Consider the following 112064-nt stretch of genomic DNA (forward strand, 5'->3'; position numbering starts at 1 on the left):
CAACGCAGGCTTCGACGGGTGCTCCGGGAACGCAGGCTTCGACGGGTGCTCCGGGAACGCAGGCTTCGACGGGTGCTCCGGGAACGCAGGCTTCGACGGGTGCTCCGGGAACGCAGGCTTCGAGGGGCGGTCCGGGAAGGCGGGCTTGACCGGCTGGGCCGGATACGCAGGCTTCTCCGGAAACGCCGGTTTCGCAGGGTGCTCCGGGAAGGCGGGCTTCGACGGGTGCTCCGGGAACGCAGGCTTCGAGGGGTGCTCCGGGAAGGCGGGCTTGACCGGCTGGGCCGGATACGCAGGCTTCTCCGGAAACGCCGGCTTCACGGGCTGCTGCGGGTATGCAGGCTTCACCGGAAACGCCGGCTTCACGGGCTGCTGCGGGTATGCAGGCTTCACCGGAAACGCCGGCTTCACGGGCTGCTGCGGGTATGCAGGCTTCACCGGGAACGCGGGCTTCACGGGCTGCTGCGGGTAAGCAGGCTTCACCGGATGCTGCGGATATGCAGGCTTCTGCGGGTACGCGGGCTTCACCGGCTGAGCGGGATAGGCAGGCTTCTCCGGATACGCGGGCTTCACGGGCTGCTGCGGATACGCAGGCTTCACCGGGAACGCGGGCTTCACGGGCTGCTGCGGGTAAGCAGGCTTCACCGGATGCTGCGGATAAGCAGGCTTCTGCGGGTACGCGGGCTTCACCGGCTGGGCAGGATAGGCGGGCTTCACCGGCTGAGCGGGATAGGCAGGCTTCACCGGATGCGCAGGCTTCACCGGATGCTGCGGATAGGCAGGCTTCTCCGGATGCTGAGGGTAAGCAGGCTTCTCCGGATACGCAGGCTTCCCTGGTTGCGCCGGATACGAGGGCTTGACCGGGTGCTGAGGGTACGCGGGCTTCGCCGGATGGTCGGGATATGCAGCCTTCTCCGGCTGCTGTGGATACGCGGGCTTCTCCGGATGCGCAGGCTTCCCCGGATGTTCCGGATAAGCGGGCGGTGCCGGGGACGGCGGGTGCGGGGTGGTGAGGTCCTGGGCGTAGGCGGTTCCCGCGTTCGACAACGCGGCAGCGCCAAGCGCGGCAGCCATGACAGCTGGCGTCAGGACGGATCGCCATCGCGGCGATTTCGTCATGTTCTCCACTCTCCTCGACTCGGTTCGGGGCTTCGTGACGGCCGGTCAGTACCAAGAGCCGGATAGTGGAATGATCAGAAAATCGGAGACATGAATAACGCTCTGACGTCCATAAGCCACCGGATGGTGTAGCGCGGGAGGCCAGTTGGCCCGGGTGGCGGCGAAGCTCCGGGCCGGCCGGTACGGGTTCATGAGGCGGCCGGGTCCAGAAGCCGGCGACCGACGTTCCAACGGGGGCGCGCCCCAGCGGTGCACTCCGCCCCCGCAAACAGCCCCAGCCCGAGAAGACAATCAACCGAAAATGTCCGCTTTGGTGCGTATAGTTCCTCGAAGGTGCGGGCTGCGACCGTGACCTGATCCACGGTCATCAACCCCTCCGCTGCGCCGATCCCGGCCACCCACAAGCAAGGAGCACCGAAGAGTGAAGCCCCAGCGGAAGAGCAGGCTGCACACCCTGGCGGCCGGCTCGGTGGTTGTTTCCGGCGCCTTGCTCGTGACGGCCTGCGGCTCGAGCGGCGGCTCCGGGTCGTCCGACGGATCGTCCACGGCTGCCGCGCCGACCACCACGGCCGCCAGCGGCGTCAAGTGCGGCAAGGCGGCCCATGTGTCGGCTTCCGGCTCGACCGCGCAGGAGTTCGCGATGAAGTCCTGGATCAAGGCCTTCACGCACGCCTGCCCCGGCACTCGGATCAGCTACGAGGGCAACGGCTCCGGTAGCGGCCAGACCGATTTCCTGCAGGGCAAAACCGCTTTCGCGGGGTCCGACTCCGCACTGAGCGCCGCGCAGATCACCCAGTCCAAGAGCGTCTGCTCCAACGGCGGCCAGGCCGTCCACCTGCCGGTGGTCGGCGGCCCCATCGCCCTCGGCTACAACCTGCCGGGAGTCAGGAAGCTGGTCCTGGACGCGTCCACGCTCGCCAAGGTCTTCGACTCCCGGATCACGAAGTGGAACGATCCGGCGATCGCGAAACTGAACCCCGGTGCCAAGCTGCCGTCGACGTCGATCCGCGCGTCTCACCGCTCCGATTCCTCCGGCACGACGGACAACTTCACGTCCTATCTGAGCGCCGCCGCACCGAGCGACTGGCCGCACGGGCACAGCAAGGAGTGGAAGGCCCAGGGCGGCGATTCGGCCAAGAAGTCCGCGGGCCTCGTCGACCAGGTGAAGAAGACCGTGGGTGCGATCGGCTACGTCGAGCTGTCGTACGCGATCGCCCGAGACATTCCCACGGTCTCGATCGACACCGGCGCCGGCACTCCCGTCAACGCCAGTGTCTTCACGGCCTCCAAAGCGATCTCCACTGCCAAGGTTGCCGGCAACGGCGACGACCTCGTGCTCGAGCTGGACTACGCCACCAAGGCCCCGGGCGCGTATCCGATCGACATGGTCACGTACGAGATCGTCTGCGACAAGGGCAACAAGCCGGCCACATGGCCCGCCACCAAGGCGTTCCTCACGTACATCGCCGGCGTGAAGGGCCAGCAGGACCTGAGCTTCGAGGGCTACGCGACGCTCCCGGCCGCGATCGTGAACCAGGTCCGCAGCAAGATCAACACTCTGTCGTGACCCGACGGGACCGCGAGGCTTCAGCCGCCCGCGGTCACGGCCTTGAGCTCGTCCAGTGACTCCCGCATCAACTCCGCCATCGTGCGTTCCTCGCCCGCCTCGACCCAGCGCTCGAAGCCGATCTTGAAGACGGCGACCCCCGCCTCGGCGGTCAGGCTTGCGGCCGGCTCCGGCACGCCGCGTCGGCGCAGGGCGTCGGCGAGTGAGGCGGACAGTGAGGCGAGCTTGATCAGCTCGCGTTCCTGGAGCACCGCGTTCGCCACGATGACGGCGTGTCGCCGCCGGGCGTGTGCGTGGCGGCCGACGAACTCGGCGGAGACCGCCTCGAGGCCGACCGCGACCGCGTCGATCGGGGCCGCGGACTGCGGAGCCTCGGCGACCGCGTTCACAAACAGCTCCTGCAACGCACCGGAGCCGCCGAACAGCACCTCGCGCTTGTCGGCGTAGTGCCGGAAGAAGGTCCGCTCGGTGAGACCGGCCCGATGGGCGATCTCCGCCACCGTGGTCTGTTCGTAGCCGCGCTCGCCGTAGAGCTCCAACGCCGCTTTCGCCAGGCGTTCGCGCGCGTTCGGCTCCCATCTACCCATGAGCAGATCCTACGTGATGACAGTCTCTGTCATCACATGCTAGCGTCGATGACAGTCACTGACATCGACAAGTTTGGGGCTCTCCCATGCGCATCTTCGTGACCGGCGCGTCCGGCTGGATCGGCTCCGCCCTCGTTCCCGAACTCCTGGACGCCGGGCATCGGGTCGTCGGGCTCGCCCGTTCCGACGCCTCTGCCGCCGCCCTCACCGCCGCCGGTGCCGAGGTGGTCCGCGGCACCGTCGACGACCTCGACGTCCTGGCCGGCGCCGCTGCCGCATCGGACGGGGTGGTGCACCTCGCCTTCAAGCACGACCTCGCCTTCAGCGGCGATTTCCAGGGCGCCGCCGAGGCCGACCGCCGCGCCGTCGAGACCCTCGGCGAGGCGCTGGCCGGCACCGGTCGTCCCTTCGTCCTCGCCTCCGGGCTGGTGGGCCTCAAGCCGGGGCAGGTGTCGACCGAGCGGGACATGCCCGCGGTCGACGGCTCGCCTGTGTCCATACGGTCGGCCACCGCCACGTCGTTGCTGGCGCTTGCCTCGCGCGGAGTGCGGTCATCGGTGGTGCGGCTGTCTCCGACCTGCCACGGCGAAGGGGACAACGGGTTCATGGCCACCCTGGTCGCCATCGCCCGGGCCAAGGGTGTCTCCGGCTACATCGGCGACGGCGCCAACCGCTGGCCGGCCGTCCACCGTCTCGATGCCGCACGGCTGTTCCGCCTGGCGGTGGAGAAGGCCCCGGCGGGTGCGGTGCTGCACGGCGTCGCGGAGGAAGGCGTCCCGATCCGCGACATCGCCGAGGTGATCGGCCGTCACCTCGATGTACCGGTCGCCTCGGTGGCTCCCGAGACAGCGGTGGAGCACTTCGCGTGGCTGGGCCGCTTCCTGGCGCTCGACGGCCCGGCGTCCAGCACCCTGACCCGTGAACTGCTGGACTGGCAGCCCACCGGCCCCGGCCTCCTCGACGACCTCGAAAAGGGCCACTATTTCCACACCCCTGCCACCGCCTCCTGACCACGCGGCCGTGCCTGCGGCCGGCGGAGGACAGGCCCGCAAGCGTGGCGACCGGACTGACCGCCGCCTTCCGGTGGACCGGCCGGGGATACGCTCCGATGCATCCCGGATCCTGATGTGTCGTACTTCTCGGGCCTTGACGGTGGGGTGAGCTTGCGGGTCGGGTTCGTTCGAGCCGGGCTCGCCGGACGAGCAGGTCGGGCCGTGGCTCCGGTCCAGTGGCGCGCATCCGGTCGCCCTGCCGCACGTACTGGATTCGATCGTGGCCACACCGATGGAGCACTCGACCGCACCCAGGCGCTGACGCTCGTGGTGATCGGTGCCGATGATGAACACGTCGCCACGGCCGACCAGTTGGCCGCAGCGCTGCGCGGTGCAGGACCGGCCAGGAGGCGAAGGGCGCTCAGGTGCGGACGAGTTCCAGCGCCTGCCTCAGGTTGTGTTCGGCGATGCCGGCCATGAACGACCGGTCGGGGAAGTCGCCGTCGAGGAGCCGTAGCGGCCCCGCGGTCAGCGAGAGCCGCTGGGCCAGCAGATAGAGCGCGAGCCGGTCCTCGTCCAGCCCGTCGGCCGCCAACGGCCCGTAGGCGTCGTGCAGGCGGATCTTCAGGAAGACATGCTCCCACTCGACGTCGAAGTACATCGTGCCCTCGATGTCGATCACCACCGGGTTCCCTTCCGGGTCCACCAGCACATGATCGGGGCCCAGTTCGCCGTGTACGACCGCGTACTCCGAGCGCGGCCGGACTGCCGCCGCCAGGCTCAGCAGCCGCTCTTCCAGTCGCTCGCGGGCTGTCGCGATCCGCGGGTCGCGCGACGCCGCCTCGGCGAGGTCCCGCAGGGCCCGCTCCAGTACGACGCCCTCGCACGACGTTCCGCGTGACGTTCCGCCTGCCTCGATCACGGCCACCTTGCCGTAGCCGGGCGCCCGATGACCCCGCATCGCCTCCAACGCCTCCCTGAGCCGGGTCATGACCGGCGCAGCCGCGCGGGGATCGCGGGCGAGCAGTTGCTCCAGGTTCTCGCCCGGGACGTCCTCGACGATCGCCAGGTCGGCCGGGCAGTGGGTGCCGTCGCGGTCGACCAGTCGAATCGCCGGGACGCTGACGCCGAGCGCATCAAGTCGCCTGTGCGCGGCCTCGAACAGGTCGAGGCCGAGACCGGGCGAGAACGGGTCGGTGAGGTCGTCGTCACCCTCGACCGTCGGCCAGTAGTTCTCGGCGTCGTCCCACAGGTAGGCGATCGCGGTCGTCGCATCGTCCATCAGCAGGCGGTACACGCCCTTTTTGCTGCCGCCCGCGATCCGCCGGACCGCCTCCAGCCGCCGCCCGGCGCCGAGCGCGTCCCGCGCCGCAGTCGCCAACTGCTCCCGCGTCGCTGCCCTGAGCTCCACGTCCCGAACCGCCCCTTCGTCACGACAACCCGCGCACCTTACGGGAGCGGCGATGCCCAGGCGATCGGTTTGTTCCGCCGATGGCGCCCGGGGGCCTGCCCCGTCGCCGTCCGCACTGGAGTGAGAGCCCTCAACACCAGTGCATCGGCGCCTTGTTCGACGCGTTCGGGCACCGCTCTGCCCCTTCCCTTCGACGAGTCGGGCTCCGCCGCTGGAGGCTGGGGCCGCCCCCGGCTGGCTGACGACCCGTCACCAGGGGGTGCGCGCCACGAGGCGCCGAGTTCTCAAGGCCGTGCATCCGCTGGTGCTCAACGCCCCAGGCCTGGGCGTCCGCCGCGAGGAAGTGCTTCGCGGATACGGGCCCAGGCCGTCGCCCAGTGGATGGAGATCGTGTGCTCGCCTTTCGCGGCTGATGCCGGCAGGCGCATGCCCATGTGTGCCGGCGTGGCGTCAGGCGGGCTGCGGGGCGGGCATTGCCGGAGCGGCCGCGACCTTGCCGGTCTCGAGCATCATCAGCAGGCCGCTGACCACCATGAGTGTCGCGGTCAGGCAGTGGACGCCGAGCGCCGTGGCCACGGAACCGTGGTGGGCCAGCACGGTGGCCATGTCGCCGTACGCGGCGAGGGCCTCCACCATCAGCACCCAGCCCAGCGCCCGACGCTGGCCCGTCACCAGCAGGATGCCCAGGACCAGGGCCAGGACCACGTCGCGGATTCCCTTGATGATCAGGAAGCCGCCACCGTCGCCGGACGGCCAGCTCGGCAGACCGAAGGTCGGCGCCGTCGTCTCCGGGCTCAGGATGAACTCCCCTCCGAACCAGAGGATGAAGAGGATGAAGGCGGCGACCAGGACGGTGTTGATCTTCTTCAGTAACACTGTTCTTCTCCTTGCGAGTCTTCGTCAGCTTGCTGAGTTCGATGAGCTTCGTGGAGCCTGCGGTGGCCGCATTCCGGATGTCGCGATTCGGCGGCCGACTGCCGTCAGGGGCGGGCGGGTGAGCCCGCGGGCTCAGGCGAGGGCGGCGACCAGCAGGGCGAAGGCGGCGATGAGCACGGCGACGCGGACGTAGTGGTAGCGATTCCAGCGGTTCAGCTGCTGCTTCCAGTCGGCGGGCCGGTTGTCAGGGGTCCACGTCTTGTTCCGGTTGTTGATCGGGACGAGCAGCAGAATCGACATGATCACGCTGAGGATCAGCCGCGCGCCGGCGGTGACGACGAGACCGGTCCCGTGGTGGTGCCACCCGGCGACGGCCCAGATGCCGGCGAGGACGAGTGAGCCGATGTACCAGAACGGCATGACGGCGCCGAGCATCCGGCCCCCGTGGGCATGGCCGAGTTGGCCGCTGTCCTCCGGGAGGGCGTCGAGGATCCGGTTGATGACGAAGGCGACGGAGAACTCCACCCCCACCATCACGCCGACGACCACGGTGGTGAAGACCTCGAGTGCGGTGAGCATGATGACCCCTCCTGAAATCTAGCATTGCTAGCGGATGAGGCAACGCTAGTACTACTGCCGCTCGATTGTCTAGCGGTGCTAGGATCGAATCATGTCGGTACAGGAACGCAAGCAGCGCGAACGGGCGGAGCGTGAGCGCCTCATCGTCGCGACAGCCCGCGAACTCGCGGAGCAGCAGGGCTGGGACGCGGTCACCACCCGCCGGCTCGCCGAGCGCATCGAATACAGCCAGCCGGTCCTCTACAGCCACTTCCGCGGCAAGCGCGAGATCATCGGCGCCGTCGCGCTCGAGGGTGCCGCCGAGCTGGCCGGCGCGGTGCGGGCCGCGACCGCTGCCGCGAACGGCACGCGCGAGCGGGTCGCTGCGCTGGCTCGCGCCTATCTGCTGTTCGCCGAGCGCAACCCGGCGGTCTACGACGCCTTGTTCCAGCTCGACGGCGGCCTTGCGTACGCGCAGGACGACACCCCGGAGCCACTGAAAGACGCCTTCGCCGCCCTGCTGGAGACCCTGGGCGAGGTCGCCGGGAACGGCGTCGAACCGGGGCTGTACACCGAGACGTTCTGGGCGGCCCTGCACGGCCTTGCCACCCTGACCCGAGAGGGACGGCTGCCGCCGGAGGACACCGAACAGAGGGTGGAGCTGCTGGTGGACCGGCTCGCCGTCATCTGACCCGTCGTTCAGGCCGGCCCGCAGCCGGGGCTCTGGGTCCTCCACCGCCGCCTGCTCCGGCGCAACGCGGCGCGGTCCGCTTTCCTGGCCGGGAGGTACTCGTATCAGCGAGCTGCTCGGCCCACGGAACGGATCGGAATGTCGTCCGCGGCTAGAGGCTTGGTTCTGGTCTTGTGGCGGATGCGGCCGCAACGGCCGTGGCCAGCGGGTCGCGGGCCGGGTGGCCGAGGAGGTCCGCGAGATCGGATGTGGTGCCGTCCAGGAAGCCGTGCCGGACCGCCGTGGCTATCGAGGCGAGCATGGGCGGCTGGAACGGCAGCAGCCCCGGCGTCTCCTCGAGCAGTCTGCGCCGGTACTCGCCCAGGCTGATGGCGCGGTGCGGGACCCCGAGCCGTCCGGCCACCTGCCCCGCCGTGACCGGCGTACCGACAAGGTCGTAGACGCGCCCGCCGTGATGTGTCGGATCCGACGCGACGATCGCCGCGGCGTCGGCGAGATCCTCGCGCGCGACGGCGGCCAGGGCGCCGTCCCCGAACGCCGTCTCCACGGCGTTACCGGCCCACATGAGCAGACCTCCGAAGAGTTCGGCGTAGAGGCCGTTGCGCAGGATCGTCCACGGCAAGCCGCTTGCCCGGACAAGGCGTTCGGTCGCCCGGTGCGCGAGGGCGAAACCCAGGTGGTCGCCGGCGCCGGTCAAGCTCGTGTAGACGACGTGCTGGACGCCGTCCCGGACGGCGGCGTCCAGCACCGCCGCGTGCCGCCCGACGACCTGGTCGTCCTCGCCGTAACCGGCGGAGATCAGCACCAGGGTCGACACACCGGTGAGATCGAGGCTCCCAAGGTCGTCGAAGTCGAGGTGCCGCGTCCCCGGGCCCGGCGTGCGGCTGCCGCCGCTCGCGATGACGTCACGGGCACGCAGGGCCGCAAGCGTGGCCGCGCCGAGGTTTCCGTTCGCTCCGGTCACCAGGATCATGTCAGTCGCAGTCTTCCGTCGTGGTTCTCATCGGTAACTACCATTGATCCTCGACCGCACAACCACCGGCCACAAGAAGGCAGTTCGATGTCACTCACGCACACCGGGGTAACCACCTCCCCCGCCGACCTCGAGCCCTGCGGACGCGAGGACCACCCCGACTGCGGCATCCGTGACGTCCTGGACCGCATCGGGGACAAGTGGTCGGTGCTCGTGATCGTCGAACTCGCGGGCGGTCCGCGCCGGTTCCGCGAGTTGCAGCGCGCCATCGACGGCATCTCCCAGCGCATGCTCACCCTCACCGTGCGCAGGCTCGAACGGGACGGCCTCGTACTGCGCACCGTCTACCCGAGTGTCCCGGCCCAGGTCGACTACCGTCTGACCGAGACGGGGGCCGGCCTGACCCACCTGGTCAAGGCGCTCGCCGACTGGTCGCTTGCGCACCGTGCCGTCATCGCCGAGGCGCGGCACGCGTACGACCGGGCCAATCCCGGCCACGACATCCACTGACGGGAGTCGTCATCGGCGCAGATGGGGGATCAGTGCCGGCACTCGGGCGCGGTAGGCGTCGTAGGACGTGCCGAACTGGCCGGCCATGAGGCCGTCTTCGACCCGGACCCGGCGCAGCAGCCACGGTATGGAGACCACCATCAGGGCGATCCAGACACCGAAGCCACAGGCGAGCATGGAGCCGGTGACCAGGCCGAGCAGGCCGGTGTAGATGGGGTGGCGGACCAGCCGGTAGGGTCCGTCGGTGCGCAGCTCGTGGTGGTCCCGGACCATCGGGACGCTTGCCCACATCGTGCCCAGAACCCAGCGGGCCCACAGCAGCAACGCGGTGGAGGCGACGGCGAGCAGGGCGCCCAGGAGGGCGAGTTCGGGCTGCCAGAACTGCAGATGCCGCCAGAAACCCCGCGAGTGGCGCACCAGCGTGGACAGGGCGAGGGCGCCCACTGTCAGCAGAAGCCGACGAGGCAAGGTCCGTCGCAGACCGCGCGCCCAGCCGCGCAGGCCGGCCTGGCTCTTCGCGCCGAAGTAGACGGCGCCCGCGATCCAGGCCACGACGAAGACCAGGACGCAGACACCGGTGAGAGCGACGAGCGCCGAGTGGAGTGAACCCATGCCTCAAGCCTGCTCCGCGCACCCGGTGGATCACCACCACCCATGGGTCGATGGAGAGGCCTCCACCCACGGGCTGAGGCGGCTGAGCCCGTGCGGTCAGCCCAGGGGGTTGGCGGTGTCGCGCAGGGCGGCGAGAGCTGGTGCGTACATACGGGTCCTGATGGTGGCGAGGGTGTCGCCCGCCTTGGCGGCCAGGGGCTGCGCGAGAGCGAGGGCCGTCGTCCGTACGGCGTCCTCGGCGACGGCGTGGTCGACGATGCCGGCGGCCAGCGCGTCATGGCCGCCGTAGCGGCGGGCGGTGACCATGGCCTCGTGGGCGGTCCGCGGCGTCAGGCGGGACTGGATGAGGGCGGACATCCCGGGCGTGAAGGGGATGTTGATGTCGGCCTCGGGCAGGCACCAGAAGCCGCGGTCGGCGCGCATCACGCGGAAGTCGTGGGCCAGCGAGAACATGGCTCCGGCGGCGAAGGTGTGCCCCTGCAGTGCGGCCACGGTGACCACCGGCAGGGACAGCAGCCGGGCGAAGAGCGCGTGCACGGAGACGACGTAGTCCTGGTGCTGGTCGGCGTGTGCGAACAGCCAGTCCAGATCGAGCCCGTTGGAGTAGAACTTGCCCGTCGCCGCGGTCACCAGCGCGCGGGGCCCCTCCGCCTTCTCCACCTCGTCCAGGGCGGCGTCGACGGCGGAGATCCAGTCGGGGTGGAAACGGTTCTCGCCGTCTCCGAGTTCGAGGACGTAGACGTCGTCGTGGCGGTCCAGTACGGGCATGGCGGCTTCCTCGGGCTGGGTGGTCACGGGCATCATTGCTACCCATGGGTAACTTACGGGTCGGTCGTAGAACGTGCAAGAGGTGGCCGACCGCCCATGTTTCGTCGCGCTGGCAGCCCTTGCGGTGGCGTGCTCTCCTGGAAGTGTCTGCAGGAGAGCACGCCGATGCGCCACATCCGGACTTCCGCCCTCGCTTCCGCCCGGTCGCCCGCGCCGACCGGAACGGGTGGGGGCCTGCTGCCGACGCGTGATCTGGCGGTCGCCTGGCTTCTGGTCGTCCTGATCGCGGTGCCCGCCTGGGCGCTGACCATCGGGCAGGCCCGGGACATGGGGGTCGAGCCCGGCACGATGGGGATGGCACTGCCGCTGTTCCTGCTGCTGTGGGTGACGATGATGGCGGCCATGATGCTGCCGTCCATGGCACCGGTGGCCATCACCTGGGTGCGGGGCATCGGCCGGCAGTCCTCCGGCTGGACGCGGACCGTGCGCACCGTCGAGTTCGTGGGCGGGTATCTGCTGGTGTGGACCGCGTTCGGACTGCTCGCCTACGCGGCCCTCGCCCTCACCGGCCGTCTGGTGGACGATCATCCGACCGCCGGCCGCTGGATCGGCTCGGTGGCCTTCCTGCTCGCGGGCCTGTATCAGCTCGGCCCCCTCAAGTACGTCTGTCTGCGGCACTGCCGCGATCCCCTCGGCCACCTGGTGCACTACGCGGGGTTCCGCCGGCCTGCCCGAGATCTTCGGGTGGGGGCCCATCACGGCACCTACTGCGTGGGCTGCTGTGCGGGACTGATGGTCGTCCTGGTCCCGCTCGGCGTGATGAACGTGGCGGCGATGGCCGGGCTCGCGGTGGTGATCTTCGTCGAGAAGCTGTGGTCCCGTGGTCCGCTGCTCGCGCGGGCCGTGGGTGTCGCCTTCCTCGTGCTGGCCGTGCTCGCCCCGTTCCAGGACTGGCTGCTACCGGGGCTGCAGGGGTCGATGCCGTCGATGGACGGCATGTGACTCACTTGCCCTCGAAGGCCCGCCCACCGGGCGCCCGTCGGCAGCTGTGGAAGCCCGCTTGTCTCCTTCCGTGAGGGAGACGGCTGCCATTTTCCCGCGATGATGGCGGCGAGCGTCGTCCGTTGGACATCGGCATATCGCGGTACGTCGTTCCGGACCCGACGAAAAAAGAAGTAGGTGCCCTGTGGAAGCGATCGGCCATGCGCTGTCCATCGCCGGGTCGATGACCTGGGAGGTCACCTGGGCGCTGATCCTGGGATTCGCCCTGTCGGCCGTGGTGCAGGCGGTGGTGCGCCGGTCGACGGTCGTGCGGCTGCTGGGCGACGACCGGCCACGCACCCTCGCCCGGGCGGCGGGGCTGGGGGCGGCCTCGTCGTCCTGTTCGTACGCGGCCGTGGCCCTGGCCCGTTCGCTGTTCCGCAAGGGCGCCGACTTCACGGCGGCGATGGCGTTCGAGATCGCCTCCACCAATCTGGTGGTGGAGCTCGGCGTGATCCTTGCGCTGCTCATGGGCTGGCAGTTCACGGCGGCGGAGTACGTCGGCGGGCCGATCATGATCGTCGTACTCGCCGTGCTGTTCCGCCTGTTGCTGCGCGAGCGGCTGCTGAGCCGGGCGCGGGAGCAGGCGGAACGCGGGATCGCCGGGTCCATGGAGGGCCACGCGGCCATGGACATGTCGGTGCGGGCAGAGGGCGGCTTCGCCCGGCGCCTGTTCTCCCGGGACGGCTTCACATCCGTGTCGCACATCTTCGTCATGGAGTGGGCGGCGATCCTGCGGGACCTGGTGGCGGGGCTGCTGATCGCTGGGGCCATCGCGGCCTGGGTGCCGGACGACTTCTGGCGCACGTTCTTCCTTGCGGACCATCCGCTCGCCGCCAAACTGATCGGCCCGCTGGTCGGACCGCTGGTGGCCATCGCCACGTTCGTCTGCTCGATCGGCAACGTGCCGCTGGCCGTGGTGCTGTGGAAGGGCGGCATCAGCTTCGGCGGGGTGATCGCCTTCATCTACGCCGACCTGCTGATCCTGCCCATCCTGAACATCTACCGGAAGTACTACGGCGCCCGGACGGCCGTCTTCCTCCTGGGCACCTTCTTCGCCGCGACGGCCGTCGCCGGATACGTCGTCGAGTTCGCCTTCGGCGGGCTCGGCCTGATCCCCGACCAGGCCGATGCCAGGATCCCCGAGCAAGGGGTCACCTGGAACTACACGACCTGGCTCAATCTCGTCTTCCTGCTGCCGGCCGCGACCCTGCTCGTCCGGTTCTGGCGCACCGGCGGCCCGGCCATGCTGCGGATGATGGGCGGCTCACCCGACGCCGGGGAACACGAGCACGAGCACGGGCACACCCACAGTCCGCGTGAGACGTGAGAGGGGGCCGTGGGATAACCCCCCTGCGCGTCGACCGGCCTGCCGGATGGTCGGCGACCGGGTCGCTCCACAAGTCTGGACGTGGTCATTTCACCCGTACGGACAAGGGAGTTCAGACATGCAGACCCGTCGCGCCGCCATGCTGTCGGCCATGGCAGCACTCGCCGTGTCCGTCGTCCCGGTGCGGGCCGCGGCCGCCGAGCCGCGCACGGCCGGGCCGGTGCGGCTGAGCCTGCCCGCGCCCAGCGGGCCGTACCCGGTGGGGACGGTCTCGCTGCGGCTGGTCGATGCCTCGCGTGCCGACCCCTGGGTCGCGTCGCGGCCGTACCGGGAGCTCATGGTCGGCATCCGCTATCCGGCCCGGACCGTCGGCGGCTGTCCGGCCGCGCCCCAGATGCTTCCCGGCGAGGCCGCCGGGTTCGCGGCCCTGAACAGCTTCATCGATGTGCCGAGCAGTCGGGTCGACTGGGCCGCCACCCGCACGCACGCCCACCAAGGCGCCCCGGTCGCCCGGGACGGTGGTCCCTTCCCGGTCGTCTGCTACTCCCCCGGCGCCGGGGACCCGCGCTCCCTGGGCACCACACTCTGCGACGACCTCGCCTCCCGGGGCTACGCCGTGGTGACCCTCGATCACACCTACGACGCCTGCGCCGTCGAGTTCCCCGGCGGCCGTGTCGAACGCTCCGTCCTGCCCGCGGAGTTCGCCAAGGCGTACCCGGACCAGCAGCGCATCACCGCCCTGTTGCGCAAGACCATGGCCGTACGTGTGGCCGACACGCGCTTCCTCCTCGACGCACTGCCGAGCGCGCTGCCCCAAGTCCTGTGCGGCGAACTGGACTTCGGCCGCATCGGCATGTTCGGCCAGTCGGCGGGCGGCTTCACCGCCCTGCAGACCATGCACGACGACCCGCGCATCGCAGCAGCCGCCAACCTGGACGGTGTGCTCGCGTACGTCCAGGAGGACAGCACCCCCGGCAACCTGTCCACCGTCGCCGCCGAGGGCCTCGACCGCCCCTTCCTCCTGATCGGAAAAGACGGCAACGACCTAAGCACGGTGCCCTCCTGGCGGGCCCTGTGGCGCAACAGCCGTGGCCGGCACCTGGGCTTGAGCCTGCGGGGCGCGCAACATGCCACGTACACCGACGCCGAAGCCATGATCCCGCAGATCGCCCGGCGGCTCGGCCTGCCCCGCAAGACCGTCGTCGAGAACATCGGCACCATCGCCCCGCGGTGCGCGATCACCACCCAACGGGCCTACGTCGCCGCCTTCTTCGACCGCTGGCTGCGGCCGTGACGACGACGGCCTGATGGACGGGACGTCCGGCTGCCATCCGGAAGCGCGGTACTTCTGAGAGCTGAGCGGCAGCTGTCAAGATCCGGGGAATCGGTGGCCTGAACCGATACCGACCGCTACGTTGTCGCTTGCCCACAGGCGCAAGGGGGCGGTGGTCGAGGGGGCCGCCGGTCCAGGACGAGGAGCGTGCCATGACCGAGGAACCGGCCGTCGACCGTGAGGCCGTGCTGGCACGGCTGGACCTGACCACCCCGCATTCGGCACGTGTGTGGAACTACTGGCTGGGAGGCAAGGACAACTACGCCCCCGACCGCGCCATGGGCGACCAAGTCCTGGAGTACTTCCCGGAGATCGTCGACTCGGCCCGGGCCGACCGGGCGTTCCTCGGCCGTGCGGTGCGTCATCTGGTCGGCGAGGCGGGCATCCGCCAGTTCCTCGACCTGGGCACCGGCCTGCCCACCGCGGACAACACGCACGAGGTCGCCCAGCGGCTGGCCCCCGCGACACGGATCGTCTACGTGGACAACGACCCGCTGGTCCTGGTGCACGCCCAGGCCCTGCTCACCAGCAGCCCCGAGGGCGTCACGGACTATCTGGACGGCGACGTCCACGAACCCGGACCGATCCTCGAAGGCGCCGCCCGGACGCTGGACTTCACACAGCCGGTGGCTCTCATGCTGCTGGGCATCATGCAGTTCGTCAGCGACGACGAGCAGGCGTACGAGATCGTCGACCGGCTCGTCTCCGCCCTGCCCTCCGGCAGCTATCTGGCGCTCGCCCATCCCACGGCCGAGGTCCACACCGAGGCCATGACGGCGGCGGTGGCCAGCTGGAACGAGCAGGGCTCGGCGCCGATGAAACTCCGCAGCCGCGAGCAGCTGCTGCGGTTCTTCGACGGTCTGGAACTGCTGGAGCCGGGCGTGGTGTCGTGCTCGCGCTGGCGTGCGCAGCAGCCCGAGGTCGGCGAGATCGTCGACGTGACACAGTTCTGCGGGGTGGCGCGGAAGCCCTGAGGCAGCCCTTGAGGGCCGGTCGTCACGACCGGCCCTCAAGAATGTCGTGGGCCTTGCGGACGGCCTCGCGGTTCCAGCGGCGCTGCTTCTCCAGCTTCGGCCGGTTCTCGGCGATGAGCTGGTTCTGGATGCGTACGTCGATGGCGTGGACGGCGCGGACGTAGCCGGTCCGCTGCTTGCAGCGGGCGTCGGCGGTCGCCGTCTGCTTCTCCAGGGCCGAGGGCGCGTCGGGGTCCTTGGGCCGCGCGGTCAGTCGTTCGTTCAGTTCCTCGCGCCGGCGGTCCTCGCCGAGCTGGGCATCCCTGGGCGTGGCGTAGTGGTGGCCCGCTGTGCGCATGCAGGCCGACCACGCCTGGTCCGCCTTCTTCCAGGCGGGGTCCTTCATGCCCTGCTGGAGACTCTTGGACTCCAGTTCCAGGACAGGGTCCCTGCGGTCCTGCGGGTTGCTTCCGTAGATCGCACGGTCCGCCTCGCCGAGACAGCCACGGCGCGGGATGCGGTGGCCGTGCACGGACTTCGGGTCGTCGCCGAAGAACTCACCGGTGAGCGCGAGGTATTGGGAGAGGGTCCATGTCCTCTGCGGGTAGCGGCGCTCGTACTCGATCCGCGCCGCGTGATAGCCGTAGCGCGCGGCCTGCCGGGGGTCCTGGACGCCGTAGCGGAAGTCGTCGTCGGCGTAGGCGACGGCCGTGAACACGCCGGTGCCCGCCGGGCGTCGGGGCCAGTCGGGCAGGGGGTCGATGTCGAGGTTCTTGAGGTCGTCGAACCCGAGGCGGACCATGCACTGCTTGGCGAGCGTCCAGCGGGCCGTGCCGACGGTGTGTCCGGCGTCGGACATGTCGTACGCGGCCAGCGGCAGGAACCGCGGGTCGCTCGACGAGGTGGGACCGGCCTCGGGCGTCGGCGAGTCGGACGGCTGCCCGCACCCCGCGAGGGCGAGGGTGGAGGCCAGGAGCAGTAAGAGGGGGACGGCTGCGCGCATGGGGCCAGCTCATCAGGGGCCGAGGGCGGCAGACCGTGGTGGAGGCCACAGTTCCGCGTCACAGCCGCATCACAGGTGTCGCATCCCGCCCCGGACGCGGCCGGCCGCCCCCACCACGGCCGAGGTGAGGGCGGCGCGGCGCCGGTCAGCGGGCCGCGAGAAGCTCCAGGGTGTCGATCACCCGGTTGGAGAAGCCCCACTCGTTGTCGTACCAGGCGACCACCTTGATGTGGCGGCCGTCGACGCGGGTGAGGGCCGAGTCGAAGATGGAGGACGCCGGGTTACCGGTGATGTCGGAGGACACCAGCGGGTCGTCGGAGTACTCCAGGACGCCGGCCAACGGGCCCTCGGCAGCGGCGCGGTAGGCGGCCAGGACCTCGTCCCGGGTGACGTCCCGGGCGACGGTGGTGTTCAGCTCGACGATCGAGCCCACCGGGACCGGGACGCGGATCGAGTCGCCCGACAGCTTGCCGTCGAGGCCGGGCAGCACGAGGCCGATCGCCTTGGCGGCGCCCGTCGTGGTGGGCACGATGTTGATGCCGGCGGCGCGGGCGCGGCGGGCGTCGCGGTGCGGGCCGTCCTGGAGGTTCTGCTCCTGGGTGTAGGCGTGCACGGTGGTCATGAAGCCGTGCTCGATGCCGGCGAGTTCGTCGAGGACGGCGGCGAGCGGGGCGAGCGCGTTGGTCGTGCAGGAGGCGTTCGAGACGACGGTGTGCAGCTCGGGGTCGTACGCGTCGGTGTTGACGCCGTAGGCGAGGGTGACGTCGGCGCCGTCCGACGGTGCGCTGACCAGGACCTTCTTCGCGCCCGCGTCGAGGTGGGCGCGGGCGGCCTTGGCCGAGGTGAAGCGGCCGGTGGACTCCAGGGCGACATCGACGCCGAGTTCGGCCCAGGGCAGCTGTGCCGGGTCGCGTTCGGCGAGGACCTTGATGCGCCGGCCGTCGACGACGAGGGTGTCTCCCTCTACGGTCACCGGGCGGCCGAGCCGGCCGGCCGTGGAGTCGTAGGCGAGCAGCCGGGCGAGGGTGGCGGGCTCGGTGAGGTCGTTCACGGCGACGATCTCGATGCTGCTGTCGCGTTCCAGCAGGGCGCGCAGCACATTGCGCCCGATGCGGCCGAATCCGTTGATGGCGACGCGAGTCATGACTACCCCTTGGTGTCTCTGCGGCTCGTCTGGGTTCACCACCAGCCTGGCGTGCGGGGTCCGTGCGTGGCCGTGGCGTGAGCGCCATGGTTCGAAAGGATCGCGCCAGGAGCCTGACCTGGCTATTCGCCTCGGGTGAAGGTGCGCCGGTACTCGCTCGGCGTGGTTCCCAGGATGCGCTGGAAGTGCAGGCGCAGATTGGCCCCGGTGCCCAGGCCCACGTCATTGGCGATCTGCTCGACGCTACGCTCCGAGCGTTCGAGCAGCTCACGGGCCAGGTCGATACGGGCGCGCATGACCCACTGCATCGGCGTGTATCCGGTGTCCTCGGCGAAGCGCCGCGAGAAGGTGCGCGGTGAGACCGCGGCGTGCTGGGCGAGGGCGTCGAGGCTGAGGGGTTCGTCGAGCCGGTGCAGGGCCCACTCGCGGGTGGCGGCGAAGCGCTCGCCGAGCGGTTCGGGAACGCTGCGCGGCACGTACTGCGCCTGGCCGCCGCTGCGGTAGGGGGCCGCGACCAGGCGCCGGGCCGCGTGGTTGGAGGCGGCCACGCCGAGGTCACCGCGCAGGATGTGCAGGCACAGGTCGATGCCGGAGGCGGCGCCGGCCGAGGTGAGCACACTGCCCTCGTCGACGAACAGGACGTTCTCGTCGACCTGGACCAGCGGATGCTTCTCGGCGAGGGCCCGCGTGTAGTGCCAGTGCGTCGTGGCGCGTTTGCCGTCGAGCAGGCCGGTGGCGGCGAGCGCGAAGGCGCCGGTGGAGATGGCGGCGAGGCGCGCGCCCCGCTCGTGGGCGGCGATCAGCGCGTCGACGACGGCCCGCGGCGGGTCCTCGCGGTCCGGGAACCGGTAGCCCGGCACGAACACGATGTCGGCCCAGGCGAGCGCGTCGAGTCCGTCCGCGACGTGGTACGCCAGCCCGTCGCCACCGGTCACAAGACCGGGCGCCGCCCCGCACACCCGCACCTCGTACGGCATGCTCGCGCGGGTCGTGAACACCTGCGCGGGAATGCCGACATCGAGCGGCTTCGCGCCTTCGAGGACCAGGACGGCGACGCGGTGGAGGCGGGCGGTGGACACGGGACCAGGGTACGAGGGCGGCGGGGCGGGCCCGGTCATCTGCGCCGGCTGTGCCGGGCGCGGGGCGAGCGGCCCGCCGACCGGGAAATGTCCCGCCCTGCTCGGTGACGGGCTGCGGCTCTTCGACGGGCTGGGCGCCGTGCGGGGCGGCCTCGAGCCGGTCCGCGTGGTCGACACACCCCTCGCGACCCACGTGAAGTACCGCCTGGTGAGGTGACTTACTCGCCCGGGTAGCGCACTCCGATGCTCGCGCGTACGGCGTCCAGGGTCGCCATGACCGCGAGAGTGCCGTCCAGCGGGACGTACGGCGACTCGGTGAGGCCGGCGCGCAGGCAGCGGGCCACCTCCCGTGCCTCGTGGGTGTAGCCGTTGCCCGGGGAGTCGGGCAGGCGGATCTCCTCGGGCTCGTGGCCCTGGCGGTGCAGGGCGAAGCCGCCTGCGTGGAAGAAGTCGCGGGCGAACTCGATGCGGCCGAGGGTGCCGTTGACCGAGGCGTGCTGGGCCGTCTGGGTGCCGAGAGAGCAGGAGAGCACCGCGACGGCTCCGCTGTCGTAGCCGAGCAGGATGCCGGTGTTGTCGTCGACTCCCTGCGGGTTCAGGTGCGCCCAGGCCGAGACGGCGTCGGGGGCGCCCAGCAGCAGGTGGGCGAAGGAGACGGGGTAGACGCCGAGGTCGAGGACGGCGCCGCCGCCCTGGGCCGGGTCGTGCAGACGGTGTGCGGCGTCGTAGGGCACGGTGATGCTGAAGTCCGCGTGGACGGAGCGGACTTCACCGATCGCTCCGTCGGCGATCAGCTCCCGCATCCGCAGCACGGCGGGATTGACGTAGGTCCACATCGCCTCCATCAGGAAGACGTTCCGCTTGCGGGCGATCGTCACCAGGTCCTGTGCCTCGGCGAGGTTGAGGGTGAGCGGCTTCTCGCACAGCACCGCCTTTCCGGCCTCCAGGCAGAGGGCGGCCGCCGCGCGATGCGCCGAGTGCGGGGTGGCGACGTACACGACGTCGACCTCGGGATCCTCGGCCAGGCCCTGCCAGCTGCCGTGGGCCCGGGCCATGCCGTGCCGTTCGGCGAATCTGTGGGCGGCATCGGCGCTGCGGGAGCCCACGGCGACGAGTTCGGCATCGTCGGGTATCAGGCGCAGATCCTCGGCGAAGGTGTGGGCGATGCCACCGGTGGCGAGGACACCCCAGCGGACGGGGCGTGTTCCTGTCATGGGCTCGGGCCCTTCCGTAGTGCGTCGCCACGATCCCGGCAGGCAGCCGTAAGGACAAATAACAAAGGCAAGGAGGGTAATTCACTCCTTGCCACTCTCAACTTATAGCGCACAGGGGGCCTTGCGGCAAGGCCCCGGTCGTATCGCAGAATCTCCAGCCGAAGCCGGGACCTGCGGAAACGCAGCCTTGTTCAAGGGGGATTCATGATCGACGTGATCATCGCCGGGGGCGGCCCGACCGGGTTGATGCTGGCGGCCGAGTTGCGTCTGCACGGCGTGCACGTGGTGGTCCTGGAGAGGGAGGCGGAGCCGCCCACGTATGTGCGTGCGCTCGGTCTGCATGTGCGCAGCATCGAGGTGCTGGACCAGCGCGGTCTGCTGGAACGATTCCTCGCGCACGGTCGGCGCCACGACAAGGTCGGCGGCTTCTTCGCCGCCATCGACAAGCCCTGGCCGCAGGGGCTGGACTCGGCGCATGCCTATGTCCTCGGCATTCCGCAGCCCACCACCGATCGTCTGCTGGCTGAGCGCGCGATCGAGCTCGGCGCCGAGATCCGGCGCGGCTGCGAGCTGACCGGGCTCAGCCAGGACGAGGACGGGGTGACCGCTCGACTGGCCGACGGCGCGCGGCTGCGTTCGCGGTATCTCGTCGGCTGCGACGGTGGCCGCAGCACGGTACGCAAGCTGCTCGGTGTCGGCTTCCCCGGCGAGCCCAGCAGGGTCGAGACGCTGCTGGGTGAGATGGAGGTCGCCGCGCCGCCGGAGGAGGTGGCCGCCGTGGTGGCCGAGGTCCGCAAGACGCAGAAGCGGTTCGGCGTCGGGCCCTTCGGGGAGGGGGTGTTCCGTGTCGTCGTACCCGCCGAAGGGCCGGCCGCGGACCGTACGGTTCCGCCGACCTTCGAGGAGTTCAAGCAACGGCTGCGGACGGTCGCCGGCACCGACTTCGGGGTGCACTCCCCGCGCCGGCTGTCCCGGTTCGGCGACGCCACCCGGCAGGCCGAGCGCTACCGGGTGGGCCGGGTGCTGCTGGCGGGCGACGCGGCCCACATCCATCCGCCGACCGGCGGCCAGGGGCTCAACCTCGGCATCCAGGACGCGTTCAACCTCGGCTGGAAACTGGCCGCCGAGGTGGTCGGCTGGGCACCGGAGGGGCTGCTCGACAGCTACCACACCGAACGCCACCCGGTGGCTGCCGACGTGCTGGACAACACCCGTGCGCAGATGGAGCTGATGTCCACCGAGCCCGGCCCGCGGGCGGTGCGCCGGCTGCTGTCGCAGCTGATGGACTTCGAGGAGGTGAACCGGTACCTGATCGAGAAGATCACCGCGATCGGGATCCGCTACGACTTCGGTGAGGGCCACGACCTGCTCGGCCGGCGCATGCGGGACGTACAGCTGAAGCAGGGGCGCCTCTACGAGTTGATGCACCGCGGCCGCGGGCTGCTGCTCGACCGGACCGGGCGGCTCTCGGTGGCGGGCTGGGCGGACCGGGTCGACCACGTCGTCGACGTCAGCCAGGAGCTGGAGGTGCCGGCGGTCCTGCTACGGCCGGACGGTCATGTGGCGTGGGTCGGTGACGACCAGCGGGAGCTGCTCGGGCGGCTGCCCACGTGGTTCGGTGCGGCCGTGAGGTGAGCACGGGCGCCGGGACGGAAGCGACCCTGCACCGAGGACGGCGAGTCCTGGCGCCCTTTCCGGTCCATCCCGGCCGAGATTCCAGGAGCCCGACCTGACCGCCTGTCTGGCGGGTCGTCCGTACACCGGTGTGACGCCCCCGGGCGGCTCTCCCACCGAACGTCAGTCCGTGGAGATCTGAGCGGCTGGGACAAGCGCATGCCCCGGTGTTCACCTGCGGCGCGGGGCCGGGGGCGGGGCAAGGCCGTCGAAGACGATGGCCAGCATCCGGTTCCGTACCCCTTCCTCGATGCGGGCGTGTGCGGAGGCTCGTGAGGTGGCGACGAGCAAGGCGTACACCTCGGGCAGTTCGGCGTCGTCCCGGACTGCGCCGGCGCGCTGGGCCTGCGCAAGCAGCGCACCGACGGCGCGACGCAGTCCGTCCGATGCCCGGGCGGCGTCGCCGCTGTCGTCCCCGCCGGCTTCTTGGAGGGCCTCGCCGATGGCGATCTTGCCGGTCGCGTCGGCGACCAGGTGGCGGAAGAAGTCGAAGAACGCCGCACCCGAGTCCGTGGCGTGCAACAGCGCTTCCGCCTGCGCCCGCAGGCGGTCGAAACGCTGCACCAGTACGGCCTCCAGGAGCGCCGCTTTGGTGGGGAAGTGACGGAACACCGTGGCGATGCCGACGTTGGCCAGGCGGGCCACCTCCTCGGTGGACGCGGACTCTCCGCCCCTGCCGAAGACCTCTTCGGCGACGGTCAGGATCCGCTCGCGGTTGGTGCGCGCGTCGGCGCGTAGCGGCCGTCTGCCGCCGTTCTCTGGGCTGTCCGGGGTGGTCATCGCGCTTTCACTCATCCGCCGCTTTCCGAAGTCGCGACTCCGTATAATCGGAGTCCGCACTTCGGATAGTACTTCGATGCCATCGCACGCCGGCACAGACGACAGGAGAGCGCCATGCCCCAAGTCCTCAGCCCGCGAGAGGTTTTCCTCGCGCTCGTGAACGGTGTCGCGGAGGGCAACTGGAAGGACCTGCCCGACCTGTACGCGGAGCAGACCCATGTCGTGCACCCTTTCGACCCGCTCCGCGCCGCCGCGCTCCGCACCCGCGAGGAACTGCGCGAACACTTCAAGCCGACCGATGGCGGCCCCCGGCTGCACCGCAGGGCCGCCAGCATCACGATCCATGAGACGACCGACCCCGAGGTCATCGTCGCCGAGTTCGAGTACCAGGGCACGGTCGAAGAGACCGGAGAGGCGTTCACGCTGCCCGGCATCTTCGTCCTTCGGGTGCGCGACGGCGAGATCGTCAGCTCCCGCGACTACTTCGACCATGTCACCGCCGCCCGAGTCCGCGGGCAGTTCGACACCCTGGTCGCGGCCGTGCGCAGACGCCTCCCTCCGGGGGGCTCCGGCAGTCGTCAACTCCCGTTGCCGGGCGCCGTACCGATCCAGCGGTGATAGGCGTCCATGTCGACATTACTGCCGCACACGATGGTGACCACATGGCGGCCGGAGAAGCGGTCGGGGTCTTCGAGGACGGCCGCGATGCCGAGCGCGGCCGACGGTTCGGCGACCAGGCCGGCGTGGTCGAGAAGCATCCGCATTCCGGCGATGATCGACGTCTCCTGGACCAGGACGGCGTCGTCGGCGACCAGCAGGAGGTCGTCGAGGACGGCGGGGATGGGACACCGGCCGGCGACGCCGTCGGCGATGGTGTGCGTCGAGTCGGTGGTGACGACACGCCGACTGCGCCAGGAACGTGTCATGGCCGGGGCGCCCAGCGGCTGGACGCAGATCACCTCGGCTGCGGGCGCCAGGGCCTTCACCACATGCCCCACGCCGGTGGCCAGTGCCCCGCCGCCGAGAGCGATCAGGACGGCGTCGAACGACGGCATGGCCTCCACCAGTTCCAGGCCGATGGTGGCCGCGCCCTCGCAGGTCTCGAGATCCAGGCTGTCCTCGAGCAACCGGATGCCGTCGTGGCGCGCGATGGCCGCCGCCCGCGCGCGGGCCGACTCGTGGTCGCCGTCCACCAGTTCCAGCGTGGCGCCCAGGGCGCGGATGCGATCGAGCTTGGCCGCGGTCGCGAAGCGGGAGGCCACGACGGTGACGTCGAGCCCGCGGCCGCGGCCGGACCAGGCGAGGGCCTGGCCGAGGTTGCCCGCGCTGGCGCACACCACGGCCCGCGAGCCCTTGGCGGCGAGCAGGCTCGCGACCAGCTCGGTGCCGCGGGCCTTGAAGCTGCGGACCGGGTTCGCCGTTTCGAGTTTGATGCTCACCGTGCAGCCGAGGGCGATCTCCAGCGCCTCGCAGCGGTACAGCGGAGTGTCGAGGAAGACGGGGTCGATCACGCGGCGGGCCGCCCTGATCCGGGCAGTGTCGAGGCGCGTCTGCTGCATGACACGGCAGGGTAGCCCTGCCTGGTCCTCGCCTTCCGTCACCTCAGCCTCGGACCAGCGCCAGGAGCGAGTTTCCGCAGGGCCTCCGGCTGAGTCCGGGCCGTGCTCGGCGCGTACGGTCGGCCCCCGGGGCGATAATCGGTTGCCCGTTCGCGAGGGTGGTGGATGCAATGGCCGGCATGATCACCCAGGTGCGCCCGCCGCGGCGGGATGAGATGAACCCGCGCGGCCCTGAGCGACTGCGGCCGCTTCGTCGCTCGGGCGAGGACGCCGTATGAATACGCACGCTTCCGCACCTGGAGTGGGCGGATCGTCCGTCCTGATCGGCGCTCTCGCTCCGCTGACTCGGCCCGGCTGGGTCGAGGCAGGCCAACACCTAGTCGCCGGGCTCGAGTTGGGCGTCCGCGAGGTCAACGAGACCGGGGGGATCGGCGGAAGACCAGTCGAGCTGGTCGTCCGGGACACCGCGGCCGATCCGCACAGGGCGGCGGCGGCCGTGGACGAACTGGCCGGCCTGGGCGTGGCTGCCCTGGCGGGTGAGTATCACAGCGTCGTCGCTCGCGCCGCTGCCGCCAGGGCCGACGCCCTCGGCCTGCCGTACCTCTGCTCGTCAGCGGTCCTCGACGCGCTCACCGACCAGCCGACGCGTTGGGTCGCCCGGCTCTCCCCGCCGCAGTCGCGCGGCTGGCGGACCTACGCGGACTTCCTGCTGGCCGCGGGCCACACTCGTATCGCCGTAGCGGCCCAGCAAAGTGTCTACTGGGCCGCCGGGACCCACCTTCTGCGCGAGCATCTCGCCGCGCGCGGCGGCACCGTCGTCGAGCTCGACATGAGCGCGCTCACCCCGGCGGCCGTGTGCGACGAACTCGTCGGGAATCGCGCGACGGCCCTCCTTCTTCTGGTCGGCCACCCGGAGCCCGCCGCGCCGATCGTCCGCTCCGTCCGCCGCGACCAGCGCCTCTCCGGGATCATGATGGGTGCCCCGGCCGGGCAGCCGGAGTTCGCCGAATGGACGAGGCTGCTGGGCGACGACGGCGCCGCGATTCCGTTCCTGCGCTACCTGCGCGAACCCCTGAGCCCCCTCGGTGCCCGGGTCGAGAGGGCCCTTCGCGAACGGCTGGCCGAAGCGCCCTCCTTCGTCGGCTTCGAGGGCTACGACACGATCGCCGTCCTCGCCGATGTGCTGCGCTCGCACGGCACGGACCGTACGCGCACCGCCGAGCCCTGGCCCCGGGTCGCGGTCGATGGCACCCGCGGGCTGATCCGGTTCTCCCGCGTACCGGCCATCGGCGTGTGGCAGTGGGCCGAGCCCCCGATCCAGGTCGTCGAGCGGGATCCCGGGCAGCCCGATCGGTTTCGGATCCTGCACACCGGCTGAGGGGACATCAGGACAGGATCTCGATGTACCCGTCGGTTCCGTGCACGCGGATCCGCTGCCCGTCCCGGATCAGCCGGGTGGCCTGCTCCACACCTACGACAGCCGGCAGGCCGTACTCCCGGGCGATCACCGCGCCATGGGTCATCAGGCCGCCCACCTCCGTCACCAGGCCCGCGATTCCCACGAACAGCGGTGACCAGCTGGGGTCCGTGAAGGGCGTGACCAGGATGTCTCCCGCTTCGAGCTCGGCCTGCGCCATGTCCAGGATGACGCGGGCCCTTCCCTCGACGGTCCCGGCGGACACCGGCAGGCCGATCAGGGCGCCGTCCGGTACGTCGCCGCGCCGGTAGGCCCCGTTGACGGCCTCGCCGTCCGAGGTGAGCACGCGCGGCGGTGTGAGCGCCTGGTAGGACCGGAACGCCTCCTTGCGCTGCTGGATGAGCCGGTCATCCACCTGGTGGGAGCGCACGACGTCGTGGAGTTCCTGGAACGTGAGGTAGAAGACGTCCTCCTGCTCGGGGAGCACGCCCGCCCGCACGAGCCGCTCGGCCTCCGCCAGCAGGGCCCGCTTGTAGACGAAGTAGCGGCTGATGATGCCGTACTTCGGGTACTCCCGGTATCCGATGAAGGCTCTGACCTGGTCGATCATCCGCTTGGTCGCGTCGGCCTTCCGGTCCCCGTCCGGCAGGTCCCGCAGGCGTGACAGCACGTCCTGTTCCTTCTGCTGTGCCTTCTGCCGCCCCTGCTCGAAGCGCCGCGCGGCGGCGCCCGGTTCGAAGTTCCTGACGTTGTCGAGGATCACGGGCACCAGAGTGCTGGGGCGCTCGCGCCAACGCGGCCTGGTGATGTCGATCTCGCCGACGCAGCGCATGCCGTACCGGTCGAGGTAGGCCTCGATGGCCTCGCGGGCTTCGGCCCCGCCCGTGAGCTTCCCCAGTTCGTCCAGGAATCCCTCGTCCTCGACGCCCTGCAGGAACGCCACCACCTCCGGATACGGGCGGATCACGTCGGCGACGTCCAGCAGCGCCAGTCCCATCTCCGAGGTGACGTTGTCAGGGGCGGACAGCGTGAGGGTGTCGGCCGCGTTCTTCTCGCCCAGCCATTCCTCCAGCTTGTCGTTGAGCCACCACGTGGCCTCCATGCCCGCCATGATCGCCTGCATGCTCAGCGGATCGCTGAGGACCCGCTTGTGCTCCTCGAAGGCCTCCAGCAGGAAGTCGAACAGCGCCGCTCCGGACCTGGTACGGATGTCGCGTTCCAGGGCGGCGATGGACGCCCGGCTGCGCTCGATCAGCTCGCCGACGATGGCCGGATCGGCCTCGGTCGGGGCGGAGGCACCGCCGGCCGGCGGCCCGACGGGGCCCGCGTCCGGGAGGGACGGGATGAAATCGCCCCGCTCCAGGACGGTTTCGAGGGCGTCCCTGATCAGCGGGTCACCTCTGCCGACAAGGTCCAGGAGAGCCCTGCGGCTCGCGGGCGAGGCCAGGCGACGGGTGGCGTCGACGAACAGCCTCCCGCCGGCCTCGTGCATCGGTGCCATGGCTGTCAGCTGCCACACGGAGATGCCCAGGGGCTTCATGGGGTCGGTCATCATCTGCTGATGGCCGACGGAGAGGTAGACGTGATTCTCCTCGTCGTCGCGCTCGGGGACGGGGAACAGCGTGGTGATCGGCCGGCTCTGAACGATCTGGAAGCCGTCCTCGACCAGGCACCACTCGATGTCCTGCGGGCGGCCGAAGTGCGCCTCGATCCGCCGTCCGAGCCGCACGAGTTGCACGGCCTGCGCATCCGTCAGGGCCGGCTGCTCCTGGCGCTGCGAGTCGATCGTCACTTCCTGCGTGCCGCCGGCCGACAGGGCCTGAACGGCGCGCTGTTTCACGGCGATCGTCCTGGCGACGACTTCGCCGTCTCGCACCTTGAAGACGTCCGGGTTCACCAGGCCGGAGACCAGCGCCTCCCCGAGGCCGAAGCCGGCGTCCACGGTGGCGACCTTCCGGTTGCCCGTGACCGGGTCCGCCGTGAACAGGATGCCGGCCGCATGCGGGAAGACCATCCGCTGCACGACCACGGCCATGTGGACCGTGCGGTGGTCGATGCCGTTGCGCTGACGGTAGGTCACGGCCCGCTCGGTGAACAGCGAGGCCCAGCACCGGCTGATGTGCCGCAGGATCGCCGAGGGCCCCACGACGTTGAGGTAGGTGTCCTGCTGGCCGGCGAACGAGGCCGTCGGCAGGTCCTCCGCCGTCGCACTGGACCGGACGGCGTAGGCGGCCTGCTCGCCGAACCGGCCGAGCGCGCGGGTGATCGCCGCTACGAGATCGGCGGGGACGGCAGTCTCTTCGATGGTCCGGCGGATCCGCGCGCTGAGCGTGCGGATCGCCTCCCGGTCGTCCGGGTTGGTGCGCGAGAGCTCGTCGAGCCGCTCGTCGATCGACGGCGCCTGAGCCAGGATCCGTCGGAAGGCGTGGGTCGTCACACAGAACCCACCCGGTACGTGGATGCCTTCGATCCGCGACAGCCCGCCCAAGTGCGCGCCCTTGCCGCCGACGACCGCGACACCCGTCTCGTCGACGTCTTGCAGGTCCAGCACGTACTGCTCGGTCACTGATTGCTCCCCGTTTCCGCAGGTTGTGGCACCGGCCGACGATTCTGCACGGCGACCGGGGCCTTGCGGCAAGCCCCCCAGTGCGCTATACGTTGAGAGTGGCAAGGAGAGGTCTCTCCTTGCCTTTGCTTTTTGGCCCGCCACCCCCAGGGACTCTTCGCCGCTGCTCGGGTCCTTCGCGTGAGGCGGCATTCTTCGTGCATGCGGCGGCGATCAGCCCGGTCGACGTGCTGGTGCGGCGAGCGGCTCGTAGTCGAACCAGTCGAAGTGCACGGTGCCGGTTGAGGCGTACATTCCGAGGACGCGGCCGGTGAAGCCGCCGGCGACCTCGGTGGACAGGTATCTGCCGTCGAGTGAGGCGAGTTCGGCGAAGGTGCCGTCCGGTTCCTCGATCCCCAGCGAGACGATGTCGGGGCCGGTGCGTGCGTCGCTCAACGTCTCGACGGCGGCGACCTCGACACGGAGGACCACAGGTCCGGGCGGTACGGGTCGGGAGGCCACGATGGTGCTCAACGGGCCGATGCGTGCGCGTACTTGAACCTCGCCGGACGCCGCCTCGATGTCGTAGTGGTGCTGCTCGTCGAGGCGTACGGCCAGACCGCCGCACCCCTCCCCCACGTCGATCAGGGTCCGCACCCGACAGGACAGGTGCTGCTGCCGTCGGCCGACGAACGTCACGTCGGTGTCGTCGAGCGAGGCTCCGCGGGCGCGCAGGGTCAGCCAGCCGGGCCGTGCCTCGGTGGTGCAGTCCTCCGCGGGGCGACGTCGCAGTGAGACCCAGCGCGGGGCCAGTTGGGTCAGGTCGAAGTCGTCGCGGACCGGCGTGACGGGGCCGGGCTGAAGCGGCCACGGGGGCGCGGGCGCGTCGAGGGACAGTTCACCGACGACCGGCCAGTCGTCCGCCCAGGTCACGGGCGCCAGGAACGTCTCGCGGCCCAGCACGTGCCAGCCCGGGGTGCCGCCGCCCGGCCGTACTCCGAGGAGCACCATCCACCAGGAGCCGTCGGGTGCCTGGACGAGGTCGGCGTGGCCGGTGTTCTGGATGGGATGGTCGGTGCCGCGGTGGGTGAGAATCGGGTTGGCCGGGCACGGCTCGAACGGGCCGTCGGGCGTGCGGGCGCGGGCGATGGAGACGCCGTGGCAGCGCTCGGTGCCGCCCTCGGCGATGAGCAGGTACCAGTAGTCGCCGATCCGGTACAGGTGCGGTGCCTCGGGGGCCTTGGCGCCCGGCATCCCGGACCAGAGTTTGCGTGCGGGCCCGAAGGTCTCCCCGGTGTACGGGTCGAGGCGGACCTGCGACACCCCGGCCACCGTGCACCAGCAGGTGCCGTCCTCGTCCCAGGCGAGGTCCGGGTCGATGCCGGGGACTTCGGGCAGCAGGACCGGATCGGACCAGGGGCCCGCCGGGTCGGTCGCCGTGACGAGCAGATTGCCGTCGCCGCTGACGTTGGTGACGATCAGCCAGAACCGGCCGTCGTGGTGGCGCAGGGTGGGCGCGTAGATCCCGCCCGAGGAGCGCGAGTCCGGCGGCAGGCGCAGTTGGCCGGGCCGGTCCAGCACGTTGCCGATCTGGGTCCAGTGCACCAGGTCCCGGCTGTGGAAGAGGGGCACGCCGGGGAAGTACTCGAAGCTGGAGCAGGCGAGGTAGTAGTCCTCGCCCACCCGGCAGATGCTCGGATCGGGGTGAAAGCCGGGGATGACTGGGTTGTTGACGGTGGCGGTGCGTATTTCGGACCTGCTCGACACCCTGATCGAATCCTTTCAGTTGTGGTGCAGTTGTACGACCACGATCGAGTAGGCCGGCACGGTCTGGTTGAGGGTGACCTGCGCTGTTTCGCAGCAGGCACTCGGCACGGGCCGGTTGTGCCGAGTGCCTGCTCGAGAGGCTCCCCGTCAGTGGAGACCGCGCTCCAGCCGCTCCGCGACCAGCTTCACGAAACGCGCGGGCTCCTTGGGCTGGCCGCCCTCCGCGAGCACGGCGAGACCGTGCAACAGCTCGGCCGTCTCCACGAGTTCGGTGCGGTCCTCGCGCTCCTGGTACGCCTGGTTCAGGCCCCGCACGAGCGGATGCGCGGCGTTGAGTTCGAGGATCCGCTTGGTGGGCGGGACCTCCTGGCCCATGGCGCGGTACATGTTCTCCAGCGCCGGGGTCAGGTCGTGGGCGTCGGAGACGACACAGGCCGGGGAGACGGTCAGACGCGTCGACAGGCGGACGTCCTTCACCTCCTCGGCCAGCTGCTCCTTCAGCCAGCCCAGCAGACCGGCGTAGGCCTCCGTCTGCTTCTCCCGCTCGGCCTCGGCCTGTTCGTCGCCCTGGACGTCGAGGTCGATCTCGCCCTTGGCTACGGACCGCAGCGCCTTGCCCTCGAACTCGCCCACGGCATCGACCCACACCTCGTCGACGGGGTCGGTGAGCAGCAGGACCTCCACGCCGCGCGCCCGGAACGCCTCGATGTGCGGCGAGTTCTCCAGGCTCTGCCGGGACTCGCCGGTCATGTAGTAGATGTCGTTCTGGCCGTCCTTCATCCGCTCCACGTACTGCTGGAGGGTGGTCGCCTCGTCCTCGGAGTGCGTGCTGGCGAAGGACGCGACGGCGAGCAGGGCGTCGCGGTTGTCGGGGTCGCCGAACAGCCCCTCCTTCAGTACGGCGCCGAACTCCCGCCAGAACGCCGTGTACTTGTCGGGGTCCTTGGCCTTCATCTCCTTGACCGACGACAGGACCTTCTTGGTCAGCCGGCGCTGGATCATCCGGATGTGCCGGTCCTGCTGGAGGATCTCGCGGGAGACGTTGAGCGAGAGGTCCTGCGCGTCGACGACACCCTTGACGAAGCGGAGGTACGGCGGCAGCAGCGCCTCGCAGTCGTCCATGATCAGCACACGCTTGACGTAGAGCTGGAGGCCGCGCCGGAAGTCCCGGGTGAACAGGTCGTGCGGGGCGTGCGCGGGCAGGAAGAGCAGGGCCTGGTATTCGAAGGTGCCCTCGGCCTGCAGGCGGATGGTCTCCAGGGGGTCGCGCCAGTCGTGGCTGACGTGCTTGTACAGCTCGTGGTACTCGTCGTCGGAGACCTCGTCGCGCGAGCGGGCCCACAGGGCCTTCATCGAGTTCAGCGTCTCGGGCTCGGGCTTGTCCTCGCCGTCGCCGCCCGGCTGCGGGACCAGCCGGATCGGCCAGGTGATGAAGTCGGAGTACCGCTTGACGATCTCCTTGATCTTCCAGGTGGAGGTGTAGTCGTGCAGCTGGTTCTCGGAGTCGGCCGGCTTGAGGTGGAGCGTGACGGCGGTTCCCTGCGGTGCGTCGTCGACGTTCTCCAGGGTGTAGGTGCCCTCGCCGCGTGAGGACCAGCGGGTGCCGCCGGCCTCCCCGGCGCGCCGGGTCACCAGGGTCATCTCGTCGGCGACCATGAAACCGGAGTAGAAGCCGACGCCGAACTGTCCGATGAGCCCCTCGGCCCCGGCGGCGTCCTGGGCCTCCTTCAGCTCCTTGAGGAAGGCGGCCGTCCCGGAGTTGGCGATGGTGCCGATGAGGTTGCCGACCTCGTCGTACGACATCCCGATGCCGTTGTCCCGCACGGTGAGGGTACGGGCGTCCGGATCGACTTCGATCTCGATGTGCAGGTCGGAGGTGTCGACGTCGAGGCTGTCGTCCCGCAGCGCCTCCAGACGCAGCTTGTCGAGCGCGTCGGAGGCGTTGGAGACGAGTTCCCGCAGGAAGACGTCCTTGTTCGAGTAGACCGAGTGGATCATCAGCTGGAGCAGCTGACGGGCCTCTACTTGGAACTCAAACGTTTCGGTCGGCATGGCTCGTGTGTCCTCGCAGGTCCCTAAAGTGCCAGGTCAGGTGAGATTCACTGTAAAACATGGCAGGCGGCGAACGGGGGGACAGGCGGTCAATGGCCCGCATGCCGACAGTAATTCGACCGCAGCATCTGGCGTAGCGCACGTGTCACCGGATATGTCATGTCTCGGTCATCGTCGGCACGCCCGTGCCGGAGTGAAGGGAACCCCCCCCCGTGCGCCTGCGCCCCCTGCGCGTCCTGTGCTGTTCCGCCGCCCTCGCCCTGTCCACGCCCGCCCTGCTGCCCGCAGCGGCCTCGGCGGCGGTGCCCGCGTCCTCGATCTACCTGCAGAACTACACCACCGGCCGCAACGCCGCCGACGCCGGCGGCACCGTTGCCGCGCACAATCCCAAGGGCAACGAGGACCACCAGCAGTGGACCCCGGTCGCGGTCGGCGGCGGCTACCAGCTGCGCAACGCCGACGAGTCCGGCACCTGCCTCGGCCGCAGCGGAACCTCCGCGGTCACCACGACCTGCGGCGCGGACGGCACGACCTGGACGATCACCTCCGGCACCGACAGCACGTACACCGTCACCGTCCCCGGCACCTCGCAGTACCTCACCGGCTCCGCCTCCGACGCCGCAGCCGTACGACTCGGATCGGCCGGCGACCTCGCCCGCTGGTACCTCACCCCGGTCGGCTATGCGACGTCGGCGATGCCCTCAGCCGACACCCGCACCCTGGACCAGGTCACCTTCCTGACCGCGCACAACGCCTTCGCCAACGGCGCCGACGGCAACTTCGCCACGTGGCCGGTCAGCTGGTTCCCCAACCAGAACTACGGCATCAGCAGGCAACTGGCCGACGGGGTACGCGGCTTCATGCTCGACGACTACACCGCGGGCGGGCGGGCCGTCCTCTGCCACAACAGCTGCGACGGCGTCAGCAGCCCCGTCCCGCTCGCCACCGACCTGCAGCGCATCGTCGACTTCCTCAAGGCCCACCCCGGCCAGTTCGCCACGGTCTTCCTGGAGGACTACGCCTCCTCCGACGTGCTGAAGTCCTCCCTCGGCTCCGTCAGCGGCCTCTCCGACGTGCTGTACCGGCCCGACCAGGAGGGCGTGGCCACCAAGGGCTGGCCGACCATGGCCGACCTCGCCGCCCGCGGCAAGCAGCTGCTGATCTTCAGCGACCGGACCCGGGCGAGCGACACCGCCAGCGGCTGGAGCACCCGCGACACCTTCGGGGTGATGTACCAGCGCGAGTGGACCGTGGAGAACTACTGGTCCATGGGCGGCGGCATCGGCGCCTCGGACTGGTCCTGCTACAGCCGCTGGGACACCCGCCCCCTCACCACGGACTCGCCGGCCTTCCACCCGCTGTTCGTGATGAACCACTTCCGCGACTACACCATGGGCTCCACCGCGCAGACCGACAACGGCAAACTCCTCAACCGGGCCCAGAACTTCTGCACACCCGCAGCCCGCAAGAAGCCCAACTACCTTGCCGTGGACCGCTACGACCTCGGTTCCCCGAGCCCGCTCACCACGGTGGGCAGCCTCAACACCTACATCCTCGCGCCGGGGCAGTGACCGCCGTCCGGTTGCGGAGGCGGTGTGGAATGCTGCGGTCCTAGGCACTGTCTCCAGCAGAGAGTGCACCCTGCCGGACGGACCGCCTGGAGCCCGATGACCACCGCAAGCCGACCGCACGACACGGACGCCCCCCGCGCGTGGTTCGGACACGAGGCCTGCGCCTGGACCGATTTCGGCACCGCCCGTGTCGCCTGAGCCCGACCGGACGGTCGAAGCGGAACGCGTCAGACGGGAGGTCCTCGACGAGGCCGCGGGCGCCGAGCCGTACATCCTGCGCGGTGCCCACATCACCGGGGCGTTGCTGCTGGACGGAGCGGAGATCAGGCGGTCCCTGCGGTTCGAGGCGTGCCGGTTCGACGAGGCCATCAGCCTGGAGGGGGCGACGACGCTCGGAGTGAGCGTCGTCGACTGCACACTGCCAGGCTTCCGGGCGCCGACGGCACAGTTCGGCGGACGGCTCGACCTGCGCCGCTCGGTCATCGGCGGGGACGGGCAGCACGCTCTGGAACTCGTGCACGCGGACATCGCGGGGGCGCTGCGGCTCGACGGGGCGCGGCTGATCGCGCCGGGCCGGATGGCGGTGGATGCCGGGGGTCTGGTGATGCGGGGCGGCGTGTTCTGCGAGGACGGGTTCGTCGCCGAGGGCGAAGTCTGCTTTCCCGGGGCCGAGTTGCCGGGCGGGCTGTGGATGCGCGGGGCACGGATCACGGTGGGCGCGCCGGACGCGTACGCCTTCCAAGGGGACATGCTCAAGGCGTCGACCGTGCGCCTGTCACGGGGTTTCACGACCGACGGCAGGGTGCGGCTGCGCAGCGTACGGATAGAGGACCTGCTGACCTTCGACGATGCCGAACTGCTCGGCTCCGGGACGTCGTTGATGTGCGTGGGGATGCAGGCAGGCGCGCTCGACCTGCGCTTCAGGTACCGGCCGGCGGGAGGCGTGAACCTGCGCACCGCGCACGCGGACCGCATCCAGGACGACCCCTCGACCTGGCCGAAGACGCTGGGCCTGGACGGTCTGACGTACGGCTGGCTCGGCGATACGGCGCCCACGCGGCGCGAGGACCTCGAGAACCGGCTGGCGTGGCTGCGCCACCAGCCCGTCTACGTCCCGCAGCCGTACGAGCAACTCGCCTCCCACTACCGCAGATGCGGGCACGAGGACGAGGCACGACGGGTGCTGCTCGTGCGGGAGCGGAGCCGCAGGGCGACGCTGGGCCCGGCGGGCCGAGCGTGGGGCTGGCTCCTCGACTCCACGGTCGGATACGGCTACCGCCCGTGGATCGCCGGGATCTGGCTGGCGCTGCTCACACTGATCGGCTCGCTCGTGTTCGCGGCGCACGACCCCGTGGCGAACACGAAGGGCGAGGACACGCCGTTCAACCCGGTCGCCTACACCCTCGACCTGCTGGTGCCGATCGGCGGACTCGGCCAACGCGACCACTGGCACTGGGCACAGGGCGGTGTGCAGGGTCTGGCGTACGCCCTCATCGCGATCGGCTGGGTCCTGACGACCGCCGTGGTGGCGGGGGTGACCCGGACGCTGAGCAGGAACTAGCGTCCGTCCGCCACCGCACAGGCCGGACGAAGCTCCACCCGCCGGTGGTCCCGCCGCGGCGCCGGCGCATCAGTCGGACCTCCCGAAGGTCCCGTCTCCCATTTTCTGTTATGCCAATTGACACACCGTTAAATGCAGACCTAGGGTTCAGCGCATGGAGGAGCGCAAAGGACGCGGTCGACCGCGGAAGAATCCGGAGCGGCTTGCGCGATGGACGCCGCCCGAAGGCTGGTCCCGGCTGGTCGCCTGGATCTCGCCCGAGGAGAAGAAGGCGCTCAAGAGGGTCGCCGTCGAGGCCGAGGTCTCGGTCGCGGACCTGGTCCGCGCACTGGCCGGCGGCCTGGCGTCCGGTGCCATCACCCACGAGGAACTGATCGGCCACGTCAGAAAGGGCATGCAGGTCATGGAGAAGATCCCCACGCTGTTCGAGCGAGACGGCGACTTCCGGGTCGTCAACCGGCCGCGCGCGGAGTGCGCTTGGGTGTTCGACGGCGAGGGGACTCCGACGGAGAAGCTGGACGGGACCAACGTCCGCCTCACGGTCCGGGCGGGCCGGCTGGTACGGGTGGAGAAGCGGCGCAACCCGAGCAAGCTGCAGAAGCAGCAGGGGATCAAGGACGGCTGGTACGTCGACACCGTCGAGGATGCCGCCGAGGACAAGTGGATCCTCGCCGCCGCCCGCAACACCGATGTCACGGCCTGGCCGGACGGCGAGCACTCCTGCGAAGCGCTCGGCCCGCGCATCCAGGGCAACCCCCTGCGGCTGGACGACCACCGGTGCGTGCCGTTCAACCTGGAGGTGCCGGTCTATCAGGGTGTGCCGCGCGACTACCTCGGCCTTCGTGACTTCCTCGCCGAACTGGAGAGCCGCTTCGTTCCCGGCGCCCTGGCCGAGGGCATCGTCTTCCACCACCCGGACGGTCGCCGCGCCAAGATCAAGCGCAAGGACTTCCCTCTCTCCGCCTAGAAACCAGGAGATCGCTGGAGATCTTGCTCCGGCTGCCGCGGAGGGGAACATCGCGCATGGAGACGCTGGTGGTGCTGGCGTTGGGCTTTGGCTTGATCGTGGCCGTGTTCCGCTACCTCGCTTCCGACGAAAGCGATGAGGACCCTCACCTGACGGCTCGTTTGCAGGCGCGGATCAAGCGGTTCGAGCGGTACGAGCGGCTCCCGGAGCCGGTGTTCGCGATGAGCCCCTCCGAGTTCGAGGAATACATCGCTGCTCTGTGCCGCCGCGACGGCTGCACCGACGTGCAGCGGGTCACGGGCGACCACCTGGGCGGCCGGCTGACCTGCTGTCTGCCGGACGGGCGGAAGGCTGCCTTGAGTTGGCAACGAGAGTGCGGGGACAGCTCTGTGGACGCCCACAGTCTCCGAAGGTTCGACGAGGCCGCTCGCGCAATCCATGGTGCCGAGGTGACGATCTGTGTCGTCCTGGGACCGCTCTCCAAGGGTGAACACAGGACCGCCGCTCGCCGTCGCTTGACGCTGATCGACGTCGACCGGCTCGAGTCCTGGATGCAGGGCAGGCCGTTGAGTGCGCTGCTGGTCCCGGTGACCGGCAGGCCGGGCACGAACCGCAACAGCGCCCACGACTGACAGGGCAAAACGTCGGGTGCCACCGAAGGAGCGCAGTAGTGAGTGACCGCCGTACAGAGCTGTCCGTATCCCCGGACAAGAGCCGGTTCGGGCGCGTGGCACTGGCCATCGTCCCGGCGGTCATCGTGCCGGCCATAAGCATGACGCGTCTGCTCGCGGGCGGGCGCGGCACCAGTGAGGGGCTCGGGCCGATGGCGGTACCCGCGGCCATCACCCTCGTCGCGCTCCCCTTCCTGTGGTACGTGGCCTATGCGGTCCTGCACACCGTGAACACGCATGTGGCACTCGTGGGCGGTGTCGTCCTGGTACGCAACTGGGCACGCAGGCTGACCGTCATCGATGGGCCCGGCTTCGTGGCCCGTACGCATGTCAACTCCAGCGGCATCGCCGGCGCGGTGCTCGTCGTGGGCGACGACCGCGCCGCCGTCATGCTCAATCCCCGCCAGTGGCGTGAGGCCGAACTCGACGAGGTGTGGCGTAAGGCGGCTCTTCCTCAGCAGTTCGGAGGTACGCCGACCCCACGTGAACTGCGCAAGCGTTACCCGACCATCCGGATACCTCTCTACATCCGGTATCCCGCCCTCGTCTACACCTTCTGGACCATCCTCGTCATTCTCTACATCGGAGTGGTGGTCAACGTCTTCGCCCGCATCTGAGGGCGCGGCGGCTGGCGGGAGTTCAGTTCGCGCACACCTGTCCGAGCTAGGGGGCCGCCGCGTTCGTCGCCGAGTTCGTCAGGGCATCGAGCTGGGCGGCGAGGTCGGGGTGGCCGGGGGTGAGGTGGGGGCGGGTGGCGTTGAGGGGGTGGATGAGGACGGCGGGGTCGTCGTGGGCGAGGGCCGCGTGCAGCTCGCTGAGCGGGTCGCGGGCCGCGGTGGGCAGGTCGGTGAGGGCGCTGATCTGGCCGGCGATGCGGCGCAGGTCGGCTGCGTTGCGGCGGGCCCAGGCGGCGGTGGTGCGTTCGGCGGCGCGGCGCTCGCGGGTGGCCTGGACGCGTTGTTCGCCGGTGGTGCCCGCGGGGCCGGGCCGGCCGCGCAGATAGCGGCGTTCGGCGGCCTGGCGGCTGGAGACACCGAGCGGGTGGGCGAGGTCGGCCCAGCTGGCACCCGCCTGCCGGGCGGTTTCGATCAGGCCGGTTTCCCATTCGGCGAGCTGCTCGCGTACCTGCCGCAGCAGCAGCAGGGAGGCGAGGGCCTTCTCCGGGGCGACCTCATGGGCGTCGGCGGTGTCGCGGTCCTCGTGCCGAGCGGCCTGCAGGGCGTCGTCTATGGCGTGCAGAGCTGCCGCGGCGGCAAGGAACGACGTCGGCCCTGGTGCGCCGATGCTGGACGATTTCGGCTGGTCAGCCGGGGTCATGAGCACCTCCTCAGGTATGTCATCCTTTGGACGACGCCTCGCTTGTCATCCATTGGATGACATGGTACAACGTTTTCAGTGAGGCGCATTGGCAGCAACTGCCCGAACCTTCCTGGAGGTGTTTTCGATGTTGATGCGCACTGACCCCTTCCGTGAGCTGGACCGGCTGGCGCAGCAGCTGATGGGCCCGGGCACGTGGTCCCGGCCGTCCCCGATGCCGATGGACGCCTACCGCGAGGGCGACGAGTACGTGGTGGCCTTCGACATCCCCGGCGTCAGCGCGGACGCGATCGACATCGACGTCGAACGGAACATGCTGACCGTGAAGGCCGAGCGCCGGCCCGTGGCGAAGGCCGACGACGTGCAGATGGAGCTGTCCGAGCGGCCCCTCGGCGTCTTCTCGCGCCAGCTCGTGCTGGCCGACACGCTGGACACCGAGCACATCCAGGCCGACTACGAGGCAGGCGTGCTCACTCTGCGCATCCCGATCGCCGAGCGCGCCAAGCCCCGCAAGATCACCATCGGTGTCGGGTCCGACCGCAAGGAGATCTCCGGCTGAGCCGGACAGCCGCAGACCGAACAACGGCGGAGGACAGGTACCTGATCTCCCCCCGGGGCCTGTCCTTCGTTCCCCGCGGACCGAGGAAGGGTGGCGGCCACCGTGACTGTGCGACGCGAGGCGTTCCTCAACCATGTGAAGGAACGAGGCGAGTACGCCACCCTGCAGGAAGCGGACCGTGCGGCCCGCGTGGTGCTCGCCCTGCTGGGCGCACACCTGGTCGGCGAGGTACGCGCCCGGCTGGCGGCGCGTCTGCCGGAGGATTTCGCCCTGATCCTGCTCAACCCGCTGCAGAGCGCCGAACCGCTGTCCCCGGAGCGGTTCGTGCGCGCGACCGCGGCCTGGATCGAAGGGGCGACCGAACAGACCGCAGCCTGGGACGTCAGCGCCGTCCTGTCCACGGCCGCCGACGCCGCCGGCGACGACCTCCTCAAAGAGATCCTGCTGCAACTCCCCGCGGGTTACGACCTGCTCTTCGGCCGCGTTCAGCCCACCTGACCACCCACCCACCGGTGACCATGCACCCGTCACCATGACCCCGTTGGCAGAAAGGCAACCACCGCAGTGATGTCCGACCACAGCGCACCGTTCCAGCAGCCCTATGGAGGGGCGTACGAACAGATGCTGGAAAAGGTCCGCTACGACGGCGCCTATCCCACCCGCGAGAAGGCCGAGCAGGCCGTCCGCCTCGTCCTCGCCGGGCTGGGACGCCAACTGACCGGCGACGAGCGCGTCGAACTCGCCGCCCGCCTGCCCCTCGAAGCCGCACGCATCCTCACCGCCCAGATCCCCGACACCCAGCCGCTGACCGGCTGGGCCTTCGTCAAGGACCTCGCCGCCCGCACCGGGGCTTCCCTCGCCACCACCCGCTGGGACACCGGATCCGTCTTCTCCGCCGTCGCGGCCTACGCCGGATCCGACCTCATCACCCGCATCCTGAGCCAGCTGCCCTCCGGCTACGCGCTGCTGTTCGGCCGCGCCGAACTCACCCAAGCCGCATAGCCGGGCCGCGTCTGTCCGGCGCCCCAGCATGCCGGTGACCGTGACGCGTGCGCGGGCTGCGAGGACCGCGCAGGGCGTCCGGCCACCGGCATCCTGCCCACCGCTCCGAGGACCGCAAGCAGAACACCGCTACCCGCACGCGCCCTCAGGCGCCGAACTCCTCGGCGACATCGCCCGGTTCGGACCGCACGTTCTTGGCCAGGTCGTCCGGCTGGGCCCGCACCTGCTCCCAGGCTCGGCGGGCCTGTTGCTCCAGGGAGAGCACACCCGGCGGGAGCGCGCCCACCAGGCCGTGCCGCTCCCGTTCCTCCCGTGTGAAGGCGACCCCCTTGTTCCGCAGCGCGTCGGTCAGCAGGGCCCGCCCGTGCGGGTCGTCGCGGCGCGAGGACATGGGTACTCCTCCGTCACCTGCTTTCCCCGCCCCGGAGTTCCCGTCCGGTCCGGCGGCAAACCGGACAGCGGCCGGGTCCGCATCCAGAGCCCGGCCGTAATTCGTTTGACCGAGACACGCCTCGACGCTGCACTGTGGCGGGGCACCGCGGGTTCGTGGTGCCGGAATCGCGGGGAGGCGGCGGCAGCAATGGAGATCCGTTCCACGACCGACCAGGACTTCAAAGTCTTCGTCGACACCATGCATGCCGCGTTCGGGCGCTTCCCGGAAACCCCGGCCGAGGGCGGCGGCGGGGTGTGGTGGGCGGCGCTCGAAATGGACCGCAACCTGATGGCCGTGACGGCGGACGGGCGGCCCGTCGGCACCGCCGGTGCGTACTCCTTCGAGCTCACGCTGCCCGGTGAGACCGTCGTCCCGGCCACCGGGGTGACCGCCGTCGGCGTCCTGCCCTCGCACCGGCGCCAGGGCGTGCTCACCGCGATGATGCGGCACCAGCTCACCGAAGTGCGGGCCCGAGGGGAGTTCCTCTCCGTACTGCTGGCCTCCGAGGCCGTGATCTACCGCAGGTTCGGCTACGGGCCGGCGACCTACACACAGCGGCTGACGGTGCCGCGCCACCAGGCCGCCCTCGCCCTCCCCCGGGCGCACACAACGGCCGAGGCCCCGGCGACCGGTTGGGACACCGGCTCGGTCGAGCTGCTGCGGCGTGCCGAGTGCGGGGAGATCCTGGAAGAGGTCTACGACCGCTACCGCCGCGCGCAGCCCGGTGCGCTGTCCAGGCCGCACCGCTGGTGGACCTCCGGCGCGGGGCAGCCTCCCATCGCTCCGACGTCGCGCCATGTGGCCGTCCACCGTGACGCCCACGGTGTCCCGGACGGGTACGCCAGCTACGCGGTCGGCGACGGCGACGTTTTGACGGTCGACGAGACCATCGCCGGCGACGACGCCGTCTTCACCGCCCTGGCCCGGTTCGTACTCGGACACGACCTGGTCCGTCAGGTGGTGTTCAAGCACATCCCGCCCGGCAGTCCGCTGCGCTGGCAGCTCGCGGACTTCCGCGCCGGCGAGGTGAGCGGTGACACGGACTGGCTCTGGGTGCGGCTGCTGGACGTCCCGCGTGCGCTGACCACGCGCGGTTGGGTCATGGACGGCGAACTCGTCCTCGACGTCGACGACCCGTTCCTGGGCGAACACGGCCGCTACCTGCTGACGGTGCGGGACAGCAAGGCCGAATGCGTCCCGACGGACCGGGAGCCCGACCTGTCCCTGGACGTGAGCGACCTCGGCTCGATCTACCTCGGCGGTACGGCCCCGAGCACGCTCGTGCGTGCCGGGCACGTCCGGGCCCACCGGCCGGGCGCGGCCGCCCTTGCCGACGCGCTCTTCCGCGGCGAGCGCTCCCCGCACTGCCTGCACTGGTTCTGACCGCAGTTCCGAAGTCACTTCCCAGATGGGTCGCGTGACGATCGAGGTGCCCTACGAACCGCTTCCGATGGACCAGTCGGCCGTGCGCCATGCGCATGGGCCCGACTCCGCCGTGCGGTCAGGCCCATCGGAGCCGGCTGTCGCAAAACGTGAATTGGCGGCCTCAGGGGCGCCCGAAACAGGGGCATGCACGGCCCCGGCGGGCCCCTTGGCACGCTCGGCCGCAGTGTGCGACCCGTGGGCCAACCATTCCTCGACAGACTCTCAGTTGCCCGTCCACGACCTCGGCAACAGGGCTCTGAGCTGGTGTTTTCCTGAATTCCGCTTAGGCTGGAGCGGTCTGCCGGACGCCAGGTGAGGGGGATTCGTGAGTGGGGAAGGCATGGGGTACGACGCTGCCCAGATCGAGGTGCTGGAGGGGTGCGAAGCCGTTCGCAGACGTCCGGGGATGTGGGTCGGCTCGACCGGGGAACGCGGCTTGCATCAGCTGGTGTTCGAGGTCGTGGGCCGGGCGGTGAGCGAGGTTGTGGCCGCGGGTGCTCGTTCCGTCGAGGTGACGCTCACCTCCGACGGCGGCGTGCGGGTCGCTGACGACGGGCCAGGGGTTCCCTTCGAGGCCCCGGCCACTGGGGACACCGGTGGACCGGGCCTCGAAGCCGAGCTGACCAGCCTACAAACCGGAGCCGGACCCAGTGGCCGACACCTCGTGGTCGTCGGCCACTTCATCGTGGGGCTCTTGGCCGTCAACGCCCTGTCGAGCCGGCTGACGGCCGAGGTGCGGCGCGAGGGGGTCCGCCGGGTCCAGGAGTACGCACGCGGCGTCGCTCTCGCCCCACCCTTGGCCGCGGGAGCCGCGAACGGCAGTGGGACGACCATCGCGTTCTGGCCCGACGCCGAGATCTTTGAGACGACGAGATGCTCGTTCGCCGTGCTCGCAGAGCGCTTCCGGCAGGTGGCTTTCCTCAACCCGGGACTGGAGATCGCGCTGACGGACGAACGCCCGGCGGGAGGGGCCCGGGCCGTGCGCTTTCGGTTCCCGGAAGGGGTGCGGGACTACGTGGCCGCCCTCGACGCGGAGGCCGGGGCAAACCTCCATCCGAACGTGATCGGCTTCGAGCGGGAGGACCCGCGGATGGCGGGGACGATGGAGGTGGCCCTCCAGTGGAGCGGCACCCGACAGGAGCGGGTGCGCGGCTTCACCAACAGCCGGCCCACTCCCGAGGGCGGCAGCCACGTGGACGGTTTCCGCGACGGAGTCGTGGCCGCGATCACGGAGTACGCCCGGAAGAGGGGTCTGCTGACGGCAGTGGATCCCCATCCCCTTGCCGACCTGATCGGCGAAGGCCTGACGGCGATCGTGTCGGTGAAGCTGGACCGTCCCGAGTTCCTCGGCGCCACCCGCGGACTGCTGGCCAACTCCGAGGTACGCGCCTGCGTCGGCGAGGCAGTCCAGGACCGTCTGGAGGCCTGGTTCGAGGGTCACCCGGAGCAGGCCATGGAGCTTGTCGACCGCATCGTCCGGGGCGTCCACCAGAACTGAACAGCTCCAGGCGACCGGCGCGAAGCTCATCCTGCGCCGTCCGGTCGCGCGGCGCTCAGTGCTGCCACGCGTCCGGGCCGCCGCCCCGCCACTCGACCAGCCCGGATTCCCGCACCCAGGCCTCGTCGGCGTCCTCCAGACCCGCGAGCCGAAGAAACTCGACGATGTCCAGCAGCCCGTATGCCATCCCGCGGAAATGATCGCCCACACGAACCCGCCGGCCGCCGTCCTCGGCGGGCGGGTAGATCACGATGGGCTGTGCGTCGGCCATGGGAACCAGGGTGCGCTGTGTGACGGCTGGGCGCATGTGGGGCGGTCGTGGCGCTCGTGGGGCAGCTGCGGCCTGGCGGGGGCTCTCCTCGGGTGACCAAGGACGCCCACCCTCGGCAGATGGCCGAACCGCGGGCTGCCGGGACGACGCGATCACCGCCCACGACCCTGCCGGACGCCGTTCGCCTGATCGGGTCGGGAGGCTTTGCCGGAGGCGCCTGGGGCTCGTCCTCCATACCGTGCCGCCACCCCGTTGCAGCTTCGCACCCCCTACGCGGTCATGGGCTCCAAGCACCTGGGCGCCGACGTCAACCTCCCTGGCCCACCGCCCGCATCGCCGTGATGGGCGCCGAGGGCGCGGTGGGCGTGCAGCGCGAACGTAGTCGACAATTCCATCGGCATCAGCAGCGCCGGCGCGGTGGTGGGCAGCCCCATCGTGGCCACCATCGCCACCGCGCTCGAACCGGGGGTCGCCGCGGTGCTGCCACCTAGGAACGCCGGCGGTACGGAGTTGTCGTCCAGGAAGGCTCCGAGCACGGGTGTCCTTGGAGAACAGGAAGCGGTCGGTGGCCTCGATGTTGGCGTTGGCGGGCAGGTAGCTGGGCAGGGCGGCCTCGCCTCCCGGATCCTGTACGGCACCCACGCCGGCGATGGCCAGCGGCGTCATCGTCTCGGGGTTGAGCAGGACCGGCGCGGACAGCGAGCGCGGCAGCACTCCGTTGTCGAGACCGGCCTGGACGGCGCCGTAACCAAGGCCGACGTCGCCGTGCAGCAACACGATGGGCTGTCCGGGCCGCGCAGTCCCGGCAGACAAGCCGTACGCCCTCTCGCACCACCGCGTGTTCAGACCATGTCAGGTCGCGCCAGGGGGTCCGCCTGTCCCCCAGCCGCAGAGGGATGTCCCCTCATCCCGCAGCCGGCTCGACGAACTGATTGGTGTCGAAGAGTTCGTTGATGTGTCCGCCGAGTTCGGACCAGTGCTGTGCGGAGAGTTCGGCGGCGGAACGGGCGTCGCCGGTGGCGCAGATCTCCACGAGCTGGTCGTGGTGCTCGATGGTGTTGCGGCCGCCCAGCAGCGTGGAGAACTTGCGGTACAGGATGCGGTGGATCTGCGGGTGCAGCTGTTCGACGATCCGGCTCAGTACGGGGTTGTCAGCCGCCCCGATCGGTACGGCATGGAAGCGGTCGTCGGCCGCGAGCGCGGCGGCGGTGTCGTTGGCGGTGACGGCCCGTTCGAAGTCCCGGTTGGCCTCGCGCATGGCGTGGAGGTCCTGCTTCGTCATGACGGGCACGGCCGTCTCGACGGCGAGCTGGTCGAGGGAGCGCAGGACCGCGAGGGTCTTTTCGACGTCACGGCGGTTGAGCGTGGTGATGCGCGTATAGACGCCGGGCTTGGCCTCGACGAGGCCGATGTCGGCGAGCCGGGCGAGCGCCTCGCGCACGGGAGTGCGGCTGAGGCCGAGGCGCTCGGCGAGCTCACCGTCCTTGACCTTCTCTCCGGGGGCCAGTTCGCCGCGCACGATGGAGTCGCGCAGGCGATGGAAGACCTCGTCGCTGAGGAGGCGGCGGGAAACGGGGCTGTCGAGTGACATATTGCGTACAGTACATCGCTCTACTCGGCCCCTCCGGTGGCGGCGCCCGTCCTGGCCCGGCGGACGAGGGCCCGGGCCAGGATCACGGCCGGATCGATGAGCGGGACGTCCACGGCGTCCTCGGGTAGCCCCAGCGGAATCTCCGTGCAGCCGGCGATCACCGCCTGCGCGCCCTGTTCGACCAGGCGCTGTGCGGCGCGGGCCAGCAGAGCGGTCGTCGCGTCGTTGTGGGCGCCGGATTTCACCGCTCGGATGGCGGTCATGACCTCTTCGTCCTGGCCGGCGTCGTCGGGCAGGAGCAGGCGGATGCCGAAGCGGTCCAGCCAGTCCTGGTACAGGCCCGCGCGGACGGTGCCGGTGGTGGCGAGCAGTCCGGCGGTACTCAGGCGCGGGTCCATGGCAGCGAGGTGCCGGGCGACTTCACCGATCATGTGGACGATGGGCAGGCCGACATGGTCGGCGATGCGGGGGACGAAGGCGTGCGCGGTGTTGCAGGGGATGGCGATGACCGTGGCACCGGCCTCGCGCAGCACGCGGCTGCCGTCGAGCAGCCACGGGGTGGGGTCGGGTCCGTCACCGAGCAGGGCCTGGGTGCGGTCCGGGATGGTGGGGTCGGACCAGATGACCGTGCGCAGATGGTCCTGGTCGCCGGCGCCGGGGGTCGTCGCGACCAGCTTGGCGTAGAAGTCGGCGGTGGCGGCCGGGCCCATGCCGCCGAGGATGCCGATGATCTCCGTGGTGGGGGCGCTCACTGTGCTGGTTCCTTGTGCAGGGACGGGGTCTTGGGCTCGGCTGGGGTGTGGCTGGTTTCGCCGCTGCCCCGTTTGGCTGCGCGCCGCTTCTCGGAGCTGTCGACGACGGTGGCGGCAAGGGAGTTGCCGACGACGTTCACGCCGGTACGGGCCATGTCGACGATGAAGTCGACCCCGAGGAGCAGGGCGATGCCTTCGGCGGGCAGGCCGATGGAGTTGCCGGCGGCGATGAGGACCACGATGGAGGCGGAGGCGACACCCGCCATGCCCTTGGACAGGATCACCAACACGCCGACCATGAGCAGCAGGGCAGGCAGGGAGGTGTCGGCGCCGTAGGCGTTGGCCAGGAAGACCAGCGCGGCGGCCTGGTAGAGGACGGAGCCGTCGGTGTTGAAGGAGTAGCCGAGGGGGACGACGAAGGAGGTGGTGGAGCGGCTGACGCCGAACTCCTCCAACTTGCCCATGAGGGGGGCCAGTACGGACTCCGAACTGCGCGTGACGAAGGCGATCCCGGCCAATCCCGCGATGGTCTTGAGCAGTTCGACGTAACGGATGCGGTAGATCGCGGCAATGAGCGGGAAGAGCGCGCCGATGACGATGGCCAGGCCCGCGTAGACCACCGCGATGAAGCCCAGCAGGCTGCGCAGGTTGCCGAAACCGTAGTGAGCGACGTCGTAGGAGATGAAGCCGAGCACGCCCAGCGGTGCGATGCGGATGACGTAGCCGACGACCTTGAACATCACCGCGGCGACCGACTCCAGGACGGCGGCGAAGGGCTCGGACTTCTCCCCGATCGCGGCCATGGCGATGCCGACGAGGAGAGCGAAGACGATCGCGCCGAGCAGATTGCCCTCGCCGAACGCGGCGAAGATGTTCTTCGGTACGGCGTGCAGGACCAGCTCGTGGAAGTCGATGCCCTGGCTCAGACCGTGCAGATCCTTGGCGTCGGCGCCGTGGACGGGGGCGCCCTTGCCGATGCCCGTGACCTTGGCCAGACCCACCGCGATCAGCAGGATCACGGTGGTGACGAGCTCGAAGTAGAGGATGGCCTTTCCGGCGATCCTGCCGACCTTCTTGACCGACTCCATGCGGGCGATGCCCAGCACGATGAGCGGGAAGACCAGGGGCAGGACGACGACCTGCACCAGGTTCAGAAACACGTCTCCGAGAATCTTCATCTGCTCGCCCGCGGCCGGGGCGAGGGATCCGATCAGGGCGCCGAGACCGACGGCGACGATCGACTGGATGCCGATCGGCACGTTCATGCATCGCCGCAGGAAGCCCGGCGGCCGGGTTGGTGGGGTGTCCGCGTGGGTGGGACGGCGGTGTGCGGTGTCCATGGGCTGCTCCTGCCATATGCAATATATTGCGTTCTGCGTGTTGGTCGGCAACACTGAGGCCGTACGTGGTGGCCTGTCAAGGGGCCCGCAACACGAGGAGCAGCGGATGGCCGTACGCATCGAGCACGACCTGGTCGGAGACAAGAAGGTTCCTGCCGACGCCTACTACGGCGTACACACCGTGCGGGCCGTGGAGAACTTCGCGATCACCGGAGCGACCATCGCCCAGTTCCCGGACCTGATCACCGCACTGGCCGCGGTCAAGCAGGCGGCCGCCCGGGCCAACCGCGACCTGGGGCTGCTGCCGCCGGACATCGCCGATGCAGTCGTCGACGCCTGCGAGGAGATCCGCGCCGGGCACCTGCACGAGCAGTTCGTCGTCGACCCGATCCAGGGCGGGGCCGGCACCTCCACGAACATGAACGCCAACGAGGTCATCGCCAACCGGGCCCTGGAGCACCTGGGGCATCCGCGGGGGTCCTACGAGATGATCCATCCGCTCGACCACGTCAACCTCGGCCAGAGCACCAACGACGTCTACCCCACCGCCGTACGGCTGGCCCTGGTCACCTCGCTGCGCCGGCTCGGCGATTCGCTGGGAGCACTGGCCACGGCGTTCGCCCGGAAGGCCGCGGAGTTCAGCGATGTACTGAAGATCGGTCGTACGCAACTCCAGGACGCAGTGCCCATGACGCTGGGCCAGGAGTTCACCACGTACGCCGTCATGATCGAGGAGGATCGCCGGCGCCTGAGCGAGGCCGCCGCGCTGCTGCTGGAGTCCAACCTCGGCGGTACCGCCATCGGCACCGGCATCAACGGCCACCCCCGCTACGCCGAACTCGCCTGCGCGTACCTCGCCGAGATCAGCGGTGAACCCGTCCGGCCCGCAGGCGACTTCATCGAAGCCACCCAGGACTGTGGTGCCTTCGTGCAGCTGTCCGGCGTCCTCAAGCGCGTGGCCGTGAAGCTCTCCAAGACCTGCAACGACCTCCGCCTGATCTCCTCCGGGCCCACCGCCGGACTCGGCGAGATCAACCTGCCGCCGGTGCAGGCGGGTTCGTCGATCATGCCCGGCAAGGTCAATCCGGTGATTCCCGAAGTCGTCAATCAGGTCGCCTTCGAGGTCATCGGCAACGACCTGACCGTCACCATGGCCGCCGAGGCCGGACAGCTCCAGCTCAACGCCTTCGAACCCGTCATCGCCTACAGCCTGCTGCGCTCCCTGACCCACCTGCGCGCGGCCGGCGACACGCTGGCCACCCGCTGCATCCCCGGCATCACCGCCAACCGCGCCCACCTCCACGACACGGTCCACCGCTCGGTCGGCCTGGTCACCGCACTCGCCCCGCACATCGGCTATGCCGCGAGCACCACGCTCGCCCGCCGGGCCCTGGCCACCGGCCGCCTGGTCAAGGACCTCGCCGCCGAGGCCGGACTGCTCACCGCCGAGCAACTGGACGTGATCCTGCGGCCCGAGAACCTCACCGGGCACTCCGCCCTGCCACCGGTTGCCGTGCGGTGACCCGCGCCCACCGGAGCAGCCACCGCACCTGTCCCCACAAGCTCAGGCCGTGCGCCACGGCTGCACTGCTCCCCTTCGGTCACCGATGAGTTTCGGCGTGCCGGACGGTCCAAGTCGGCACACCGAGACGAATGGAGAGCCCGATGGGCACGACGCGCTTGCATCCGATGACTCACATCGCCCGTCGCATGTTCGAGCTCCTGGAGCCGATCTGCCTGGTCACCTACTGCGCCGACGAATGCAACGAGGAGCTGGCCGCACTGGGCCACCGCACCTACTGGGACGGCTACTTCGCCAGCCGCGCCGCACCACTGGGACGCGTGGAGGCCCAAGTCGTGCACGCAGCCTTCTACAACTTCGCCGATGGGGAAGCCACACGGCACATCCCCAGCGCCTGGGAGACGATCCCGCCCGAGGCCTCCGTCGCCGCGCGGGAGCGGGGCAGCGCGGCCTCCCTACGCCGCATCCTCGGCGACGAGCTGACCGGCTCCCCCGGCCTGGTGCGCGCAGCCGACCTGACCACCAAGGCCGCCACGAGCGCCCCCACCGAAGGCCGGGTGATGTACGCCGGCATGCGCACCCTTGCGGTCCCGAGCGACCCCGTCGCCCGCCTGTGGCATTCCGCGACCATGCTGCGCGAGCACCGCGGCGACGGACACATCGCCGCCCTCGTCGGCGCACGCATCGGCGGCACGGAAGCCCATGTCCTTTCCGCGCTGGACCAGGGCATCCACCCTGCGGAGTCGTTCGGACGCATCCATCACCTGCCGAAACAGCGGCTGGCCGCCGTCATGGACGGCCTGCGCGAACGCGGACTCATCGACACCGACGGCCACTTCACCGACGCCGGCCGCGAAGTCAAACACCGCATCGAAGCCCTCACCGACGAACTCGCCACCCCGCCCTACGAATCCCTCTCCCCCGCCGAACTCGACGAACTGACCACCGAACTCGAACCCATCACCGCGACCCTGGTGGCCACAGGCTCGCAGTGACGCACAGCAACCGACGGGACGGATCTCGAGACGTTCCCGGCGGCGCTACGGGACCAGAACGATCTTCCCGGTGATGTGGCCGGTCATGATCTGGCGATGTGCGTCGGCGGCTTCGCGCAGCGGGTGGCTACCGGCGATCAGGACGCGCAGTCGCCCGGCCGCCACGGCTTCGGTGAGGTGCAGGCGGGCCGCATCGCGGATGTCCGTGCCGGGGTCTGCCCCGGGACCGCCGCCGAGGAGTCTGATGCCGGCCCGGGCACCGCGTTCGAAGGCCACGATGGTGGCGATGCGGGAGCGGTCCGCCACGAGTTCCACCGAGACGTCCACGGCTTCCTCGGTGCCCACCAGGTCGGCCGCGGCCCGGACGCCTTCCGGCGCCGCCGCCCGTACGCGGTCCGCCAGTCCTGGTCCGTACGCAACCGGGATCGCGCCCAGGTCGCGGAGCAGTTCATGCTTGGCCGGGCTCGCCGTTGCCAGGACGGTGGCGCCGCGTGCCACCGCCAGTTGCACGGCTGTCAGGCCGACTCCCCCGGCGGCGCCATGGATCAGCACCGTCTCGCCGGCTCCCAGGCCGATCGCTTCGAGAACATGCACGGCGGTGACTCCGGCGGCCATCAGTCCGCCGGCCTGCTCCCAGGACAGTCCGGCCGGCTTGGGCACCACGGACGAAGCCGGTACGACGAGTTCGGCGGCGTAGGCGCCCGGTGCGCGATAGGCGATCACCTCGTCGCCGACCTCCACCGGACCCGCGGGGCCGGTCGCGTCGGCGCCCACCGCGGTCACGACTCCGGCGGCCTCGGTGCCGAGCCGCATCGGCAGCCGTGCCGGGTCGGTTCCGAAGGCACCGCTGTACACCTTGTGGTCGAAGGGATTGACGCCCGCGGCACGGACCGCGATGCGTACCTGGCCGGGCCCCGGCTCCGGGACGGCGATGTCGATGACCGACAGGACCTCGGGACCGCCGTACGCGCTTGCCACTACTGCTTCGCTCATGTCCGGGGGCAACACGGGCCCGAAGGGGCGCATTCCGCCTGCGATCCTCTCACTTGCCGAAACCGGCGGTGAGTCCGCCGATCAGCTGACGCCGACCGAGGACGTAGAGGGCGAGGATCGGCAGTGTGGAGAGGACCACCGCGGCCAGGATCGCGGGGATGTTGATCGTGAACTCGCCCTGGAAGCTCCACACGAACAGGGGCAGGACCCGCTTGTCGGGGCTCTGGGTGAGGATCAGGGGGAAGAGGAAGCCGTTCCAGACGTTCAGGGCGTCGTAGATCGTGACCGTGATCAGGGCGGGGCGCGACAGCGGGAGTGCCAGGTTCAGGAGCATGCGCCAGTGGCCCGCGCCGTCGGCGCGCATGGACTCGTACAGCTCGTCGGGGATGTCCCGCAGGAAGTTGACCAGGATGATCACCGTGAGCGGGATGGCGAAGGCCGCCGAGGGCAGCACGATCGCGAGCAGGGTGTCGTACATCTGCGCCTTGGCGATCAGGTAGTACACCGGGATGATCGTGGCCTGCAGCGGGATGGCGAGGCCCAGCAGGAAGACGTTGAACGCCCAGCGCAGGGCCCGGCTGGTGCCGCGGACGATGGCGTACGCGGCCAGGAAGGACACCGCCAGGGTCAGCAGTGTCGCGCCGACGGTGACGAGGGCGCTGTTGAGGAGGTAGTGGGGGAAGCCGTTGTCCCAGACCAGGCGGTAGTTGGCCAGGGTGGGACTGGTCGGCAGGGCGAGGGGGTTGGCTTCGAAGAAGCCCTCGCGGGTGCGCAGGCTCGTGACGACGACCCAGTAGACCGGGACGAGGACGATCACGAGCCACAGCACACCGCCCAGCGCGCCGAGGGGGTTGGTGCGGCGCAGACGGGCGAGCCGGCCCGGCGTTCCCGCGGTCATGGGCGCCGGGCGCGCCTGGGAGTCGGTGGTCGGGGCGTGGGAGAGCGCGGACATCACATACCTGCCTGCTGGCTGCGCATCCGGTTGAAGCCGGAGAGGCGGAGAAGGGCGAGGGAGAGGAGGAGGCCTGCCACCACGAGGACGACCGAGATGGCGCTGGCGAGGCCCATCTCGTTGCTCTGGAAGCCGGTGATGTACATGTCCAGCGGCAGGATGCGGGTGGCGTAGCCGGGGCCGCCGCCGGTGAGGACGAAGACCAGGTCGAAGTAGGTGAGCGAGCCGACGACCATCAGCGTGGACGAGGTGACGACGGTGTAGCGCAGTTGGGGCAGGGTGATGTGCCAGAACTGGGCGAGCCTGCCCGCGCCGTCGATCGACGCCGCCTCGTAGAGGGCGGCCGGGATCTGCCGGGCTCCGGCCTGGTAGAGGAGTGTGTGGAAGGGCACGAACTGCCAGGCGATGACGAACACCACGGCGTAGAAGGCGAGTTGGGGGTCACCCAGCGACTACCGCTGGGGCCGCGTTGAGGAGACCCTCGGCGAGGACCCGTACCTGGTGGCCACGACCGGCACGGCCTACGTGCGCGGATTGGAGAGCGCCGGCATCATCGCCACCCTCAAGCACTTCGCCGGCTACTCGGCCTCGAAGGCCGCCCGCAACCACGCCCCCGTCTCCATGGGCCCGCGGGAGTTCGCCGACGTGATCCTGCCGCCGTTCGAGACGGCGATACGGGAGGGCGGCGCCCGCTCGGTCATGAACTCCTACGCCGACGTGGACGGCATGCCGGCCGGTGCCGACCCCTCCCTGCTCACCCGGTTGCTGCGCGAGGACTGGGGATTCGAGGGCACGGTCGTCTCCGACTACTGGTCCATCGCCTTCCTGCGCACCATGCACCGCATCGCCGCCACCGAGGGCGAGGCGGGCGCCCGCGCGCTCACCGCGGGCATCGACGTGGAACTGCCCGACACCCTCTGCTACGGCGAGCCCCTCGCCCAACTGGTCCGCGAGGGAACCGTCTCCGAGGACCTGGTCGACCGGGCGGTACGGCGCGTGCTGCGCCAGAAGGTCGAACTGGGGCTGCTGGACGCCGATTTCGCCCCGGCGGCGACCGGGGAGGGCCCCATCGAACTCGACCCGCCCGCGCACCGGGCCATCGCCCGCGAACTGGCCGAGCAGAGCATCGTGCTGCTGGACAACCGCGCGGGGCGACTCCCCCTGGCCGCGGACACCGGGTCCATCGCCCTCGTCGGCCCGTGCGCCGACGACGCCAACGCCTTCTTCGGCTGCTACTCCTTCCCCAACCACGTCCTGCCCCACCGCCCGGGGCACGACAACGGCATCGAGGCCCGCACCCTGCTGGACGCCCTGGCCACGGAGCTGCCCGGCACCCGTATCAGCCATGAACAGGGCTGCCCCGTCAAGGACATCGACCGCGGCGGAATCGACGCGGCGGTGGAGGCCGCCCGGCAGGCGGATGTCTGCGTCGCCGTGGTCGGCGACCGCGCCGCGCTGTTCGGCCTCGGCACCTCCGGCGAGGGCTGCGACGCGGAGGACCTCTCGCTGCCGGGCGTCCAGAGCGAACTGGTCGAGGCCCTGCTGGCCACCGGCACACCGGTCGTCCTGCTCGTCGTCTCCGGCCGCCCGTACGCACTCGGTGCCTACGCCGACCGCGCGGCCGCCGTCGTCCAGGCCTTCTTCCCCGGCGAGGAGGGTGGCCCGGCGCTCGCCGGAGTGCTGTCCGGACGGATCAACCCCTCCGGCAAGCTGCCCGTGCAGGTCCCGCGCACTGCTGGGGGCCAGCCCGGCACCTATCTGCACGCCCCGCTCGGCGGCAACACCCAGGGCGTGAGCAACCTCGACCCCACCCCCGCCTACCCCTTCGGGCACGGACGGTCGTACACGACGTTCGCCTACGACGACTTCGAGGTCAGCGCCGAGCAGATCGCCACCGACGGCGAGGTCGAGATCAGCTGCCGGGTCCGCAACACCGGCGGCCTCCCCGGCTCCGAGGTCGTGCAGCTCTACACCACGGACCCCGTCGCGCAACTGCCGCGTCCCGTAACGCAGTTGACGGGATTCGCCCGGATCCGTCTGGCGCCCGGCGAGGAGCGCAGGGTCACCTTCCGCCTGCACGCCGACCGCCTCGCGTACACCGGCCCCGATCTGCACCGCATCGTCGAACCCGGCGAGATCACCGTCCGACTCGGCGCCTCCAGCACCGACATCCGGCTCACCGGCACCATCCGGCTGACCGGCCCGACCCGCCGGGTCGGACACGCCAGAGCACTGCAGACGCCGGCCTACGTCGACTGAGCTGCCGCGCCTGCCTCGAACCGCCTGCGACGTGGGCCTACGTCCCCAGTCGCAGGCGGTCAAGGGCCCCCTTTGTGGTCAGACCCGTTCCAAGGGGCGGTGCGGACCGCTGGGCAGTTCCTTTTCGATCGTGTCCCCAGGGAAGACCACGCCGCCTTCCCTCACGATGCTCATGATTCCGGCCTTGCGCACGATGTTCCCTGCCTCGTCACGGCCGACGACCTGCTTCAGCAGCCCATCCTGGAAATGGTCGATCTGCAGGCAGGGATTGCGGAGGCCGGTGACTTCCAGGACCGCGGAGGCGCCGATGCGCAGCAATGTGCCGACCGGCAGAGCGAGCAGATCGATGCCGCGCGTGGTGATGTTCTCGCCGAGTTCGCCGGGCGCCACCTTGAACCCCTCCTCACCGACCTCGGCGAAGAGCTCTTCATGAATGAGGTGGACCTGGCGCAGATTCGGCTGGGTGGGATCCTGCGCGACACGCGAACGGTGCTTGACCGTCACACCGGCGTGCACGTCTCCCTCCACACCGAGACCGGCGAGCAGTCTGACGCTGTCCCGGTTCGGCTTGGTGAACGAGTAGTCCCCGTTGCTGCTGACCGCCGTCACTCTCCCGCTCATACCTCGGAACCCCCTCGTCAGTAACCGTGATCAGCCCCAGCCTAGCCAGGTGTGGCGATATGCAGCGCGTGCCGCAGGGTCGCCTCGCGCGGCGACGCTACGGCGAAGTAACGTGACGCTTCGTATCGACGTTCGAGATTCTGTGAGGCTGCGATGGGACATCCCGACCCCTTAGTGATCGACCCGACGGGTCGCGACATTCACGGTGAAGCCGCCCGTGTCCGCGAGCGCGGACCGGTGACCTTGGTCGAACTCCCCGACGGGGTTGCGGCATGGGCCGTCAGCTCCCCCGATCTGCTCAAGCGCCTGCTGACCGACCCGCGTGTCTCCAAGGACCCGCGCCGCCACTGGACCCGCTGGATCAACGGCGAAATCGCCCCGGAATGGCCGCTGTTCACCTGGGTCGCGGTGCAGAACATGTTCACCGCGTACGGCGGCGAGCACAAACGCCTCAGGGCCCTGGTCTCCAAGGCGTTCACCGCACGCCGCACCGCCGCGCTCCAGCCTCGTGTCGAAGAGATCACCAAGAACCTGCTGGACCGCATCGAGCAGGCCGGACAGGACGGGCGGGTCGTCGATCTGCGCGAAGAGTTCTGCTACCCGTTGCCGATCCAGGTCATCAGCGAACTGTTCGGCCTGCCCGAGGACCAGGGTGCGGAGCTGCGGGCCGTTGTGGACGGCATCTTCCACACCTCCGCCACACCGGAGGAGGTCACCGACATCTACACGCGGTTCTACGCGGCGCTCGCCAAACTCGTCGCTGCCAAAAGGGAGTCACCCGGCGACGATCTGACCTCCGCCCTCATCGCGTCGCGGCACGACGAGGGCGGCACCCGCCTCAGCGAGCAGGAACTCCTCGACACCCTGGTCCTGATGGTCAGTGCGGGCCACGAAACCACGGTCAACCTCATCGACAACGCCATTCACGCACTGCTCGCCCACCCCGACCAACTCGCGCTCGTCCGCAGCGGCCACGCCTCCTGGGACGACGTGATCGAGGAGACGCTGCGGGTCGAGGCGCCGGTCGCCAGCCTGCCGCTGCGATACGCCGTGGAGGATCTGGCGATGAGCGAGTTCGGCGGGCCCGAAGGGGTCGTGATCGGCAAGGGTGAGGCCATCCTGGCCGCGTACGCCGCAGCCGGACGCCACCCCGGCAAGTACGGCGACGACGCGGACCGCTTCGATGTCACCCGCGTCGACAAGGAGCACCTGGCCTTCGGCCACGGCGTGCACTACTGCCTGGGCGCCCCGCTGGGGCGGCTGGAGGCACGGATCGCGCTGCCGGCGCTTTTCGACCGTTTCCCGGATCTGCAACTCGCGGTGGCGCAGGGCGAGTTGGAGCCGGTGGATTCCTTCATCTCCAACGGCCACCGCTCCCTCCCGGTACGCCTTCACTGACCGTTCCGAGCACGCCCGCAGCGGGGTCCTCCAGCCGAGCCGGGTCCTCACTCACCGCACCCGGCTCTGGCGCCTGCTGTCGACGGTGGCCGCAGCGCCGTGACGAGTGAGCTGGGCCGCGGATCAGGTCGCCGTTGCCGGGCCGGGCGGCAGGTGCACCGTCATGATCAGGTGGCAGGTCTCGGTGCCGGCCCCCCGATAGGTGTGCGGGGGAGCCGGGCGCCCCCTCATTGCCGGCGTCGCCGCTATTGCTGGTGGCTGCGCGTGCGCGACCTGGGTAACAGCGCTGACGCCGATTGCGGCGGCGAGAATGAGCAGCTCACAGGTTCGACGGCTTTTTGCGGGGGTTGGGATGCTGACAGGGATCGTGATCGACGCGCTGGATGTCGCGCGCTTGGAGCGTTTCTGGTCGGACGCGACGCGGGGCCGAACAGGCGGCCTGGAACTGCGATTCGTGCCGACGGCGAAGCCGAAGACGGCGCGCAAGAACCGACTGCACCTCGACCTGGCCGGGGGGCCGGACTGGGAGGCCGAGGTGGCGCGCCTGCTCACACTCGGTGCAACGCGAGTCGACATCGGCCAAGGGGACGTCCCGTGGGACGTGCAGGCCGATCCGGAGGGCAACGAGTTCTGCGTGCTGCGTCCCGGGCACCCCGGCGTGCTCGCCGACTGCGGCCTCGTCGCGATCTGCCTCGATGTCGCGGAGGAGGACCGCTACGCGCAGTGGGCCTTCTGGCAGTCCCAGGCGAACTGGCACGCGGCCGAGTCTCACGACTGGGGCGTGCGGCTGCGCCGGCGGCCGACCAGCGTGGTCTCGCTGGTGATGGGGCCGCCCGCGGCGCCGAAGGAGGCGCGGAACAGGCTGCGGCTGGAGGTCACCCAACCCGACTGGGAACCCGGCGAGTTCCTCGACGCCGGTGGGAACGAGTTCCACGTCACCGGGTGACCCGCCGCCCTCAAGGGCGCTCCTTCGCGGCCGTTGAGCAGGCGGGCTGCTCATCCCGGCAGGAGAGTCGTCCGGGTACCGACTCCAGGCGTGCGCCTACCGCTTCCGGACGGCGTAGGTCAGGTGCGTCACCCTCGGGGAGGTCTCCGCACGGACCGGCTCCAGGGCCACGCGGCCCGCGTCCACGCCCTCGAACAGGCGGATTCCGGAGCCGAACAGGACGGGTGACAGCGCGATCGTGAACTCGTCGACGAGGCCGGCGTTCAGGTACTCCAGGATCGTCGCGCCCCCGCCCGCGATGCGGACGTCCCGGTAGCCGGCGGCCTCGCGGGCCTGGTCGAGTGCGGCCTGGATGCCGTCGTTGACGAAGTGGAAGGTGGTCCCGCCCGGCCGCTCCCAGGGGTCACGCTTCTCATGCGTGACGACGAAGACCGGCGTGTGGAACGGCGCCTCCTCCGGCCACATCTGCTCGCCGGCGTCGAACATGCGCTTGCCCATGACGCTCGCGCCGGTGCGCTCGAACGTCTCGCGCACGATGTCGTTGTCACGCCCTTCCTCACCGCCCTCGCCCAGCTTCAGGTTCTCCCGGAAGAACCGCAGCGGAAAGATCCACTGCTGCAGTTCCATCCACTGCTGCCCCATCAACTCCCCGAGGGACCCGGGCGCGATGAACCCGTCCAGCGACATGGAGACGCTGAAGAACACCTTCCCGGCCATCAGTTCTCTCCCTCACGAAGGAGCTCGGTGGCGTAGGTGGCCAGGTTGCTCAGGGTCTGCCGGCCGCCGTCGATCGCGTGGTACTTCTCGACCGCCTCGTCGCGCAGTTCCTTGGTGGGGAACACCGTGCGCATCTCGATCCGGGTGGCCGCACCGTCGGGCTCGAACGTCAGGACCGACTCGAAGGCGTTCGGATCGTCGCGGGACTCACCGTGGAGCAGCGCGATCCTCTCCGGCGGAGAGATCTCGGTCCAGGAGATCCACTCGGGGTAGTCCGTCCCGTCCGGTCCATGCATCACGAAGTCCCACTCCCCGCCGACGCGGAACTCGAACGACCGCGTGGTCGTGGTGAACCCGTCCGGCCCCCACCACCGCGACAGGTGCCGGACCTCGGTGAACGCCTCGAACACCAGCTCCCGCGGAGCGTCGATGACCCGGGAGATGACGATCTCGCGGTCGGCCGTCGCGGACCGCGCCGACACTCCTCGTCCCGTCGCGCTCATCAGCTACTCCTCCTGCCGTACCTGTTTCAGGTCCTGCACGTATGCGTCCAGCCGGTCGAAGCTCTCGTTCCAGAACCGCTCGAAGCCACCGGCCCACTCGTGGACCGGCCGCAGCCCGCGGGCGTCAAGGCCGTACAGACGCTGCTTGCCCGCCTTGCGGTCCCGCACCAGCCCGACCTCCCGCAGCACCCGCAGGTGTTTGGACGCGCGCGGCTGGGTCATCCCCAGCTCCCGGGCCAGCTCGGTCACCGGCCGCTCACCCGCCCGCAGCAGCACCAGGATCTCCCGGCGCTGCGGCTCGGCGATCGCGTTGAAGACGTCCGACGTCGTCGCTGCTCGTGCCATGCATCCATCGTATGCCCATATCGGCATGCGTCAACCGGAGTGAATCAGGCGGGTTGCGAGATGAGGAAGTCATCCGCCAACTCTCCCTCCAGGCCGAGGCGCTGCGCCAAGGTGTTATGGCGTTCCCGTCGCCCGCCTGTTTCCGACGCAACCCTGGATCACTTCTGCCACCTGCCCCACCGCCGGTGAATCGTGCCCCGCGCGGCGTGCCAGTGCGAGATCCACCGTCTCGGTCTCGACGAGCGGCAGGTAGGTCACACCGTCGAGGCGGAGGCTCTGTACCGACTCCGGGACCAGGGCGACCGCGTTGCCGGCGGCCACGAGCACCACGAGGGTCGCGGTCTCGCCGACCTCGATCAGGGTGGCGGGTTCGAAGCCGGCCCGGGCGCAGGCTGCGAGAACCCGGCCGTGCATGGAGGAACGGTCGCGGGAGGGGTGGACGACGAAGGGCTCGTCGGCAAGGGCCGCGAGCGGGATTTCGGCGCGATCCGCCAGCGGATGGCCGGTGGGGAGGACGGCCACGAGCCGTTCGGACCGCAGCGGTGTGAGGGCGACGGCGGCGTCCACCGGGGTGTCGGTGCGCAGCAGGGCCAGGTCGTAGGTGCCGTCGAGCAGGCCTTCCACCAGTTCGGGCTTGAGCAACTCGCCGCGCAACTCCAAGGAAACGTCCGGCAGTTGTGCCCGCACCGTACGGGCGATCCTGGGCAGGATGTCGTAGGTGGCGGTTCCGACGAAACCGATGGACACGCGTCCGGCGCGGCCGGTGGCGAGCAGGGCCATCTGTTCCTCCGCCCGTTCCACCTCGGCGAGGATCGACCGTGCGTAGCCGGCCAGGTGGCGACCGGCGTCGGTGACTTCGACGCGCCGCGTCGACCGGTGGAAGAGCGGGGTGCCGAGTTCCCGCTCCAACTGCTTGATCTGCTGGGAGAGGGCCGACTGCGCCACGTGCAGGCGTTGGGCGGCGCGGCCGAAGTGGCACTCCTCGACGAGGGTGAGGAAGTAACGAACGTGCCGAAGCTCCATGACCACAGCTTATCTGCGTGAGTGATGGATTGTGCGCAACTGAGTATTGGACGAGATCAATCCGGGGATCCTACGGTGCGTCCATGGTTGCCAGCTTCATTTACACCGCAGTCAGGACGCCGTTCGGACGGTTCGGTGGGGCACTCGCCGACGTCCGGCCCGATGACCTCGCCGCCATCGCCGTCTCAGGTGCCCTGGCCAAGGCACCGTCTCTCGACCCGGCCCTGATCGACGACGTGGTGTGGGGCAACGCCAACGGCGCCGGCGAGGACAACCGCAATGTCGGCCGGATGGCCGTCCTGCTGGCGGGCCTGCCCACCTCGGTGCCGGCCACGACCGTCAACCGGCTCTGCGGCTCCTCGCTGGACGCGGCGATCATCGCCTCGCGTGCCATCGAGAGCGGTGACGCCGAGATCGTCCTCACCGGCGGTGTCGAGTCGATGACCCGTGCCCCCTGGGTCCTGCCCAAGCCGTCACGCGCGTTTCCTGCCGGCCATGTGACCGCCGTGTCGACGACCCTGGGCTGGCGGCTGGTCAACGACCGTATGCCCAAGGAGTGGACCGTCTCGCTGGGCGAGGCGAACGAGCAGTTGGCCGACCGCTTCGCCATCGGGCGGGAGCGGCAGGACGAGTTCGCCGCCCGCTCGCACCAGCGCGCGAACGACGCCTGGACCGCGGGTTTCTACGACGACCTGGTCGTTCCGGTCGTACAGGACGGTGAGGTCCGTCTCCGCGCCGACGAGGGCATCCGGCCGGGCTCGACACCGCAGAAGCTGGCCGGGCTCAAGCCGTCGTTCCGTCCCGACGGCGTCATCACCGCGGGCAACGCCTCCCCGCTCAACGACGGTGCGTCCGCCGTGCTGATCGGCTCGGAGAGGGCCTCGCAGCACATCGGTACGGCGCCGCTGGCCCGGATCGCCGGTCGCGGGGTGTCGGCGCTGGATCCGCAGATGTTCGGGTTCGCGCCGGTCGAGGCGGCTGAGCGGGCCCTGAAGCGGGCCGGGATCTCCTGGTCGGACGTGTCGGCGGTCGAGCTCAACGAGGCTTTCGCCGTGCAGTCGTTGGCCTGCGTGGACGCCTGGAAGATCGATCCGGCGCTTGTGAACACCAAGGGCGGCGCCATCGCCATCGGCCATCCGCTGGGCGCCTCGGGGGGCCGGATCCTCGGCACGCTGGCCGCGCGGCTGCGCGAGTCGGGGCAGCGGTGGGGTGTCGCCGCGATCTGTATCGGCGTCGGACAGGCCCTCGCGGTCGTCCTGGAGAACGTGTCGGAGACGAGCCGATGAGCGTTCAGGTGTGCGCGGACGCCGACGAGGCCGTGGCGGGCATCGAGGACGGGGCGACCGTGCTGGTCGGAGGTTTCGGCATGGCCGGGATGCCGGTCGAGCTGATCGACGCGCTCATCCGGCAGGGCGCGAGCGAGCTGACCGTGGTGTCGAACAACGCCGGCAACGGCGACACCGGGCTGGCCGCGCTGCTGGCCAAGGGCCGGGTGCGCAGGATCGTGTGCTCCTTCCCCCGCCAGTCGGACTCGTGGGTCTTCGACCGGCTCTACCGGGAGGGACGGATCGAGTTGGACGTCGTACCGCAGGGCACTCTCGCCGAACGGATACGCGCGGCCGGCGCCGGCATCGGGGCGTTCTTCTCCCCCACGGGTGTCGGTACGCCGCTCGCCGAGGGCCGGGAGACCCGCGAGATAGCCGGCCGCACCTACGTCCTGGAGTACCCCATCAGGGGTGATGTCGCGTTGATCGGCGCGCACCGGGCGGACCGCATGGGCAACCTCGTGTACCGGAAGACCGCCCGCAACTTCGGGCCGGTCATGGCCACCGCCGCCACCACGGTCGTGGCACAGGTCGGCGAGATCGTCGAGGTGGGTGCGATCGACCCGGAGGCCGTGGTGACACCGAGCATCTACGTCGACCGCATCGTACGGACGGGAGGGCCGGCAGCATGAACACGAGCACGGCACCGGTGGAGCACCTCGACCGCGGGCCGCTGGACAGGGGCGAGATGGCCGCCAGGGTCGCGCGTGACATCCCGCACGGCTCCTACGTCAACCTGGGCATCGGCCTGCCGACACGGGTCGCCGACCACCTCCCGCAAGGGTCGGGGGTGGTGCTGCACACCGAGAACGGCATGCTCCACATGGGCCCCGCGGCCGGCCCGGATCTGGCGGACCCCGATCTCACCAACGCGGGGAAGATCCCCGTCACCGAACTGCCCGGAGCGGCCTACTTCCACCACGCCGACTCCTTCGCGATGATGCGCGGCGGGCACCTGGACATCTGTGTGCTGGGCGCGTTCCAGGTCTCGGCCGTCGGTGATCTGGCCAACTGGCACACCGGCGCGCCCGACGCGATCCCCGCCGTCGGCGGCGCGATGGACCTCGCGATCGGCACCAAGAAGGTCTTCGTGATGATGACGCTGTTCGCGAAGGACGGCTCGCCCAAGCTGGTGCCGCAATGCACGTACCCGCTGACCGGGCTGGGCTGCGTCGACCGCGTCTACACCGACCTCGCGACGTTCCGCGTGGGCCCGGAAGGCGCCACCGTCGTGGAGACATTCGGCATCGCCTCTGCGGATCTCGCGGCGCGCCTGGACATTTCGCTTCCGTCGCTACGGCCGGATGCCGCCTGAGGGTCCCGAACAAGGTCACCGGGCGGAGGCCCGCGGCTGCCCCTCGAAGGGCTGTGCGAGCTACCTGGTCTACCCTCTCTACTCGGCCGTGGCGCTCCTCGGCTGGTGCCCTGAAGGAATCGCTGTCAGGAGGATCGTTGGATCACGACGAGCGGGTCGACCGGCCCGGAAGCCACGGCGAACACCGGATGCAGCGTGAGTTGGGCACACTCGACCGCGCGGACCGGTTCTACGACGAGCAGGTACTGGATCGGCTGAACCCGCAGATGCAGGAGTTCGTGGCCCGCCAGGAGATGTTCTTCCTAGCCACGGCGGACAGCCACGGTGAGTGCGACAACACATTCCGGGCCGGACCGCCCGGTTTTCTAGGGGTACTTGACGAGGCCACCCTCGCGTACCCGGAGTACCGCGGGAACGGAGTCATGGCCTCGCTCGGCAACATCCGGGAGAACCCGCACGTCGGCATTCTGATGATCGACTTCTCTCAGGACCGTATCGGCCTGCATGTCAACGGCCGGGCGCAGTTTGTCGCGGACGAGGCGATGCGCCGGAGGCATCCGCATCTGCCGGTAGACCCGGTGCCGGGCCGCCGCCCCCAGATGTGGGTGGAGGTCGAGGTCGAGGAAGCCTACATCCACTGCTCGAAGCACATACCGCGCCTGGTCAAGGCACCGCTGCGGCAGAGCGCGAACGGCGATGCGACCGCCGGCGGTGAGCAGGCCTGGGGCACGGACGACGTCAAGCGCAAGGGCGGCGACTACTTCGGCGCCGCGGCCGAGGCAGGGAGGCGGCTGCCTTCCCGCTGACGAGCGGCCTGCGAGTCCGCTACGGCAACACCCCGGGCATGCCGCTCCGGGGCCCGGGTGCCGTCGGTTGCCACGTTCTGTCTCCCGCCGGGCATCCGAGCGGACGTCGGAGACGTGCGTTTCGTAACGCCCCCGATTCACCGGTCATCCGATCGATCCCGCACACCGCCGCGCGCGCCATGCTCCCAGCATGACTGACACCCCCCGACCCCCTTCCACAGAACCCGAGCGCGCGCCAGAACCGGCCGCCGGCTCGGGCGGCGCGAGCCGTAGAACCGTCATCGCCGCCCTGGGCGGTGCGACCCTCGGAGCGGCCGCTCTGGGGCTCACCTCCGGACAGTCGGCCGTGGCCGCAGGCCGGAACGGCGCTGCCCCGGCCCAGCAGGCCGCCGACTGCGTCCTCACGCCCGAGCAGACCGAGGGGCCGTACTACCTGGATCTGGAGACGGTCCGCAAGGACATCACCGAGGGCAAGTCCGGCGTGCCCCTCACCCTCCGCGTCAAGGTGATCAACACCGCGACGTGCGCCGCGCTGCCCGGCACGGCGGTCGACATCTGGCACTGCGACGCTCTCGGCGTCTACTCCGGCTACGTGGCCGGCGGCTCCACCCCGGACACGACCTTCCTGCGCGGCGTGCAACTGACCGACTCCGGCGGCGTCGCCGAATTCACCACCATCTACCCGGGCTGGTACGTCGGCCGTGCCCTCCACATCCATGTCAAGACGCATGTCGGCGGCACCGTCGCCAACGGCAAGTACCGGGGAGGCCACGTCTCCCACACCGGTCAGCTCTACTTCCCGGAGACGTACAACAGCAGGGTCGCCGCCTTGGCCCCCTACCGGAGCAATACGGCCACGCGCACGCTCAACGCCAGGGACGGCATCTACCGCAACGGCGGGTCCTCCACCCTGCTGACGCTTACGCAGGTCGGCAGCGATCTCGGCAAGGGAGTGACCGGCACCGTCGTGCTCGGCATCGATCCCGACGCCGTGCCCTGACGGTGCCGACGCCCGAGCGGTAGCCGGTCCGCTGCGACGGCGCCGGCTACCGCCGTTGAGCCATCGGCCGCCCATGCATGCCGCCCGGAGTCGCGTATCCCAGTGCGTCGATGACGGATGTGAACCTCGCATCAGGGCATGGGCGGCCGGAATGCGGGGATGACCGGAGCATGACATGTGAGTCGTGCGGTGCGCCGCTGACCGATCGCCCCCGCAGTGGTCGTCCGGCTCGCTACTGCTCCGGCGCATGCAGACAACGGGCGTTCCGGCGACGCTCGGCGCGCCCGGATTCAAGCCGGGCGCAGACCGCCATGTCGGCACCCGCGCAGAGCGCTGCCTCCTCGGCCACCGCGCAGGGCCGCGGCCTGCCACAGGCCCTCGACTCCTTCGTGGGCCGGCGGGCGGAACTGTCGCGGCTGCGTACACTGCTGGGGACGTCGCGGCTGCTGACCCTGACCGGTGCCGGGGGCGTGGGCAAGACGCGGTTGGCGCTGGAGTTCGCCAGGGGCCTGCCCGGCCGCCACGGGCAGGTCGACCTGGTCGAACTCGACGCGCTGCGTGACGGTGCCGCGCTGGCCCAGTCCGTCGCCGCCGCGCTGGCCGTGGGGGAACGGGCCGGACGATCCGGCGTCGACGTCCTGGTCCACGCGATCGGCGACGCCCGTCGGCTGCTGATCCTGGACAACTGCGAGCATCTGGCCGAGCCGTGCGCCCGGCTGATCGCGCGTCTGCTGAGTCACTGCCCTCGGTTACGGATCCTCGCCACCAGCCGGGAGGCCCTGCGGGTGCCCGGGGAGACCGTGCTGCGCGTCGGCGAGCTGTCACTGCCGCCGGCCGACGCCGGGGACGAGCCGGACGTCCTTCTGCGGGCGGACGCCGTCCGGCTGTTCGTCGAACGTGCCTCTGGCTGCTCGCCAGGGTTCACGCTGCATCGCGGAAACGGCGGGACGGTCGCCGAGATCTGCCGCAGACTGGACGGCCTGACGCTCGCCGTCGAACTGGCGGCCCGCCGCGCCGGAACCCTCGCACCGCTCGACATCCTGGCAGGACTGGGCGACCAGATGACCCAGCTGTCCCTCCTGTCGGGCGGGCACAGGACCGGCCCCGGGCGCCACAGCGAGCTGGCCGCCGCGATCGACTGGAGCCACCGCCTGCTCGATCCGGCCGAACAGGCCGTCTTCCGGCGTCTCGCGGTTCTCGTCGGCGGGTTCGACACGGCGGTGGCGCGGGCGGTCTGCGCCGACGAGGCTGTCGCCCCGTCGCGGATACTCGGCATCCTGTGCGCCCTCGAGGCCAAGTCCCTGATCGCACGTCTCCCGGGAGACGCGGCGGGAGACGCGGAGACCGCGCGATTCAGACAGCTGAGCACCATCCGCGCCTACGCCCTGGAGCGCCTGCTCGCATCCGGCGAGTTGCACAGCACCAGGCGCCGGGTCCTCGTATGGCTGAACGGACTGACGGACCGGGTCGACGGCGAGGTGTTCCCCGACCAGGCCGGCAGCCCGCTGGCCGTGGAACGGGACAACCTCGCGGCGGCTCTGGCCGACACCACCGGTCACGACGGCGTCTCACGCCCACGGCTGGAACTGGAACTGGCGCGCGTGCACTACGAGCAGGAACAGCCGTCCGCCGCCCGCGCGTTACTGACGGGACTGCTGCGGGAAGACGGCGTCAGGGCGCTCGGCGGAGCGGTACCGGCGCTCGCGGCGCGCGTGGCCTGCCAGCGGGCCGATCCGGCGCAGGCGCTGGACCTCGGCGAGCAGGCGGTGGCCGTGGAGCGCAGGCGCGATCACCCCGCCGGACTTGCCAACGCCCTGGACGCGCGGGCCGCGGCGCGCCTGTGCCGGGGGGAATTCGACGCGGCCGTAGGCGATCTGCGGGAGTGCCTGGAAGTCGTCGGCACGCTGGGAAGACCCAGGGACACCGCATGGTGCACCCATCACCTGGCCTGGGCGCTGCTCCAAGCGGGCGGGGCGCCGGAGGCCGACACCCTCATGTCCCGCTGCCTGCCCGTGCTCAGAAGCCACGCTCCGTGGAACCAGGTCGCGGCCGCTCTGCACACGGCGGGCGCCGTGCGGCTGGCCCTTGGGCACCTGGAAAGCGCCGAGGCGCTGTTCGGCGAGGTGCTGCGGATCGTCCCCGAAGCCAGTTTTCACGCGCTCTACCCGGTGGAGGGCCTGGCGCTCGTGGCCGCCGAGAGCGGAGACACGCGACGGGCCCTCCTGCTGTACGAGGCCAGCGCGCAGGCACGCCGCCGCCTCGACACCGTCTCCGAGGCACCATGGCGACGGCAGGTGGAACGAACGGTGACCCGTATCAGCACACGCCTGCCGACATCCGCTCGGGACGCGGCCGTCAGCGGCGGCCGTCGGCTGCCCGCGGATCGCCTTGTCGCGTACGCGCTGCGGACAAGGAGCGCCGACCACGGAACGGCGACGCGCGCCGTAGAGGGCGTCGACGGCCGATCGGCGCTCACCGGAAGGGAGTTCATGGTGGCCGAGCTCGTCGCCGATGGGCTGACCAACCGTCAGATAGCCGAGCGGCTCGGTCTTTCGATCCATACGGTCGCCACACACCTGGACAAGGTGCGCGACAAGCTGGGCTTACGGTCACGCACACGGATCGCCCTGTGGGTGGCCACACGGGCCAGGGCCGGAGACACGTCCGCGTGACGCCTCACCGGTGCGGTCGGAACTGACGCAGACGGCAGCGGTGCCGGTCCGCTCGAACGTTGCCGGGCGGGCCGGCGTCGTAGCAGTAGCCGTCTTCGAGGGAGTCGTCATGACCGCCGTACGCTTTCGTCCCCGGGTCCTCTCCGTCTCCGCACTGGTCGGGGCCCTGCTGTGCGCGACCGCCGCATGCGGTTCCGGTGAGCCGCGGGCCGCCACCGCGCCCGTGCGCACGACCTGGCAGGAACCCCAGTCATACGCCTACACGCTGACCTCCACCGCCCAGGTCCTGGCAGGGACCTTCCGGGTCAAGGTCCGCGACGGCAAGGTGACGGAGGCGGTCGGCGTCGACGAGGACAGCCGGCGGCGGGTACGGGAGCTGCCCGGTGAAGTGCCCACGATCGGCGAGCTGTTGAAACGGCTGGCCAAGGCCCGCAGCGACAACGCGCACACCGCGAAGGCGGAGTACGCAACCGACGGGCATCCCCTGCGGATCACCCTGGACTGGGACCAGAACGCCATCGACGACGAAGCCCTGTACGTGATCAGCTCCTACAGGCCGACGCCCGCCTGACTCCTCTCGTCGCCACGTGCGGCGCGGAAATGTCCCGGTCTGCCTCGTCGTCCACCAGACGGGTCGGGCCTCGCGCAATGCGCCCCGGTCGCGCCTCGGTCCGTTCGGACCGGGCTGCACTCCCCCTCAAGCCTGCGGGCGGCTCGGCTGTATCGCGGGCAGCCCGTCCACCGTCGCCGTGAGGACAGACAGCAGTCGGGCGAGTTCTCCCTGGTCGCCCAGGGCGTCGAGGAGCCGGGTCTGGTCGGAGTGGACGCGAAGGGCGGCGCGCTCGTGGAGGATGCGGCCGCGGACGGTCAGGTGGAGCAGGACGCGGCGGCGGTCGCCGGGGTCGGGGCGACGGTAGACCAGGTTGCCGGCGACCATGCGGTCGACCAGCTTGGTCAGACTGGGCGCCGGCATGAGGACGTGCTCGGCGATCTCGGTCATCGGATGGCCCTGCCCGTCCGCGACGGCCGCCAGGACGCGCCACTCCTCCACCGAGCAGCCCTCCTGCGCCAGCACCCCCGCCAAACGCTGCACGAGGCGTCGCTCGGCATGGCTGAGCAGGTGGGCAAGGTCCGGCGAGGAGGATTCGGACGGCATTGCCGGTGTCCTTCCACTAGGTCTACTGTGCGGGCAGATCACGAGCCTCTGCGAGGGCGCCGGGGCCCGGACCGGGATCCGCGCGCCCCATGCCCTCACGGAGGTGATCTGTGCATCCGGTGCCGCCCAGAGGGAACGGCGACACGAGCACGACGCTGGTCGTGGCTCTGGTCGTCCCGTTGCAAGGGCCGGCGGGGGTCTTCGGCCCGTCCTGCGAACTGGCCGCGCAACTGGCCGTGGAAGAGCTCAACGCCGTGGGCGGCGTGCTGGACCGGGAGGTCAGGCTCGTCACGGTGGACGGCGGGGGATCGCCCGAGCAGGTGGCTGCCGAGGTCGAGGCCCTGGTGTCGCTGGGCGCCGTCGACGGAGTGCTGGGCTGGCACACCTCGGCGGTCCGCCAGGCACTGCTGCCACGGATCGCGGGCCGGGTGCCGTACGTCTACACCGCCCAGTACGAGGGCGGCGAGCGCACCCCCGGAGTCTTCCTGACCGGCGAGACCGACGCCGCCCAACTGCTCCCCGCGATGCGGCTGTTGGCCGAGGCGACCGGGGCGCGGCGCTGGTGCACGGTGGGCAACGACTACGTGTGGCCGCGGGTGACCGCTCGTGCCGCGCGACGGTATGCCCGCGCCTGTGGTGGCCGGGTGCGGGACGAGGTCTTCGTGCCGCTGGGGACGCACGAGTTCGGGCCAGTGCTGCGCCGGGTCGAGCGGAGCGAGGCCGACGCGGTGCTGATGCTGCTGATCGGGGACGACGCGGCCCGCTTCAACCGGGCGTTCGCCGCATACGGTCTTCACCAGCGGTGTCTGCGCCTGAGCACCCACATGGACGAGAACATCCTGCTGGCCACCGGCGCCGAGGCCACCGAGGGGCTCTGGGCGGCGGCCGGGTTCTTCGAGACGCTCGCGACCGCGGAGAGCCTGGACTTCAGCGCCCGTTACGCGGCCCGCTTCGGGGTGCAGGCACCCGTCGTGGGGAGCCTCGGCGAGTCCTGCTTCGAAGGGGTACGGCTGCTGGCGGCGCTGGCCGAGCGGACCCGGTCGCTGGACGTCCGGGCGATGTGCGCCGTCGCGGACACGGTGTCCTACGAGGGCCCGCGGGGCCTGCTGCGGCTGGACGGCAACCATCTCGCCCAACGGTTGTATCTGGCCCGGGCGGACGCCTTCGACTTCCACATCGTCGCCCAACTCTGACTCCTCGCCCTCCCGTTGGGGCTGGTCAGCGCACCTCTCAGGCCGCTGTCCCGTGTGGCCGTTGACAATACCCTGCCGCAGAAATACTTTCTACGGGAAGTATCAAGCGAGGCAAGCCGCCATCCATGACGCAGGCCGCGCCGGGCACCGCCCTCCCGCCTTCCCACCCCGGAGGCGCGAGACAGGCACCGACGAACCCCCGCCGGACCGTACGCAATCGCGAAATTCACCCCAACCTCCGTAAACAGCCGTCACCCACCCGGCGCTCGACAGAGAATTGCGCCAGGAATCCGCACGGGACTCTCACCTTTCGTCGCGGACAGCAACAAAGTGACCAGCTCAGAAGGCACATTCAGACACTCCGACCAGCCTTGTTCAATTCCGGATGCCCTATTTTCTACGCGCGTCACACAAAGGGCCCGTCAAAGAACTCCCTTTTAAAGAACGGGAAACGCCCGAGAAACAGAAGGACCCGACTCTTCCCTGGAAACACCCGGAGTCATCCGGGTCGTGGCCCATCGTCCGGAAGAGGGAAGAGTCGTGACGGAGATCGTCGACAAAGAAGCGCCACCGGCGAGTGCGGGCGGACGGACGTACAACAACTGGGCGCAGAACGACACGTTGGAGGACTACTCGCTGCGCTACGCGCCGAAGTCCTTCCGCCGCTGGACCCCCTATGTGGTGGCAACCACGGCCCTGGGCGGCATCGCTTACCTCGCCGACTTCGCCATCGGCGGCTCCATCGCCATCTCCAACGGCTTCTCCAGCGCCATGGTGGCCATCCTCGCCGCGGCAGTGGTCATCTTCCTGACCGGCATCCCGATCTCGTACTACTCGGCGAAGTACTCCATCGACATGGACCTGTTGACCCGGGGCGCGGGCTTCGGCTACCTCGGGTCCACGCTCACCTCGGTCATCTACGCCAGCTTCACCTTCATCTTCTTCGCCCTCGAAGGCTCGATCATGGCGCAGGCGCTGGAGCTGGGGCTGCACATCCCGCTCGCCGTCGGCTACTTGATCTGCTCCCTCATCATCCTGCCGCTCGTCATCTACGGCATGACGGCGCTGTCCAAGATGCAGGTGTGGACGCAGCCGGTCTGGCTGGTGCTGATGGTCGCGCCGTTCGTGTCCATCGCCATCCAGGAGCCGGGCAAGTTCTCGCAGTTCACACACTTCGCCGGCAACTCCCCCACCGGCTCCGGCATCAGCATGCTCGGCATCGGCGCGGGCGCAGGCGTGGCGCTGTCCCTGATCGCGCAGATCGGCGAGCAGGTCGACTACCTGCGGTTCATGCCCGACAAGACACCCGAGAACAGCAGGAAGTGGTGGGGCGCGGTGCTCTCGGCCGGCCCGGGCTGGGTGGTACTCGGCGCGGCCAAGCAGATCGGCGGGGCCTTCCTCGCCTTCTACATCGCCGGCAGTGTGGGCCTGTCCAAGGCCAACGAGCCCATCCAGCAGTACGTGCACGGCTTCAAGACCTTCGCCGCGCCCGTGGCCCTGGGCCTGGCCACGTTCTTCGTGATCCTCTCCCAGATAAAGATCAACTCGACGAACGCCTACTCGGGTTCGCTGTCCTGGTCGAACTTCTTCTCCCGGCTGACCCACCGTCACCCCGGCCGGGTCGTCTACATCTTCCTCAATGTGGGGATCGCCCTGGCCCTGATGGAGGGCGGCGTCTTCGGCTTCCTCAACACGGTGCTCGGCTTCTACTCCAACGTCGCCATCGCCTGGATCGGCGCGGTCGTCGCCGACCTCGTCATCAACAAGCCGCTGAAGCTCAGCCCCTCGTACATCGAGTTCAAGCGCGCCCACCTCCACAACTTCAACCCTGTCGGCTTCGGTTCGATGCTCATCGCCTCGGCCGTCTCCATCGCCGCGTACTTCAACGCCTTCGGCGACTACGGCAAGGCGTACTCCCCGTTCATCGCCCTGTTCCTGGCCATGGTGCTCTCGCCGCTCTTCGCGGTGCTGACCAAGGGCAAGTACTACATCGCCCGGGTCGACGACCTGGAGGAGCCGCTGCTCGGCGCCGACGGCCTGCCGTCGGCGGTCACGCTCACCTGCACCGTGTGCACCACCGACTTCGAGCGGCCCGACGTGGCCAACTGCTCCTTCCACTCCGGGCCCATCTGCTCCCTGTGCTGCAGCCTGGAGAAGGACTGCCACGACTCCTGCAAGAGCGGCGCCGGTACCGGACCAGTCGTACTCGCCATGCCGACCGTCCGATCCGCGGACTGACCCCACCCGCACATCCATGGGTGATCGGCTCCGGCCCGCGTCCTTCGACGCGGGCCGGAGCCGATGCCGGCTGTCCTTCGGGCGGTGGGTCCCCGCCCTGGCCTGCGCACCACCGCCACCCGCGAACTGCCCGGAAACCCTGCCCCCCGTACAAGTCGGAGCCGAGGGCCGTTCAGTTCCCGGCCATCCCGGCGATATCGAGGCACCGGAAGCGCGGGAGGAGCACGAGCGCGCGCAGGCCATCGACCGCGCCCCCACCCGGGGCGGGGGCGCGCGTCCGGCCGCGTCGCGCCGGGTATCCCTCGGGCAGTCCCTGCGGCCGGCGGTTTCGGACACCGATGCGCCGCGACCCCACATTCACGGAGGTGGAGCAGCATGCCCGAGACCAACGGACTGGAGCCCGTGGCGACCTTCTGCGGCAACTGCGACTGCGGTTGTCCCCAACTGTTCGTCGACCCGAACGCCCCCGCCGAACAGCGAATCACCCTGACCGACGACTTCGGCCAGCGTGTGCAGATGAGCGCTGACCAGTTCTCCCACCTGGTCTCCGACGCCAAGGCCGGCAAGCTCGACGGCATCGCCGTGGCCTGATCCCCGGCCACCGCGACTCCGGTTGTCGTCGGCCCCCGGTGATCGCCGGCGACCACCATCACGAACTACGCACAGGTCCCACGCACAGCTCACCGCGGCACCCGCCGCCGGCGGAGGGCGACTTAACGGTGGCCGAACGGCGTAGCGATGCCGCGGCAAACGGCGGGGCCCAACTTACCTGTACATGACGACGGGTCGGCTCAGGTCCGCACGGCCGGTGATCACGACTCGGGTCCGGCGGCTGGTCCGGTCCCTGGTGGTGTGCGCTGCGGTGTCGGCGGTTTCCCTCGCAGGTGCCGCAAACGCCTCGGCGCATGCCGCCCTGCTGTCGACGCGCATCACGTTGACCTTGGGCGAGGGAGTGGGGATCGCCGACGACTCGATCCAGGTCTTCGGCCCGAGCGGCAGCCGTGTGGACGACGGCCCCCCACAGCACGCCGAGGGCGGCGACGCGATCGTGCGCGTGGCGCTGCGAAGCAGCCGGCCGCACGGGACGTACACCGTGGCGTGGCACGTCGTGTCCGCCGACACGCACCCGGTGGCCGGGGCGTTCCTCTTTTCCGTCGGCGCTGCGTCCGGTCGTGTCACGGCCCCGCGGACCAGGTCGCCGAACACCGTACAGACCACCGCCATCGACGAGGTCACCCGGACCAGGACGGTGCGGATCCCCGGAGAGGGACGGTAAACCTTGGCCCACGTCGTCCCGCTCACGGAGCATTCCCGCCGCCACAGACCCGCAACTCGCCCATGCCCCGGGGAAGTTCACCACCCGGCGTCGGGGGCACTACGGAGCCTGCGGGCCGCCGTCTTCGCCGCGGTGTGCGTGACGCTCGCGGCGGCCGGACACAGCCTCGCGGGACATCCGGCCCCTGCCTTGTGGGCCGAGGGCGTCGCCTTCGCCACGGTCTTCGCCCTCGGCTGCCCGCTAGCGGGCCACGAGCGGTCGCTGACCGGGATCTGCCCCGCCATGGCCGCGGTCCAGGTCGGCCTGCACATGTTCTTCGACGCCACGTCCCTTCACACCGGGCCCGCCACACCTGGTGCACCCGGCTCCATGACGGCGTCCGTGATGACGCAGCACGGAGCCGACGGACGGGCGATGACGGCGCACGCCGCGGCGGCACTGGTGGCCGCCTGGTGGCTGCGGTGCGGTGAGGCGGCCGTGTGGTCGCTTCTGCGACAAGTTGCCACGCTGGCCCGCGGTTCCGGCCTCCGGTGGCCGGTGACCGTCGCCCTCGCCGAGCCGCCGTCCCACGCCGTCGTCCGGGGGCGTGACGCGCGGCAGCGGTGCATGCGGCAGCTCCTGCTGCGGCATGCCGTGACCCGCCGGGGACCTCCTGCGAGGGGGCCGGTCACGGCCCGCCCCGGTGAGCCGTCCTGGTACGGCTCCTTCACCCGCCCCGGCCACGAACGGCGGCCCCCTCGAGTTCTCCTGCTCCCGCTGCTACGACACCTGGCGGTCGCCCTTCGAGCCGTACGTCATCGGCACGCCGCTGATCTGCACCGTCCGGTAGAGGCTGACCTTGCGCAGGTCCTGGACTGGTCGGCGGTGGAGGCGTTGGCCGCTTCGGCTGACGTCCTTCTCCGGCCTGGGCAGGCACAGGTGCAGGCCGTTCAGCGTCGCGCGTCGTAGGGGCGATGGTGCAGGCGGGCGGCCAGGACGGCCACGTCGTCCTCGGCGTGGCCGGCGTCGAGGCGGGTGAGCATGGTGTCGAGGACGTCCTCGACACCCGCGCCGCCTTCGATCCCGACGCCCGACAGCCGGGCCAAGGACTGATCGATGTCCTCGCCGCGACGCTCGACGAGCCCGTCCGTGAAGAGCATCAGCGTCTGGGACGACTCCAGTCGGTAGGTGGCCGATTCGTAGCCCCCCAGGCCGGTGCCCAGGGGCGGGCCGACAGGAATCGGCAACAGGGCGGTACGACCCTGTCCGTCGATGACGGCTGGGGGCAGGTGTCCGGCGCTGGCCAGGGTCACCTGGCCGCGGTTGGGATCGAGGCGCGCGATCAGGCAGGTGGCCGGTCGGCGGTCCGGCTCCCTGGAGGCGATGTCGTCGAGCTGGCGCAGGACGCGGTGAGGTGGCAGGTCGGCGGAGGCGATGTAGCGCAGGGAGGAGCGGTAGGCGGTCATGTCGACGGCCGCCTCCAAGCCGTGTCCCATGACGTCGCCGACGATGAGCAGGGTCCGGCCGAAGTGCAGCCGGACGGTCTCGCACCAGTCGCCGCCGACCACGGCGCTCTGGCCGACCGGCAGGTAGCGGATGGCGACGTCCAGGTTGGGGTGCGGGCGGCCGGGGTCCGCCAGCAGGGCGCGCTGCAGCTTGCCGACGATGCCGCTGACCTGGTCGTGCTCCCGGGCGTGCCGGATGTGGGAGGCGGCGTGCTCGGCGAGAAAGGCGAGGAATGCCGCCTCCAGGCCGGTGAAGGGTGCGCCGTCCCGGGCGCACACAAGCGTGCCGTAGAGGTGCCCGTTGGTGGCCAGTCGCACGCACAAGGCGGGGCCGGGCCCCTCCGGCGCCGGGCAAGCAGCCCTGTTCTCCTCCAGCCCCGGCGCCTCCTGTGTCGCAGGGGCGGCCCACCGGGCATCAGGCAGGACGGCCGGGTTCCCGCTGACGGCTTCGTATGCGACGCCGGTCTGCGTTCTCGGCCGCAGCAGTGCCGCCGTTCCGCCCGTCTGCCTGGCGGCCTCACGAGTCAGCTCCCCGCACGTGGTGCCTTCGTCCAGCGTGGTGCCGATCCGAGCCGCCGCCGTGCGCAGCGCGGCCAGCTGCGATGACACGCCGAGATCCTGGGCGGGCAGGACCGGGTGCGCGACAGGCTCCTCCGCCGCCGGTTTTCGAAGCGAGTGGAACCATCCCACGACACCGAACACCCTAAAAAGGAATAAACAGACATAAGAAAGCTACCTGACGCCGAACGCCCGCACGGACCGCGCGCGGGCCGGCGCCCAGCAGTGGACGCAGGAGACGACCTCAGGCATGCGAGGTCGGCAGACTCACGGTGACCAGGGCTCCACCCGTCGGCCGGTTGGCCAGGGTCACACGGCCGCCATGGGATTCGGCGATCATCCCTACGACGAACAGGCCGAGCCCGGCGGCCCGCACACCGGGGAGCCGGTCCGGTGGTGGACCGGCGAGCACGGCGCGCGGGAACCCTTGACCCTGATCGTGCACGCGCAGGTACATCACGCCATCGGCGCGGTCGGCGCCCAGGGTGATACGGCCCGGGCCCGAGGGCCCTGAGTGTCGCAGGGCGTTGTCCAGGAGGTTGTGCAGGACCTGGCGCAGGCGAACCGGATCGAGGTCGGCCGTCGCTTCGGGGAGGCCGGCAGGTTCTACGGCGATGGTCGCTCCCTGGGCGATGGCACGGGTCCGGAACGCGTCGGCCGCGTGGGTGAGCAGCGGCTCGAGCGATACGGGCTCGCGACGCAGCGGGAGTCGGCCTCCTCGGGTACGGGCGAGGACGAGGAGATCCTCGGCGAGACCGACCAGCCGGTCGGTCTCGGCGGTGGCCGACCGTACGGCGGCTTCCAGCTCGGCCCGGTCGCGCGGACGTGCCGTGGCCAGTTCGAGCTGGGCCCTGAGCAGCGCCAGGGGCGTGCGCAGTTCGTGTCCGGCCAGGTCGACGAAGCGGTGCTCGCGCTCCAGGGCCTCCTGGAGGCGGGCGAGCATGGCGTTGAGCGTGTCCGTGAGCCGGGCGAGTTCGTCCCGGGCCGGCGGAACGGTCAGCCGCCGCTCGGGCTCGGTCTCGGAGATCGCGGCAGCCTCCCGGCGGATGCGCTCGACCGGGCGCAGCGCGGCGCCCGCCAGCAGCCATCCGGCGTACGAGGACGCGAACAGGGCGAGCGGACCGCCGGCGAGCAGCAGGAGCAGAAGTTGGTGCAGGGCCTCCGCGCGGTCGCCGAGCGGTGCACCGACCACGAGGACGGCGGGCTGAGGGACCGGACCCGGCAGCCGGACCGGCACGGCGAGGAGCCGGGCCGGATCGTCGACACCCACGACTCGGCGGTCGAGGGAGACCGGCTTGTTGACGGCGCGGGTGGTGCCCGGCGGCAGCATCGGCGCCGCCGCGACGGCGGGGGTCGTCGCCACCACGTCGCCGCTCGGCGACAGGATCTGGCCGAACGACTCGTCGGGGTCGATGAGCCCGCGTCCCGCGTCCAGCGGCGCCCGTTCACGCTGGGTCAGCGAGCTGACCGAGGCCGCTGCCCGTGCGCGCAGGTCCAGGTCGATGGCGCGGGTCAGCTCCGTACCCATCCGGGTGTAGAGGAAGGCGCCCAGCGCAGCCATCACCGCCGCCATCCCCAGGCAGAACGCGAGGGTCAGCCGGAGCCGGACGGGCAGCCTAGAGAACGCCCTGAGCATGGCCGGCCTGCTTCGCGCGGGCTGTCCGGTCGGCCGAATCGTCGCGCAGCCAGTAGCCGGCGCCACGGGATGTGCGCAGGGACTGCGTTCCGAAGGGCCGGTCGATCTTCTGCCGGAGATAGCCGACGTACACCTCCACGACATTCGAGTCCGCGTCGAAGGTGAAGTCCCAGACGTGCTCGATCAGTTCGGACTTGGAGAGCACCTGGCCGGGCCGCCGCATCAGGCATTCCAGCAGGGCGAACTCCTTGGCCGTCAAGGTGATCGGCCTGCCGTCGCGGACCACTGAGCGGGTCGCCGGGTCGAGGCTGAGATCGCCCACGGTCAGCACGGCGGGCCGCTCGCGGGCGCCACGGCGTATCAGGGCGCGCAGCCGGGACAGCAGCTCGGCGAGCGCGAAGGGCTTGACGAGGTAGTCGTCCGCGCCCAGGTCGAGGCCCCGTACACGGTCCTCGACGGCATCGCGTGCGGTGAGCAGCAGCACGGGCGCCCACGAGCCGGCGGCGCGCATCTCGCGCAGCACGCCGAATCCGTTCTTGCCCGGCAGCATCACGTCCAGGACGATCGCGTCGTAGTCGCTCTCCCCCGTGTACCAGAGGCCGTCCTCGCCGGTGGGGGCCACGTCGACCGCGAAGCCGTTCTCCACGAGGCAGCGCCGCAGCAGCTCCGCCATGAGGGCTTCGTCCTCGACCACGAGAATCCGCATGGCGCCTCCTCGGACAGGCCCTGCTGCGTCCAGCGTAGTGCGCGTGGATAAGAGGACGCTGAGCCGACGAGGTGAGGCGCGTGGCCCGTTTCAGGATCCCCTTAGCCCCGGGCGAGCAGGCTGGAAGCCCACCGCCCGACCAGGGAGTCGCCATGATCCGCATATCCACGGGCCGCTCCGACGCGGCGCACACGGCGCTGGCTCTCACCGTCGTCGGCTGCGCGGCCGTACTCGTCACGACGGCTTGTTCGCCGAGTTCGAGTCCGCACCACCAGGCGACGGCGGCCACCCCGTCTCCCCACAGTTTCTCGGCGACCGTCGACAACCCGTGGTTCCCCCTCACCCCGGGACGGACCCTGGTGTACAGCGGCGTCAAGGACGGTGCGAAGTCCACCGAGTACCTCACCAGCAGCCGGGAAACCCAGAAGATCACCGGCATCCCCTGCCGTGTCGTACTGGACCGCCTCTATATCGGCCGCACGCTTCACGAGGCCACGCGCGACTACTACGCCCAGGACGCCACCGGGAACGTCTGGTACTTCGGCGAGGACACCGCCGAACTCGATGCCCAGGGCAACATGGTCTCCACCGAGGGAACCTGGCACGCCGGCCAGAATGGCGCCCGGCCCGGCATCTTCCTCCCCGCCCACCCCGTGCCCGGGGCCGGCGGGCAGCAGGAGTACTACCCCGGCCAGGCCGAGGACCACTTCCAGGTCCTGAATCTCACCTCCCGCGTGTCCGTCCCCTACAAGAACTTCTCGGGCACCCTCCGCACCAAGGAATGGACACCACTGGAGCCCGGCGTCGTCGACAACAAGTACTACGTCAAGGGCATCGGCACGGTGAAGGAGATCACCGTGAAGGGCGGTCCCTTCGAAGAGAACGTGCTGGTCGCGGTCAGGGGTTAGGGGCGCGGGAGCACCTGGCGAAGGAGGGGGGACCCGGGGTTCTGCTGGCCGGCCCGACGTGGTGACGATAGAAAAAAGGCCTGCGCCGACAGCGTTCTGCACGCCGTCACCCGCCAGCCCGCGATGCCACACAGGAGTGCGCCATGGGAACGTACGAGGATGTCTTCCGCTCCAGTACCGAAGACCCGGAAGCCTTCTGGCTGAGGGCCGCGGAGGGCATCGACTGGGATGTCGCCCCGCAACGCGCCCTGGACTCCTCCGGTGCGCCCTTCTACCGCTGGTTTCCCGACGGGCGGCTCAACGTCTGTTTCAACGCGCTCGACCGGCACGTCGAGGCCGGCCTGGGCGACCAGCCCGCTCTCGTCCACGACTCCCCCGTGACCGGCACGCGGCGTAGCTACACCTACGCGCAGCTGAGGGACGAGGTGGCGGCCTTCGCCGGAGGCCTGACGCGGCTCGGGGTGGGGCACGGCGACCGGGTGGTCATCTATATGCCGATGATCCCCGAGGCGGCCATCGCCATGCTGGCCTGCGCCCGCATCGGTGCCATCCACTCGGTCGTCTTCGGCGGGTTCGCGCCGCCGGAACTCGCCGTCCGCATCGACGACGCCACCCCGAAGGTGATCGTCTCCGCCTCCTGCGGCATCGAGGGCAAGCGGGTCATCGCGTACAAGCCGCTGCTGGACCGTGCGATCGAACTCGCCGGGCACCGGCCGGAGAAACGCGTGATCGTGCAACGGCCGCAGGAGCGGGCCGAGTTGGGGCCGGACGACCTCGACTGGGCCGACCTGGTCGCCACCGCGACGCCTGTCGACTGTCTGCCGGTGGCCGCGACGGACCCGCTCTACATCCTCTACACGTCCGGGACGACGGGAAAGCCCAAGGGGGTCGTCCGCGACTGCGGCGGCTACGCGGTGGCCCTGCACTGGTCGATGGGTGCCGTGTACGACATCGGCCGGGGCGAGACCATGTTCACCGGCTCCGACGTGGGCTGGGTGGTCGGGCACTCGTACATCGTCTACGGCCCGCTGCTGGCCGGCGCCACGACCGTCCTGTACGAGGGCAAGCCGGTCGGCACACCGGACGCGGGCCAGTTCTGGCGGGTCGCCGCCGAGTACGGCGTCAAGACCATGGTCACCGCGCCGACTGCCTTCCGGGCGATCAGGAAGGAGGACCCCAAGGGCGCCCTCGCCGCGGAGTACGACCTGTCCCGCCTGCGCTATCTCTTCCTCGCCGGCGAGCGCCTCGACCCCGAGACCTACCACTGGGCGAGCGCCCTCCTCGACATCCCGGTGATCGACCACTGGTGGCAGACGGAGACCGGCTGGCCCATCGTCGCCAACCCGGTCGGCATCGAGGCCGCCCCGGTCAAACCCGGCTCGCCCACCCGCGCGCTGCCGGGCTGGGACGTCCGCGTACTGGACCCCTCCGGACAGCCCGCGCCGCCCGGCGTCGACGGCGCGATCGTCGTCAAACTCCCCCTGCCTCCGGGGGCGTTGCCCACCCTCTGGAACGACGACGCGCGCTTCATCGGCTCCTACCTCTCAGCCTTCGACGGCTACTACCTCACCGGCGACAGCGGGCACATCGACGCCGACGGCTATGTCTTCGTCATGGGCCGCACCGACGACGTCATCAACGTCGCCGGACACCGGCTGTCCACCGGCAGCATGGAAGAGGTCCTGGCCACCCATCCCGATGTCGCCGAATGCGCCGTCATCGGCGTCGCCGACGACCTCAAGGGACAGATTCCGCGCGGTCTCGTCGTCCTGAAGGCGGGCACCGTCCGCGAACCGGCCGACGTAGAGGCCGAACTCGTCCAGCTGGTGCGCGAACGCATCGGCGCCGTCGCCTCCCTGAAGGACGTCGCCGTCGTGCCGGCCCTGCCCAAGACCCGCTCCGGGAAGATCCTGCGCAAGACCATGCGCGGCATCGCCGACGGCCTGGACGAGCCCATCCCCTCCACGGTGGACGACCCCAGCGTCATCGAGGACCTGCGCCCTGTGCTGCGCCGCGGCCCCGGTCACCACGTGTGAGCAATGCCCCCCGCCGACGGGCCGGATCCGTGACGCGGGCCCGTCCGTGGTCGTCCGCGGCATGCAGGACCCTGCCGCGGACCCGGGTCATCCCCGGCCGTCGGCGGGGGCGAGGACGATGTCGAAACGGACCTGTGTCCAGGTGCCGTCGACGGCCCGCCCGTCGGGGGTCGGCGTGCCCGCCGGACGCCGGTCGAAGTCCTTGACCAGGGACTCCTTGACGCCGAAGACCGTGTCGGAGTCGAGCAGCTCGTCACCCCGGACGAAGATGTGCGTGACCAGGGTGCGGCAGCCGGGTGCCTCGACCATGAAGTGCAGGTGCGAGGCCCGCATCGGCGAGCGGCCGGTCGCCGCCAGCATCCTGCCCACCGGGCCGTCGTGCGGGATCGGGTACGGCGTCGGTGTCACACCCCAGAAGCGGTAGCTCCCGTCGGCCTGTGTGAACAGGTGCGCGCGGGCGGCCACCCGGTCGTCGTCGTACTGGACGTCGTAGAACCCGTCCTCGTCCGCCTCCCACACCTCGATCTTCGCCCCGGCGATCGGGGCGCCGTCGGTGTCGCGGACGGTTCCCTCGACCCAGCAGGGCTCGCCGGCGGCCCCGAAGGACATGTCCCCGCCCGGCTCGATCGTCGGGGAGCCCGCCACGAAGAAGGGGCCGAAGACGGTGGCCTCGGTGGCGTCGCCGTGGGCCTCGTTGTTGATGGCGATCGTCTGCATCGACGCCCCGAGCGTGTCGGAGAGCAGGATGAACTCCTGGCGCTTGTCGTCGGTCAGATGGCCGACGGCGGTGAGGAACTCGATGCCCTTGTTCCACTCCTCCTCGGTGAGGCGGACGTCGCGCAGGAAGGCGTGCAGGTGCTTGACGATCCCCTGCATCAGCTCCTTCAGGCGCGGATCCTGGCAGGCGTCGAAGGAGCGTTGGACGCGCGCGATCAGGTCTTCCTCCCGGGCCGCCTGCTCGGAAGACACATCGTGGAGCGTCATACGGCGTCACTTCCTTCCCAGGCCGCGCGCAGCAGCGCGGTGAGGTTCTCCTCGGTGACATCAGTGGGGTTGCCGGCGGGGACGGCGGCCAGGACGGGGGCGACTGCCCGTGCGATGCCGTCCTCGGGCATGCCGTAGTCACGCAGCGCGCGGGGGGCGTGGAGCGTCGCGCGCAGTGCGGTGAGTCCCGCCACCGCCGTTCGGCTGCCGAAGGCCTCGGCGATGCGCCGCTCGGTCTCCGGTACGGCGGGGGCGTTGAAGGCGAGCACGTGCGGCAGCACCACCGCGTGGGTCTGGGCGTGCGGCAGGTTGAACATTCCGCCCAGCACATGACAGATCTTGTGGTGCAGGCCCGAGCCGGCCGAGGCGAAGGCGACGGCGGCCAAGTAGGCGCCGTACAGCGTCTGTTCGCGCCCTTCCAGTCCGGTGGGGGCGGCGGCCACGGCGGGCAGGCCCTGGGCCAGAGCGCGGATTCCCTCGGCCGCAAGGGCCCGGTCGATCGGGTCGGCGCGCGGCCCCCACATCGAGTCGACGCAGTGGGCCAGGGCGTTGAGACCGCTGGCCACGGACATCTCCACCGGCAGGCTCGACAGCAGCGAGGCGTCGTAGACGATCGAGCGCGGCAGGACCCGCGGGTCGACCCCGGTCGTCTTCACCTCGCCCTCGGTCAGGCCCCAGACGTTCGTCGCCTCCGAACCGGCGTACGTGGTCGGGACGGCCACGATCGGCAGGCCGGTCGTCAGCGCCACCGCCTTGGCCAGGCCGGTCGTCGAGCCGCCGCCGACGCACACCAGCGCGTCCACGGCACCCTCCGTGGCGGCTTTCCGGGCGCGCTCGGCGACGTCGACCGGGACATGCATGACGACCTCGTCGTGGCGCACCGCCACCGGCAGGTCCGCCCCGAGGCGGTCGGCGAAGGCCGCCTCCGCCGGTGCGGCGATCAGCATCACCTTCGTCGCCCCCAGCGCAGCCACCTCGGCGGCCACCGCGGCCGGTGCCGCGCCGGGGGCGAAGACGACCCGCTGCGGCAGAGTCTCGTGGATGAACCGCACGCTCACACCTTTCCGAGCAGCTGGGCGAGGGCGCCGCGCAGGGCCGCCTCGGGGTCGTCGGCGAGGCTCATCGAGCGCCAGGCGACGTGTTTGTCGGGGCGCACCAGGATCGCTCCGGACTCCTCGACCTCACGCAGCTTGGCCCAGTCGTAGTAGAGGTCCGTCACCTCGCGGCCGGGGCCGATCACCACGGTTTCGAGCGGGATGCCGAGGTCCCGCCCGACCTTCTCGGCGGCACCGGCCCAGTCCTCACCGGCGATGCCCGTGAGCAGGGTCCAGCGGGTGTACGGCGCCAGGTCCATCAGGGCGAGTTTGGTGACGTTGTCGCCGACCCAGGCGTGCGGGAGGTGCGCGCCGGGGCTGGTGGACATGACGTGGTAGAGGTCCTCGTCCCGGCTCGGGGCGGGGCGGGTGCCGTCGGAGACGACGGCGGCGGACTCGTAGAACTGGCCGAGCTCGACGCCGTGCGCGTTGAACTCGTAGTTCTTGGTCTCCATCGCCGCCACCAGAGCGGCCCGCTTGGCCGCGCCCTCCGGGGTGTTGGCCTTCCGCTCCTCGATCAGGGCCCGCATCTCGTCCTCGTCCTTGGCGTCGAGGACGCCGAGGGCCTGGAAGAGGTCGACGAACTCGCGGCTGGACTTGTTGGCCCGGGTGACGATCCGCTTCGCGACGGGCGCCCGCTCCACCGAGTACGTCTCCAGCAGCGAGGGGTCGGCCTGCCCGCGCAGCACGGCCGCCAGCTTCCAGGCCAGGTTGTAGGAGTCCTGGACGCTGGTGTTGGAGCCCAGGCCGTTGCTCGGCGGGTGACGGTGGACGGCGTCTCCGGCGCAGAAGACACGGCCCTTGTGGAGGTGGGTGGCGTACATCTCGTTGTTGCCCCAGAGGCTGGTGCCGGTGATCTCGACGTCGAGGTCCGGGATGCCGAGCAGCTGCCGCACGATGCGGATGGCCTCGGTCTCGTCGACCACGGGGGGCTCGGAGTTGATGTCGTACCCCCATACGATGAGCCACTCGTTCCAGGGGCGGACCATCCGGACCAGTCCGGCGCCGATACCGCCGACGTTGGCGCCCGGCTGGATCACCCAGTACAGGACCGAGGGCCGGTGGCCGACGTAGGACGCGATGTCGGCCTTGAAGGTGATGTTCATCGAACCGGCGATGTCCATCGCGCCCTCGTAGGGCAGGCCGATGTCCTCGGCGACCCGGGAGCGGGCCCCGTCGGCGCCGATGAGGTACTTCGCGCGGATGTCGTACTCCTGACCCGTGAGCCGGTCACGGACCCGGACGGTGACGCCCGTGTCGTCCTGCGTGTGCGAGAGGTACTCCGTGGAGAAACGGGTCTGGGTGCCGCGGACCGTGGCGTTCTTGACGAGGATCGGTTCGAGATAGGTCTGCGGGATGTCGACGGTGAGGCAGGGCGAGGCCAGCCGGTAGTCCGCCTCCCGGTCGGGCCGGGTGCCCCAGGTGTGGATACGGCCGATCTCCTCGCCCGCGATGGAGGTGCAGAAGACGGTGTCACCGACGAGCTCATGGGCGGTGGCGTCGGCCAGCACCTGGTCCTCGATCCCCATGTCGCGGAAGATCTCCATCGCCCGCTGGTTGGTGATGTGCGCCCGGGGTGTGTTCGCGGTCCACCGGTACTTGGTGATCACGATGTTGTCGATCCCCAGGGTCGACAGGAACAGCGCCGCCGAGGCGCCGGCCGGACCGGAGCCGACGATCAGGACATCGGTCTCGACGTGCGCCGATGTCGGGAGTTCGGTCGCTCGCTGACCGTCGTTGAACTCGGGCATGGGGCCTCTCGCCTTCTTCTCGCGCCGCTTTGAAGGCAGCGTGCCCCCGGCCGCGACCGCATCGGGCGGGACGGGGTGGAGGACGGCCGAAATCCGTATGACGCGGCTGTTTCGAGGGCGCTTCGTCGCTGTGGCGAGGGTGGTTCGCCCGCTTTCGTTCAGTCCCGCTTCGCGGCCGTACGGCGCAGCTCGCCCGCGGTGATGCCGAACCGGGCGTGGAAGGTCTGCGAGAAGTGGGCGACCGAGCTGAATCCGCACCTGGTCGCCACCGTCGCCGTGCGCACCTCGGCGGCGTCCGGTCCGGTCAGCAGGCCGTAGGCGGCTTCGAGGCGCCGGCCGAGCACATAGCGCGGGAACGTCGTGCCCGCGTCGGCGAAGACGCGGGTGAGCTGACGGACGCTGATGCCGACGGCCTCGGCGACCTCGGGGGCCGACAGGCGCGGATCGTGCAGCCGGTCCTCGACGAGGGCGCAGGCGAGCGCGCGATGGACGACGGGCGGACGCGTGGCCCCGTCGCTCACGAGGACGGACGCGAGGTCGACGAGGGCCTGCTCGTCGGGCCGGGTCGCGCCCTGGACACCGACGGCGCGTCCGACGAGACGGGCCAGCGCGCGGCCGTACGGGTTGCTCTCGTCACGCCGGACGACAAGCGGTTCCCCGAGGTGCACACCCTCCGGCAGCGCACGGCGGTCCACGCGCACCGCCAGCTCGTCCAGCCCCTGGCCGAACCCGCGGACGAAGCTGCCGTCCGCATCGCAGACCAGGACGTCGCCGGGGCGGATGACCTGCCGCCGGCCGGCCTGCTGGAACAGCGCCTCCCCGCGCAGGGAGACATAGATCGCCACGGAACCCGTGGGCCGTCGTTCGATGAGGTCGGCAGGGCGCTCGACGACGTGGGCGGTGGTGCGGACACGCGCCAGATGCACCCGCCCGAGGTCGAGGTTGTCCTCACGCGCCCGGAAGTCCTCACCGCCCGGTGTACGGCACATCAGGGCGATCAGGGCGTCGGCGTTGTGCTCCTCCCAGGCCCGCAACCGCTCCACCGACGGCAGGTGCGCCGTCGAGAACACCTGCGCCGGACGGGGCGCTGCTGCGGGTGCCAAGTGCATGGTTCAGAGAGTAGATCCGCAATCCGGGGTTCCCAACCCCCGGGGATGCCGGCCCCTCCTTGCCCCTCGACGGCGACCGCGCCTCGAAATGATCCGAAAAAAGATCCCGGCTCGCGGCAACCCTGTGCGGAGCCTGTGACAACAGGGAAGCAGATCCGGCCAGTCCCGATGGCCGAGCCCGGCTTTCCGCTCATGAACGGCATGCAAGGAGAACAGTCCTCCATGAACAACCCCACGAACGGCGGGCGCCGCGGGCGTCACCGCCGCCGCTGGACCGCCACCGGTCTGCTGCTCGGCGTGCCCGCCGTCCTCGTGCCGTATCTCCTGTACGCGCAGGAGGACTCGCAGGCCGCGACGGTCGACGGCGACGCCTACTACCGGCTGGTCTCCGTGCGCAGCGGCAAGGTGCTGGACGTCAACGGCTTCTCCACCGCCGACGGCACCCGTGTCCAGCAGTGGGCCGACCAGAGCACCGCCAACCAGCAGTGGAAGCTGAAGTCCGCGGGGGACGGCTACTACGAGCTGGTGAACCGTAACAGCGGCAAAGTGCTCGGCATAGCGGGCGATTCCACCGCTCAGGGGGCCGCCGCCGAGCAGCAGACCGACCGTTCCTCCACCTCCCAGGAGTGGAAGATCAAGGAGGTGAGCGGTACCGACGCCGTCACCCTCACCTCCCGCAGGAGCGGCCAGGTCCTGGACGTCTCCGGAGGCTCCACGGCCCAGGGCGCGCCGATCATCCAATATCCCAGCAGGGGCAGCTCCAACCAGCAGTGGAAGCTGGTGAAGACGGCCGAGACCCGGACGGCCGGGACCGGCGGCGCGCAGACCACGGCCGCGGCAGGACCGTATGTGTGGAAGAACGCCCAGGTGGTGGGCGGCGGTTACGTCACCGGGCTGGTGTTCAACCAGAAGGAGAAGGGCCTGTTGTACGCGCGCACCGACATGGGCGGCGCCTACCGCTGGGACACCGCGGCCGAGCAGTGGATCCCGCTGACCGACTGGCTCGGCGAGAAGGACTGGAACCTGCTGGGCATCGACTCGCTGGCCAGCGACCCCGTCGACCCCAAGCGGCTCTACCTCGGGGCGGGCACTTACACCAACGAGTGGGCCGGCAACGGCGCGATCCTGCGCTCCACCGACCGGGGCCGCACCTTCCAGCGCACCGATCTGCCGTTCAAGCTGGGCGGCAACGAACCCGGCCGCGGGGCGGGCGAACGGCTCGTGATCGACCCCGCGGACCACGCCACCCTGCTGCTGGGCACCCGCAAGAACGGCCTGTGGCGCAGCACCGACTACGGCGTGACATGGCGTCAGGTCTCCTCGTTCCCCGTCAAGGACGGGGCGGGCAGCGGCGCGGGCATCTCCTTCGTGACGTACGGCCCGGCCGGCAGCAACACGGTCTATGTCGGCGTCAACGACAAGGACACCTCCCTGTACCGCTCCACCGATGGCGGCAGCAGCTGGCAGGCCGTCTCCGGGCAGCCCACCGGCCAGATGCCGCAGCACGATGTGGTCTCCGGTGACGGATCGCTGTACCTGACGCAGCAACAGCATCGGCCCCATGGACGCGACGGCGGGCTCGGTGTGGAAGTACACCCCGTCTCGCGGGGTGTGGAAGAACATCTCGCCGTCGCAGGGTGGTTACGGGTTCTCCGGTCTGGCCGTCGACGCGCAGAAGCCGTCCACGGTGATGGTCACCACCCTGGACCGGTGGTGGCCCGAGGACGAGATCTACCGGACCACCGACGGCGGCACCACCTGGAAGGCCCTGGCCGACAAGTCGCAGCGCAACGCCTCCGTCGCTCCGTACGTCGGCACCCACACCGGGCACTGGATGACCGCGCTGGCCATCGACCCCTTCGACTCCGGGCACGCGTTGTACGGCACCGGCAACAGCATCTGGCGCAGCAAGGACGCCAATGCCTCCGACAGCGGTGGCACCAGCCACTGGGCCTCCGGGGCCCGCGGGCTGGAGGAGACCTCGCTGGCGGACGCGATCGCGCCTCCCGGCGGCGCCACCGTCATCACCTCCATGGGCGACCAGGGCGGCTTCCGTCACGACTCCCTGACCGAGGTGCCCGCCGGACGGCTGAAGAACCCGCTGATGAGCAGCAGCACCGACATCGACTTCGCCCAGTCGGCCCCCGCGGTGATGGTCCGCGTCGGCACGGGCGGCGCGCAGGACGGCGCCTACTCCACCGACGGCGGCAGCAGCTGGAACGGCTTCACGGCAGAGCCGGTGGGCAGCGCGAACAGCGGCCATGTCGCGCTCGCGGCGGACGGCTCCACCATCGTGTGGACCGAGGCCGGCCAGGCCCCGTACCGCTCGACCGACAAGGGCGCGAGCTGGTCGAGGGTCAGCGGCCTGAGCACCGACGCCGTGGTCGTCGCCGACCGCTCCTCGGCCAGGATCTTCTACTCCCTGTCCGGCGGCACTCTCTACGCCAGCACCGACGGCGGCGCGACCTTCACCGGCCGTGCCACCGGCCTTCCCTCCGGCCGGCTCACGGCCGTCCCCGGCATCGCCGGGGACCTGTGGATCGCCGGCGGTGACAAGGGGCTGCTGCACTCCACCGACGGCGGCCGTAGCTTCACCACGCCCGGCTCGGTGCAGTCCGCCTCCGCCCTCGGCTTCGGCAAGGCCAAGCCGGACACCGGCTACCAGGCCCTGTACCTGATCGGCACGGTCAAGAACGTCACCGGAGTCTTCCGCTCCACCGACAAGGGCGCCACCTGGCTCCGCGTCAACGACGACGCCCACCAGTGGGGCGCCATCGGCAGCATCGGCGTCATCACCGGCGACCCCGACACCTACGGCCGCGTCTACATCGGCACCAACGGACGCGGCCTTCTGTACGGCGACCCGTCCTGACCCGACGCCCGAGCGGGGCCGCAGGCACCACGCCTGCGGCCCCGCTCGCTTCGTCCAACTGATTGGTCGTCAACTCCTTTCGCCGGTACGGCGCTTGCTGACGAAGTAGACCACCGCGGCGACGGTCGGATTTCCGACGAGGGCGCGTTGACAGCCGTCGCCGCTCAGGAGGCCGTCCTCGTCCGCGACGCCGGGCCGGAAGCCGCGGAGGAGGGTGCCGCCGCGGACGTGGACGAGGAGGTTGTCGACCGGCGCGTCCATGAAGGCGTACAGCGGAGGCACGACGACGACCCGGTACGGCGAGCCCTTCACCCGGCTGCTCGGCGCCCTGCCGGGACTGCCGCCGCTGGAAGCAGCAGACGGCGTCGGCGCCCCGGGCCACGGCAGGACGCGTTTCAACCCGAACGCACCGGCCGGAGCGCCGTGGAGCAGGGGACGATCTAGGCTGGAGGCAGCCGCTGGAAACCAGCCCTGACGGGCACGGACGTCCGGACGGAGGCATGGCGCGTGGAGATGGCCGGCAACCAGGACTCCCCCACTGCCGTTGCCGTGGTGGGTCCCGACGGCTTGGTGAGCGGCTGGAGCGAGGGGGCCCGGCTGCTGCTGGGCTGGACGGCGCAGGAAACCGTCGGCCGCCCCGTGACCGATCTGCTGGTCGACCCGCCGCCACCCGGCTTCCCCGAGGACTACGGCACCGGCCCCGACCCCACGGGCTTCATCCCTTTGCGCCGCCGGGACGGCTCCACACTGGACGCCGTGGTGGCTGCTCACCCGTTGTTCGGCCCCGACAGCCGGGGGCTGGGCCACGCGCTGACCATCCAGCGCTGGGGACGCCGCCCGGTGATCGCCGACCGGGCCTTCGAGCAGAGCCCCTTCGCTCTGGGCGTCTACGACCCCGAGCTGCGGTTCCTGTGGATCAACGCCTCCTCGGCCCGGGTGATCGCCCACACCGAGGAGCAGGTGCTCGGCAGGAAGTACCGCGAGCTGTTCCCCGAATTCGACCGCACGCTGTTTCCCGAACGGGACGACAAGCCCTACACCGACGCCCTCGCCCAGGTGGCGAGGACGGGCGAGCCGATGCGTCTCATCACCGTCTTCCGTCCACTCGGCAGTAACTACGCCAACGCCTGGGCCACCAGCATCTGGCCCGTCCGGGACGCCGAGGGCAGGGTCCGTGCGATCGCCAACTGGGGATTCGACATGAGCGCCGAGTACTGGGCCCGGCAGCGCCTGCTCCTGCTCAACAAGGCCAGCGGCGGCATCGGCCGGACACTCGACGTGATCGGCACCGCCCAGGAACTGGCCGACACCTCCGTGCCGGGATTCGCCGACCTCGTCACCGTGGATCTCTTCGAGGAGGTGCTGCGCGGGGAGGAGCCGCCCTCCGTGGCCGCGTTCAGCCCCGGAGAGACGATCGTGCTCAGCCGTGCCGCCCGGCACAGCGCGAACGAGGACACCGACCGCGCTGCCGGGCCGACGACGCCGGTCGGCCACACTCCCGGTTCTGTCGCCGCCCGCTGCATGGCCACGGGCAGGTCCACGGTGGAACTCGCCGCCGAGCCCGGCGAGGGCGGCGAATGGGCCTTCGGACCCGGTCTCGCCGCCGACCCGGCCCACTGGCCACCGGGCAACCCGGTGATCGACGAGTCCCTTGCCGCGGAGGGGCTGACCGGCCGGATCACCGTGCCGCTCCGGGCCCGCGGTGCGCTGCTCGGCGTGGTCGCCTTCTCCCGCCTGGACCGGCCCGAGGCCTTCACCGCCGACGACCTGATCCTCGCCGAGGAGCTGACCGCCAAGGCAGCCGTCGCCATCGACAACGCCCGCCGGTACTCGCGTGAGCGCACGACGGCGCTGACCCTGCAGCGCAGCCTCCTGCCACAGGGGCTGCCCAAACAGGAGGCGGTCGAGGTGGCCTCCCGCTATCTGCCCGCCGGGACCGGCGCGGAAGTGGGGGGTGACTGGTTCGATGTCATTCCGCTGTCCGGCGCCCGGGTCGCCCTGGTCGTCGGCGATGTCGTCGGTCACGGACTGCACGCCTCGGCGAGCATGGGCCGGCTGCGCACGGCGGTCCGTACCCTCGCCGACGTCGACCTGCCGCCGGACGAGCTGCTGACGCACCTGGACGACCTGGTCCTCCACCTCGCCAGCGACCTCCAGGCCACCGGCGACCTCCAGGCGACGGGCGAGTCAGGGGCCACCTGTCTGTACACGGTCTACGACCCCGTCTCCCGCCGCCTCACGCTGGCCAGCGCCGGCCATCCCCTGCCGCTGATCATCTCCCCGGACGGCACCTGGAGCCCGGTACCCGCCCTTCCGGGGCCACCGCTCGGCATCGGTGGGCTGCCTTTCGAGGCCACCGAGCTGGAGCTGCCCGAGGGCAGCCTGCTGACCCTGTACACCGACGGGCTGGTGGAAAGCCGTGAGCGCGACGCCGACCAGCGGCTCGCCGAACTTCAGCGAGCCCTGAACCCCTCGGCCGCCTCACTGGAGGCCCTGTGCGACACGGTGATGGACGCCATGCTCCCCGAACGCCGCACCGACGACGCCGCCCTGCTCCTCGCTCGCACGCGCGCGCTGGATCCCCGCCACGTCGCCGACTGGGACGTCGAGCCCGACACCGCCCAGGTGCCGCGCGCCAGGAAGTTCGCCGTCGACCAGGTGGACGCCTGGGGCCTGGAGGAGGCCGCCTTCGTCACCGAGCTGGTCGTGAGCGAGCTGGTCACCAATGCCATCCGATACGGCGAGCCGCCGATCAAGCTGCGGCTGATTCGCGACACCTCCCTCATCTGCGAGGTCTCCGACGCCAGCAACACCGCTCCGCACCTGCGCCGGGCCCGCGCCTTCGACGAGGGCGGCCGAGGTCTGTTGCTCGTCGCCCAGCTCACCCAGGGCTGGGGCACCCGGCACACGACCAACGGCAAGACCATCTGGTGCGCGCAGTCCCTCCCCGTGCCCGAGCCGTACTGAGCGCCGGGTCAAGGACCGAAGCCGTCCTCCACCTTCTCGAAGAAGAACTCGTGTTTGAGGAAGGAGACGTCGTACTCGTGGCCGGCCTGCGGTGGCAGCAGTTGGGAGGCCTGGAACAGACGCCACCCGTCGTGCAGTGCGGCCAGCCCTGTGGCGTAGGGCGGCTCGTCGCTGTCGCCGGTCGTCGGACGGGTCCGGCCGGTCCCGTCGTACCGGGACCAGCCCACGACGTCGGAGTCCAGCGCCGACGTCGCGAGGTAAAGGACCAGAACCTGCTGCCTCATGCGTGACTCCCCTTCAGGGTCGGCCGGTTGCTGACGCGCGTGACCCAGTACTCGACGTCGAACGAGTCGTCACCGGTCAGCGCCCGCCACAGCAGGGCCCGGTTGTAGATCTCCAGTCGGGCCGTGGCCTGCTCGTACCACGGGAAGTAGGTGTTGAGTTCGGCGGTCACCGCAGGGTCGTCCAGGTCGGAGAGGTCCCACAGACGCACCTGCGGCACGGTCGGGTTGAGGCGGAGCTTGTACATGTAGCGGCGGCGCGCGGTGTCGTTGCGGCGGCCACCGTGCCAGATGCCGTGGTGCACGAGCACGACCGTGCCTGCCGGGCAGGTAAGACGGGTCTGCCCCTTGAGGTTCTGGACGCGGCCGACGTCCGTCTCGTTGATCCTGCGCAGATGGCTCCCGGGCACGCTCAGGGTGCCGCCCATCTCCGCGGTCACCTCGTGCGGGTAGTACATGAGCTGGATGTCGAACGCATCGGGCCGCACGTCGATGATCGCGTCTGCGTGGAGCGGCTGCGCCTGTCCCTCGTGCGGCTCGCGCACATGAACCGCCTGGTGGTCGACGGTCGGCCGGGGGCCGACCAGGCTCTCGACAGCGCCCGCGACAACCGGCAGGGCCAGCAGTTCGTGGACGAAGGTGTCGGGCGCGAACGCCCCGTCCAGCGGAGTGCCGTAGGCCACTTCCTGCAGGCCCTCGGCCAAGGCCGCGATGGCCCGTTCATTGATGTCCTGGGGCACCACCCCGTCCAGGCGCAGGAATCCCTGCGCGACGAAGCGCGCCACCTGAACCGATGTCAGGAGTTGCTTGCTGGTTGGCATGCGACGAACGTACGTGTCCCGGACCGCTGCGTCGTGGGCTGAAATCATCCACTGCTGGTAGTTTTCCATCCTCATCGGAGTGGTGCCGGTCAGCCGACCGGGCTGAACGTCCACAGCAGGTTGGTGCTCTGCTGCCAGGTCCACTGCTTGGTCACGGACCCTGAGGCGACTGTTCCACCGCTGTCGAGGACCAGTCCCGTGCTGCGGTTGGCGATCGAGTACTGGCCCTGGCCGCGGTGGGTGATCCGCCACTGCTGCGTGTCGCTGCCGTCCCAGGCCTTCTGTCGGGCAGGGTCGCCGTTGGTGGTGGAGCCCCAGCCGTCGGCGACCATGCCGTTGGTGCGGTTGACGAGCTTGTAGTAGCCGTTGCCGAGTTCGATTGCCTGCCACTGGAGATTGGAGTTGTCTATCGGCTGCCACTGCTTCAGATTCGACCCGCCGGCGACATTGCCGCCGCTGTCCAGCGCCAAGCGGCTGGTGACATTGGTCAGGCGGAAGTACTTGTCGGGCCTGAACGTCACCTTCAGTGATCTGATCGCGTCATTGTTGCCGGTCGCCACAAGGTCGGGGGTGTTCGAGGTGAACGTCCAGGCGGTGCCGGTGAAGTTGTCGCCGGCGTAGCCCGTCACCTGGTAGCCGTCGGGTACCAGGACGGAGGAGGCCATGGCGGGTTCCAGGCCGGCGGCGGACAGCTGGGAGGAGGTGTAGCTGCCCAGCGGCAGGACGACGCTGGCGCCTTGGTAGTTGACGTTCTCGAACACCGCCGGTGAGACCCTGATGGGCATGCCCTGGACCTCGACGCACACCACGGAGACGTTGGTGTCCGGCGCGGTGGCCGGCACGGTGACGTCGATGGTGCCGCCGCTGACGGTGTAGGAGAGCGAGGCCGAGGGGTTGTTCAGCAGATAGACGCGGCGGATCGGGTTGTCGAGCGCCGGAATCCGCAGCTGGCCGTTCGTGGGCCAGGTGAAGACATGGGCGAAGAGCTTGCCGTTCTTCTTGGTGACCTTCCCCCACGCCGGTTCGGTGGCGAACGGGCTGCCGCTGGTTCCGTGGATGCTGTCGCTGTACGTCGACATCCATGAGGCCAGGCCGCTCAGGACGCTCTCCGTTCCGGTGGTGACCAGGCCCTCGCCCGTGGGGCCGATGTTCAACAGGTAGTTGCCGTCCCGGGAGACCACCGTGACGAGCTCTTGGACGATGTCCTTCAAGGGTCTGTAGCGGGTCTCACGCCCCGCGTTGTAACCCCAGGAGCCGTTCATGGTGGCGCACTTCTCCCACTGCCGAGCCATCGGCTCGGCGGGTATCCCGAACTCCGCGACCGTGTAGTCGCCGAGCCCGAGGTCCCGCTTGACCCGTTCGTTGACGATGAGACCGGGCTTGCGGGCGATCAGCCAGTTGTAGAGGTCGACGCCATCCGATTTCAGCCACCAGTCCGTAAGGGTGGGACTGGAAGGCTCGCCGGACCAGTCGCCGTCGAACCACAGCAGTGCCGGGTCGTAGCGGTCCAGCAGTTCCTGGAGCTGCGCCTTCATGTCGGCGATGTAGGCGGTGCGCGCGGCCTGCGAGGACATCGTGGTGAAACCGCCCTGGTAGCGGTCGACCTGTGACGGATGGTTCCAGTCGAGGATCGAGTAGTACAGGCAGAACTTGATCCCGCGGCTCTCGCACTCCCTCTTGAGGTCCCCGAGCAGGTCGGTCTGGAAGCCGCTGTAGTCGTGCAGGTTGTACAGCTTGGTGCCGGTGGTGTCGGTGAAGCTCGCCACGTCGGAGTCCCACATCGCGAAGCCCTCGTGATGTTTGGCGGTGATCACGAGGTACTTCATGCCGGCGTTCTTGGCCAGTTCGGCGACGGCGGCGGCGTTGAACCGGCTCGGGTTGAACTTCTGGCTGACCTGGGTCTGGTAGCTCGCCTTGCTCCACCGCTCCTGGTCCATCGCCCACTCGCCGTGGCCGAGATACGAGTAGGACCCGAAGTGGATGAACATCCCGAACCGGGCCTGGTACCACCAGTCCATCTTCGAGGGGACGGTGTACGCCTCCGCGGTGGAGGGCCACAGGACCTGCGGCAGCCCGAAGGCCGCCACTCCCCCGGCGAGGGCGGCGGCCTTCATCAGAGAGCGTCTGCTGAGGGAGGCAGGGGACATGGCGCGGCTCCATGGGTCGAGGGGGGATGTCGGGGCGAGACATCGGATGGATTTATAGGAGACATGGGATGGCGGCGTCCATAGCTGGGGCGAGATTGACTCAAAGAGGGAACCAGAAAGGCCTTTTGGGGGATCCATGGAGGCTCGACGCCCCACACCCTCAGAGAGTGAAGCGCCATACATAGGATCTATCATGTGAACAGGTGGGGCCATGCCCTGGGGGCGCCGGGGCCGGGGGTGGTCAGTCCGGCTGCGGATGTCCGATCAGCAGGTCGTAGCCCGGCGGGAGTTGGAGCAGGACGCGGTTCGTCAGGTCCTCGCCGGCGATGTCGGCCACGACGCTGAGTACGGCGCTGACGTCCCAGGTGGCGGTCTTCTCCGTGGCGCCTTCGATCCAGGCCGCGGTTGCCCGGATGAACCGTTCGGGCGACAGCGGTTCATGCGCCTGGAGCGGGTTGAGCAGGACGTACGCCAGCGTTTCCGGGAGCCGGGCGGCCAGCTCGGCGCGCACCTCACCCACCAGATGTGCGCCCAGCAGGGCCATGACGACCCGGGAGACTCGTTCCGCCTCCTGCTGCGAAGGGTATTCACCGCGTTCCTGGACCGCGGCGATGAAAGCATCCCAGTGCATGCGCATGACGTCCTCCGTCAACGGCGGGCCACCGACGGATGCGGTCGGTTCCGCGCGGGTTCCTCGCGGTGGAGCCGGCCCGGTGACCTCCACGGTGGCCGGACGCAGTAGTTGCTCGCCGAGCCGGTATCCCGAACGGAGGACCGTCGAGCACACCAGGCCGTCCCGGTCGGAGACCTGGTACGTCAGGGCGTCGTGCCAGACGGGGTCGAACGGATCGCCCACCTCGCCGAACGACGTGACGCCCAGCGATCCGAGCTCGCTCTTCAGGCTGTCGGCGATGTCCTTCAGGCCGGGCGTGAGCGGCTCGTGCGCGCACGCCCGGTCGACGGCGTCCAGAACCGGCAGCAGCGCCCGGAGCACATTGGCCACCGCGATCTCACGGACGGCCATGCGGTCCCGCCGCACCCGCTTGCGGTAGTTGTCGTACTCGGCCTTCACCCGCTGCAGGTCGGCGGTCCGCTCCTCCACCAGGCGCCGCAGCTGCTGCAGTTCGGTGCTCTGCGGCTCACTCCTGGTCATCGTCAGCCGGCCTCCGGCTTGTCGTCGTCGACGATCTCGGCGTCCACCACCTCGTCCTCGGACGAACCACCTGCGGACGCGTCGGCCGCACCCGTCGGCTGCTCGGCCCGCGACTTCTCGTACAGGGCGGTGCCGATCTTCTGCGCGGCCTGCGACGCACGGTCGATCGCCTGCCGGATCGCCGCCGTGTCCGTGCTGTCGTCCTTCAGCTTCTCCTTCAGGTCGGCCAGCGCGGTCTCCGTCTCGCTCTTCGCGTCGGCGGGGATCTTGTCCGCGTTGTCCGTGAGGAGCTTCTCGGTCGAGTAGACGAGCTGCTCGCCCTGGTTGCGGGTCTCGGCGGCCTCCTTGCGGCGCCGGTCCTCCTCGGCGTGCTGCTCGGCCTCGCGGACCATGCGGTCGATGTCGTCCCTGGGCAGCGCGGAGCCGCCGGTGACGGTCATCTTCTGCTCCTTGCCCGTGCCGAGGTCCTTGGCGGAGACATGCATGATGCCGTTGGCGTCGATGTCGAAGGCGACCTCGATCTGCGGCAGTCCGCGCGGTGCCGGGGCGATGCCGGTCAGCTCGAACATGCCGAGCTTCTTGTTGTACGCGGCGATCTCGCGCTCGCCCTGGTAGACCTGGATCGTCACCGACGGCTGGTTGTCCTCGGCCGTGGTGAAGATCTCCGAACGGCGGGTCGGAATGGTCGTGTTGCGCTCGATCAGCTTGGTCATGATGCCGCCCTTGGTCTCGATGCCCAGGGACAGCGGGGTGACGTCGAGCAGCAGGACGTCCTTGACCTCGCCCTTGAGCACACCGGCCTGCAACGAGGCACCGACGGCCACGACCTCGTCCGGGTTGACACCCTTGTGCGGGTCCTTGCCGGTCAGCTCCTTCACCAGCTCGGTCACCGCGGGCATGCGCGTCGAGCCGCCGACCAGGACGACGTGGTCGATGTCGGACACCTTGATCCCGGCGTCCTTGATCGCGTTGTGGAACGGCGCCTTGCAGCGGTCCAGCAGATCGGCGGTCAGCTGCTCGAACTGGGCCCGGGTCAGCTTCTCGTCGAGGTGCAGCGGTCCCTCGGCGGACGCGGTGACGTAGGGCAGGTTGATGGTGGTCTCCGACGAGCTGGACAGCTCGATCTTCGCCTTCTCCGCCGCCTCGCGCATGCGCTGCACGGCCATCTTGTCCTTGGACAGGTCCACGCCGTAGTGGTTCTTGAACTGCTTGACCAGGTGGTCGACGATCCGCTGGTCCCAGTCGTCACCACCCAGGTGGGTGTCGCCGTTGGTGGCCTTCACCTCGATGACGCCCTCACCCATCTCCAGCAGCGACACGTCGAAGGTGCCACCGCCGAGGTCGAAGACGAGGACCGTCTGGTCGTTCTCCTTGTCCAGCCCGTAGGCCAGCGCGGCGGCCGTCGGCTCGTTGATGATCCTCAGGACGTTCAGGCCCGCGATCTCACCGGCCTCCTTGGTCGCCTGTCGCTGGGCGTCGTCGAAGTACGCGGGCACGGTGATCACCGCGTCGGTGACGTCCTCACCCAGATAGGACTCCGCGTCCCGCTTCAGCTTCTGCAGCACGCGCGCGGAGATCTCCTGCGCGGTGTACTGCTTGCCTTCGATGCCGCCGTGCTCCGGGAACCGCCACGCGTGATCCCCCATGTGCCGCTTCACGGAGCGCGCGGTGCGCTCCACGTTCGTCACGGCCTGCCGCTTGGCGACCTCGCCGACCAGCACCTCGCCGTTCTTGGCGAACGCCACCACCGAGGGCGTGGTCCGTGTGCCTTCCGTGTTCGTGATGACCGTGGGCTCGCCGCCCTCGAGGACCGCGACCACCGAGTTCGTCGTTCCCAGGTCGATACCGACCGAGCGCGCCATCTTGCTCTTCCTCCTCACCCATGCGCTGCTTCACGTTTCCGGTCAGTCGGCGTCATCGGGACGGCCGCTCCCACCGGACGGGACCGGCGCGCAGCAGGGGCGCGGGGCGGGCGGCCCCGAGCACCACCACGAACCGCCGGGCGGGACCGACCGGCCGCACGAACACCGGCCTGCGGTCGTCTGCCCGCTCCGCCGCCCGCTCGTACCTCCGGTCGTAGGCCGCGCGCAGGACCGGATCGCGAAGCGTTTCGTACGCCGCCCGTGCCTCACCGAACCGCTGGGCGGTGGCCGCGTCCACACGCGTGTCGGGGCGCAGTTCCCACACCCGGGCGCGGAAGGCGGAGGTGATCGCCTGGCCGTCGCCGAGGGCTCCACGCCCAGCACCGCATACAGGTCCGCTCCGCGGCCTGGCGCCTGCATCCCGGCCATCTCCTCACCCCTTGCGACCTGCTGGTTTCACCCCTACTTGCCTCATTTCCGAGATAAAACTTGAGTCCCGTCTTGTCAAGTATGGGAGGGGAGAGGCAGAGGGTCCACCAGGCGGCACACCGGAGCCGGTCAAGCCATGGCGGCGCCGAGCGGCGGCTCCTACCTCTGCGCGTTGACGGCCTGGCGGTGCCGATCAGGTGGGCACGTTCTGGCGGTAGGGCCGCACCGCGCGGCGGGCGATGGCGAAACGGTGCGTCTCCGACGGGCCGTCGTAGATCCGGAAGGGGCGTACCTCACGGAACAGACGGGCGAGGGGTGCGTCGGCGGCCGAGACGCCGAGGGCTCCGCAGATCTGGACCGCCCGGTCGACCACCCGGTTCACCGCCTCCGCCACGAAGGTCTTGGACACCGAGGAGAACTGGGAGGCCGCGGCGGAGCCGGTGTCCAACTCCCAGGCCGTACGCAGGATCAGGGCGCGGCTCGCCTCGATGTCGATCTCGGAGTCGGCCAGCATCTGCTGGACCATGCCGAGGTCTCCCAGCGCCGAGCCGAAGGCCATCCGGCTCCCGGCCCGCTCCAGTGCGATGTCCTGGGCGCGCCGGGCCGCTCCCAGCCAGCGCATGCAGTGGGTCAGCCGGGCGGGAGCGAGCCGTACCTGGGCGCCCTCGAAGCCGCGGTCCACCGCCCCCAGCACCTGCCCCTCCCCCACCACGCACCCGTCGAAGACGATCTCGCTGTGCCCGGCGAAGAGCGACTCGTCGAGGGTCTCGATCGTCCGGACGAGGCGCATGCCGGGGGTGTCGGCGTCCACCAGGAACATGGTGGCGCCGCCCGGGTCGCCGGGGCCGCCGGAGGTACGGGCCATGACGATGGTGAACCCGGCTCCCTGGGCACCGGTGATGAACCACTTCCGCCCGTCGATACGCCAGCCACCCGGCACCCGGGTCGCGGTGGTCCGCAGCAGGCGGGGATCGGCACCCGCTCCGGGAGCCGGTTCGGTCATGGCGAAGCAGGACCGCGTCTCGCCCGCGGCGAGCGGGCGCAGATACGTCTGCTTCTGCTCTTCGGTGGCGACCTTCTCCAGCAGGTGCATATTGCCTTCGTCCGGGGCCGCGCAGTTCAGCGCCAGCGGACCGAGCAGCGAGTAACCCGCCGCTTCGAACACCACCGCCTGGCCCCGCAGGTCGAGCCCGTGGCCGCCCCAGCGCTTCGGTACGTGCGGAGCGAACACCCCCGCGTCACGGGCGGCTTTCTGCAAGCTCTCCCGTACGGCCTCGGGGGCGTCGTGCACGGACCCACCGCATTCGCGCTCGGCCGGGACGGCCACCTCGCGCACGAACTCCGCGGTGGCCTCGGCAAGTTGAGCGACAGTCGGGTCGACATCGAACTGGATGGGCACGGGACCTCCCGCCGACGGGCGTACGGGCGTCCTCAGCCGTCGCCTTCTAGAAACTGTATAGCGTGTTTAGTATCTTGCCCGGAAGTCCCCGGCCGCGGGAAGACGACGGGAGAGGCACCCATGAGCCCGACAGCGAGTACCGGCCCGGTCCGCACGGTCCGCCATCCCGACGGCGTCGTCGAGCTGAGGCTGGACGATCCCGGCCGCGGGAACGCCCTGGATCTCAGCACGGCCGAGGCACTGCGGGACACGGCCCTGGAGGTCGCCGCGGACCCGGGCGGCGCGGTCCTGCTGCGGACGACGGGCGGCAGCTTCTGTGTGGGCGGTGACCTGCGCGCGTTCGCCGGCCGCGGCACGGAGACCGGGGCCTACGTACACGCCGTGGCGAGCGCCGCACACACCGCGATACAGGTCCTGTACGAGCTGCCGGTGCCGCTGGTGACCGCCGTGCGCGGCGCGGCAGCGGGCGGCGGGATCGGCCTCGCCCTCGTGGGCGACATCGTCCTGGCGGCCCGGTCCGCGCGGTTCCGGCTCGCGTACACGGCGATCGGACTCACACCGGACTGCGGGGCGTCGTGGTTCCTGCCGCGCCTGGTGGGCCCGCGCAGGGCGGCGGACCTGGTCCTCACCAACCGGGTCCTGACCGGTGACGACGCCGAACTGTGGGGCCTGGTCTCCCGGTGCGTGCCCGATGCCGAACTGGACGACACGGCCCACCGGACCGCGGCCGACCTGGCCGCCGGCGCGGGCGGCGCACTGCGCGCCGCGAAGGGGCTGCTGCGCCTCGGCACCGGGGACGATCTACGTCGCCACCTCGCCGAAGAAGCGCGCTCCATCGCCGCCCTCGCGGACGGCCGGGACGCACAGGACCGCATGACGTCGTTCCTCGCGGCGAAAAGTGTTTCTTGAGTCCCTCTTCACTAACCCGCCTGCCGGGGCGTAACCTCCGGGCAACACAGAACCGAGCAAAAGGTGTGGCGATGCAATCTGCTGCCGTGGACCTTCCGGACGCGTCCGACGAGCCCCTCACCGAAGCCGTCGTCGACCTCGTTCTGCGTGGCATGTGGCGCGGCCGTCCGGCCTCCGAGCTCCGGCCGCTGGTGGACGCCGGGCTGGCGACGGTGAAGGGGCCGGTGGTGCTGCCGACCGAGCGGGCCAAGTCCGCCGTCGCGCGGTTGCTGCGGGTTCCCGCCGGCTCCGAGCAGGAGGAGCTGATCACCGCGGCGTACGAGGCGTTCCTGCCGGTCAACCGGAAGATCCGGGACGTGTGCACGGCATGGCAGTGCCGCCCCGACGGCACGGCCAACGATCATTCCGACGACGTCTACGACGCCGGGGTGCGCGAGTCGCTGGAGGACGTGCACGAGGCCATCCAGCCCGTGCTGCGCCGGCTGGACCGGGTCCTCGCGGGCAGTGGGCGGTACCTGACCGACCTGGAGGACGCCCTCGACCGCTTCGACGACGGCGCGCCGCAGTGGCTGGCCTCGCCGCTGTGCGACTCGTACCACACCGTATGGATGCGGCTGCACCAGGAGCTGCTGCTCGTGCTGGGCATCAGCCGGGCCGAGGACGAGGCCCGTGAAGAGGAGCTCGTCACCAGGGGGCTGGGGTGAGCGTCACCGACCGCGAGGCGGCGCCGCCCCCAGCGTCCGAGACGCCTCTCCTGTCCCCCGGTACCCCTGGCCGGATCCTGGTGCCGTACGGGCAGGGACGCATCCGGGGCCTGGACGCCGGCGAGCTGGGCGCGCACGGCGCGGCGATGGACGGGCTGGTGGCCCTCGGCCTGCCGGTCGTGCCGGGGCTCACCGTGCCCGCCGCAGCCGCGGCCTCGCTGTGTGAAGCCGCCACCTCCGAAGCCGCCGTAGAGCTCGTCGAACAGCTCTCGGGACGGCGGATCGGGGATGTGACCCGGCCGCTGCTGCTGCGTCTGTCGGCGAGCGCGCCGACCGAGATCGCCGGGCTGCCGCCGGATCTGGCCTGTCTCGGTGTTGCACCGGACACGGCCGACGGCCTGTGCGCCGTGATCGGGCAACCGGACGCGTTGCACGAGGTGTGGGCCGCCACCGTACGTGTGATCGCCGAACACGCCCTGGACGTTCCCGGTGCGCTGCTCGACGACGCCCTCCTGGACACGCCGGAGCCGCGGGCGCGGGTCGAGGTGCTGCTGTCCCTGGTGGCGGAGCACGGCTCCCGGCCCTTTCCCGACGACCCGGCACAACAGCTGGCGCTTGCCGCCCACGCCCTCCTGGCCCGGTGGGACTCACCGCGCGCGCGAAGGTCCCGCCGGGCCCAGCGGCTTCCCGCCGACCTGGCCCTCGCCCTGCATGTGCAGGCCCTGCGCATCGGCCCGGCGGACCACTCGGGCTACGGCACCGCCGTCAGCCGCGATCCCGAGACCGGGCGCCTCTCCCCGCAGGGGTCCTTCTTCCGCGGGGTGCGCCGCAGCGCCCCGCCGCCGCACTCCGGTGAACCGCTGGACCGGCTCGCGGGCGGCACCGCGCTGCTGGAGCACTCCCTGCTCACCCTGGAACGGCACCTGCGCGCGCCGGTGTCGGTCGACTTCGAAGTACGCGACGACGAGATCTCCCTGCTCGCCGCCTCCGCCCAACTCCGCCCGCCGCTGCGGGCGTCGGTGTGTCTGGCCGCGGACCTGGCCCGGGACGGGGCGCTCGGCCACGAGGAGGCCGTCCGGCGGATCACCCCCGTGCAGGTACAGGAACTGCTCCACCCCCAACTGCGGCTGACCGGTGGGGAGGAACTCCTCGTGAGGGGCCTGCCCGCGTCGCCGGGAGCGGCGACCGGGACGGTGGTGCTGTCCAGTGACAGGGCCCTCGAACTGGCCGCCGACGGCACCCGGGTCGTGCTGGTGGCCGCCGAGACGACCCCGGCGGACGTGCCCGGCATGCTGGCTTCCGTCGCCGTGCTGACCGGCAGCGGCGGGATCGCCTCGCACGCCGCCGTGGTCGCGCGGGGCGCCGGCAAGCCCGCCGTGTGCGGCGCCGAGGGGCTGCGCGTGGACCGGGCGGCCGGGACGGTCCGCTTCGGGGAGCGCGTGGTGCGCGAAGGCGATCCGGTCTCGCTGGACGGCCGTACCGGCGCCGTCTACGCGGGCACGCTGAGCGTCAGCGTCGCCGGACCGCCGCCCGAACTGTCCACCCTGCTGAGCTGGGCGGACGACGTGCGCCGACTGGGCGTACGGGTCAACGCCGACACGGCCGCCGAAGTGGAGACGGCCCTCGCGCTGGGCGCGGAGGGTGTCGGGCTCTGCCGTACGGAGCACCAGTTCCTCGGCGAGCGGCTGCCGTTGATCCGCCGGGTGCTCCTGGCCGCCGACCCCACCGCCCGTGACGAGGCCCTGGTGGCGCTGGAGCGCGCCCAGCACGAGGACTTCACCGCGCTGCTGGCCGCCGTGGGGAACCGCCCGGTGACCGTGCGGCTGCTGGACGCCCCGCTGCACGAGTTCCTGCCCGCCGCCGGCGAGGCCCTGGACGCGGGCGAGGAACAGCGGGCCGCCGCACTGCGCGAGGCGAACCCGATGCTCGGGCTGCGTGGGGTACGGCTGGCGCTGCTGCACGAACGGCTCTACCCGGCGCAGGCCGAGGCGCTCTTCACCGCCTGGGCCGATGTCGCCGCCACCGGAGTCCGGCCGGAGCTGGAAGTGATGATCCCGCTCGTCAGCCTGCCGGAGGAACTGGCCGCCGTGGCCGCGTACGTACGCGACGCCGCGGACGCGGTCACCGCCCGCACCGGAGTGGAGGTCCCCTACCGGCTCGGCACGATGATCGAGACCCCGCGCGCCGCACTGCTGGCCGGGGAACTCGCCGAGCACGCCGAGTTCTTCTCCTTCGGCACCAACGACCTCACCCAGCTCACCTACGGGTTCTCCCGGGACGACGTCGAACGCCAGGTGCTCTCCTCCTACCAGGAACGCGGGTTCCTGACCGCCAGCCCGTTCGCCCGGCTCGACCCGCACGGGGTGGGTGCCCTGGTCGCCCTGGCGGCCGAGCGGGCCCGGAGCGTACGGCCCGGCATCAAGCTGGGCGTGTGCGGTGAGCACGGCGGTGACCCTGAGTCGATCGCGTTCTGCGACGGACTCGGCCTCGACTACGTCTCGTGTTCCGCGCACCGCGTCCCCGTGGCCCGGATGGCGGCCGCGCACAGCGCGCTGCGCACACGCGACGACACCAGCGGGAGCACACGATGACCGGCACCGTGACCGAGACCGACGGCACAGCCCTGTCGGACACCGAACTGGAAGACCTCCGCGACACCGTCCGCACGGTGTGCGCGGACGCCGGCGGCACCGCCGCGGTACGCCGGCTGTCCGAGGAGACCCCCGGCATCGACGCCGGGTTGTGGGACACCCTCGGCCAGCAGGTCGGCCTCGCGGCACTGGGCCTGCCCGGGTCGGCGGGAGGCATCGGCGGCCTCGCCGGGATCGCCGCCGTCTGCGAGGAGTTGGGCCGAGTCCTGGCACCGGTGCCGCTGTTCTCCTCCACCGTGCTGGCCGGGCAGGTGCTGGCAGGCTGCGGCACGGCCGACAAGGCGCTGGGCAGGCTGGCGGAGGGCGTCGTACACGCTCTGGCCGTGGTCTCCCCCGACGGGACATGGCGGGCCGACGCCGTGCCCGTGGCCGTCTCCTGGCAGGGCGGCGTCCCCCTCCTTGACGGCACCGCGCCGTTCGTCCTCGACGGCGCCGACGCCGAGGCACTCGTGGTGGCCGCGACCGGGGCCGACGGCGTGGACCTCTTCCTGGCCGATCCGCGAGAGCCGGGTGTCACGGTGCGCCGGGTGCCCACCCTTGACCTCAGCAGGGGCCAGGCGGTGGTCACCTTCGACGGCGCCCGGGCCCGGACACTGACCGCCGGCGGCGAGGGAGCGGGCGTCGTCTCCCGCGCACTGGACGTGGCCCTGGTGGCCCTGGCGGCCGAGCAACTGGGCGGAGCGCAGGCCGCCTTGGACATGACGGTGGCCCATGTGCGCGACCGTACCCAGTTCGGCAGGGCGATCGGCGGCTTCCAGGCGGTCAAGCACGCCTGCGCCGACATGCTGCTCCAGGTCGAGGCCGCACGGTCGGCCGTGGTGCGCGCGGTCCGGGCGGAGGGCTCACCTAGGGCGCTGGCCGAGGCGGCGGCCGTGGCACAGGCGTGGTGCGGCGAGGCGTTCGTCTCCGTCGCCGCCGAGTGCGTGCAGCTCCACGGCGGGATGGGCTTCACCTGGGAGCACGACGCGCACCTGTACTTCCGGCGCGCGCAGTCCGACGCGGTGCTGCTGGGGGGCGCCACGCATCACCGGGAACGGCTGGCCGCCCTGCTGGGCTGGTGACGTGGAAGGAGGGCGGAACATGACCACCAGGCTCATCGACGAGTCACTGTTCGAGAACCCGGACGACCGTGAGCACGGCGACCGTGAGCACGGCGACGGGGACGCACCGCGTCTCGTGGGCGCCCGCTGCTCCGCGTGCCACACCGTCGTCTTCCCCCGGCAGGACTCGTGCCCCAGGTGCGCGGACGGGGTGATGACCGGGCAGGTGCTGCCGGTCCGGGGCCGGGTGTGGTCGTGGACGCTCCAGGCGTTCCCTCCGAAACCGCCGTACCGGCCGCCGGCCGGCGGCTACCGGCCCTACCACGTGGGCTATGTCGACCTGGGTGAGGTGCTGGTCGAGGCGCGGCTGGCGGTGCCCCGCGAGGAGATCCGGATCGGTCTGCCGGTCCGGCTCACCCTGGTGCCCGCGTACCGGCACGACGACGGGACCGAGGTCGTCACCTTCGCGTTCCGTCCGGAGCGGGACGGAGAGCTGTGAACCGGCCCGACGACGTGTACGTGGTCGGATGCGGGATGCATCCCTTCGGCCGCGACGAGAGCGTCACCGGCATGGAGATGGCCGAGCGGGCGGTGCGCGCGGCGCTGGCCGACGCCGGTGTCGCCTGGGAGGACATCGGCTACGCGGCCGGCGGCTCCGACGTCTCCGGCAAGCCCGACACCCTGGTCGGCCGTCTGGGTCTGACCGGAGTGCCCTTCGTCAACGTGCAGAACGGCTGCGCGACCGGTGCCTCCACGGTGCTCGCGGTGGCCAACGCGCTGCGCGCGGGCGAGGCCTCCCTGGGACTGGCGGTGGGCTTCGACAAGCACGAACGCGGCGCCTTCCACGTCTCCGCGGCCCGCTACGGCCTGGGCGACTGGTACGCCGAGACCGGCATGATGCTGACCACCCAGTTCTTCGCGCTGAAGACCCAGCGGTACCTGTACGAGCACGGAATCTCCGAGCGGGCGCTGGCGATGGTGGCCGAGCGCGCCTTCCGTAACGGTGCGCAGCACCCCCTGGCATGGCGGCGCAAACCGCTGACGGAGCGGGAGATCCTGGACTCCGCCGAGGTCAACCCTCCGCTCACCCAGTACATGTTCTGCTCGCCCGGACAGGGCGCGGCGGCTCTGGTCCTGGCCCTCGGCGACCGGGCCTTCGACCTGTGCGAACGGCCGGTCAGACTTGCCTCGTTGGCCTTCCGGACCCGGCGGTTCGGTTCGTTCGAGGTGTTCTCCCCCTGGCTGCCGCCCGGACCCCACCGCAGCCCCAGCGTCGACGCCGCGGAGGCGGCCTTCCGCACCGCGGGCATACGGCCCGCGGACGTACAGGTCGCCCAGCTTCAGGACACGGACAGCGGCTCGGAACTGGTCCACCTGGCGGAGACCGGACTGTGCGCCCACGGCGAGCAGGAAGAGCTGCTGGCCGCCGGGGCCACCGATCCCACGGGCCGGATACCGGTCAACACCGATGGCGGCTGTCTGGCCGGCGGTGAGCCCGTCGGCGCCTCCGGACTGCGTCAGTTCCACGAAGTCGTACGGCAGTTGCAGGGCCGGGCGCCCGGTGCGCAGGTACCGGGCGCGCCCCGGGTGGGCTTCACCCATGTGTACGGCGCGCCCGGGATCAGCGCCTGCTCGGTCCTGACGGTATGAGAGGCGGCGGGCACGCCATGCGACACGGTGGCAGACCGCGATGGTGACCGGCGGGGCGTGCCACACCGCCGGCCCGGCCGCCGGTCCTGGATGTGACCTGCGCGAAGAGCGTCGTCGCGGCGGTCAGGACCGTGACGTGGCCTTCCTGTCCTGCCCCTGCTGCCCCGCCGGCGTCTCCTCGGCTGCGACGATGCGCAGCGCCAGCTCCCTGACCGCCTCCAGGACGGCCCGGGACGGCAGCCTGGACAGCGGTCCTCCCTCCGCCCGCAACGCGGTGACCAGCATCGTCGTACTGATCAGCGTGCGGACCGCGAGCGCCTGTCCCGCGTGCCGGGCCTTCGCCGCGCGGGGGCTGCGCGTGCTGCCCTCGGGCAGGTAGTCGTAGCCACGCTGGATGTGACGCTGCTCGAACTCGTCCCGCAGCACCTTCACGCTGCCGTTGGCGGAGGCGACCTGGACCTGGTACAGCCGGGCCTCGTCGGGGTTCTTCTCCACCCACTCCCACACGGCGTCGATGACGCGGACCAGGCCCTCCGCGTCACCCGGCTCGGACTCCGGCCGGGCCGCCTCGACAACCGCGTTCAGCTGGTCGAAGACCCGCCGCATGGCGAGTTCGAGCAGTTCTTCCTTGCCGTCGAAGTGGTAGTAGACGGCCGTGGGGACCACCTCGGCCTCGTCGGCGATGTCCTGAATGCTGGTCTCCGCGAATCCGTTGCGGCCGAACACCCGCACGGCGGCGGTGATGATGTGCTGCCGGCGCGAGGGCCGGTGGGCGGGCTGCTTGCCGTTCTTCGTGGTGGCCATCATGCTCCCTGCCCGCTGCCGTGAGCCCGCGTCCTGGGCCCTGGTACTGACCAGTGTATCCAGTAACTCCAACCACCGGTCCGCATAATTCCTGCTGCACATTGGTCTCTGGGCGACCTGAGTCCCGGCATACTTGACAGCATGACAACATCCGGAACCCGCGCCGCTCACCGTCCCTCGCGCAAGCAGTGGGTGATCGAGGCAGCCACGGAGTTGTTCGCCACGCAGCCGCCGGACGAAGTGACGGTGGCCGACATCGCCACGCGCGCGGAGATGACCTCGGCCGCGGTGTACTACCACTTCTCCTCCAAGGACCAGGTCCTGGCGGAGGCCATGCGGGCGTTCGCCGCGGCACTGCGCGAGCAGGTGCAGGCGGTCACCGAGGCCCACGAGCCCGGCTCGGACACCGGAGCGGCGATCACCACGCTGTTGGCCTGGGTGGGCGAGCACCGGTCCGCCGCGACGGTGTTCTTCGTGTCGTCGGCCGGCATGAGCCAGGACGCGGAGGCGCTGCGCCAGGAGAGCCGTACGGAGTTGCTGGAGCAGCTGGTGCGGCTGATCCGCAAGGCCCGCGCGTCCGTCTCCGACGCCGAGGCGGCGGTGATCGGCGTGGGCCTGCTGGCGCTGCTGGAGACCGCGGCCACCTCGCAGGTCAGGGGCGACGATGTCTACCGGTCGCTGGGCCACCGCTCGTTCGTCCGCGAGGTCGGCGATCTCGCGGAGCGGATCGCCGACCCGGCCCGGTAGACCTCGGTTCACACCAGCAGACGGAGGGGCTTGCTCAGCAGCTCCCCTACTGTGCGCAGATACTCGGCGGCGGGTGCGCCGTCGACGGCACGGTGGTCGAAGGTGAGGCTCAGCGTGAGCACCCGGGTCCGCAGCGGCCGGTCGTCCACCCACTCGACGCCGTCCCTGAGCCTGCCCACGCCGAGGATCCCGACATTGCCGGGATTGATCACGGGGGTGAAGAAGTCGACGCCGTATCCGCCGAGTGAGGTGACGGTGAAGGTCGCCCCCTCCAACTGCTCGAGGGAGATCCGCCCCTCGCGCGCGGTCCGCGCCAGCTCCTTCGACCGGCGGGCGATCTCGTGCAGCGGCAGCGCCGCCGCGTCCTCGATGACGGGGACCATGAGCCCGCCCGGTACGGCCACCGCGAAGCCCAGGTGGATGCCGTCGAGCAGATGGATGCCGTCGTCCCGGACCGTCGCGTTCAGCAGCGGGTGCTCGCGCAGGGCCAGGGCCGCGGCCTTCAGCACGAAGTCGCCCAGGCTGGGCACCGGCAGTTCGCCGTCGGCCCACTCCTGCTTGAGCCGCTCCCGCAGGGAGACCACGGCGTCCATCCGGACCTCGTAGCCGTGCGTCAGCTGTGCCATCTCCTGGAGGCTGGCGTGCATCCGGCGCGCGATGGTGCCGCGCATCCCGGTGAGGGGGAGGACGTCGCCGGGCTGAGGAGCCGCGTTCCGACGAACGGGGGCAGCAGGGGCGGTAGGCGCTGCCTCGAGGTCGGAGCGGCGGATACGGCCGCCCGGACCCGTGCCGTGCACCTCCGACAAGTCGATGCCGCGTTCCTTCGCCAGCTTGCGGACCAGGGGCGAGGAGGGGGTGCCGTCCCGCGGGGCCGGCTCGGCGGGGATGCCGGGGTCGTCGGGAAGCGCCGCGAAGAACTCCTCCACGTCCTCGGAGACGATCCGGCCACCCGGCCCCGTGCCGCGTACGGCGGTGAGCTCGACGCCGACGGCCGCGGCGACCCGCCGGGCGTACGGCGAGGACAGGAGCCGGCCGCCGGTGCCGACGGGGGCGGGTGCCGCACCAGTGCCGCCGAGGGCGGCCGGGACGCCCGCCGCGGTCTCAGCCACCGCGTCCGTGTCCCGGCCGGTCCCAGGCGCGGAGGTCGCCGGTCCACCCGGCGCCTCCGGCGGCTGTTCGCCCTCGGCCAGCAGCCAGCCGATGAGGGTCCCGGCCGGCACGGTGGCGCCGGCCGGGACCACCGGGTGGAAGAGGCCTCCGGCCTCCGCCTCGACGTCCACGTCGACCTTGTCGGTGGCCAGTCTCAGCAGTGAGTCGCCCTCGGCGACGGCCGCGCCGACGGGCACCAGCCATTCGTCGATCGTGCCTTCCTGCATGGTCAGGCCGATCTTCGGCAGCAGAACCTCGACCGCCACGTCGGTCACGACCTTTCGAGCAGGCGCCGGCACCCCTGGGCGATGCGGGCGCGATCGGGCACGTACGCCTTCTCCAGGACCGGCGAGAAGGGCACGGGTGAGAAGGGGGCGCCGATGCGCAGGACCGGCGCGTCGAGGTAGTCGAAGACCTCGTCCTGGATCTGGGCGGCGATCTCCGCGCCGAGCCCGCCGAAGGTGACGGCCTCGTGCACGACGAGCACCCGGTTGGTGCGGCGGACGGAGGCGAACATCGTCTGGGTGTCCAGCGGCTGCACGGTTCGGGGGTCGATCACCTCGACCTCGACGCCCTCGGCGGCGAGTTCGTCGGCCGCCGCGAGAGCCTCCCCCACCATGCGGCCCAGCGCGATCACGGTGACGTCGGAGCCCTGCCGGGCGGTGTGCGCCTGGCCCAGGGGGATGCCGTAGATCTCCTCGGGTACCTCGCCGGTGCTGCCGAGCAGCACCTTGTTGAGCATGACGACGGTGGGGTTGTCGTCCCGGATGGCCGAGACCGTCAGGCCCTTGGCGGTGTAAGCGTCGCAGGGCATCACCACCTTGAGGCCGGGCACGTGCGCGAGCCAGGCCTCCAGGCTCTGGCTGTGCTGGGCCGCCGCGCCGAGGCCCGCTCCGGAGGCGGTCGTGATGGTCAGCGGCACGGACAGCGCGCCGCCGAACATGTACTTCATCTTCGCCGCCTGGTTGACGATCTGGTCGAGGCAGACGCCGATGAAGTCCATGAACATCAGGTCGACGACGGGGCGCAGGCCCCGGGCGGCGGCGCCCACGCCGAGGCCGACGAGGGCTGCTTCGGAGATCGGGGTGTCGATCATGCGGCGGGGCCCGAACTCGTCGAGCAGGTTGTCGAACATGCGGAACACGCCGCCGTATCCGGCCACGTCCTCCCCGGCGACGAAGACGTTCTCGTCCTCGCGCATGGCCTGGGCGAGCCCCTCGTTGAAGGCCTTGACGTAGGTGAGCTTGCGCGTGGCGACGGCCGGCGCCTCGGTGGTGGTGGTCATGGCGGTCATCCCGAGTAGACGTTCAGCAGCAGGTCGGCGGGGTCGGGCAGCGGGCTCGCCTCGGCGTACGCGATGGCTTCGGCGATCTCGTCGCGCGTGCGCTGCCATACGTCGTCGAGTTCCGCGCGGGTGGCGGTGCCGTCGGCGATCGCGCGGGTCTCGATCAGGTCGATGGGGTCGCGGGCCTTCCACTCGGCGACCTCCTCGTCCGAGCGGTAGGGGTGGCGCAGGCCCTTGACACCCTGGTGGTCGAAGTAGCGGTAGGTCTTGGCCTCGATCATCATGGGGCCCGCTCCGGACCGGGCGCGTGCGACGGCGTCGGTCGCGGCGCGGTGGACGGCGACCGCGTCCATGCCGTCGACGATCACGCTGGGCATGCCGTAGGCGGCGGCCCGGTCGGCGACGTCGGTGAGCAGCATGTGGGCGGACTGCGGGGTGAACTCGGCGTAGCCGTTGTTCTCGCAGACGAAGACCACGGGCAGGCCGAGGACGGCGGCCATGTTGGCGCCCTCGTGGAAGGCGCCGATGTTGGTGGAACCGTCGCCGAAGAAGGTCACGGCGACGCTGTCCTCGCCCTTGTACCGGGCGGCGAAGGCGGCACCCACGGCGATCGGGACGCCGGCGCCGACGATGCCGTTGGCGCCGAGCATGCCGCGGGAGAGGTCGTTGATGTGCATGCTGCCGCCGCGGCCGAGGCAGGCGCCGGTGACGCGGCCGTAGAGCTCGGCGTACATCGCGCGGAAGCCGACGCCCTTGGCCACGGCGTGTCCGTGGCCGCGGTGGGTGGAGGTGATCTGGTCGTCGTCGCGCAGGGCCGTCATCACGCCGGCGGCGACGGCTTCCTGGCCGACACACAGATGCAGGAAGCCGGGCAGCTTGCCGGCCTCCATGAGTTTTCCGGCCTCGGTCTCGAACAGCCGGATGCGCACCATGCGTTCGTGCAGATCCCTGATGACCGCGGTACTGACCTGCGGGGATTTCTTCGACGCCGTTGACGCTCGTTGAGCCATCGTCCGCCCCTTCGCCCGAGGGAGGTTGCCAAGCAATCGGAGTTACTTGTGTCGGTCTACAGTAACCGGCATGCAGGCACCTTACTGAACAGCGTCTCTAATTACTACGGCTCGGACCCGGCTCGTCGCGCCGCTCGTCCACCAACTCCACGACGTTGCCCTCCGGATCCGCCCAGAAGCTGATCCGGCGACCACCCGCGCGGACGACGACCGGGTCCGACAGGGGCCGGGCGCCCGCGCCCCGCAGCGCCGCAACGACCGGGTCCATGTCGTCGACATGGAAGGTGAGATACGACAGTCCCGGCCGCCCGGCGGACCAGGGCGCCGCGCCCGACGACACCGGCGCCGACCGGGGCAGGATCAACTTGACGCGCCCTCCGGAGGGCACCCGGAGCCAGGCGACCGTCAGCCCGCCGCCCAGCCCGGCCGGACCCCCGACGGACTCCGGCACCCGCGAGCGGCGCTCGGTACGGCAGCCGATCACATCGCAGTAGAAGCGCTCCATCAGCCCGAGGTCCCGCACCACCACACCCACCTCGAACGGCCGCGTCATGACCACCACACCCACCCCCACGGCACACCGAGCGGCAACTTCGACACTTTCTATTGACAGACCACACTAAGTCCTGTTGCAGTTTCGGACACAGCCCAGCTGTCGCGTTCCGAAGCCGGTCACCGGCTCGCGGCTGGGAGGATTGTGAGGACATCGTGGTCCAGACCAGTTCACCGGAGATTCGGGAAACAGCGACCGGGCGCAGGTCACCGGCCTCCGCCGCCTCCACCCCCGAGTACTCGTCGTGGATCAGCCAGGACCGGTCGACCGACGCCGCGTCCGTGGCTATGCGGCGGGAGGCGGCCGAACTCGTCGAGCGGGTGATGGCGCATTACCGCGCCAACACGACACACGAGGCGGACGGCCAGTGGACGGAACCCGTCGCCAACTACCTCGACGCGGACCGCTGGCAGCGCGAGACGGACGCCGTCCACCGGAGTGTCCCGCTGCCGCTCGCGATGTCGTGCGAGCTGCCCGGCCCGAACACCTACAAGGCGATCGACGTGCTCGGCGTTCCGGTGCTGATCACCCGCGACCGGCAGGGTGCCGTGCACGCGATGATCAACGCCTGCCGGCACCGGGGCGCCCGGCTCCTGGAAGCCGGGTGCGGGGTGTCCAAGCGGCTCACCTGCCCGTACCACTCCTGGTCGTACGACCTGGCCGGGGAGCTGCGGGGCGTGTACGCGGAGAAGACCTTCGGCGAGGTCCCCCGTGAGGGACGCGGCCTGGTGCGGCTCCCGGCCGGGGAGCGCGCGGGGATCGTCTTCGTCTCGCTGGACCCGGCGGCCGAGCCCGACCTGGACGAGTGGCTGGGCGATCTGCAGCCGCTGCTGGAGGGCCTTCGCCTGGCGAAGTGCCACCACTACGCCACCAGCGAGCTGACGAGCCCCAACTGGAAGGTCACCCTCGACGGGTATCTGGAGACGTACCACTTCGCCTCGCTGCACCCGAAGACGGTCTTCGAGACGAACCTCTCGAACATGATGGCCCACGACACCTGGGGCCCTCACCAGCGCATCGCACCCGCCCTGCGGCCCATCGCGCAGGCGAGCGAGCTGCCGCCGGACAGGCGTGACCCCGGGGACTGTGTCGGGCCCATCTACTGGCTCTTCCCGGGACTCGCGATCGCCGGCGGCTGGCGCCAGAAGATCGCCGTCTCCCTGGTGCTCCCCCAGACGGCGACCGAGTCGGTGACCCAGCAGATCATCCTGCTGCGGGAACCGGCTGTCACCGAGGAGGAACGCCGGGCCGCCGACCGGTTCGGCGCCTGGTTCCACGAGGTGGTCCGCGACGAGGACTACGCGACGACGTACGGAGTCCAGCAGGGGCTGAAGGCCCTGGCCGCAGCGGGAACCGACTTCGTCTTCGGGCGCAACGAGCCCGGCCTCCAGCACTTCCACCGCACCGTTCACCAGCACCTGGACGAAGCCGCCAGGTGACCGACCCACAACAAGCGCAGGAGAACTCCATGGTGGCTACGGGCAGCCTCGACGGACGTGTCGCGGTGATCACGGGCAGCACGCGCAGCATCGGCCGCGCGATCGCCGAGGCCTTCCTGGCCGACGGCGCCACGGTCGTCGTCAGCGGCCGCAGCGAG

The 112064-nt window shown here is 70.5% G+C and carries 99 protein-coding genes and 9 pseudogenes (1 of these 108 only partly in view); 53 read left to right on the plus strand and 55 right to left on the minus strand.

Features of this window, described 5'->3' with window-relative positions:
- A pseudogene (locus tag ABT254_RS06505) lies at positions 1 to 1119 on the minus strand (hypothetical protein); the annotation flags it as partial.
- 421 nt (positions 1120 to 1540) lie between these two features.
- Between ABT254_RS06505 and pstS the strand changes: the two are divergent.
- Positions 1541 to 2686: a phosphate ABC transporter substrate-binding protein PstS gene (gene pstS / locus ABT254_RS06510; protein ID WP_351464442.1), complete on the plus strand. Its 1146-nt coding sequence runs from the start codon at positions 1541 to 1543 to the stop codon at positions 2684 to 2686.
- 20 nt (positions 2687 to 2706) lie between these two features.
- On the opposite strand, the gene ABT254_RS06515 is transcribed toward pstS, so the two are convergent.
- Positions 2707 to 3273, minus strand: coding sequence for a TetR/AcrR family transcriptional regulator (locus ABT254_RS06515; protein ID WP_351464445.1), 567 nt, complete (start codon positions 3271 to 3273; stop codon positions 2707 to 2709).
- 86 nt (positions 3274 to 3359) lie between these two features.
- Between ABT254_RS06515 and ABT254_RS06520 the strand changes: the two genes are divergently transcribed.
- Positions 3360 to 4283, plus strand: coding sequence for an SDR family oxidoreductase (locus ABT254_RS06520; protein ID WP_351464448.1), 924 nt, complete (start codon positions 3360 to 3362; stop codon positions 4281 to 4283).
- A gap of 403 nt (positions 4284 to 4686) precedes the next feature.
- Here ABT254_RS06520 and ABT254_RS06525 read toward each other — a convergent pair whose 3' ends face one another.
- From ABT254_RS06525 to ABT254_RS06535, 3 genes are all read right to left on the minus strand, one after another.
- Positions 4687 to 5562 carry a phosphotransferase family protein gene (locus ABT254_RS06525; RefSeq protein ID WP_351465564.1) on the minus strand — a complete coding sequence of 292 codons (876 nt, stop codon included), beginning with the start codon at positions 5560 to 5562 and terminating at the stop codon, positions 4687 to 4689.
- Positions 5563 to 6126: 564 nt separating this feature from the next.
- On the minus strand, positions 6127 to 6552 hold the full coding sequence (locus ABT254_RS06530) for a DUF4267 domain-containing protein (RefSeq protein WP_351464451.1): 426 nt from the start codon (positions 6550 to 6552) through the stop codon (positions 6127 to 6129).
- A 132-nt stretch (positions 6553 to 6684) separates the two neighbouring features.
- Positions 6685 to 7131, minus strand: coding sequence for an anthrone oxygenase family protein (locus ABT254_RS06535; RefSeq protein ID WP_351464454.1), 447 nt, complete (start codon positions 7129 to 7131; stop codon positions 6685 to 6687).
- A 91-nt stretch (positions 7132 to 7222) separates the two neighbouring features.
- Here ABT254_RS06535 and ABT254_RS06540 point away from each other — a divergent pair, with 91 nt between their 5' ends.
- The gene (locus ABT254_RS06540; protein ID WP_351464457.1) at positions 7223 to 7801 is read left to right on the plus strand and encodes a TetR/AcrR family transcriptional regulator; all 579 of its coding nucleotides are present in this window, start codon (positions 7223 to 7225) and stop codon (positions 7799 to 7801) included.
- A 151-nt stretch (positions 7802 to 7952) separates the two neighbouring features.
- Here the strand turns inward: ABT254_RS06540 and ABT254_RS06545 are convergent, their stop codons facing one another.
- Positions 7953 to 8774 (minus strand): NAD(P)H-binding protein, encoded by an 822-nt coding sequence (locus tag ABT254_RS06545; RefSeq protein ID WP_351464460.1) that lies wholly within the window; start codon positions 8772 to 8774, stop codon positions 7953 to 7955.
- Positions 8775 to 8861: 87 nt separating this feature from the next.
- Between ABT254_RS06545 and ABT254_RS06550 the strand changes: the two genes are divergently transcribed.
- Positions 8862 to 9284, plus strand: a complete 423-nt coding sequence (locus tag ABT254_RS06550; protein ID WP_351464462.1) for a winged helix-turn-helix transcriptional regulator — start codon at positions 8862 to 8864, stop codon at positions 9282 to 9284.
- Positions 9285 to 9293: 9 nt separating this feature from the next.
- Here the strand turns inward: ABT254_RS06550 and ABT254_RS06555 are convergent, their stop codons facing one another.
- Entirely contained in the window at positions 9294 to 9896 is a 603-nt protein-coding gene (locus ABT254_RS06555; protein ID WP_351464465.1) for a methyltransferase family protein, read from the minus strand.
- Positions 9897 to 9992: 96 nt separating this feature from the next.
- Positions 9993 to 10664, minus strand: a complete 672-nt coding sequence (locus ABT254_RS06560; RefSeq protein ID WP_351465567.1) for an enoyl-CoA hydratase-related protein — start codon at positions 10662 to 10664, stop codon at positions 9993 to 9995.
- Between the two features lie 165 nt (positions 10665 to 10829).
- On the opposite strand from ABT254_RS06560, the gene ABT254_RS06565 reads away from it, so the two are divergent.
- From ABT254_RS06565 to ABT254_RS06580, 4 genes are all read left to right on the plus strand, one after another.
- A complete protein-coding gene (locus ABT254_RS06565) occupies positions 10830 to 11666 on the plus strand; it encodes a DUF2182 domain-containing protein (RefSeq protein WP_351464468.1) in 837 nt (278 codons plus the stop codon).
- Between the two features lie 184 nt (positions 11667 to 11850).
- Positions 11851 to 13035, plus strand: a complete 1185-nt coding sequence (locus ABT254_RS06570; RefSeq protein WP_351464471.1) for a permease — start codon at positions 11851 to 11853, stop codon at positions 13033 to 13035.
- 118 nt (positions 13036 to 13153) lie between these two features.
- The gene (locus tag ABT254_RS06575) at positions 13154 to 14329 is read left to right on the plus strand and encodes an alpha/beta hydrolase family protein (RefSeq protein WP_351464474.1); all 1176 of its coding nucleotides are present in this window, start codon (positions 13154 to 13156) and stop codon (positions 14327 to 14329) included.
- 191 nt (positions 14330 to 14520) lie between these two features.
- On the plus strand, positions 14521 to 15342 hold the full coding sequence (locus ABT254_RS06580) for an SAM-dependent methyltransferase (RefSeq protein ID WP_351464477.1): 822 nt from the start codon (positions 14521 to 14523) through the stop codon (positions 15340 to 15342).
- A 22-nt stretch (positions 15343 to 15364) separates the two neighbouring features.
- Here ABT254_RS06580 and ABT254_RS06585 read toward each other — a convergent pair whose 3' ends face one another.
- The 3 genes from ABT254_RS06585 to ABT254_RS06595 form a co-directional block, all read right to left on the minus strand.
- On the minus strand, positions 15365 to 16324 hold the full coding sequence (locus tag ABT254_RS06585; RefSeq protein ID WP_351464480.1) for a hypothetical protein: 960 nt from the start codon (positions 16322 to 16324) through the stop codon (positions 15365 to 15367).
- A gap of 145 nt (positions 16325 to 16469) precedes the next feature.
- A complete protein-coding gene (gene gap, locus ABT254_RS06590; RefSeq protein ID WP_351464482.1) occupies positions 16470 to 17468 on the minus strand; it encodes a type I glyceraldehyde-3-phosphate dehydrogenase in 999 nt (332 codons plus the stop codon).
- 122 nt (positions 17469 to 17590) lie between these two features.
- Positions 17591 to 18547 carry a GlxA family transcriptional regulator gene (locus ABT254_RS06595; RefSeq protein ID WP_351464485.1) on the minus strand — a complete coding sequence of 319 codons (957 nt, stop codon included), beginning with the start codon at positions 18545 to 18547 and terminating at the stop codon, positions 17591 to 17593.
- Between the two features lie 91 nt (positions 18548 to 18638).
- On the opposite strand from ABT254_RS06595, the pseudogene ABT254_RS46505 reads away from it, so the two are divergent.
- Positions 18639 to 18764: pseudogene (locus ABT254_RS46505) on the plus strand (dihydrofolate reductase family protein); the annotation flags it as partial.
- Between the two features lies 1 nt (position 18765).
- On the opposite strand, the gene ABT254_RS06605 reads toward ABT254_RS46505, so the two are convergent.
- On the minus strand, positions 18766 to 19761 hold the full coding sequence (locus ABT254_RS06605; protein WP_351464491.1) for a Gfo/Idh/MocA family protein: 996 nt from the start codon (positions 19759 to 19761) through the stop codon (positions 18766 to 18768).
- A 204-nt stretch (positions 19762 to 19965) separates the two neighbouring features.
- Here ABT254_RS06605 and rox point away from each other — a divergent pair, with 204 nt between their 5' ends.
- On the plus strand, positions 19966 to 21396 hold the full coding sequence (gene rox / locus ABT254_RS06610) for a rifampin monooxygenase (protein WP_351464494.1): 1431 nt from the start codon (positions 19966 to 19968) through the stop codon (positions 21394 to 21396).
- 210 nt (positions 21397 to 21606) lie between these two features.
- On the opposite strand, the gene ABT254_RS06615 is transcribed toward rox, so the two are convergent.
- Complete coding sequence (locus tag ABT254_RS06615; protein WP_351464497.1) at positions 21607 to 22215, minus strand: TetR/AcrR family transcriptional regulator; 609 nt, start codon at positions 22213 to 22215, stop codon at positions 21607 to 21609.
- A gap of 114 nt (positions 22216 to 22329) precedes the next feature.
- Between ABT254_RS06615 and ABT254_RS06620 the strand changes: the two genes are divergently transcribed.
- On the plus strand, positions 22330 to 22833 hold the full coding sequence (locus ABT254_RS06620) for a nuclear transport factor 2 family protein (protein ID WP_351464500.1): 504 nt from the start codon (positions 22330 to 22332) through the stop codon (positions 22831 to 22833).
- On the opposite strand, the gene ABT254_RS06625 is transcribed toward ABT254_RS06620, so the two are convergent.
- Positions 22794 to 23774: a threonine ammonia-lyase gene (locus ABT254_RS06625; protein WP_351464503.1), complete on the minus strand. Its 981-nt coding sequence runs from the start codon at positions 23772 to 23774 to the stop codon at positions 22794 to 22796. The two genes, ABT254_RS06620 and ABT254_RS06625, sit on opposite strands and share 40 nt — an antisense overlap.
- A 274-nt stretch (positions 23775 to 24048) precedes the next feature.
- Here ABT254_RS06625 and ABT254_RS06630 point away from each other — a divergent pair, with 274 nt between their 5' ends.
- Positions 24049 to 25152: an ABC transporter substrate-binding protein gene (locus ABT254_RS06630; protein ID WP_351464506.1), complete on the plus strand. Its 1104-nt coding sequence runs from the start codon at positions 24049 to 24051 to the stop codon at positions 25150 to 25152.
- Positions 25153 to 25159: 7 nt separating this feature from the next.
- Here ABT254_RS06630 and rph read toward each other — a convergent pair whose 3' ends face one another.
- The 3 genes from rph to htpG form a co-directional block, all read right to left on the minus strand.
- The gene (rph, locus tag ABT254_RS06635) at positions 25160 to 27757 is read right to left on the minus strand and encodes a rifamycin-inactivating phosphotransferase (RefSeq protein WP_351464509.1); all 2598 of its coding nucleotides are present in this window, start codon (positions 27755 to 27757) and stop codon (positions 25160 to 25162) included.
- A gap of 213 nt (positions 27758 to 27970) precedes the next feature.
- Positions 27971 to 29503, minus strand: a complete 1533-nt coding sequence (locus ABT254_RS06640; RefSeq protein WP_502971933.1) for a glycoside hydrolase family 43 protein — start codon at positions 29501 to 29503, stop codon at positions 27971 to 27973.
- 147 nt (positions 29504 to 29650) lie between these two features.
- The gene (gene htpG, locus ABT254_RS06645) at positions 29651 to 31555 is read right to left on the minus strand and encodes a molecular chaperone HtpG (RefSeq protein ID WP_351464511.1); all 1905 of its coding nucleotides are present in this window, start codon (positions 31553 to 31555) and stop codon (positions 29651 to 29653) included.
- Between the two features lie 218 nt (positions 31556 to 31773).
- Here htpG and ABT254_RS06650 point away from each other — a divergent pair, with 218 nt between their 5' ends.
- The 5 genes from ABT254_RS06650 to ABT254_RS06670 all read left to right on the plus strand — a co-directional run bounded on the left by ABT254_RS06650 (position 31774) and on the right by ABT254_RS06670 (position 36942).
- Positions 31774 to 33126 carry a phosphoinositide-specific phospholipase C-related protein gene (locus ABT254_RS06650; protein ID WP_351465573.1) on the plus strand — a complete coding sequence of 451 codons (1353 nt, stop codon included), beginning with the start codon at positions 31774 to 31776 and terminating at the stop codon, positions 33124 to 33126.
- A gap of 187 nt (positions 33127 to 33313) precedes the next feature.
- On the plus strand, positions 33314 to 34687 hold the full coding sequence (locus ABT254_RS06655; protein ID WP_351464514.1) for a pentapeptide repeat-containing protein: 1374 nt from the start codon (positions 33314 to 33316) through the stop codon (positions 34685 to 34687).
- A gap of 154 nt (positions 34688 to 34841) precedes the next feature.
- A complete protein-coding gene (locus ABT254_RS06660; RefSeq protein ID WP_351464517.1) occupies positions 34842 to 35654 on the plus strand; it encodes a hypothetical protein in 813 nt (270 codons plus the stop codon).
- A 56-nt stretch (positions 35655 to 35710) separates the two neighbouring features.
- Positions 35711 to 36286, plus strand: coding sequence for a restriction endonuclease (locus tag ABT254_RS06665; RefSeq protein ID WP_351464520.1), 576 nt, complete (start codon positions 35711 to 35713; stop codon positions 36284 to 36286).
- 38 nt (positions 36287 to 36324) lie between these two features.
- Positions 36325 to 36942, plus strand: a complete 618-nt coding sequence (locus ABT254_RS06670) for a hypothetical protein (protein WP_351464523.1) — start codon at positions 36325 to 36327, stop codon at positions 36940 to 36942.
- 46 nt (positions 36943 to 36988) lie between these two features.
- Here ABT254_RS06670 and ABT254_RS06675 read toward each other — a convergent pair whose 3' ends face one another.
- Positions 36989 to 37642 carry a type III effector protein gene (locus ABT254_RS06675; protein ID WP_351464526.1) on the minus strand — a complete coding sequence of 218 codons (654 nt, stop codon included), beginning with the start codon at positions 37640 to 37642 and terminating at the stop codon, positions 36989 to 36991.
- Positions 37643 to 37769: 127 nt separating this feature from the next.
- Here ABT254_RS06675 and ABT254_RS06680 point away from each other — a divergent pair, with 127 nt between their 5' ends.
- From ABT254_RS06680 to ABT254_RS06690, 3 genes are all read left to right on the plus strand, one after another.
- Positions 37770 to 38201, plus strand: coding sequence for an Hsp20/alpha crystallin family protein (locus tag ABT254_RS06680; RefSeq protein ID WP_351464529.1), 432 nt, complete (start codon positions 37770 to 37772; stop codon positions 38199 to 38201).
- 102 nt (positions 38202 to 38303) lie between these two features.
- Entirely contained in the window at positions 38304 to 38699 is a 396-nt protein-coding gene (locus ABT254_RS06685; protein ID WP_351464532.1) for a DUF2267 domain-containing protein, read from the plus strand.
- A 69-nt stretch (positions 38700 to 38768) separates the two neighbouring features.
- Positions 38769 to 39203 (plus strand): DUF2267 domain-containing protein, encoded by a 435-nt coding sequence (locus ABT254_RS06690; protein WP_450749922.1) that lies wholly within the window; start codon positions 38769 to 38771, stop codon positions 39201 to 39203.
- Between the two features lie 145 nt (positions 39204 to 39348).
- Here ABT254_RS06690 and ABT254_RS06695 read toward each other — a convergent pair whose 3' ends face one another.
- The gene (locus ABT254_RS06695; RefSeq protein WP_351464538.1) at positions 39349 to 39594 is read right to left on the minus strand and encodes a hypothetical protein; all 246 of its coding nucleotides are present in this window, start codon (positions 39592 to 39594) and stop codon (positions 39349 to 39351) included.
- A 189-nt stretch (positions 39595 to 39783) separates the two neighbouring features.
- On the opposite strand from ABT254_RS06695, the gene ABT254_RS06700 reads away from it, so the two are divergent.
- Together ABT254_RS06700 and ABT254_RS06705 are read left to right on the plus strand one after the other, a co-directional pair.
- A complete protein-coding gene (locus ABT254_RS06700; protein WP_351464540.1) occupies positions 39784 to 41019 on the plus strand; it encodes a GNAT family N-acetyltransferase in 1236 nt (411 codons plus the stop codon).
- A 382-nt stretch (positions 41020 to 41401) separates the two neighbouring features.
- A complete protein-coding gene (locus ABT254_RS06705; protein WP_351464543.1) occupies positions 41402 to 42559 on the plus strand; it encodes a DNA gyrase subunit B in 1158 nt (385 codons plus the stop codon).
- 55 nt (positions 42560 to 42614) lie between these two features.
- Here the strand turns inward: ABT254_RS06705 and ABT254_RS06710 are convergent, their stop codons facing one another.
- Positions 42615 to 42830, minus strand: coding sequence for a hypothetical protein (locus tag ABT254_RS06710; RefSeq protein WP_351464546.1), 216 nt, complete (start codon positions 42828 to 42830; stop codon positions 42615 to 42617).
- A gap of 372 nt (positions 42831 to 43202) precedes the next feature.
- Here ABT254_RS06710 and ABT254_RS06715 point away from each other — a divergent pair.
- Positions 43203 to 43313: pseudogene (locus ABT254_RS06715) on the plus strand (cutinase family protein); the annotation flags it as partial.
- On the opposite strand, the pseudogene ABT254_RS06720 reads toward ABT254_RS06715, so the two are convergent.
- The 4 genes and pseudogenes from ABT254_RS06720 to ABT254_RS06735 form a co-directional block, all read right to left on the minus strand.
- Positions 43292 to 43592, minus strand: a pseudogene (locus tag ABT254_RS06720) (hypothetical protein); the annotation flags it as partial. The pseudogenes ABT254_RS06715 and ABT254_RS06720 sit on opposite strands and share 22 nt — an antisense overlap.
- Before the next feature lie 142 nt (positions 43593 to 43734).
- Positions 43735 to 44421 (minus strand): GntR family transcriptional regulator, encoded by a 687-nt coding sequence (locus tag ABT254_RS06725; RefSeq protein WP_351464549.1) that lies wholly within the window; start codon positions 44419 to 44421, stop codon positions 43735 to 43737.
- 20 nt (positions 44422 to 44441) lie between these two features.
- Positions 44442 to 45173 carry a cysteate racemase gene (cuyB, locus tag ABT254_RS06730; RefSeq protein ID WP_351464552.1) on the minus strand — a complete coding sequence of 244 codons (732 nt, stop codon included), beginning with the start codon at positions 45171 to 45173 and terminating at the stop codon, positions 44442 to 44444.
- Positions 45170 to 46513, minus strand: coding sequence for a dicarboxylate/amino acid:cation symporter (locus ABT254_RS06735; protein ID WP_351464555.1), 1344 nt, complete (start codon positions 46511 to 46513; stop codon positions 45170 to 45172). The genes cuyB and ABT254_RS06735 overlap by 4 nt, the downstream gene beginning before the upstream one ends.
- A 106-nt stretch (positions 46514 to 46619) precedes the next feature.
- Here ABT254_RS06735 and ABT254_RS06740 point away from each other — a divergent pair, with 106 nt between their 5' ends.
- Together ABT254_RS06740 and ABT254_RS06745 are read left to right on the plus strand one after the other, a co-directional pair.
- Positions 46620 to 48035 (plus strand): aspartate ammonia-lyase, encoded by a 1416-nt coding sequence (locus ABT254_RS06740; protein ID WP_351464556.1) that lies wholly within the window; start codon positions 46620 to 46622, stop codon positions 48033 to 48035.
- 143 nt (positions 48036 to 48178) lie between these two features.
- A complete protein-coding gene (locus tag ABT254_RS06745) occupies positions 48179 to 49030 on the plus strand; it encodes an SCO6745 family protein (RefSeq protein ID WP_351464559.1) in 852 nt (283 codons plus the stop codon).
- A gap of 45 nt (positions 49031 to 49075) precedes the next feature.
- Here the strand turns inward: ABT254_RS06745 and ABT254_RS06750 are convergent, their stop codons facing one another.
- The 3 genes and pseudogenes from ABT254_RS06750 to ABT254_RS06760 form a co-directional block, all read right to left on the minus strand.
- Complete coding sequence (locus ABT254_RS06750) at positions 49076 to 50008, minus strand: quinone oxidoreductase family protein (RefSeq protein WP_351465575.1); 933 nt, start codon at positions 50006 to 50008, stop codon at positions 49076 to 49078.
- Between the two features lie 64 nt (positions 50009 to 50072).
- A complete protein-coding gene (locus ABT254_RS06755) occupies positions 50073 to 50975 on the minus strand; it encodes a carbohydrate ABC transporter permease (protein ID WP_351464562.1) in 903 nt (300 codons plus the stop codon).
- Positions 50975 to 51424: pseudogene (locus ABT254_RS06760) on the minus strand (carbohydrate ABC transporter permease); the annotation flags it as partial. The gene ABT254_RS06755 and the pseudogene ABT254_RS06760, both read right to left, overlap by 1 nt.
- A 1-nt stretch (position 51425) precedes the next feature.
- Here ABT254_RS06760 and ABT254_RS06765 point away from each other — a divergent pair.
- Positions 51426 to 53234, plus strand: a pseudogene (locus tag ABT254_RS06765) (glycoside hydrolase family 3 N-terminal domain-containing protein); the annotation flags it as partial.
- A gap of 78 nt (positions 53235 to 53312) precedes the next feature.
- On the opposite strand, the gene ABT254_RS06770 reads toward ABT254_RS06765, so the two are convergent.
- On the minus strand, positions 53313 to 53855 hold the full coding sequence (locus ABT254_RS06770; RefSeq protein WP_351464564.1) for an MOSC domain-containing protein: 543 nt from the start codon (positions 53853 to 53855) through the stop codon (positions 53313 to 53315).
- A 153-nt stretch (positions 53856 to 54008) separates the two neighbouring features.
- Here ABT254_RS06770 and ABT254_RS06775 point away from each other — a divergent pair, with 153 nt between their 5' ends.
- The gene (locus ABT254_RS06775; protein ID WP_351464567.1) at positions 54009 to 55253 is read left to right on the plus strand and encodes a cytochrome P450 family protein; all 1245 of its coding nucleotides are present in this window, start codon (positions 54009 to 54011) and stop codon (positions 55251 to 55253) included.
- 123 nt (positions 55254 to 55376) lie between these two features.
- Here the strand turns inward: ABT254_RS06775 and ABT254_RS06780 are convergent.
- Positions 55377 to 55463: pseudogene (locus tag ABT254_RS06780) on the minus strand (XRE family transcriptional regulator); the annotation flags it as partial.
- 142 nt (positions 55464 to 55605) lie between these two features.
- Here ABT254_RS06780 and ABT254_RS06785 point away from each other — a divergent pair.
- Entirely contained in the window at positions 55606 to 56199 is a 594-nt protein-coding gene (locus tag ABT254_RS06785; RefSeq protein WP_351464570.1) for a VOC family protein, read from the plus strand.
- 96 nt (positions 56200 to 56295) lie between these two features.
- On the opposite strand, the gene ABT254_RS06790 is transcribed toward ABT254_RS06785, so the two are convergent.
- The 4 genes from ABT254_RS06790 to ABT254_RS06805 all read right to left on the minus strand — a co-directional run bounded on the left by ABT254_RS06790 (position 56296) and on the right by ABT254_RS06805 (position 58787).
- Positions 56296 to 56916 carry a dihydrofolate reductase family protein gene (locus ABT254_RS06790; RefSeq protein WP_351464573.1) on the minus strand — a complete coding sequence of 207 codons (621 nt, stop codon included), beginning with the start codon at positions 56914 to 56916 and terminating at the stop codon, positions 56296 to 56298.
- Positions 56916 to 57419, minus strand: coding sequence for an SRPBCC family protein (locus ABT254_RS06795; RefSeq protein WP_351464576.1), 504 nt, complete (start codon positions 57417 to 57419; stop codon positions 56916 to 56918). Before ABT254_RS06795 ends, ABT254_RS06790 begins: the two co-directional genes overlap by 1 nt.
- Before the next feature lie 3 nt (positions 57420 to 57422).
- Positions 57423 to 57764, minus strand: coding sequence for an ArsR/SmtB family transcription factor (locus ABT254_RS06800; protein WP_351464578.1), 342 nt, complete (start codon positions 57762 to 57764; stop codon positions 57423 to 57425).
- A gap of 114 nt (positions 57765 to 57878) precedes the next feature.
- Positions 57879 to 58787 (minus strand): LysR family transcriptional regulator, encoded by a 909-nt coding sequence (locus tag ABT254_RS06805; RefSeq protein ID WP_351464581.1) that lies wholly within the window; start codon positions 58785 to 58787, stop codon positions 57879 to 57881.
- An 83-nt stretch (positions 58788 to 58870) separates the two neighbouring features.
- On the opposite strand from ABT254_RS06805, the gene ABT254_RS06810 reads away from it, so the two are divergent.
- From ABT254_RS06810 to ABT254_RS06840, 7 genes are all read left to right on the plus strand, one after another.
- Positions 58871 to 60073, plus strand: a complete 1203-nt coding sequence (locus tag ABT254_RS06810; protein WP_351464582.1) for a thiolase family protein — start codon at positions 58871 to 58873, stop codon at positions 60071 to 60073.
- A complete protein-coding gene (locus tag ABT254_RS06815) occupies positions 60070 to 60744 on the plus strand; it encodes a 3-oxoacid CoA-transferase subunit A (protein WP_351464585.1) in 675 nt (224 codons plus the stop codon). The genes ABT254_RS06810 and ABT254_RS06815 overlap by 4 nt, the downstream gene beginning before the upstream one ends.
- Positions 60741 to 61427 (plus strand): 3-oxoacid CoA-transferase subunit B, encoded by a 687-nt coding sequence (locus ABT254_RS06820; RefSeq protein ID WP_351464588.1) that lies wholly within the window; start codon positions 60741 to 60743, stop codon positions 61425 to 61427. The genes ABT254_RS06815 and ABT254_RS06820 overlap by 4 nt, the downstream gene beginning before the upstream one ends.
- Positions 61428 to 61564: 137 nt before the next feature.
- Complete coding sequence (locus ABT254_RS06825) at positions 61565 to 62233, plus strand: pyridoxamine 5'-phosphate oxidase family protein (RefSeq protein WP_351464591.1); 669 nt, start codon at positions 61565 to 61567, stop codon at positions 62231 to 62233.
- Between the two features lie 190 nt (positions 62234 to 62423).
- On the plus strand, positions 62424 to 63233 hold the full coding sequence (locus ABT254_RS06830) for an intradiol ring-cleavage dioxygenase (protein ID WP_351464593.1): 810 nt from the start codon (positions 62424 to 62426) through the stop codon (positions 63231 to 63233).
- A 311-nt stretch (positions 63234 to 63544) separates the two neighbouring features.
- The gene (locus ABT254_RS06835; RefSeq protein WP_351464596.1) at positions 63545 to 65905 is read left to right on the plus strand and encodes an ATP-binding protein; all 2361 of its coding nucleotides are present in this window, start codon (positions 63545 to 63547) and stop codon (positions 65903 to 65905) included.
- Between the two features lie 109 nt (positions 65906 to 66014).
- Complete coding sequence (locus ABT254_RS06840) at positions 66015 to 66476, plus strand: DUF6174 domain-containing protein (protein ID WP_351464599.1); 462 nt, start codon at positions 66015 to 66017, stop codon at positions 66474 to 66476.
- Between the two features lie 126 nt (positions 66477 to 66602).
- On the opposite strand, the gene ABT254_RS06845 is transcribed toward ABT254_RS06840, so the two are convergent.
- A complete protein-coding gene (locus ABT254_RS06845; RefSeq protein WP_351464601.1) occupies positions 66603 to 67061 on the minus strand; it encodes a MarR family winged helix-turn-helix transcriptional regulator in 459 nt (152 codons plus the stop codon).
- A gap of 110 nt (positions 67062 to 67171) precedes the next feature.
- Here ABT254_RS06845 and ABT254_RS06850 point away from each other — a divergent pair, with 110 nt between their 5' ends.
- The 5 genes from ABT254_RS06850 (at position 67172) to ABT254_RS06870 (ending at position 72716) form a co-directional block, all read left to right on the plus strand.
- Entirely contained in the window at positions 67172 to 68254 is a 1083-nt protein-coding gene (locus ABT254_RS06850; RefSeq protein WP_351464604.1) for a substrate-binding domain-containing protein, read from the plus strand.
- A gap of 540 nt (positions 68255 to 68794) precedes the next feature.
- On the plus strand, positions 68795 to 70492 hold the full coding sequence (locus ABT254_RS06855) for a purine-cytosine permease family protein (protein WP_351464607.1): 1698 nt from the start codon (positions 68795 to 68797) through the stop codon (positions 70490 to 70492).
- Positions 70493 to 70867: 375 nt separating this feature from the next.
- The gene (locus ABT254_RS06860; RefSeq protein ID WP_351464609.1) at positions 70868 to 71083 is read left to right on the plus strand and encodes a hypothetical protein; all 216 of its coding nucleotides are present in this window, start codon (positions 70868 to 70870) and stop codon (positions 71081 to 71083) included.
- A 217-nt stretch (positions 71084 to 71300) separates the two neighbouring features.
- A complete protein-coding gene (locus ABT254_RS06865) occupies positions 71301 to 71768 on the plus strand; it encodes a copper resistance CopC family protein (RefSeq protein WP_351464611.1) in 468 nt (155 codons plus the stop codon).
- 138 nt (positions 71769 to 71906) lie between these two features.
- Positions 71907 to 72716, plus strand: coding sequence for a hypothetical protein (locus ABT254_RS06870; protein ID WP_351464614.1), 810 nt, complete (start codon positions 71907 to 71909; stop codon positions 72714 to 72716).
- On the opposite strand, the gene ABT254_RS06875 is transcribed toward ABT254_RS06870, so the two are convergent.
- The 3 genes from ABT254_RS06875 to ABT254_RS06885 all read right to left on the minus strand — a co-directional run bounded on the left by ABT254_RS06875 (position 72698) and on the right by ABT254_RS06885 (position 76152).
- Positions 72698 to 73861, minus strand: a complete 1164-nt coding sequence (locus ABT254_RS06875) for a PP2C family protein-serine/threonine phosphatase (protein WP_351464617.1) — start codon at positions 73859 to 73861, stop codon at positions 72698 to 72700. The genes ABT254_RS06870 and ABT254_RS06875 overlap by 19 nt on opposite strands.
- 193 nt (positions 73862 to 74054) lie before the next feature.
- Positions 74055 to 75446 (minus strand): sensor histidine kinase, encoded by a 1392-nt coding sequence (locus ABT254_RS06880; RefSeq protein ID WP_351464619.1) that lies wholly within the window; start codon positions 75444 to 75446, stop codon positions 74055 to 74057.
- The gene (locus ABT254_RS06885) at positions 75427 to 76152 is read right to left on the minus strand and encodes a response regulator transcription factor (RefSeq protein ID WP_351464622.1); all 726 of its coding nucleotides are present in this window, start codon (positions 76150 to 76152) and stop codon (positions 75427 to 75429) included. Before ABT254_RS06885 ends, ABT254_RS06880 begins: the two co-directional genes overlap by 20 nt.
- Positions 76153 to 76304: 152 nt before the next feature.
- On the opposite strand from ABT254_RS06885, the gene ABT254_RS06890 reads away from it, so the two are divergent.
- Together ABT254_RS06890 and ABT254_RS06895 are read left to right on the plus strand one after the other, a co-directional pair.
- A complete protein-coding gene (locus ABT254_RS06890; protein WP_351464624.1) occupies positions 76305 to 77060 on the plus strand; it encodes a hypothetical protein in 756 nt (251 codons plus the stop codon).
- Between the two features lie 143 nt (positions 77061 to 77203).
- The gene (locus ABT254_RS06895; protein ID WP_351464627.1) at positions 77204 to 79096 is read left to right on the plus strand and encodes a propionyl-CoA synthetase; all 1893 of its coding nucleotides are present in this window, start codon (positions 77204 to 77206) and stop codon (positions 79094 to 79096) included.
- Positions 79097 to 79183: 87 nt separating this feature from the next.
- Here ABT254_RS06895 and ABT254_RS06900 read toward each other — a convergent pair whose 3' ends face one another.
- The 4 genes from ABT254_RS06900 to ABT254_RS06915 all read right to left on the minus strand — a co-directional run bounded on the left by ABT254_RS06900 (position 79184) and on the right by ABT254_RS06915 (position 84034).
- A complete protein-coding gene (locus tag ABT254_RS06900) occupies positions 79184 to 80080 on the minus strand; it encodes a hydroxyquinol 1,2-dioxygenase (protein WP_351464630.1) in 897 nt (298 codons plus the stop codon).
- Positions 80077 to 81132, minus strand: coding sequence for a maleylacetate reductase (locus ABT254_RS06905; RefSeq protein ID WP_351464633.1), 1056 nt, complete (start codon positions 81130 to 81132; stop codon positions 80077 to 80079). Before ABT254_RS06905 ends, ABT254_RS06900 begins: the two co-directional genes overlap by 4 nt.
- Before the next feature lie 2 nt (positions 81133 to 81134).
- On the minus strand, positions 81135 to 82925 hold the full coding sequence (locus tag ABT254_RS06910) for an FAD-dependent oxidoreductase (RefSeq protein WP_351464636.1): 1791 nt from the start codon (positions 82923 to 82925) through the stop codon (positions 81135 to 81137).
- Positions 82926 to 83083: 158 nt separating this feature from the next.
- Positions 83084 to 84034, minus strand: coding sequence for an AraC-like ligand-binding domain-containing protein (locus ABT254_RS06915; protein WP_351464639.1), 951 nt, complete (start codon positions 84032 to 84034; stop codon positions 83084 to 83086).
- A 222-nt stretch (positions 84035 to 84256) separates the two neighbouring features.
- Between ABT254_RS06915 and ABT254_RS06920 the strand changes: the two are divergent.
- Positions 84257 to 86906: pseudogene (locus tag ABT254_RS06920) on the plus strand (RICIN domain-containing protein).
- A 69-nt stretch (positions 86907 to 86975) separates the two neighbouring features.
- Here ABT254_RS06920 and ABT254_RS06925 read toward each other — a convergent pair.
- On the minus strand, positions 86976 to 87218 hold the full coding sequence (locus ABT254_RS06925; protein WP_351465617.1) for a hypothetical protein: 243 nt from the start codon (positions 87216 to 87218) through the stop codon (positions 86976 to 86978).
- 201 nt (positions 87219 to 87419) lie between these two features.
- Here ABT254_RS06925 and ABT254_RS06930 point away from each other — a divergent pair, with 201 nt between their 5' ends.
- On the plus strand, positions 87420 to 89873 hold the full coding sequence (locus ABT254_RS06930; protein ID WP_351464642.1) for a SpoIIE family protein phosphatase: 2454 nt from the start codon (positions 87420 to 87422) through the stop codon (positions 89871 to 89873).
- 8 nt (positions 89874 to 89881) lie between these two features.
- Here ABT254_RS06930 and ABT254_RS06935 read toward each other — a convergent pair whose 3' ends face one another.
- From ABT254_RS06935 to ABT254_RS06970, 8 genes and pseudogenes are all read right to left on the minus strand, one after another.
- Positions 89882 to 90157, minus strand: coding sequence for a hypothetical protein (locus ABT254_RS06935; protein WP_351464645.1), 276 nt, complete (start codon positions 90155 to 90157; stop codon positions 89882 to 89884).
- Positions 90154 to 90975, minus strand: a complete 822-nt coding sequence (locus tag ABT254_RS06940; RefSeq protein WP_351464648.1) for a phytanoyl-CoA dioxygenase family protein — start codon at positions 90973 to 90975, stop codon at positions 90154 to 90156. The genes ABT254_RS06935 and ABT254_RS06940 overlap by 4 nt, the downstream gene beginning before the upstream one ends.
- 89 nt (positions 90976 to 91064) lie before the next feature.
- Entirely contained in the window at positions 91065 to 93122 is a 2058-nt protein-coding gene (locus tag ABT254_RS06945; RefSeq protein ID WP_351464650.1) for an alpha-L-fucosidase, read from the minus strand.
- Positions 93123 to 93363: 241 nt separating this feature from the next.
- A complete protein-coding gene (locus tag ABT254_RS06950; RefSeq protein ID WP_351465578.1) occupies positions 93364 to 93759 on the minus strand; it encodes a DUF2267 domain-containing protein in 396 nt (131 codons plus the stop codon).
- A gap of 135 nt (positions 93760 to 93894) precedes the next feature.
- Positions 93895 to 94275, minus strand: a pseudogene (gene grpE / locus ABT254_RS06955) (nucleotide exchange factor GrpE); the annotation flags it as partial.
- A 2-nt stretch (positions 94276 to 94277) separates the two neighbouring features.
- On the minus strand, positions 94278 to 96137 hold the full coding sequence (gene dnaK / locus ABT254_RS06960) for a molecular chaperone DnaK (RefSeq protein WP_351464653.1): 1860 nt from the start codon (positions 96135 to 96137) through the stop codon (positions 94278 to 94280).
- A 52-nt stretch (positions 96138 to 96189) separates the two neighbouring features.
- Positions 96190 to 96435 (minus strand): hypothetical protein, encoded by a 246-nt coding sequence (locus ABT254_RS06965; RefSeq protein WP_351464656.1) that lies wholly within the window; start codon positions 96433 to 96435, stop codon positions 96190 to 96192.
- A gap of 324 nt (positions 96436 to 96759) precedes the next feature.
- Positions 96760 to 97965 (minus strand): acyl-CoA dehydrogenase family protein, encoded by a 1206-nt coding sequence (locus ABT254_RS06970; RefSeq protein ID WP_351464659.1) that lies wholly within the window; start codon positions 97963 to 97965, stop codon positions 96760 to 96762.
- Positions 97966 to 98085: 120 nt separating this feature from the next.
- Between ABT254_RS06970 and ABT254_RS06975 the strand changes: the two genes are divergently transcribed.
- The 6 genes from ABT254_RS06975 (at position 98086) to ABT254_RS07000 (ending at position 104919) form a co-directional block, all read left to right on the plus strand.
- The gene (locus ABT254_RS06975) at positions 98086 to 98874 is read left to right on the plus strand and encodes an enoyl-CoA hydratase/isomerase family protein (protein ID WP_351464660.1); all 789 of its coding nucleotides are present in this window, start codon (positions 98086 to 98088) and stop codon (positions 98872 to 98874) included.
- 71 nt (positions 98875 to 98945) lie between these two features.
- The gene (locus ABT254_RS06980; RefSeq protein ID WP_351464663.1) at positions 98946 to 99578 is read left to right on the plus strand and encodes a hypothetical protein; all 633 of its coding nucleotides are present in this window, start codon (positions 98946 to 98948) and stop codon (positions 99576 to 99578) included.
- Positions 99575 to 102169 (plus strand): putative PEP-binding protein, encoded by a 2595-nt coding sequence (locus ABT254_RS06985; RefSeq protein WP_351464665.1) that lies wholly within the window; start codon positions 99575 to 99577, stop codon positions 102167 to 102169. Before ABT254_RS06980 ends, ABT254_RS06985 begins: the two co-directional genes overlap by 4 nt.
- A complete protein-coding gene (locus ABT254_RS06990; protein ID WP_351464668.1) occupies positions 102166 to 103290 on the plus strand; it encodes an acyl-CoA dehydrogenase family protein in 1125 nt (374 codons plus the stop codon). Before ABT254_RS06985 ends, ABT254_RS06990 begins: the two co-directional genes overlap by 4 nt.
- A 19-nt stretch (positions 103291 to 103309) precedes the next feature.
- Positions 103310 to 103768, plus strand: coding sequence for a Zn-ribbon domain-containing OB-fold protein (locus tag ABT254_RS06995; protein WP_351464671.1), 459 nt, complete (start codon positions 103310 to 103312; stop codon positions 103766 to 103768).
- Entirely contained in the window at positions 103765 to 104919 is a 1155-nt protein-coding gene (locus ABT254_RS07000; RefSeq protein WP_351464674.1) for a thiolase family protein, read from the plus strand. Before ABT254_RS06995 ends, ABT254_RS07000 begins: the two co-directional genes overlap by 4 nt.
- A 123-nt stretch (positions 104920 to 105042) precedes the next feature.
- On the opposite strand, the gene ABT254_RS07005 is transcribed toward ABT254_RS07000, so the two are convergent.
- Entirely contained in the window at positions 105043 to 105726 is a 684-nt protein-coding gene (locus ABT254_RS07005; RefSeq protein ID WP_351464677.1) for a TetR/AcrR family transcriptional regulator, read from the minus strand.
- A gap of 138 nt (positions 105727 to 105864) precedes the next feature.
- Between ABT254_RS07005 and ABT254_RS07010 the strand changes: the two genes are divergently transcribed.
- Entirely contained in the window at positions 105865 to 106470 is a 606-nt protein-coding gene (locus ABT254_RS07010) for a TetR/AcrR family transcriptional regulator (protein ID WP_351464680.1), read from the plus strand.
- 8 nt (positions 106471 to 106478) lie between these two features.
- On the opposite strand, the gene ABT254_RS07015 is transcribed toward ABT254_RS07010, so the two are convergent.
- The 4 genes from ABT254_RS07015 to ABT254_RS07030 all read right to left on the minus strand — a co-directional run bounded on the left by ABT254_RS07015 (position 106479) and on the right by ABT254_RS07030 (position 110467).
- Positions 106479 to 107894: a dihydrolipoamide acetyltransferase family protein gene (locus tag ABT254_RS07015; RefSeq protein WP_351464683.1), complete on the minus strand. Its 1416-nt coding sequence runs from the start codon at positions 107892 to 107894 to the stop codon at positions 106479 to 106481.
- Positions 107891 to 108904, minus strand: a complete 1014-nt coding sequence (locus tag ABT254_RS07020; protein ID WP_351464685.1) for an alpha-ketoacid dehydrogenase subunit beta — start codon at positions 108902 to 108904, stop codon at positions 107891 to 107893. Before ABT254_RS07020 ends, ABT254_RS07015 begins: the two co-directional genes overlap by 4 nt.
- Before the next feature lie 5 nt (positions 108905 to 108909).
- Positions 108910 to 109914: a thiamine pyrophosphate-dependent dehydrogenase E1 component subunit alpha gene (locus tag ABT254_RS07025; RefSeq protein WP_351464688.1), complete on the minus strand. Its 1005-nt coding sequence runs from the start codon at positions 109912 to 109914 to the stop codon at positions 108910 to 108912.
- 97 nt (positions 109915 to 110011) lie between these two features.
- Positions 110012 to 110467, minus strand: coding sequence for a VOC family protein (locus tag ABT254_RS07030; RefSeq protein ID WP_351464691.1), 456 nt, complete (start codon positions 110465 to 110467; stop codon positions 110012 to 110014).
- Positions 110468 to 110622: 155 nt separating this feature from the next.
- On the opposite strand from ABT254_RS07030, the gene ABT254_RS07035 reads away from it, so the two are divergent.
- Entirely contained in the window at positions 110623 to 111906 is a 1284-nt protein-coding gene (locus tag ABT254_RS07035; protein WP_351464694.1) for an aromatic ring-hydroxylating oxygenase subunit alpha, read from the plus strand.
- Between the two features lie 29 nt (positions 111907 to 111935).
- Positions 111936 to 112064, plus strand: partial view of an SDR family NAD(P)-dependent oxidoreductase gene (locus ABT254_RS07040; protein ID WP_351464697.1) — the start only. It continues 663 nt past the right edge of the window; 129 of the gene's 792 nt are visible here — the first part of the coding sequence; its start codon is at positions 111936 to 111938; the stop codon falls past the right edge of the window.

The organism is Streptomyces sp. NPDC001137, from assembly GCF_040298885.1.
In the GTDB taxonomy this organism is placed as follows: domain Bacteria; phylum Actinomycetota; class Actinomycetes; order Streptomycetales; family Streptomycetaceae; genus Streptomyces.

Bases quoted from the DNA above. Each gene is read 5' to 3' on its own strand.
- ABT254_RS06515 (WP_351464445.1), bottom strand. From the start codon at position 3,273: ATGGGTAGATGGGAGCCGAACGCGCGCGAACGCCTGGCGAAAGCGGCG.
- ABT254_RS06520 (WP_351464448.1), top strand. From the start codon at position 3,360: ATGCGCATCTTCGTGACCGGCGCGTCCGGCTGGATCGGCTCCGCCCTC.
- ABT254_RS06535 (WP_351464454.1), bottom strand. From the start codon at position 7,131: ATGCTCACCGCACTCGAGGTCTTCACCACCGTGGTCGTCGGCGTGATG.
- ABT254_RS06540 (WP_351464457.1), top strand. From the start codon at position 7,223: ATGTCGGTACAGGAACGCAAGCAGCGCGAACGGGCGGAGCGTGAGCGC.
- ABT254_RS06545 (WP_351464460.1), bottom strand. From the start codon at position 8,774: ATGATCCTGGTGACCGGAGCGAACGGAAACCTCGGCGCGGCCACGCTT.
- ABT254_RS06550 (WP_351464462.1), top strand. From the start codon at position 8,862: ATGTCACTCACGCACACCGGGGTAACCACCTCCCCCGCCGACCTCGAG.
- ABT254_RS06555 (WP_351464465.1), bottom strand. From the start codon at position 9,896: ATGGGTTCACTCCACTCGGCGCTCGTCGCTCTCACCGGTGTCTGCGTC.
- ABT254_RS06560 (WP_351465567.1), bottom strand. From the start codon at position 10,664: ATGCCCGTACTGGACCGCCACGACGACGTCTACGTCCTCGAACTCGGA.
- ABT254_RS06565 (WP_351464468.1), top strand. From the start codon at position 10,830: ATGCGCCACATCCGGACTTCCGCCCTCGCTTCCGCCCGGTCGCCCGCG.
- ABT254_RS06575 (WP_351464474.1), top strand. From the start codon at position 13,154: ATGCAGACCCGTCGCGCCGCCATGCTGTCGGCCATGGCAGCACTCGCC.
- ABT254_RS06580 (WP_351464477.1), top strand. From the start codon at position 14,521: ATGACCGAGGAACCGGCCGTCGACCGTGAGGCCGTGCTGGCACGGCTG.
- ABT254_RS06585 (WP_351464480.1), bottom strand. From the start codon at position 16,324: ATGCGCGCAGCCGTCCCCCTCTTACTGCTCCTGGCCTCCACCCTCGCC.
- gap (WP_351464482.1), bottom strand. From the start codon at position 17,468: ATGACTCGCGTCGCCATCAACGGATTCGGCCGCATCGGGCGCAATGTG.
- ABT254_RS06605 (WP_351464491.1), bottom strand. From the start codon at position 19,761: ATGACAGGAACACGCCCCGTCCGCTGGGGTGTCCTCGCCACCGGTGGC.
- rox (WP_351464494.1), top strand. From the start codon at position 19,966: ATGATCGACGTGATCATCGCCGGGGGCGGCCCGACCGGGTTGATGCTG.
- ABT254_RS06615 (WP_351464497.1), bottom strand. From the start codon at position 22,215: ATGACCACCCCGGACAGCCCAGAGAACGGCGGCAGACGGCCGCTACGC.
- ABT254_RS06620 (WP_351464500.1), top strand. From the start codon at position 22,330: ATGCCCCAAGTCCTCAGCCCGCGAGAGGTTTTCCTCGCGCTCGTGAAC.
- ABT254_RS06625 (WP_351464503.1), bottom strand. From the start codon at position 23,774: ATGCAGCAGACGCGCCTCGACACTGCCCGGATCAGGGCGGCCCGCCGC.
- ABT254_RS06630 (WP_351464506.1), top strand. From the start codon at position 24,049: ATGAATACGCACGCTTCCGCACCTGGAGTGGGCGGATCGTCCGTCCTG.
- htpG (WP_351464511.1), bottom strand. From the start codon at position 31,555: ATGCCGACCGAAACGTTTGAGTTCCAAGTAGAGGCCCGTCAGCTGCTC.
- ABT254_RS06660 (WP_351464517.1), top strand. From the start codon at position 34,842: ATGGAGGAGCGCAAAGGACGCGGTCGACCGCGGAAGAATCCGGAGCGG.
- ABT254_RS06665 (WP_351464520.1), top strand. From the start codon at position 35,711: ATGGAGACGCTGGTGGTGCTGGCGTTGGGCTTTGGCTTGATCGTGGCC.
- ABT254_RS06675 (WP_351464526.1), bottom strand. From the start codon at position 37,642: ATGACCCCGGCTGACCAGCCGAAATCGTCCAGCATCGGCGCACCAGGG.
- ABT254_RS06680 (WP_351464529.1), top strand. From the start codon at position 37,770: ATGTTGATGCGCACTGACCCCTTCCGTGAGCTGGACCGGCTGGCGCAG.
- ABT254_RS06690 (WP_450749922.1), top strand. From the start codon at position 38,769: ATGTCCGACCACAGCGCACCGTTCCAGCAGCCCTATGGAGGGGCGTAC.
- ABT254_RS06695 (WP_351464538.1), bottom strand. From the start codon at position 39,594: ATGTCCTCGCGCCGCGACGACCCGCACGGGCGGGCCCTGCTGACCGAC.
- ABT254_RS06700 (WP_351464540.1), top strand. From the start codon at position 39,784: ATGGAGATCCGTTCCACGACCGACCAGGACTTCAAAGTCTTCGTCGAC.
- ABT254_RS06705 (WP_351464543.1), top strand. From the start codon at position 41,402: ATGGGGTACGACGCTGCCCAGATCGAGGTGCTGGAGGGGTGCGAAGCC.
- ABT254_RS06710 (WP_351464546.1), bottom strand. From the start codon at position 42,830: ATGGCCGACGCACAGCCCATCGTGATCTACCCGCCCGCCGAGGACGGC.
- ABT254_RS06725 (WP_351464549.1), bottom strand. From the start codon at position 44,421: ATGTCACTCGACAGCCCCGTTTCCCGCCGCCTCCTCAGCGACGAGGTC.
- ABT254_RS06735 (WP_351464555.1), bottom strand. From the start codon at position 46,513: ATGGACACCGCACACCGCCGTCCCACCCACGCGGACACCCCACCAACC.
- ABT254_RS06740 (WP_351464556.1), top strand. From the start codon at position 46,620: ATGGCCGTACGCATCGAGCACGACCTGGTCGGAGACAAGAAGGTTCCT.
- ABT254_RS06745 (WP_351464559.1), top strand. From the start codon at position 48,179: ATGGGCACGACGCGCTTGCATCCGATGACTCACATCGCCCGTCGCATG.
- ABT254_RS06755 (WP_351464562.1), bottom strand. From the start codon at position 50,975: ATGTCCGCGCTCTCCCACGCCCCGACCACCGACTCCCAGGCGCGCCCG.
- ABT254_RS06770 (WP_351464564.1), bottom strand. From the start codon at position 53,855: ATGAGCGGGAGAGTGACGGCGGTCAGCAGCAACGGGGACTACTCGTTC.
- ABT254_RS06775 (WP_351464567.1), top strand. From the start codon at position 54,009: ATGGGACATCCCGACCCCTTAGTGATCGACCCGACGGGTCGCGACATT.
- ABT254_RS06785 (WP_351464570.1), top strand. From the start codon at position 55,606: ATGCTGACAGGGATCGTGATCGACGCGCTGGATGTCGCGCGCTTGGAG.
- ABT254_RS06790 (WP_351464573.1), bottom strand. From the start codon at position 56,916: ATGGCCGGGAAGGTGTTCTTCAGCGTCTCCATGTCGCTGGACGGGTTC.
- ABT254_RS06795 (WP_351464576.1), bottom strand. From the start codon at position 57,419: ATGAGCGCGACGGGACGAGGAGTGTCGGCGCGGTCCGCGACGGCCGAC.
- ABT254_RS06800 (WP_351464578.1), bottom strand. From the start codon at position 57,764: ATGGCACGAGCAGCGACGACGTCGGACGTCTTCAACGCGATCGCCGAG.
- ABT254_RS06805 (WP_351464581.1), bottom strand. From the start codon at position 58,787: ATGGAGCTTCGGCACGTTCGTTACTTCCTCACCCTCGTCGAGGAGTGC.
- ABT254_RS06810 (WP_351464582.1), top strand. From the start codon at position 58,871: ATGGTTGCCAGCTTCATTTACACCGCAGTCAGGACGCCGTTCGGACGG.
- ABT254_RS06815 (WP_351464585.1), top strand. From the start codon at position 60,070: ATGAGCGTTCAGGTGTGCGCGGACGCCGACGAGGCCGTGGCGGGCATC.
- ABT254_RS06820 (WP_351464588.1), top strand. From the start codon at position 60,741: ATGAACACGAGCACGGCACCGGTGGAGCACCTCGACCGCGGGCCGCTG.
- ABT254_RS06830 (WP_351464593.1), top strand. From the start codon at position 62,424: ATGACTGACACCCCCCGACCCCCTTCCACAGAACCCGAGCGCGCGCCA.
- ABT254_RS06835 (WP_351464596.1), top strand. From the start codon at position 63,545: ATGTCGGCACCCGCGCAGAGCGCTGCCTCCTCGGCCACCGCGCAGGGC.
- ABT254_RS06840 (WP_351464599.1), top strand. From the start codon at position 66,015: ATGACCGCCGTACGCTTTCGTCCCCGGGTCCTCTCCGTCTCCGCACTG.
- ABT254_RS06845 (WP_351464601.1), bottom strand. From the start codon at position 67,061: ATGCCGTCCGAATCCTCCTCGCCGGACCTTGCCCACCTGCTCAGCCAT.
- ABT254_RS06860 (WP_351464609.1), top strand. From the start codon at position 70,868: ATGCCCGAGACCAACGGACTGGAGCCCGTGGCGACCTTCTGCGGCAAC.
- ABT254_RS06880 (WP_351464619.1), bottom strand. From the start codon at position 75,446: ATGCTCAGGGCGTTCTCTAGGCTGCCCGTCCGGCTCCGGCTGACCCTC.
- ABT254_RS06885 (WP_351464622.1), bottom strand. From the start codon at position 76,152: ATGCGGATTCTCGTGGTCGAGGACGAAGCCCTCATGGCGGAGCTGCTG.
- ABT254_RS06890 (WP_351464624.1), top strand. From the start codon at position 76,305: ATGATCCGCATATCCACGGGCCGCTCCGACGCGGCGCACACGGCGCTG.
- ABT254_RS06895 (WP_351464627.1), top strand. From the start codon at position 77,204: ATGGGAACGTACGAGGATGTCTTCCGCTCCAGTACCGAAGACCCGGAA.
- ABT254_RS06900 (WP_351464630.1), bottom strand. From the start codon at position 80,080: ATGACGCTCCACGATGTGTCTTCCGAGCAGGCGGCCCGGGAGGAAGAC.
- ABT254_RS06910 (WP_351464636.1), bottom strand. From the start codon at position 82,925: ATGCCCGAGTTCAACGACGGTCAGCGAGCGACCGAACTCCCGACATCG.
- ABT254_RS06915 (WP_351464639.1), bottom strand. From the start codon at position 84,034: ATGCACTTGGCACCCGCAGCAGCGCCCCGTCCGGCGCAGGTGTTCTCG.
- ABT254_RS06930 (WP_351464642.1), top strand. From the start codon at position 87,420: ATGGCCGGCAACCAGGACTCCCCCACTGCCGTTGCCGTGGTGGGTCCC.
- ABT254_RS06935 (WP_351464645.1), bottom strand. From the start codon at position 90,157: ATGAGGCAGCAGGTTCTGGTCCTTTACCTCGCGACGTCGGCGCTGGAC.
- ABT254_RS06940 (WP_351464648.1), bottom strand. From the start codon at position 90,975: ATGCCAACCAGCAAGCAACTCCTGACATCGGTTCAGGTGGCGCGCTTC.
- ABT254_RS06945 (WP_351464650.1), bottom strand. From the start codon at position 93,122: ATGTCCCCTGCCTCCCTCAGCAGACGCTCTCTGATGAAGGCCGCCGCC.
- ABT254_RS06950 (WP_351465578.1), bottom strand. From the start codon at position 93,759: ATGCGCATGCACTGGGATGCTTTCATCGCCGCGGTCCAGGAACGCGGT.
- dnaK (WP_351464653.1), bottom strand. From the start codon at position 96,137: ATGGCGCGCTCGGTCGGTATCGACCTGGGAACGACGAACTCGGTGGTC.
- ABT254_RS06975 (WP_351464660.1), top strand. From the start codon at position 98,086: ATGAGCCCGACAGCGAGTACCGGCCCGGTCCGCACGGTCCGCCATCCC.
- ABT254_RS06980 (WP_351464663.1), top strand. From the start codon at position 98,946: ATGCAATCTGCTGCCGTGGACCTTCCGGACGCGTCCGACGAGCCCCTC.
- ABT254_RS06990 (WP_351464668.1), top strand. From the start codon at position 102,166: ATGACCGGCACCGTGACCGAGACCGACGGCACAGCCCTGTCGGACACC.
- ABT254_RS06995 (WP_351464671.1), top strand. From the start codon at position 103,310: ATGACCACCAGGCTCATCGACGAGTCACTGTTCGAGAACCCGGACGAC.
- ABT254_RS07005 (WP_351464677.1), bottom strand. From the start codon at position 105,726: ATGATGGCCACCACGAAGAACGGCAAGCAGCCCGCCCACCGGCCCTCG.
- ABT254_RS07010 (WP_351464680.1), top strand. From the start codon at position 105,865: ATGACAACATCCGGAACCCGCGCCGCTCACCGTCCCTCGCGCAAGCAG.
- ABT254_RS07020 (WP_351464685.1), bottom strand. From the start codon at position 108,904: ATGACCACCACCACCGAGGCGCCGGCCGTCGCCACGCGCAAGCTCACC.
- ABT254_RS07025 (WP_351464688.1), bottom strand. From the start codon at position 109,914: ATGGCTCAACGAGCGTCAACGGCGTCGAAGAAATCCCCGCAGGTCAGT.
- ABT254_RS07030 (WP_351464691.1), bottom strand. From the start codon at position 110,467: ATGACGCGGCCGTTCGAGGTGGGTGTGGTGGTGCGGGACCTCGGGCTG.